The sequence below is a fragment of the Agrobacterium tumefaciens genome (genome assembly GCA_025560025.1).
Lineage (GTDB): Bacteria > Pseudomonadota > Alphaproteobacteria > Rhizobiales > Rhizobiaceae > Agrobacterium.
Window position 1 is genome coordinate 1833700 of the sequence record CP048486.1, and the last position, 115343, is coordinate 1949042.

Below are 115343 nucleotides of genomic sequence, written 5' to 3' on the forward strand. Positions count from 1 at the left end.
AGGATGGCGTGCTGGGCCGGAACACCGGCAATGCCCGAATAGGCAATGGCTTCCGGTAACATCAGGCCGGCGATCGACAGTCCCGCAATCACATCACGCCGGTTCAACGTTACGCGCATGGAAAGGCGGCCGCATTGGCGGTGATAAAGGCAAGGGAGCTTGCATCCGGTAAGACCACGATTCTCCACCATGTTCCCGCAATGGGATAGAGGTTTCACCCATTGCGGATACAAGTCAAAGTTTAAATCATGCGTCCAGACTATTTTGCCGCCTTCCGGTGCGCCTTGACGCTGTCAAACACCCGGGAGGCAATGCGTCATCCCGGCCTGGCCGTCTCAACCGCGGTACTGGTCATCCGTGACGTGTTCCATCCAGTCCACGACCTTGCCTTTTTTTGCTTCCTGAAGTGCGATATGGGTCATGGCGACATTCGCCGCCGCCCCGTGCCAATGCTTTTCGCCCGGTGCGAACCAGACGACATCACCGGGGCGGATTTCCTCGACAGGGCCACCCTCTCGCTGCGCCCTGCCGAGCCCTGACATCACGATCAGCGTCTGGCCGAGCGGATGCGTGTGCCAGGCGGTGCGGGCGCCCGGCTCGAAGGTGACCTGCGCGCCCTGCACCCTTTCTGCGTCAAAGGGGTTGAAGAGCGGATCGATGCGGACCGTACCCGTGAACCAGGCTTCAGGCCCCTTGGCCGATGCCCGTGTTCCTGCGCGCAATATTTCCATGGTCGTTCTCCTGCCTGATATCGTGCTGCGATTTGATGCGGGAATTCCCCTCTTGTCCACAGGGGAATGAAGGCTGATCTGGCGGCCAGGCTCAACGCCCTTTTCTGAAGCCGCAGTGCTGATTGTATACGGGGATCATCGCGCTTTTGTGAGTATTTCCGAGCGCCTGCACCGCTTTTTTCCACTCCTTCACGCCATCTCAACAAAAATCATTCTCGGGATTGACTCATTTATGAAACCGGTTACATTTACGCATGTAAACGGTTTCATTAGTTAAAAACCGTGCTTGGAGGAGCAAATTTCATGTTTAGACATTTGATGGCTGCTGCCGCTATGGTGCTGGCGGCGGGCACGTCGGCGCACGCCCAGGAACAGAGTTTCAAGATCGGTCTTTCCAATTCTTTCGTCGGCAGCGAATGGCGCACGCAGATGATCGAAGAGGCTCAGGCTGCCGCCAAAGCGTGGGGCGAAAAGGGCGTCAAGGTCGAAGTCATCGTTCAGAGCGGTAATGTCGATGTGCAGGGGCAGATCGGTCATATCCGCAATTTCATGAACCAGGGCGTCGATGCAATTCTCATCAACCCCGGCAGCCCGACGGCCTTCGATCCGATCTTCGCGCAGGCCAAGGCGCGCAACATTCTCGTCATCGCAACCGACGCCGAAGTGTCCTCGAAGGATGCGCTCTATGTCGGCATCGACCAGAAGGCATGGGCGGCGCAATCCGCGCAATGGCTTGCGGATGCGCTGAAGGGCAAGGGAAGCGTCGTCGCCATCAACGGCATCGCCGGCAACCCCGCCAACGAAGCCCGCGTCGCCGGTTATCGCGAAGTGTTCAAGAAATATCCTGACATCAAGGTGTTGAACGAAGCAAATGCGAGCTGGGATCAGGCGCAGGGCCAGCAGGCCATGCAGAACCTGCTCGCCACCTATCCAGACATCAGCGGTGTGTGGGTGCAGGACGGCATGGCGGACGGCGCATGGCGCGCCATCGAAGCCGCCGGCAAGACCAAGGACATTGCTGCGACCGGTGAAATCCGCAAGGACTTCATGACCCGTTGGGAAAAGGAAAAGTTCAATTCCGGCGCTTCGGTCAATCCTCCGGGCGTCATGGCCAGCGCACTCAACGTCGCTGTCCTGAAGCTGCAGGGCAAGGAATTCAAGGACGGCATTTTCGGCGGCACCTATGGTAACGCCATCTATATTCCGATCCCCTTCGTCAGCAATGACAACCTTGCCGACAATATCAAGGCCGCCGATGGCAAGCCGGGCTACTGGTCCGTCACGGCAACCGTGACGCCGGAACAGGCCGGCGAGTTCTTCAAGTAAGAGCCGTTTCGGGTCGGCGGCGAACGCCGACCCGAACCAGAATTTCGAGTGCGGACCGGGCCTTGGCCGGCCGCCTGTGACAAGCATTATTCGGGGACATGCGATGGCGAACGCTTTGGAAGCGGCCGGCATAACGAAGAATTTTGGCGCGGTGCGCGCGCTTTCCGACGGCAGGCTGACCGTGGGTCGCGGTGAAATTCACGCATTGCTGGGCGCCAATGGCTGCGGCAAGAGCACGCTCTGCAAGATCGTTGCGGGTGCTGTTGCGCCGACCAGCGGTGCGATCAGGTTTAATGGCGAAGACGTGCGCTTCAAAAGCCCGCGGGACGCCGAAAATGCCGGTATTGCGCTGTTTTATCAGGAGCTCAGCCTCGTTCCGCAGCTTTCCGTCGCCGACAATATTTTCCTCGGCCGCGAGCCGAAACGTGGCATCTTTGTCGACGGCAAGGCGCTGAAGGCCGAAGCGGCGAGACTGATCGCGCTGTTTGACGGCGTGGCTGGCGAAGGGCTGGAGCCGGATGCGATTGTCGGCAATCTGCCGCCCGATCAGCGCCAGCTCGTCGAAATCCTCAAGGTTTTCGCCCAGAATGCCAGCCTGATGATCATGGACGAGGCGACGGCGGCGCTCGATGGCCGCCAGTCCCAGCGCTTTTTTGAGATACTCCGGGCCAAGAAGGCCGACGGTGTCTCCACCATCATGATTTCCCATCGTCTCGACGAGGTTTTCGCCGTCTGCGACCGCATCACCGTGATGCGCAACGGCGCGACGATTTCCGAACTCGATACGGCGGCAACCACGCGCGAAGCCGTCGTGCATGACATGGTCGGCGATGTTCGGGCGGCTCCTGCCCGTCAGAACGGGCGTTCGGCTGCTGCGCCGAGCCTGAAGCTGACGGATGTGGCGGGTGAGGGCGTGCGCGGTGTCTCTCTGGAAGCCTATCCGGGCGAAATCGTCGGTCTGGCCGGCCTGCAGGGTCAGGGCCAGTCGGCCTTGCTGAAGGGTCTTTTCGGTGCCAGCCCATTTGCGGCCGGCCAAATCCGGTTTGAGGGCCGTGAAATCACCATCGGCAAACCTTCGCAGGCGGTTCATAGCGGCTTTGCCTATGTCTCCGGCGACCGTGGCCGTGACGCTTCCCTTCAGGGCCGGTCGATCTTCGAAAATCTCGTTGCGGCGCTGATGGTGCGCGAAAAGATGCGGCTGGTCCGTCCCGCGACGCTGAAGCCGCTCGTGCAGAAGGTCGCGGATGACATGAAGACGAAGTTTGCCGGCCTCGATATGCCGATAGGCACGCTTTCGGGCGGCAACCAGCAAAAGATCTTCATCTCCCGCTGGCTCGCCACCGCGCCGAAACTGCTGCTGCTCGACGATCCGACCAAGGGCATCGATCTTGGCGCGAAGGCCGATCTCTTCGCCCTGATGCGCCAGCAGGCCGATGCCGGCGCGACCATCCTTCTTTATTCCTCGGAGGATGCGGAAATCCTCGAATATGCCGACCGCATTCTTGTGTTCAACGGTGGACGCATTTCTGCGGAACTGACCGGAGCCGACATGACATCCGTAAATATGACCCGCGCCGCCTATGGAGATGCCGCATGAGCGCCTCCGGTTTTCTGCGTAGGCAGCCATGGGTCATCACCCTCGTCGTACTGGCGCTTCTCATCGCCGTGAACACGTTTCTGCAGCCCTCCTTCGTTCAGCCCTCCGTGCTGCAATCGAACCTGACGACGTTTCTGCCGCTGATTCTGGTGGCCATCGGCCAGACCTATGTCATTCTGGCGGGCGATATCGATCTGTCGGTCGGCAGCATCGTGGCGCTCGCCAATGTCGTCACCGTCAGCGTTATTGCCGCACTCGGCGGCACGACAGGCGCCGTCTTCACCGGCATGGCGGCGGGTGCGGCTGTTGGGCTGCTCTGCGGACTGGTCAATGGCCTCTTCATCTCCGGCCTGCGCTTCCAGCCGATCGTCACCACCTTTGCAACCGGCATCATCTTCGCCGGGCTGGCGATCTGGGTGCTACCACAGGCGGGTCTTCCGGTGCCGGAAGCCTATTGGCAGACCTATTCCGGTAGCTTCATCGGTTTGCCCTTCGTGCTGTGGGTGCTGCTGGCGGGCATCGCCTTCACACTGATCGTGTCGCGCATTCCGTTTCATACGCACCTTCTCGCGGTGGGCGGTAATCGCACCGGGGCCTTCCAGACGGGTCTGCGCCTCTCGGGCATCCGCATCGGCGCATATATGATCTCCGGTCTGTTCTCGGCGCTGGCGGCGCTGTGCCTGACGGGGGAGACGGCCTCGGGCGACCCGCTGCTGGGTGCAAGTCTGGCGCTGTCCTCAATCTCGGCCGTGGTTCTGGGCGGCACCGCACTTTCGGGCGGTTTCGGCAGCTCGACAGGGTCGATTGCCGGCGCGCTGGTGCTCGGCATGATCGGTAATGTGATTTTCTTTGCGGGGCTGCCTTTCGAGTACCAGACACTGGTGCAGGGTTTGATCGTGCTGACGGCGCTGGCCGGCGGTGTTCTGGTGACGAGGCGTTGATATGACCAATCCCGGCTTGCAACTCAAAACCCTCCTTACCGATCCCCTGACCATCGCCATTGGCGCATCGGTCTTCCTGCTGCTGGTCGGCGAATTGCTGTCGCCCGGCTTCGCACAGGGTTCGCAGATCGTGCGGCTGCTGACGATTGCCGCCATTCTCGGCATCGTCGCGGCGGGCCAGAACCTCGTCATCCTTGGCGGGCGCGAAGGCATCGACCTTTCCGTCGGCGCGATGATCTCGCTCGGCGCCGTCCTTGCCGGCAATATGATGAACGGCCAGAATGCAGGCATTCCGCTTGCCATTCTCGTTGCGGGCGGCATCCCCTTCCTGATCGGCCTCATCAACGGCCTCGGTATTACCTTCGTGCGCATTCCGCCGCTGGTCATGACGCTCGGCATGACCGCGGTTATTCAGGGTGGGCTGGTCGTCTATTCGCAGGGCGTTCCATCAGGTGCGGCCGCACCCCTGCTGGCGGGCTTCATCAACCGGCCATTCATCTTCGGCATTCCCGGCGTGTTGTTCGTCTGGCTGGGCATCGCCGCGATCATGCTGTTTGTGCTGCGCCGCACGGCCTTCGGTTTCGCTATCTATGCCATCGGCTCGAACGAGCGGGCAGCGACGCTCACCGGATTGCCCGTCTCTTTGATCCGCACACTGCTTTACGGGCTTTCCGGCTTGTTTGCCGGGCTGACCGGGGTCTGCGTGATCGGTTACACCGGCACCTCCTTCATCTCCGTCGGCGACCAATATGTGCTTCCGTCGATCATCGCGGTCGTCATCGGCGGCACCTCGCTTGCCGGCGGTGCGGGCGGATATGTCGGAACCATGGCCGGGGCAGTTGCGCTCACCATTCTGCAAAGCGTACTGATAACGCTCAACCTCGATGTATGGGCACGGCAGATCATATTCGGTGTCACGTTGCTAGCGCTGATGCTGCTTTATGGCCGCCAAAAGCAGTTGCGTGTGTGACAGATGAGCAAAGACCAAGGTTCGAATATCAGGGAAGTGGCAGCTCTCGCGGGCGTTTCCATCGCGACCGTATCGCGGGCGCTGCAGCAACCCGACAAGGTTCGCCCGGAAACCCGCAAGAAGGTTTTCGACGCCGTCCGGCAGGCGAACTTCGTCCCCAATGCGCAGGCGGCAAGCTTCCGCCGCCAATCCAACAACACCGTCATCCTTCTCGTTCGGGATATCGGCAACCCGTTTTATCTCGAGATCTACAAGGGCGTGGAAGAAGCGGCGGGCGAAGCGGGCTTCAAGGTGCTGATGGGCGATGCCCGCAACGACGAGAACCGCGTAGCGACCCATATCGACATGGTGCGCCAGAAACATGCCGACGGCCTGATCCTGATGACCGGCCAGTTTCCCGCCGAGCTTCTCGAACAGGGCGACGCGCTGCCGCCAATTGTGATCGCGTCGGAAACGGTGCCCGGCCTCGCGCTGCCGACCGTCAAGGTGGACAACCGCGCCGCCTCCCAAAACGCCATGCGCCACCTCATCGAGGCGGGACATCAAAGGATCGTGCATCTCGCCGGTCCGGTCCCGGAAAGTCTGGCGCAGGAGCGCTTCGATGGTTATCGCGCGGCACTTGCCGAAGCAGGCATCGCTTATGCCGACGAACTTGTCGTGACGGGCGATTACAGCATCGAGGCCGGACGTCAGGCAATTGGCAGCCTTCTTGAAGGGGGTATTGCCTTCACCGCAATCTTCGCCTCGAGCGACCAGATGGCGATTGGTGCGATCAGCGAGTTGCGCGCGCGCGGCGTTTCGGTTCCGGCCGATGTCTCCGTCATCGGCTTCGACGACATCATTTTCGCAAATGCCTTCGAACCGCCGCTGACCACGGTGCGTCAGCCCCGCCAGGAAATGGGCCGCAGGGCCATGGCGCTGATGGTGGACCGGCTGAACGGCAAACGCACGGCCGAGACCATCGTGCTGGATACGGAACTGGTGGTGCGCGGCTCGGTCGCGCCCTGCCGCCCGCCGCATCGGTAGCGGCCAGACTGTGAATGCAAGGAGTGTAAGGACATGAAGACGATCAAAGGCCCGGCGATTTTCCTCGCGCAATTTGTCGGGGACAAGGCCCCCTTCGACACGCTCGACAATCTCGGCCAATGGGCGGCTTCCCTCGGTTACAAGGGCATCCAGGTGCCGACCGATCCCAGGCTCTTCGATCTTGAGAAAGCCGCTGCATCCAGGACCTATTGCGACGATATCAAGGGCCGTCTGGCGGAAATGGGTATCGAGATCACCGAGCTTTCGACCCATATTCAAGGCCAGCTCGTCGCCGTTCACCCGGCCTATGATGAAATGTTCGACGGTTTTGCACCCGCCGAACTGCGCGGCAAACCAAGCGCGCGGCAGGAATGGGCGGTCAACCAGCTGAAATATGCGGCGAAAGCCTCACAGCATCTTGGCCTCAAAAGCCACGCCACCTTCTCCGGCGCACTCGCCTGGCCCTTCGTTTACCCCTGGCCGCAGCGCCCGGCGGGCCTCGTTGAACTGGCCTTTGCGGAGCTGGGCAAACGCTGGACCCCCATTCTCGATGCCTTCGAGGAAAGTGGCGTCGATCTCTGCTACGAACTGCATCCGGGCGAAGATCTGCATGACGGCATCACCTTCGAGCGCTTCCTTGAGGCTGCCGGCAATCACCCGCGCGCCAACATCCTCTACGATCCCTCCCACTTCGTCCTTCAGGCGATGGATTATCTCGAGTTCATCGACATCTACCACGAGCGCATCCGCGCCTTTCACGTCAAGGATGCCGAGTTCAATCCGACTGGCCGTTCCGGCGTTTATGGCGGCTATCAAGGCTGGGTCGACCGGCCGGGACGTTTCCGCTCGCTGGGCGACGGGCATGTCGATTTCGGCGCGGTGTTTTCCAAGCTCACCCAATATGACTTCGACGGCTGGGCGGTGCTGGAGTGGGAATGCGCGCTGAAGCACCCGGAAGACGGCGCGCGCGAGGGCGCCGTCTTCATTGAAAACCACATCATCCGCGTGACCGAACGGGCTTTCGACGATTTCGCCAAAAGCGGTGTCGATGATGCCGCCAATCGCCGCCTTCTCGGTCTCTGAAAGGAAACTTCATGTCCTCCACGATAGCAAAATTCGATAGCCGCCGTATTCGCCTCGGCATGGTTGGCGGCGGTCAGGGCGCCTTCATCGGGGCGGTGCATCGCATCGCGGCCCGGCTGGATGACCGTTACGAACTGGTGGCCGGCGCGCTTTCTTCCGATCCCGCGCGTGCTGCCGCTTCGGCAACCCTGCTCGGCATTGCACCGGAGCGGTCCTATGCCTCGTTCGAGGACATGGCGGCGGCCGAGGCTGGACGCGAGGACGGTATCGAGGCAGTCGCCATCGTCACCCCCAACCACCTGCATTTCGCCCCCTCCAAGGCCTTTCTCGAAGCCGGCATCCACGTCATCTGCGACAAGCCGGTTACCGCGACGCTGGAGGAAGCAAAGGCACTGGCCGGGATCGTCAGGGCATCCGACAGCCTGTTCGTCCTGACGCATAATTACACCGGCTACGCGATGCTGCGGCAGATGCGGGAAATGGTGGCGAGTGGCGACATCGGCAAGTTGCGCCACGTTCAGGCCGAATATGCGCAGGACTGGCTGACCGAGGCCGTTGAAAAGACCGGCGCAAAGGGCGCTGAATGGCGCACGGACCCCAGCCGTTCAGGTGCAGGCGGGGCAATCGGCGATATCGGCACGCACGCTTTCAACGCCGCCGCCTTTGTGACGGGCGAAATCCCGACAAGCCTTTATGCCGATCTGACGTCGTTCGTTCCGGGCCGGCTGCTGGATGACAGCGCCAATATTCTGCTGCGCTATGCAAGCGGCGCCAAGGGGATGCTCTGGGCGAGCCAGATCGCGGTCGGCAATGAAAACGCCCTGTCGCTTCGGGTCTATGGCGACAAGGGTGGGCTTGAATGGCACCATCGCGTGCCGGATGAGCTGTGGTTCACACCTTACGGCGAGCCAAAGCGTCTGATCACCCGCAATGGCGCGGGTGCAGGCGATGCCGCCAACCGTGTCAGCCGCGTGCCATCAGGGCACCCGGAAGGATATCTCGAGGGTTTTGCGACGATCTACCGCGAAGCCGCAGATGCAATCATCGCAAAGAGGGAGGGAAAAACGGCCGCCGGGGATGTGATTTACCCCGGCATAGAGGACGGCCTTGCGGGTCTCGCATTCATCGATGCGGCCGTCCGGTCCAGTCGGACCTCGTCCTGGGTCGGGATCGACATCTAGCTCACCCAATATCGAGCACGGAGACGACGCAGGGCACAGGAGGCAGTGCCCGGCATGACCCGGCCAGACGGCCGGGAAAGGCGTGGGCACGCGTGTCGTCATATTGATCAAACGGAAAGGGAGTTACGCGTTTGAAAACGTTCAAGTCAAAATTCGCTGGCATGGCATTCGTCGTCGGACTGGCGGCCGGTTTCGCAAATCCGGTTTTCGCAGATGACAGCAAGGTGCTGCCGATTGCCGCGCAGATGTACACGCTGCGCAATTCCGGAACGCTGGAAGAACAGCTTGCCATTCTCAACCGCGCTGGCGTTTCCGCCGTGGAAACCGTGGATATGCAGAAGGTCAGCGCCGGTGAACTGAACACGCTGCTGGAAAAGCACAAGATCAAGGTCATTTCCTCGCATGTGCCGATCGACAAGCTGCGCGGCAATCTCGATGAGGTCATCACCGAGCAGAAGGCCGTCGGCAATCCTGTCGTGACGGTGCCGTTCCTGAAGCCGGAAGACCGCCCGAAGGACGCTGCCGGCTGGACCGCCTTCGGCAAGGAGCTTGGCGGTTACGCGGACAAGCTTTCCGCGGCAGGCCTCTCCATGGCCTATCACAACCACGACTTCGAGATGGTCAAATTCGACAGCAAGACGGCGCTCGAACTGCTGCTCGATGCGGCAGGCCCGAAGCTGCAGGCCGAAGTCGATGTCGCCTGGGTGGCGCGCAGCGGCAATGATCCGGCAGAATTCCTCGGTACCTTGAAGGGCAAGGTTTTTGCCATCCACGCCAAGGACAATGCGCCTGCGGGCACGGCGGAAAACGAGCGCGGCTTCGCCACACTCGGCACCGGCGTTCTCGACTGGAAAACGATCCTGCCGGCAGCCAAACAGGCCGGCGCAAAATGGTTCATCCTTGAGCATGACCTTCCGCTCGATGCCGAAGCGGTGGTGACCAAGGGCAACGCGTTCCTTAGCGAACACCTGCCGACCATTCAGTAAACACTGCCAGTAAAACCAGAACCGCTCCCCGGCGGCCGGTTTCGGCGGGGAGCATGAGGTTCGACAGACGCATATCCATTTTCCGCCGCGCCGCGACGGGAAGCGCTTCGTCCTGTCGTTTTTTCCAAGCTCACATCGGAGGAGTTATCATGGCAAACAATCATTATGATGCGATTGTTGTCGGCTCGGGCATCAGTGGAGGCTGGGCCGCAAAGGAACTCACGCAAAAGGGCCTGAAGGTCCTGATGCTGGAGCGCGGCCGCAATATCGAGCACATCACCGACTATCAGAATGCCGACAAGGAAGCCTGGGATTATCCCCATCGCAACCGCGCCACGCAGGAGATGAAGGCGAAATACCCCGTTCTCAGCCGCGATTACCTGCTGGAAGAGGCGACGCTCGGAATGTGGGCCGATGAGCAGGAAACGCCCTATGTTGAGGAAAAGCGCTTCGACTGGTTCCGCGGTTACCATGTCGGAGGTCGCTCGCTGCTCTGGGGCCGCCAGACCTATCGCTGGTCGCAGACGGATTTCGAGGCCAATGCGAAAGACGGCATCGCGGTCGACTGGCCGATCCGCTATGAAGACGTCTCTCCCTGGTATGATTATGTCGAACGTTTTGCCGGCATCTCCGGCAGCCGCGAGGGGCTGGATATTCTCCCCGATGGCGAATTCCTGCCGCCCATTCCGCTCAATTTCGTAGAGCAGGATGTGGCCAGCCGGCTGAAGAAGGCGTTCAAGGGCACGCGCCACCTCATCAATTCACGCTGCGCCAACATCACCCAGGAACTTCCCGATCAGGAGCGCACCCGCTGTCAGTTCCGCAACAAGTGTCGGCTGGGCTGTCCCTTCGGCGGCTATTTCAGCACGCAGGCCTCGACCCTGCCTGCGGCGGTCGCCACCGGCAATCTGACGCTCAGGCCTTTCTCCATCGTCAAGGAAATCTTGTACGACAAGGACAAGAAGAAGGCGCGTGGCGTCGAGATCATCGATGCCGAAACCAATCTGACCTACGAATACACCGCCGACATCATCTTCCTCAACGCCTCGACGCTGAACTCGACATGGGTGCTGATGAACTCCGCCACCGATGTATGGGAAGGCGGCCTCGGCAGCAGCTCCGGTGAACTCGGCCACAACGTGATGGACCACCATTTCCGCATGGGCGCCACCGGTCAGGTGGAAGGCTTCGAGGACTTCTACTTCAAGGGCCGCCGCCCGGCGGGCTTCTACATTCCGCGTTTCCGCAATACCGGCGACGACAAGCGCAAATATCTGCGCGGTTTCGGCTATCAGGGTTCTGCCAGCCGTTCGCGCTGGGAGCGGGAGATCGCCGAACTCAATATCGGCGCCGACTACAAGGAGGCCCTGACCGAGCCGGGCGGCTGGACCATCGGCATGACTGCCTTCGGCGAAATGCTGCCTTATCACGACAACCGCGTGAAGCTGGATCATGACAAGAAGGACAAATGGGGCCTGCCTGTCCTGTCGATGAATGTCGAGATGAAGCAGAACGAACTCGACATGCGCGAAGACATGGTCAATGACGCCGTCGAGATGTTCGAGGCGGTCGGCATCAAGAACGTCAAGCCCTCGCGGGGCAGTTACGCTCCCGGCATGGGCATCCACGAAATGGGAACGGCCCGCATGGGACGCGACCCGAAAACCTCCGTCCTCAACGGCAACAACCAGGTCTGGGATGCACCCAACGTCTTTGTCACTGACGGCGCCTGCATGACCTCGGCCTCCTGCGTCAACCCGTCTTTGACCTACATGGCGCTGACGGCGCGTGCCGCCGATTTTGCCGTTTCCGAACGCAAGAAGGGGAACCTGTGATGAACAGACGCGAACTGCTGAAACTGATAGCCATTGCCACCGGCCTTCCGCTGATCGGCGCGGATGTCCTGACAGCCACGGAAAACGCCGCCAAACCAGCCGGTGCTGCCCACGTCTTCACCCCGGAGGAGATCCGCTTTCTGGACGAGGTGGCGGAAACCATCATTCCGCGCACCTCCACGCCGGGGGCGAAGGATGCCGAAGTGGGTGCATTCATGGCCGTCTATGCGGCCGATTGCTACACCGACGAGCAGCGGACACTCTTTCTTTCCGCAATCCCTGAAATCGAAAAGCGCAGTCAGGCCGAACACAAAAAGGCCTTTCTGGAACTGACGCCGGAACAGCGGCAGGCGCTGCTTGCCGCGCTGGACAAGCAGGCGAAGGCGGAACAGACGCCGGCAAAACCGCACGCCTTCACGCTGGTCAAGCAGCTGACGCTGCTCGGTTTCTTCACCTCGAAGATCGGCGCCACGGAAGTTCTCGTCTACGACGAGATTCCCGGCGGTTTCGAAGACCGCCTTCCCTACAAGAAAGGCACGCCTGCCTGGGGCACGACCTGAAGAGAGAACCATTGGCCCGTCCGCATTTGCGGGCGGGCCGCATTCATACGGCAAGACAAGGATGACATGATGCGCAAGACACTCATCATCGCGGCGGCTATGCTGACCGCAAGCACCGTTCCCGCTCTTTCGGAGGGCGATGTTGCCAAGGGGGAGGCGGCCTTCAAGCGCTGTTCCGCCTGTCACGCCATAGGCGAGGGCGCGAAAAACAGGGTCGGCCCACAGCTTAACGGCATCATCGGCCGTGCGGCAGGCGGTGTGCCCGATTATAATTATTCGGCCGCGATGAAAAAAGCGGGCGAGGACGGTCTCGTCTGGGCACCGCAAGAACTGCGGGATTTCCTGAGCGCGCCCAAGAAGAAAATACCCGGCAACAAGATGGCGCTGGCCGGCATCAGCAAGCCGGAAGATCTGGACAATCTCATCGCCTATATCGAAAGCGCGGCCTCCAAACCGGCTAAATAAGGCCACACCTTGCCAGGCAGACAGCGCCCGGCCTGCGGGCGAGATGGCAAGATTCAGTGCGAACGGAGATAGTCGGCAAGAACGAGGGCGTGATTATGTTCGGTGTCATGGGCGGCATAAAGCAGCGTCACGCGCCCCTCGGCCATGAATGCCTTCATGCGCGCCACGGCGTCGGGATTGGCTAACAGTTCCGCGTCATAGTGGCGGGTGAATTCCGCAAAGCGTGACGGCATATGGGAAAAACTCTTGCGCAATTCGTTGCTCGGCGCGATCTCCTTCAGCCATATGGAAAGCTGTGCAGTTTCCTTGCGCATGCCACGGGGCCAGAGCCGGTCCACCAGGATGCGCGCGCCGTCATCGTCGCTGGCAGGCTCATAAATCCGCTTGACCCTTATATCGTGCATGGGCGTCCTCCCTCGCTTGGCAAGCCGACGATTTACAACATTTTTTGCGGAATTGCGCCGGAAAATCACCCTGCTTAAAACCTTGCCGTCGGAGCGTGCGGGCGTTGCGAGCCTTAGAGACAATTGCCGGGAGTGCTGTCAGCGACGTATCGAGATCGCTGATAACAAAACGCCGTGCGTCCTTCGGGCGCACGGCGTTTATAGAGTGGAACCGGACGGCCATTTGCCGCCATCCGGTTCGTTGATGCCAAAACGTCAGCCGATCTGCGCGTTGTCGTCGCGCTTGATGGCGATGACGGTCGAGCGCGGCAGCTTGCCTTCGCCATCCGGGAAGGGGGCGTCGGGGTGCTGGATGCCGACGAAGTGGGTGCGCTTGTCGCCGGACCATGTCTGGCCGGTGACTTCGGAACCCTTCGGGGCGGTGAGGAAACGCTCGATACGGCCGGTGGCCGGGTCACCCGCCAGCATCTGGTTGTTGCCCTGGCCGGCGAAGTTACCTTCATTGCTGTCTTCGCCGTCGGTCTGGATCCAGAGGAGACCGGTCGAGTCGAACATCATGCCATCAGGCGAATTGAACATGTTGCCTTCGTTGATGTTCGAGGAGCCGGCAAAGGCGTCCTTGTGAACCGAAGGGTTGCCGGCCATGCAGAACAGGTCCCATTTGAACTTGCCGTCCGCATGGTCGTCATTTTCCGGATACCAGCGCACGATCTGGCCGTATTCGTTCTTTTCGCGCGGGTTGGCGGCGTTGATGACCATGGCGTCGCCGCCGGCATTGGCGCGCAGCTTGCCGTCCTTCATTTCGCCGCGGCGACTGTTGTTGGTCAGCGCGCAATAGGCTTCGATGGCGACCGGGTTGATGGCGACCCATTCCGGGCGGTCCATGGTCGTTGCACCCACCTTGGAAGCGGCCTGACGGGTGAAGACGCAGATTTCATCGATCTTCATGCCGGTGGTCTCAGGTGTGAGAGCCACCCATTCGCCGGCGCCGTCATCGGCGAATTTGGCGACGTGAAGCGTGCCTTCGTCGAGCAGTTTCGAGGTGTCGCCGCCCGGCACGTAAATGCCGTTGGAGACGAATTTATAGAGGAACTCGCCACGCTCGTCGTCACCCATGTAAACGACGACACGGCCGTCACGGGCAATCACCACGGCGGCGTTCTCGTGCTTGATGCGGCCAAGCGCAGTGCGCTTGATCGGGGTGGAGGAGGCATCCGAAGGATCGATCTCGACCACGTAGCCGGCGCGGCGCGGCTCGTTGGGGTTCTTGGCGACGTCGAAACGCGCGTCGAACTTCTCATAGGCGTAGCGGGTTTCGGCGACGATGCCATAACGCTTGTAGTCGTCAGGCAGCTTGAAGGCGGCGTCGGTGGTGCCGAAATAGCCGTTGAAGTTTTCCTCGCAGGTGAGATAGGTGCCCCAGGGCGTGCGGCCGGCGCCGCAATTGTTGAAGGTCCCGAGACAGTCGATGCCCTTCGGATCGGCGGCGGTCTTGACGAGATCGGAGCCGGCGGCCGGGCCGGAAAGCTTCATCGGCGTGTTGTGGTGGATACGGCGGTTGAAGGGGCTGTCGAGAACGATTTCCCAGCCCTCATTGCCTTCCGCGACTTCCATGACGGTGACGCCCTGCATGTTCTGCAGGATTTTCACGTCGTCGGCCGTCTTCGGGTTGCCTTTTTCGGCGTGCGGCAGGTTGGTTTCCGGGTTCACATATTCATGATTGACGGCGATCAGCTGATGAGCGCCGACCATGAACAGTTCCATGCCGTCGGTGTTTTCGCCGAAGACCTTGTCGGAGTTTTCAACGCTGACGCCCTTGGCGGGGTCGAGATCGGGAACGTTGGAGAACAGCGGCTGGCCCCATTTGGCGACCGGCTTCCAGCTGTAGCCTTCCGGCACATGGATGGTGTGGTCGGTGGCGGCGGCGACCGGCTTGAAGGGGAAACGACCGGCGGCAGCTTCCTGCGCCTCGGCGGAGGTGCTGGTCATCAGGTTGCCGAGCGTGCCCATGGCGGCCGCGGCCGAACCGAAGGCAAGCACGCCGCCAAGAAAGCCGCGGCGGGAAATCGCGGTTTCAACCACGCGGTCGAAATCGGTTTCGGCCGGCGGCGGGTTCTGCAGTTCGTCCCATTCGTCCCAGGACAATTTGCTTGTATCGATGTCGGTCATAGTCTGTCTCCACCGTTGCTTGTTTGGAATCATTCCAGCAAGGTGCCTACCGTCTCAATATTTCATGCGAATGACGGGAAGGGCAGTGGAACTGGTCATTTTCCCTTCAACGAGGCCGCTTTCTTCGTTAGCGCCCGATCAGGATGCGGGTGACGAGAAAGCCGTCGAAGCGGCAGAAACGGAAGGGAATCTCCGTTCCCCTGCGCCATTCACCGCCTATGTGGGCGGTCAGCCGCAGAGAGGCAGAGCCGCTGTTGTCGAAGCCGGACAGCTCGGCTGCGTCGAAAAAGAAAAACCGTTTCACTGTCGGATAAAGCGCCTTGAACAGGCTTTCCTTGGCCGAAAAGATCAAGCCGGTCATGAAGGGATCGATGTCATTCCCGAGGCTGTGGCGTTCGTTTGCCGTCAGGGCCTGCGCGGCGATATCGCCGGCCTCCTCCTCGGTCAGGAGCCTTTCGATGTCGATGCCGATGCCACACAACCGCTCGGAAGAGCCGGCGAGGGCAATCGCCCGTTCATGGCTGTGGGAAATCGCGCCGATCACGCCTTCTGGCCAGATCGGCGCGCGGTCCTCTCCCATGCCTGGAAAGGTGGAGCGGCCGGTGAGGCGGCGGATGGCCTCGGCCGCGCATCTGCGCCCGGCGATGAATTCTGCCTTGCGTCTGGGCAGGGCGTGTAAAAGCTGCGGCGGCAAGGGAGGGACCTCGCCGCCGCAGCCTTCCTCGGCGCTGTAACAAAGGGTGAGGCAATGGCAATCGCAGCTGTCGTCCGGCCAAGGCCAGATGGCCTCCGGTGGATCGCCGGAGACGACTTCGCGATGAAACGCCGTTGCAATGGCCATGTCCGTCACCTTCATCCAGCGGCCTAGATCATGATGTGAGCGGGCTGGCGATACCGCTCACGCTTTTCGCCATCCCGCTCCCGTTTAGGCCGCAAGCGTCGCGCCGCCATCGACCACGATCTGCTGCATCGTCACATGGCCGGCCTGATCGGAAGCGAGAAACAGCACCGTATCGGCGATATCGTCCGGCCTCGCGATCTTGCCGAGCGGAATGCCGAGCTTGAACTGCTCGGGCAGGCCGGCGACCAGCCGGTCCTTGCCGGAAGGATCGCTCAGCATGCCGGCAAGCATCGGCGTATCGGTGGAACCGGGGGAGACGACATTGCAGCGCACGCCATAGGGCGCAAGCTCAAGGGCGGCGCAATGGCTGAGGCTGACCAGCGCCGCCTTGGAGGCGCAATAGGCCATCATGCCGATGCGCGGCACGACGGCGGCGTTGGAGCCGACATTGACGATAGCGCCGCGCCGCTGCCGCTTGAAGGTGCTGCTCCATTGCCGCAGCATATAGAACGGCCCGGCGGCGTTGACATCCATGCAGGCCTTCCAGTCCGCCGGCGTCAGGCTTTCGCTGTCGCCGAGCCGCAATATGCCGGCGGCATTGACCAGAATATCGAGCCCGCCCCATTCGCTCTCGATCGCCTTGCAGGTCGTCTCCACCGCCGCTGCGTCGGTGATGTCGAGCGCGATCTGGCGGAAGGGAGCCCCCACTGTGTCGGCCAGAAGGTCGAGGCCGATGACCTCGGCCCCTTCCTCGATGAAACGTTCGGCGATACGGCGGCCGATGCCCTGGGCCGTGCCCGTCACCAGCACGCGCCGCCCGGTAAATCTCTGTTGCGTCATCTTGTCCGTCCGCTCAGGCTGCGAGCCGCTTTTCGTCGATCAGCGCCCACCAGGCGGAAAGTGTCGGCACACGCGCAAGCTCATCGAAGCCGACGGTGACACCGCGTTCCTTCAATTCGCCGGCGAGCTTCATCACCTGCAGCGAATCCAGCCCGTAGAAGATGAGGTTCTCATCGGGGTCGATGTCGCTTTCATCCTCCACCATTTGCAGGACACGGGCTTTCAGCCATTCGCGGGTGCCGGTGGCCTCTCCCGCGCCGACAAGGCTTGCGGTGTCGATCACCACGCCGCAGCGCGTTGCCACATATTGCAGCGCCATGCGGTGCTCGGCCTCGGAAAAATCGGCGACGCCGTCACCGATCATGAAGGGCTGAATATCCTTCATGAAGGCTTCCACCGCCGTCATCATGCAGCCGATATGGGCGTAAACCCCGCCGACGATGATCTGGTCGCGGCCCCAGCTTTTCAGGCGCTCTGCGAGGTCGGAACGCTGGAAGGCACTGTAGCGCCATTTGGTCAACACCACGTCGTCGGGCGTCGGCGCAAGCTTGTCGACCACCTTCTGCAATTCGGGGTCGACGACGGTGAGACCCGGTCCCCACATGTCGTTCAGGAGCGCGCGGTCGCCGGGCGGCTGGTTATGCGGCTGGGCTGTATAGATGACCGGCACGCCGTTCTGAACGGCCCATGCCTTCACCTTGGCGAGATTGTCGATGAGGGCGGTCATCAACTTGCCGTCGGCCTCGTAGAACCGCAGGAAATAACGCTGCATGTCGTGGATGAGAAGCACGGCGCGTTTCGCATCGGGCTGCCATTTTGTCTTGTTGGCCGGAAAGCTTGCGGCAACCGGCATCGGATAGTCGGAAATGGTGGGGATCGTCATGATGACCTCGGTTTTTTGCTGCGCCGGCTCGGGCGGCGCGTAATCTTTGGAATTGGGGACGCCCTTTTGAGCGTCCCTTTCGATTGGCGCTGCGTGTCAGGCGCTGATGGCAACGGGGGCTGTCAGCAGGTCGCGCAGGCGCTTCTTGTCGATCTTGCCGACGGCGGTGAGCGGCATGGCCTCGATGAAGCGCACGCGGTCCGGCAGCTTGTAATCCGCGACACCGAGACCGGCGAGATGCTGGCGGATGGCCGGCGCCTTAAGCGCGGGATTGCGCGACACGACGAAGACGCAGCTTTTTTCGCCGAGAAGTTCGTCCTGCATCGCCACAAGCGCCGCGTGCGTCACATCCGGATGCCGCAGGATCAGGTTTTCCACCTCCTCCGAGGCGACCTTTTCGCCGCCGCGATTGATCTGGTCTTTTACCCGGCCAACGACCCGCAGATAACCTTCGGGCGTGCGCTGCACGACGTCGCCCGAATAATAGAAACCATCCTTGTCGAAGACCCGGGCGCTGTGTTCGGGGGCGCGGTAATAGCCCCGGAACGTATAGGGGCCACGGGTCGCCAGCATGCCGGCTTCGCCATCGGGCACGTCGTTGCCATCCTCGTCGACGATGCGGATTTCGTCGTCCGGGCTGATCGGCCTGCCTTGCGTGGTGAAGACGATATGGTCCGGGTCCCCGGCGCGGGTGTAGTTCACCAGACCTTCCGCCATGCCGAACACCTGCTGCAGATCGCAGCCCAGCACCTCCGGCACCTGGCGGGCGAGCGCTTCGGCGAAGCTTGCGCCGCCGACCTGCAGGAGCTTGAGCGACTTGAGCCGTTCGCGATGGGCGGGAGCCGCCTGCAGCCATAGCGCCACCGCCGGCGGCACCAGCGGCACAATGTCGACGCCGTGCTTTTCGATCAGATCGAAGCAGGCAAGCGGCTCCGGATTGGCGGCCATGATCAACGCGCCGCCGGCGTGGAACACACCGAGCGCGCCGGGTGAACTCATCGGGAAATTATGCGCCACCGGAATGGCGCAGAGGAAACGGGTCTCAGGCGAAAGTTCGCAAATCTCCGCGCTGGCCCGGGCGCTGTAGTCATAATCGTTATGCGTCCGGGGGATCAGTTTCGGCGTTCCGGTGCTGCCGCCGGAAAGCTGGAACAGCGCCACCTCATCGGCGGCGGAAGGGGCGTAAGCCGGTGGATTTTCGGCCGGGGCGGCCAGCCGTTGCTCCAGGCTGCGCTGCGGATCGGTTTCGCCGAGCAGCAGGGTCACGGCAAGCTTTGGAGAGGCCGCCTTCAGTGCCTCCACAAATGTGTCATCGGCGAAAAGCTCGTGGGAACGCGAGCCGATCACCAGCTTCGGCGCGATCTGCTCCGCATAGGAGGTCATTTCCAGCCGGCGATGGCTGAAAAGCGCATTGACGGGGGCAGCGCCGATTTTGATGAGCGCGAAAAAGACGAGGTAGAACTCGGCGATGTTAGGCAATTGCACCAGTGCGGTGTCGCCCGTGCCGATGCCGGCGGCGGAGAGATGCCCGGCAAGATTGGAGGATTGCCGGTCGAGATCGGCATAGGTGAAGCGGCGTTCGCCGCAGATCAGCGCTGTTGCATCCGGCCGACGCTTCACCTGTTCGGTGAGAATGTCGCTCAGCGGCCTGTCGATCCAATAGCCGCGGTCGCGGTATCGGCGCGCCAGATCGTCGGGCCAGCGTTCAAATTCGATTGTCATGGTTTGTCCCCGGGAGAAATCAGGCAGAAAGACCGCAGGCGTTCAGCATGGTCTTGAGCTTGGTCTGCACTTCGGCCCATTCGGATTCGGGTTCCGAGGCCTCAACGATGCCGGCGCCCGCAAAGAGCCGCACGGTTTCCCGCTGCACGGTGCCGCAACGGATTGTCACCACCCATTCGCCGTTACCCTCGGCGTCCGTCCAGCCGACCATGCCGGTGAACAGCCCGCGCTCAAAGGGCTCGACGAAGCGGATGAGACGATGGGCGCGTTCGGTGGGAAAACCGCAAACGGCCGGTGTCGGGTGCAGCAGGCACGCCAGCTGCAGCGCATTGGTGTCGGGATCGGCAAGCCGGCCCTCGATACGCGTCGAAAGATGCCAGAGAGCCGCGGTGCTGATGAGGGAGGGCTTTTCCGGAACGTCGATTTCAGCGCAGCAGGGCGAAAGCAGCGAGCGGATATCCTGGATCACCAAGCTATGTTCGTAGTGGTCCTTTTCCGACGCGGCAAGACGGTCGGCATTGGCCTTGTCCGCCACCGGGTCGGTCATGCGCTTTGCCGATCCCGCGAGTGGGTTCGAGATGACTTTTTCGCCCTGCTTGCGGATGAGAAGCTCTGGGCTGACGCCGATCAGATCACCGCTGTCAGGCAGCGGAATGCGGAACTGGTAACCCTCGCGGTTCTGCTTGGCGAGGCTGGCGAGCAACCTTTCGACATTGACCTCGGAGGCGAAGGTCAGTTCGCGCATCACCGAAAGCACCGCCTTGCGGACCTCGGAGTGGCGGAAATTGACGATGGCATGTTCGACGGCATGCTTGAAACCGCTCTCGTCCGGCAGGCTGTTCTGACCCACAAGTGCCGGCATCGCCGAATCAGTCGAGGCCGCAGCGGTGCCCTTTGTGCTCCACTCATAGTTGTCCGGGATATAAAGGCATGACGGTTCGCTGACATCGAAGGGGATCGCGCCAATGGCGATGGGATTGTCCTGTCCCGCCCTGCGCGCCCGCTCAAAAGCGCCCTTTATCGCTTGCTGCAAAGGGCTTGCAACGTCTTCGCCGCCCCGGGCGGGAAGCGTTATCTTTTCGCGAATACCTCTGGCACGCAATTCCCCGGTGCCGGAAGTAAACAGAAATTCTCTATTAAAATCAGTAATTTCGTCGGATTCGACGTCATTCGTCCTGAGTGCCCCAGTTTTCATGGGATGCCTCCTGTGCGAGTGGTTGACGATGGCTTATACTTGATTATGATAATCATGTTTTGTCAATCGGTGCAAAGTCACATGCTAAATTTAACCCCTATGCAGGGTGCTTATTGGGTCGGTCGAGAGGCGGGCGGGATACTCGGAAAAGTTACGCCGCATCTTTATCTCGAGTTCAAAGGCCCGCGGCTGGAGGCGGAAAGACTGGCTGTCGCGGTCGATAAACTGTGCCGGCGTCACCCCATGCTCAGCCTCATGATCGATGCGGAAGGGTGCCAGAGCGTGGACCCCGTCGGCCGGCCGCTCCGCCTCGACGTGGAAGACATGACCGCATTGGATGAGGAAGCGCTTGCGCATCGTCTTGCCCTCAAACGTGAGGAGTGGAGCCATCGTCAGGCCGATCTCCGTGTCTCACCGCCTGCGGCCCTGTCGATCAGCCTGCTGCCTGCGGACCGCACCCGGTTGCATGTGGATACCGACATGCTGGCGATCGATCCGGCCAGTGTGCGAATCGTGATGGAGGACCTCGCCTGTTTTTATGAGGCTGGCGCAGATGAAGGCGCGCTCTCGGCCGAGCCGCCGCCGTCTTTTTTTAGCTGGGCGAAGCGTCTTCTCTCCGATGCGGACCTCAAGGCCCAGCGTGAACGGGATCGGCTGTGGTGGCGGCAACAGATCGCCGATATTCCAGACGCCCCGCCATTGCCGTTCTTGCCCGATGACGCGTCACGCGCCGTTCATACCGATCGCCTTGCCGCGACGCTTTCACCGGCTGAACGCAGCAGTCTGGAACAGCTGGCGCGGCGCTGCTGCGTGACCACGTCCACCCTCCTGCTCGGTGTTTTTGCCCTGTCGCTCTCGCAGGCGACGGCTACGGAAAAATTCCGGCTTTCGGTGCCGGGTTTCTGGCGGGCGCCCTTGGTGGAAGGGGTCGATGACATCGTCGGTGAGTTCTCCAATGTTCTCGTGCTCGGTGTCGACATCAGGCCCGCGGAGAGCCTGGAGCGGCTGCTCGGGCGGCTTTTTGACGAAATGAACGGGCGTCTCGCGCACCAGTCCTATCCCGGCGTCAGCGTCATGCGTGATCTTTCGCGGCAGCGCGGCGGTTTGCAAAGCTCGCCGGTGGTCTTCACCGCAGGTGTCGATCTTGCCGGTGGCGACCTGTTTTCCGAGCGCGTCGGGCGGGTGTTCGGTCCGATGATCCACACCGTCTCGCAAGGGCCGGGCGTTGCGCTGGATGCGCAGGTTGCGGCGCTGGATGGCGGGCTTCTGATCAACTGGGACGTGCGGCTCGACGCCCTGCCGGAAAGCTGGCTGCGAGCCCTGTTTAACACCTACACCGCGCTTCTTCGTAGTCTCGCCGAAAGCCCCGATCTCGTTTCCGAGACTGTGGAGCGATTCGGCTCGCAGGCGCCGGAAGCGACAGCGCAGACAAAAGGAAATCCCATGGAACGGCCACTCTCAGCCTTGCAAAAGGCCTATCTGCTCGGTCGTGGCACCCACCTGCCGCTCAGCGGCGTGGCGATGCAGGAGTTTCGCGAATATCGCGGCAATATCGATCCGGCATTGTTTCGCTCGCGCCTGACAGCAATGGTCGGGCGGCACGAAAGCCTGCGCACCCGCATCGATGAGCGGCGTCTGGTGCAGGTGGTCTCAGAAGAGCCGAAGCTCAACCTTGATATTGTTGATCTTTCGAACCTGTCCGTTGCCGAAGCCGAAGCGCGGATGGACGCTGTGCGGCGGGATTTCTCGCATGCCCATTTCGATCTTGCCGCCTCTCCCTGGCAGGTAACGGTCTTTCGCTTGCCGGAAATTGCGGCAGGGGATGGGGCGGTGGTCTTCCTGCGTTTCGACGCCCTCATTCTTGACGGACGGGGAATAGCCAGCCTTGCGGTGGAACTCTTCGATGATGTCGTGCCGCCCGCATCAACTGTCACAACCACCGCCGCGCAGCAGGATATCGCAGCGGCCCGCGCCGAAGATGCCGCCTATTGGGCCGGGAAACTTGAGGGTGTGGAAGTGCCCTCGCAATTGCCATGGAAAGCCGCGCTCGAAACCATTGCCGTTTCGCGTTACAGCCGCCAGAGCCTGACCGTGGAAAAACAACGCTTTACCACCTTTTCACGTATCGGCGCGAAAGAGCGGCTGTTCAAGAATTCGGCGCTGACGGCGGTGATCCTCGATGTGCTGTCGCTTTGGCTGAACGAAGGCGCTCTCGTCGTCGGCATTCCCGTCGCCCCGCAGGTGGAAGGCGCGTTTGCCAATCGCTCGAGCTTCATCGCGGTCAAATGGGATGCGGCCAGGGGCGATTTTGCGGAGCGGGCCGCAGCTTTGCAAACGGATGTGCTTGAGGGCCTCAACCACCTCGCATTTTCGGGGATCGATCTCAATCGCATCCTTCTCAATGCCAATCCGGGCGGGCTGGCACTGCCGGTGGTCATCACCAACGGCCTCTCCTGGCCCACGCTTTCGCAAGCGTCCACGTTGCGCTGGACGGACGGGCTGACCCAGACACCGCAGGTGGCGCTGGATTTCCGCTTTTCGCAAAATCCGGATGGCGATCTCGTCCTCGATATCGATTATGCGGAACAGGCGATCGATGGCGCAATGGTGGCGGATATTCTCGGTGCCATCGAACGCGCGATTGCCGCGATCACAACCAGCGGGACTTTCTCTTTCAATCCCCGACAGGTTGTCGATCTGTCCCATTACCGGTTGAACGGTGACGAGGGGAACTTCGTCTGCCCGCCATTTCTGGAACGGATCGCCGCCCATCTTTTTGAGGGTGACCGGTCGCGCACGGCGCTGGTAAGCGGCAAACGGCGTATCGCCTATGGCGAACTCGCAGATTTGGTGGCACGGGCCATGGCAGGACTGAAGGCGCGTGGCGTCGGTCGCGGGGATGTCGTGGCGGTGTGCCTGCCACGCAGTCCGGAGCATACGGCTGTCACGCTGGCCGCCGCGCTCTCGGGTGCGATCTGGGTGCCGGTGGATGCCGGTTCACCGGAAGACCGCCTGCGCTACCTGCTGACCAATTGCCGCCCGGCCATCATCGTTGCCCGCAATGTTCCGCAAGGCTTTGAGGCTATCGATCCCGAGGAGCTTCTGTCGACGCCGGCCACTTCCGATGTGCCCGTTGTCATGGCGGAACTGGCCGCGCTTTCGGCGAGCGAGGATCCGGCCTATTATCTCTACACGTCAGGCACGACCGGCAAACCGAAATGCGTTGTGCTTTCCAATCGCGCCACGGCCAATGTCGTCGGCAGCACGCTCTCGGAATGGGGCGTGACGGCAAGTGATGTGTTCATTTCAGTCACGCCTTTGCATCACGACATGTCTGTTTTCGATGTCTTCGGCGCGCTTACCGCCGGTGCGACGCTGGTGCTGCCGGAACCCGGCGAGGAAAAGGATGCGGTTCGCTGGAACGAACTGGTGGCCGAACATGGCGTGACGCTGTGGTGCTCCGTGCCGGCCATCCTTGAAATGCTCCTGTCCTGCCGCCGCGGCGATCAGCTCGGTTCGCTCCGCCTCGTCGCGCAGGGCGGTGACTACATCAAGCCTTCCGTCATCGAGGAGATGCGCCGGCTGAAGCCCGACATGCGGCTGATATCGCTTGGCGGGCCGACGGAAACGACCATCTGGAGCATCTGGCACGAGATCGTGGCAAATGACACCACGGCGATACCCTACGGACACCCCTTACCAGCCAATCGATATTTCATCCTCAACGATCAGGGCGGCCATTGCCCGGTCGGCGTCGTCGGTCGCATCCACACGGTGGGCGTAAATGTGGCGATCGGCTATCTGGAGGATGGCGCCATTACCCAGACGGATTTCGTGACGGTCAACGATCCCGACGCAAATGCGGTCCGCGCATTTCGGACCGGTGACCGGGGCCGTTACCGGCCGGATGGCAAGATCATGTTTGCAAGCCGGGTCAACGGTTACGTCAAGGTACGCGGGGTGCGGGTCTCGCTGCCGGATGTGGAAAACGAACTTATCCGCCACCCCTCCATCCAGCGGATCTTGGTGGTGGATTACGGCGCCGAGCAAAAGGGAGAAGCCGCCATCGGCGTCCTTTATGTTCCGATGCCCGGCCTTGAGCTTTCCGCAGCCGATCTGCGCAATTTCGCCCGCAGACACCTGCCGGAATCCCACGTGCCCGGCCGTTTTCTCAATGTCGCCGACCTGCCGCTCTCGGCCAATGGCAAACCGGATCGCCGCCGCGCCCGCGAATTGCTGACGGTTCCAGAACCGGCGAAAACGCCGGCGGCTGTGGCAGTCAAGGTGGCCGATCAGGGCGATCGCCGCGTGCTGGATATCTATCTTGGCGTGCTGGGCAAAAGGCCCGCGAATGTGGACATGAACAGCGATCTGCTGGCGCTTGGCCTCTTGCCGTCGCATCTGAAAACCGTCTCGGCTGAAATCCGCAGCGCCTTCGGCGTGGAACTGACGCCGCAGCAGCTTTTACGGTGCCGCAGCGCCAGGCAGGTCAGCTCGCTTTTACCGGCTTCCGCGGCATGAGCTCCATCATCGCGGCCAGAACATCATAGAATAACCCAAGGAAAAACAGATGGCGCATATTGATCCTGCCGGCGGCTGGCTTCCCCTGACCCAGCCGCAACTCGATTTCTGGGAGGAGTTCTCCTTCCATCCCGACGAGCCGGTCTCCACCGTCGCCCATTACATCGATCTTTCCGGTGCCGTGAATGAAGGTGCCCTGCTTGAAGCGATCAAACGCACCGTGCGTGAATCGCAGGTGCTGTCGATCCGTTTCCGCATGGCTGAGGATGGCGAGACGCCGCAGCAATGCTGCGATCCGCTCCAGGCCCCGGTTGTCGAGCTTGTGGATCTGCGCACCGTTTCCGCCCCCTTCGAAGAAGCGATGCTGCGGATGAATGCCGATGTCGAGGCAAGGCTTGATCTTCGGACCGACAGGCTCTCTGCGCAGGTGCTTTACCGCATCAGTGACGACCGTTACCTCTGGTATATCCGCGCCCATCATATCGTCGTTGATGGTTATGGCCTGACGCTGGTGGAGCAGCGCTGCGGGCAGCTTTACGGGCACTATTGCGGCAAGGGCGAGGCCGGTCCCGATTTTCATCCCTTCGGCAGTTTTCTGGCAGAGGAGGATGCCTATCGGCAGAGCCGCCGTTTCGAAAAGGACCGCGATTTCTGGACGGCCTATCTTGCTCCGCCGGTGGATTTGCCCGTGCTGGACAAGGATTGTGAGGATTATGGCGGTGGCGGCCTGCATGCCGATGCGGGATTGCCGGAAGGTTTCAGCGCAAGGCTGCAACATATATCCCGCGCACTGGAGATCGGCTGGCCAGACCTGCTGGTGCTGCTTTCCGGCCTCTATCTTCACCGCAACTTGCCGCGCCCGGATCGCGACGTGCTGACGCTGTGGCTGCCCTTCATGAGCCGCTGGGGCAGCGTCGGCGCGCATATGCCCGCCATGCTCGTCAATATATTGCCGTTCCATCTGACAATCGAACCGCAGGAAACCCTTGGCGGCTTTCTTGCGCGCAATGCCGCCAATCTGCGCAAGCAGCGCCTGCATGGCCGCTACCGCATCGAACAGATCGCCGCCGATCAGGAGATATCGAAGGGCCGGCGGTTCTTTTTCTCTCCGCTCATCAACGTCCTGCCTTTCAGCGCACCGGTCTTTGCGGAGCTTGTCGTCTCCCGGCACATTCTCGCCAATGGTCCCGGCGATGGCTTCAACCTGACCTTCCGTGGCGAGGATGACGGCAGCGATCTGAACCTGCATATCGACGCGGACTCGGCGCTGACGGAAGCGGACGATTTCGCGCGCTATCGCGAGGAGCTGCCGCTGTTTCTGGATGCCATGCTGCACAGCGAGGCGCTGGCGGTTGCGGCTGAAGAGGTTTCCGCGAGGTTCCGCCTGGCGGTTTGAGTGGCCGGCTCCTCTGCACAAAAAAGGACGGAAAATCTCTCCCCGTCATACCGGGCTTGACCCGGTATCCAGCCGCCGCGCGTCTGCGCGGCGAGAAGAGTCTTTCGCGGTCAATGACTTGATCGCACTGGACCCCGGATCTAGTCCGGGGTGACGGGGCGCAAATGCTGCGGCTTCGTCAAACAGATCTACGTAAAGGAATTGTCAGCAAAACAAACCCGGCGCCGCCATGCGAAGCCGGGTTTTTCTGTGTTCGCTTGCCCGCACTCAGGCCAGTGTCGTCAGCACCCGGCTCGAAGCGCCTGCCTCGGCAAAACGGCTGAAGACGCCGCTGGTGGTGCTGCGCAGCCGGTCGACATCCTCGGGGCCGTAACGGTCGGAGCGGTAGCTCATCAGCACGCGGATGGAGCGTTCGCCGCCAATCATCTCTTCCATCACCTCGAATTGCAGCCCCAGCATGGATTCGTGTTTGTCGGGATCGATCTGCCGGAACTCGACGGATTTGCCATCCGGTCCGGAAAGCGTGCCGTTCAGCTTGTTCTTGGCGTGGATCTGGATGAACACCTCGAACAGATGGTCGCGGCCCGGCGTCATGCCGAGTGCCTCTTCGACCAGATCGATCGGGATTTCGCTGTGTTCCAACGAACCGTTGACCGTGTTCTTCACCGAGGAAATCAGCTCGCCGACGGTCATCTCTTCCCGGAAACGTACACGGTGGGCGACAACAGTGGTGAAATAACCGATCGTGTCGAAATAACCACTATCGGTGCGGCCGGATGCCGACGTGCCGACCACGAGATCGCTCAGCCCGCCCAGATGCCGCAGTGACGCCGCGATGGCGGCATAAACGACGTTGAACAGGGAGGCGCTGTTCTGCTTGGCGATGGCGTAAAGCCCGTCGCTGACGTGTTTTTCCAGCTTGAACTCGATCCAGCCGCCTGCCGGCGCCTCGTCATGTGAAGCTTCTGCCGGCGTGCTGTCCTGCCCGAGCAGCACAAGGCCCTTGGGTGCATCCCGCAGCATATCGGTCCAATAGGCAAGATGGTCGGCATTGACGCCCGATGCCACCTGTTTTCTGGCGAATTCATGGAAGGGCGCCGGCTTGCCCGCAAAGACAGGGGTCTTGCCCGCCACCCTTGCCCTATAGGCTTCCGTCAGCTCGTCCATCATCAGGTTCACCGACCATTCGTCCAGGACGATATGGTGGAAGAGGAAGGAGAGTACCTGGCCGCCGGTTTGCGGATTGCGCAGGAAACGCAGCCGCATCGGCAATTCGCGGGAAAGATCGAACCGCCAGGAAGCCTCCGCGTGCCGGTCCACACCTTCGCTTTCTTCGCTGGTCCAGAACCATTTGTAGCCAGGCAGGTCGTGCATGGGCACGATCTTCTGTAGAACCGTGTCGTTCTCGACGTAAAAATGGGTCCGCAGACCGGGATGGCGCTCGATAATATCGAGGAATGCGCATTCGAAGGCGCTCTCATCGACAGGGTCGAGGAAGTCGAGCGCGAAGGGTATGTTGAATATCTCGCCGAAGCCGAAAGCGGCATAGGCTTTCCAGAGCGACATCTGCGCCAGCGAAAGCGGTGCCGTGAGCGAACCGGTCTCCGTGGACTCCAACTGTGCAGGCGCTGCGGTTTCGAGACGCGTCGCCTGTTTTGCAAGCGATGCGGCGGTCGGATAGCTGAACAGGTCGTTGAACCGCACCTCGATGCCGTGATTGCTGAGAAGGCGTCCGATGATGCGAGTGGCGATCAGCGAATGACCGCCAAAGTCGAAGAAATCGTCATCCGGCCCCATGTCGGGAGATACGAGCGCCTCGCGGAATTCGGCAAGGATCGTTGCGGCAATCTCGTCGTCGCTCGAGTAAGAGGTGGCGGGCGGTGATGCTGTCGTCGCCAGTCCTCCGGAAGGGATCGAATGTGTGATGGCGGAAAAATCCGCACCGCCTTCGAGATGGGTGACGAAGCGTTCCAGCAGGAACGCCGTCCCATGCGGCGAGGTCTCCTTGCCACCCGTCAGTTCCAGACGGATATGGCCGTCAACGGTGCTGCCGGCGGCAAGCGTCAGGCCGAGGCCGGACTGGAGCGAGGGGAGCGGCAGGCGCTCGAACCGGAGGCGTTCGACGGATGAGGTTTCAGCTGACGTTGCCAGCGCCTGCAAGGTGAAGGTGGCCGCTTCGTCGTTGTGTTTGCTGCTGTTTCCGATTTTCCGTTGCAGGCCCGCCAGCACGGCCTTTTCGGCCTCCGGCAGCGACTGGCCACGCGGGATCGACACGCGGGCGACCGCGTCCGCAGGAAGCGGCAAGCCGGTCTCGCCGCCCGATTGCAACGGCAGGCGCAGGGTAACCGTATCAAGGTTACCGTTGGTTGCGATAAAATGTGCGAAACGGGCGCCCGCGCGTGCCAGAAGCGCTTCGGTCGTGGCTGAGCCGTCGAGGTCAAGCAGGGTGGCCGGGAGATCGACGCCGTGGCTGTGGCTCGCTGGTTTCGCCCCACTGTCCCGTAAAGAGATCACATGCGTGCCGGAGGCCGACCCCTGCAACCAGGGCAGCGGAAGGGGATTGACGACGCCGGTTTCGGCGATGCGCGGTAAAAGCGGCTTTGGTGCCTCTCCGGCATAGGCGGCGGCAATAGCTTCCAGAAGAATCTGCGGTGACAGGGTTTCGCCAAGCAGGCCATGCACCAGAAGCGCCAGCAGCACCTCTCCTTCGCTCAAAAGCACGATCGCCTGAAACGGCGGATCGATTTCCGCGTCATAGGGGCTTGCCTGAAGGTCGTGCAACAGGGCTATCGCCTCGTCTGTCGAAGGCGCCTGAAACAGCTGCACGAGAGAGGCCGATGGCGCTTCGACACTCTTGGCAAGGGTGCCATCTTCCCCGAAGGAAAACCGCACGCGAAGTTCCGGCCATGCATCACAAACTGTCTCCAGGGCCGATGTGAGGCGCAGGAGGTCGCTCTCGCCGCCGATGCGGTAGGTGAGAATATGCCGGAAGACCTGATCGGGGTCCTGAAATTGCGAGAACCAGACCCGCTCCTCATATTGGCTTGGCTGCGATCCGCCCGGCGGGGACGTGTCCGCACCATCGAAGGTTTCTTCGATGCGACGCGCAAGCATGCGCGAATTGTCTGCTGCCATGGTCCTCTCCTTGGAAGTGCCTGGGGGACATGTCCGGGGGCGTCGCGCCCGCTGCGGCAAGTCCCGTCTTTGTTGGGATCAATGTTCCGCGCGCGACCGTTCGATCAGCGCCTGCCAGGCGGCAAGCGTCGGCTGGCGGGCGAGATCATCATAGTCAAGGCGCGTGCCGGCGAGTTGCGAAAGCGGCGGGATCAGGCGCATGAGGGCAAGCGAATGAAGCCCGCAGCCGAACAGGTTGGCATTCGGCCCGATATCCCCTACCTCATCGTCGAGAACCTTGGCGAGATGAGCCTTGAGTTCCGTCGTCATCATTTTCGCCTCCAGCCTCGCCCCGCCGCGATTACCGGCTCACTCATCGAAGTGATCGTGAACGCCGCTTGCGCCGCGCCGCCAGTAGCCGGAAGCGCGGGTCCACTTGGGATTTGCACCGAATTCGCCGACCAGAAGGGTGCGCAGGTCTTTGGCCGTCTTCGATTCGCAGGCGACCCAGCTAAAGAAATCGCCCTCCGGCAGGTCGAGTTCGCGCAGGGCTTGCGTCAGGGCATCGTGATCGGCCCCGCCTGCACCCTTCTGCGTTACCCAGATGATCGAAGCGTCGGCTTTCGTGGCGAGTTCCAGGCGATCAGCGTCCGTCTCGACCTCGATCAGAGCGACGACGCGGGTGCCCTCAGGCATCTCTTCCAGTCGGCGCGCAAGGGCGGGAAGGCCGGTATCGTCGGCAATCAGCAGATGCCAGTCGAAGGTGAAGGGAATGGTGAACGAGCCGCGCGGGCCTGCGATCCACGCCTTATCACCCACCTTGGCGGATTTTGCCCAGTTGCTGGCAGGGCCGTCATGATGCGTGGCGAAATCGATGGCGATTTCACCCTTTTCCGCATCGAAGCTGCGCGGCGTGTAATCGCGCGCCAGCGGGCGGGGCGCACCTTCGGGAAATTCAAGACCGTTCGGGCCGATCACCGGCAGATTGGTCTCGGTTTCACCGGGGAGGGGGAAGAACATCTTGACGTGATCGTCAAAGCCAAGGCTGGCAAAGCCCTCCAGTTCCGGCCCCGTCAAAACGATGCGCACCATGGACCGGCTGAGTTTTTCCACGCGGCTAACATCGAGGCAACGCAGCTTGACGGCATGGCGATGGCGTTTGGGGGTGCGGTCGGGAATGGAGGGGTCTATGGTTTCTGGCATGGTCATGCTGTTGTCTTTCCTGGGATATCGCCGATGGGGTCGGCGGTCTCGCTGTCCCGGATCGGCTTGCCGGACAATCGCGCATCGGAATTTTCCGGCGGGCGATCCGGTGGTGTTGCGTCAGATGCGCGGACCATAACAGGCGGTTCCGGAGCTCGCAATATAACTTTCTTCAAAAACTCAAGTTTATACCCGGCGCATGGTTGGCGCCGGGTATCTGCGTTGGGGAAGAGCGATCAGCGATGGCCCGCCCAGCCTTCCACGGCGTCCAGCGTGTGGAGCGCGCTGGGGATGGATGGGGTCGTGACCCTGGTGGAATCGAGGAAGACGATCCTGCCCTCGCGTGCCGGTTTGACGAAGCGCTCCCAGCCCGGAATGATCTTTTCAAGTGCCGCGCGCGTTCCCGCTTCGCCACGGGCGGGGCTGTTATAGCTGTTCATCACCACCAGGAGATCCGGGTTGAGCTTGCCGAAAGCATCGGCGCTGAGCGGCATTGTCAGGGTCGAACCGAGCCCGCCCGACGAGGTGGCGTTGTCGATTTTCAGCCGCGCGTAACCCAGATCCTCCAGCGCCTGCACCGCACCGGACATGTCGCCCACCGCATTGATCTGGTCGGTCAGCAGTATGGCGAGATAGGTCTTGCCCTTCGCGTCTTCCCCGAGCGTTTTTTTGACGGCGGCAAGTTTTTCGTCATAGATTTTGCGGCGCTCTGCGAAGGCGTCGCTTCTGCCCGCCAGACGCGAAAGATCTTCCTCGACACTGAAGCCATAGGTGTGGCCGGTGCTTACCTTTTGCAGATAGACGGGCGCCACGGTGGAAAGCTGCTCGGCCTTGCCGCTGTCCATTTCCGTCGCGACGATCAGATCGGGTTGCAGCGCCCGCAGTTTTTCGAGGTCGATCTGGCCGACTGCGCCGAAACCTTTCGGTTTCGTGCGACCTTCACCGAGAACAGTGTCGATGAAATCGACGGCGGTGGCAAATTTGCCGTCGCTGTTACGGCCATAGGCGCCGACCACATTGGCGCCGAGATCCATCAGCGGTACGCCCAGAAGCGGCTCGTGCATGACGACGATGCGCTGCGGCTGTTCCGGAACGGCGACCGTGCGGCCGGCGGCATCGGTGACGGTTCGCTCAGCGGCAGGGCCGCTTCCGGCGGTCAGAAGTGCTGCAACGAGGATGGCAAATCGCATGGCATTCCCTTTGTTCAATGTATTCAGTGGCGGTTGGTTCTGCGCAGCGCCTGCAGGCGCAGCGTGAGGATGAAAAGCGGCACGCCGATCAGCGTCAGCGCAAGCCCGATCGGCATCGGCGTGTCGGCCACCAAACCACGCGAAAGCGTATCGGCGGTCACGACCAGAATGCCACCGGTGAGCCCCGACAGGAAAAGCCTGGCGCGGCCGACGGCGGGCGAAACGAAGGTGGCGAGCTGCGGGGCGATGACGCCGAGAAAGGTGAGGGGGCCGACTGCTGTGACGGAAGCGGCACTGAGGATGACCGCGAAAACGATGACGAGCGGGCGCGAGCGTTTGACCGTTTCACCGAGCGCCATGGCCATCTCATTGCCGAGATCGAACACTGCGAGCGCCCGGCCGATGAGGAAAATGCCGGCAAGGCTCGTCGTGAAAAGTGGCGCGAAAACGAGAATGGTCGACCAGCTCGCCTGAAACAGCGAACCTGCCATCCAGTCCGCCAGCGACAGCGAGGTTTCCGTCGGCGTGTAGAGCAAAAGCACGGAGGAAACGGAGGAAAGGGCGGATTCGATTGCGATGCCCATCAACAGGATGGCAAGCCCGCTGGAACGTTCGCGTCCGACAAGCGCGATCAGCAGGAAGGCTACGGCCAGGCCGCCGCCGACCGCCGCAAGCGCCACCAGGGTCTTTGGCGCGGCCGGCACCAGCACCAGAAGCAGCATGATGGTGGTCATCGATCCCTGGCTGAGACCAAACAGGCCGGGATCGGCGAGCGGATTGCGGGCGACGGATTGCAGCATGGCGCCGGCCAGCGCAACACTCCAGCCGGCCATGAAACCGAGCAGGATGCGCGGCAGCCGCACCGTCCACAGCGCATAGGCCTGATCGTCGCTCAGATGCCCGCCGACAAGGCCGTGCAGGAGCTCGATGAGACCTGTCTCGGTATTGCCGAGGCTGGCGGAAATGGCGGCGAGCGAAAGCGCCAGCAGGATCAGCGCAAAGCCGGCCTTCAGATTGCCGATGCCAAGCTGCAGGCCGCCCGGCAGCCGAAGGACCGCTTTGCCATCGGTGGCGAATTGCTTCCTCATGACAGCCCCCGTGCCGAAGGCGAAAGATAAAAGCGCTTGACGATGACGATGAAGACAAGGCCGCCGAGCAGGTCCATGAACAGACCGGTATTGACCACATAGGGCCTGAACAGGGTCTGCGCCCCAAGGTCGGCGAGTATGCAGAGACTTGCACCGACAAGGGCGGAAGCGGGCAAAGCGAGCCTGAAGTCCACCCCGACCAGCGGCCGGACCATATGCGGCACGATGAGGCCGACAAAGCCGATCGGACCGCAAATCGCAACGGCCGAGCCGGAGGCCAGCATGGTGGCGAAAAGTGCGACCCGCGAAACGCGCGTGACATTGACGCCGGCGGAGGCGGCCTTTTCCGTACCCAGCAGAACAAGCGTCAGCGGACGGGCGACCGACCACAGCATTGCCAGCGCAATGGCGCCGATCCACCAGAAATCGGTGAGGCGCTCGGCATAGACATGGTTGATGTTGCCGCCGACCCAGCTCAGGAATTCTGCCCGCCGTGTGGGGTTTGACAGAAGCAGGGCGTTGGTCATGCCGATCAACAGCATCGAGACAAGCGCGCCGGAAAGGATGAGCGACAGGCCGCGCGGATCGTTTGCCCGTCCGGCCAGCCGGGCGACAAGGAAGCAGGCGCCAAAGCCGAAACCGGCGCCGAAAAGCGCGACAAGCCCCTGCACCTCGGAAGGGAAATCGAACACCAGCGCGCCGGAGACCACAAAAAGCGTCGCACCTGCATTCAGGCCCAGGGTAGAGGGCGAGGCGAGGGGATTGCGGGCAAGGCCCTGCAGCACACAGCCGCTGACGGCGGTGGTAGCGCCGACATAAATCGCAATCAGCAAGCGCGGGATCTGTTGATAGAGGAGAACCGACTGTTCATAGGTTTCGGCATCGCCACGCAGAAGTGTCGCCACGATTTCGGCAAGTGGCATGTCGGCAGCCATCAGCACGAGGTTGATGACGAGAATAATGGCCAGCAGCAGGGCCGCGGCGAAGATCAGCGTTATTTTCGACGTCATGCCGGAATGGCCTGTTCCTGCCGCTCGAGGCGGGGCACGCAGATGAGCCGCCCCTGCCGGGAAAATATGTCGGCCTCGAGATCGAAGACCTCAGCGACATTTTCGGGCGTAACCGTTTTTGCAACCGGCCCGGATGCCAGAACCCGCCCGGCCTTCAGCATGACGACGTCGTCGGCGAAAGTGGAGGCGAGGTTGAGATCGTGCAGCACGACGATGACCGTCTTGCCGTGCCTGTCCGTCAGCTCGCGCACGAGGCCGAGAACGGCATATTGATATTTCATGTCGAGGTGGTTGACCGGCTCGTCCATCAGGATCACGTCCGTGTCCTGCGCCAGCACCATGGCGATGAAGGCGCGCTGGCGCTGGCCACCGGATAGCGTGTTGACCTGCGCCCTTGCCTTGTCTTCCAGCCCGACGATCCTCAGCGCCTCCGCAAAAAGTGCGCGGTCCCGCTCGGACGGACCGCCGCCAAGTCCGTAACGCGCATAACCTGCAAGCTCGATCAATTCACCAAGCGTCATATAGTCGGGGCAATGGCATTCCTGCGGCAGATAGGCGATGCGGCGGGCCAGTTCCCGACGCCCGATCTCGCCGACCAAACGCCCGCCAAGGCTTATCTCGCCTGATGACAAAGGCACGAAACCCATGATGGTTTTCAACAGCGTCGACTTGCCACATCCATTGGGACCGACCAGCGCGGTGACGCGGCCGGCCTGAAAGCGGGTGGACAGTCCCTGCAAGACGGGGATGGGGCCGTAGCTGGCGTGAAGGTCCGTGGCGTCAAGCACCGGATACAACTCCTGTTATTCATGGATCCATGCGTCGAGACGCCGCAAGGAAAGTATAAGGCATTGAATTTAAACATCGAACGAGCGGAAATCGAGTTTCCTTCCGGCAAGGACGACGGTGCGGTCTTGAAGCGACACTAAACTATAGTAAAACTCTCCACAAATCGAAATTTGCCGATTCAGGGTGTGGATTTCTTTCGGATTATTTCAGTCGAGGTGAATTATGTCAGTCGCGCTCAAGCTTCACGTCGGCATGTCGCTGGCCCCAACCTGGCTCAGCGGCGAGGCATGGCGGCGTGTGGACAGCGATATAGGCGGGGTGTTTTCCAGCGATTATTTCGTCGATCTGGCAAAGCGGGCGGAAGCCGCGCATGTGGATTTCGTGTTTCGTCCCGACACGCTTTTCCTGCGCACTGAAGGGCTGGAAACTGGCGGCGCATTTGCGAGCATGGACCCGACCATGCTTCTTGCCGCAATCGCGCGGGAGACCAGCCATGTTGGTCTGTTATCCACCGTTTCGACGACATTCCTGCCGCCCTATGTGGTTGCCCGCCAGATACAGTCGCTGAACTGGCTGAGCAACGGCCGGGCGGGGTGGAACATCGTCACGGCGCTGGATGGCCATGAAAATTTCGGCCTCAAGGAAATGCCGTCGCCGCAGGAGCGTTATGAGCGCGCCGCCGAGTTCACGCAGGTGGTGCGGCAGCTCTGGGCGAGCTTTCCAAACGAGGCGCTGAAGCTGGACAAGGAAAGCGGTCGTTTTGCCGATTCGTCGCTGGTGCGGCCGCTCGCGCACGCGGGGAAGCATTTCAGCGTCAAAGGCCCGCTCAACCTGCCGGCCCATGCCAGCCGCATTCCCCTGGTGCAGGCGGGGGCTTCGCCGGAAGGGCGAGATTTCGCCTCATCCGTGGCGGATGCGGTCTTTGCCTCCACGCCGGATATGCAAGCGGCCATCGAACTCAGGGCTGATTTGCGACGGCGCGCTGAGGACCATGGTCGCAAGCCCGACGGGGTGAAGCTGATGCCGGGTCTCAGCCTTTACCTAGCGGATACGAAAAAAGAGGCGCTGGACCTGTTTGCGGCGACCCATGGGCGGGCTAATCACGCCCGTACCTTTGCATCCATTCATAATCTGACGGGTCTGGATCTATCGGACTGGCCGCTCACGCGGGTCGTCACCGCCTCCGATCTGCCGCCGCCGCCCGACACACCCAGAAGCCGCACCCATGCCAACCTGCTGCGCCGGTTGATCGAGCGGGAAACGCTGAGCGTCGGCGATCTGCTGCGGCGGCCCGAAGTAATGGGATCGGGCCACTGGCAGATCATCGGCACGGTCGAGGACGCCTTCGAGACTATCCGCGAATGGACGGCCGCCGGTGCGATAGACGGATTTGTCGCGGTGCCAAGCGGTTCCGTTGCGTCAATGCGGCTGGTGCTGGAGCGGCTGCTTCCCCGGCTTGGCGATGCGGGGCTTTTCCGCACGGCCTATTCCGGCCGCACCTTTGCGGAGCATCTGGCCGAATAGAATTACGATCCGCCAGATTCCTTCGTCGCCTTTCTGGCAGCTTCGAGAAGCTGCTGAAAATGGCCTTCGGTCTCGGCAGTCGCCAGGAAGGATACGGTGGTGACGACGCAACAGATTTCGCCCTGGGCGTCGAAAACCGGGGCGGCCTTGCCTGTGAGGGCTGAAAACAGATGTTCGTTGAGTTCCGCGCCGCCTGTTTCCCGAATGCCGTGCAGAATTCCGGTGTCGGGACGGGAGCCGCGAAAGGCTGCCGGTTGCAGCTTGCGCACTGCCGCTACTCTGTCAGCGCTCAGATAAGCCTGGAAAACCAGCCCGCAGGCGCTGTTGTCCAGCGGCAGAACATCGCCGAGCGCCACGGTGCTGATGGAGAAGCTGGCGCTCCGGTGCCATTGCACCACAGTTGGGCCACGATCGGTCCAGATCGCCACACCACAGCTGGCGCCGATCTGCGAGGCCAGGTTCTTCATCTGCCGACCGGCGGTTTCGACTGGATTGATTCGCCTGAGCGCGCTGATGCCGATCCCAAGCGCCGCCGGACCGAGATCGTAGCTGCCGCTTGCGGGATCCTGCGTCACCAGCCCTTCGCGCACGAGGCTTTGCAGGTAACGGTGCGCGGTCGAGCGGCCGGTGCCGGCGCGTTTTGCAAGTTCGCCGAGCGCAAGCGCCTTGTCCGATCTGGCGAGAAGATTGAGAAAGCGCGCCGCAATCGACACCGACTGAATGAGGGCAGAGCGCTTCTCCCCCTCGTTTTCCGACAGATTTTCCGGCTCTTCATCCATGGCGTTCAAGCCCGCTCCCCCCATTCATGGCGTGACCATGCCTAACCCATCGGCCGGGAAATCGGAATCGATTTCTGTCGCGCTCGCCATGCAGTTCCAGGTCCCATCGTTGAGGTTCGGAAAGGCAGGTCGATAAACTTTGTTGTAAATATGGCACATCCCCTTGCGGAACCCTGATTGTCCGCAATACAGAACGCATTCTCTATTGCGAAACAGATAACGCTTCCGTTACTTGAATATGACTTTAATACTCATGTTTATTTAGGGGTGTGTGATGGGGTTTCGTTCTAGCGGTCGTTTGATGAGCGGGGTTAGCGTTTTGACGCTGTCGGCTTTGTTTGTGACGCCGGTTTTCGGCCAGGATCAGCAGGCTGCGGCGCCGGGAACGACCGTTCTCAAGCCGATTGTCGTGACCGGTGAAAAAGTCGCGCGCGACATGAAGAACACGGCGTCGTCCGTTTCAGTCGTCTCCAGCGAGAAAATCAAGAAAGAAAAGACCGGCGACCCGACCGTATCCGAGGCGATCAAGGATATTCCGAACATCGTCTACACCGACAATGTCAGCGCGCCCATCATTCGCGGGCAGGATACGCAGGGACCGAATACGGGCTCCATCGCCTTCTTCACCGGCACGGTGCCGCGCGCCACGATCAATGTCGACGGCCACTATCTCGGCTACAATGAATTCATCTATGGCGCCTCCTCCATCTGGGATGTCGACAGCATCGAAGTCTTCCGCGGTCCGCAGACAACCTCGCAGGGCGCCAACGCCATTGCCGGTGCGATCCTCGTCAATACAAAGGACCCGACCTTTACGCCGGAGGCATCCTATCAGGCTGAAATCGGCAACTATCACCAGAAGCGGGGTTCATTCGCACTTTCCGGCCCCCTGATCGAAGATGAGCTGGCGGCGCGTATGGCGATCGACTATTCCGGCCGCGACACCTTCATCGATTACATTAGCTCGGCTTTTGCCCATGACGGCACGGACCAGAACTTCAAGGAGTTCAACGGACGCTTCAAGCTTCTGTGGGAACCGGCTGAAATTCCCGGCCTTTCGACCAAGCTGACCTATTCCTACAACGCTTCGAACCGGCCGAGCCAGGAGGCGGCGTCGCGCCCCTTCGAGGATCTCAACCACATTACCACGACGATGCCGAGCTTCAGCCAGTATACCAATACCGGGATTCTGGACGTCAATTATGATTTCGAAAACGGCGTGAAACTGTTCAACCAGACGCAGTTTTCCTCGTCCATCGCCAAGCGCCGGGTCGGCATTGCGAATAATGGCGATGCGGATGTTGATCTCAAGAACACGTCGCATGAAACGCGCGTGACCTTCGGCGATCAGGAAGATGTGCTGAGCGGTGTTGCCGGTATTTATTACGCCCACACGCAGGCCGACGAAGTTCTTTATCTGCGCGGGACGTCCAGATTTGACGATACCAAGGACAATCTCGGTCTTTTCAGCGAGTTGAGCTATCGCCTGACCGACCAATGGACCCTGACCGGCGGCCTGCGCTACCAGCAGGACCAGATTCAGCGCAGCGGTTATCGCACGTTGAGCGCGACCTCCAGAAGCTCGGTCAATTATGACGAAACCTTCTCGGAAATTCTGCCAAAAGCCTCGTTGGCCTACGCCATCAATGACGACTGGACGGTGGGCGGCCTGATCAGCCGCGGTTACAATCCCGGCGGTGTCGCATTCGACCTGACGACCAGCAAATGGCGGACCTTCGACAAGGAAACCATCTGGAACTACGAGCTGTTCACGCGTGCCAACCTGCTGGACGATACGCTGACGGTAAACGGCAACCTGTTCTACATGGACATGAAGAACGCCCAGTTTAACGTGCCGGTGGTTGTCTCCACGGGCATCAGCGAATCCTACACCGTCAATGCCGAGGAGGCGCATGCCTATGGTCTGGAAATCGGCGTGGATTATCAGGTCCTCGACAATCTGACACTGAAGGCCAGCGCGGGTCTACTGAAGACGAAGATCGACGAGATTTCCAGCAACGCCGCCTATGTCGGCAAGGAATTCGCCAAATCGCCGGGTTACAGCTTCACCGTCGGCGCCAGCTGGGACGTGACCGATAAATTCACCGTTTCAGGGCAGGTGCGCCATCTCGACGGTTATTATTCGGACACGGACAACAAGGCCATTTATGCGATCGACCCCTATACGATCGCGGATTTGCGGGCGAGCTACAAGTTCAAGGAAGAGCTTGAATTCTACGCCTACGTCAAGAACGTCTTCGACGAGCGCGCACCGACGCTGATGAAGGAAAACCGCGGCATTGGCGGCATCGAGGCCAGCATGACCGAACCGCGCATGTTCGGCATCGGCGTGCGCGGCACGTTCTGAGCCGCCACCTGAGTTGAAAAGCAAACGGCCTTCGAAGTGATCTTCGAAGGCCTTTTTTGATGCAGAACCCTTCACACGCGCCGTCATCCTCGGGCTTGTCCCGAGGATCCAACCACGTAGGGTTAGATCAATCGGTTGCAGATGCTCGGGACAGGCCCGAGCATGACGAAGGAGAGGTTTCAGGCCTCTGCAAAACCTGACTCCTCGACGCCGGGAAAGCCTCAGAAAAACGCCTGAATGCCCGTCTGCGCCCGGCCGAGGATCAGCGCGTGAACGTCATGCGTGCCCTCATAGGTATTGACCGTCTCGAGGTTCTGGGCGTGGCGCATGACGTGATATTCGATCTGGATACCGTTGCCGCCATGCATGTCGCGGGCCTGGCGGGCGATGTCCAGCGCCTTGCCGCAATTGTTGCGCTTGATGATGGAGATCATTTCCGGCGCCATTCTGTGTTCGTCCATCAGACGGCCGACGCGCAACGATGCCTGAAGGCCGAGGGCGATTTCGGTCTGCATGTCGGCGAGCTTCTTCTGGTAAAGCTGCATGCCGGCCAGCGGCTTGCCGAACTGCTTGCGGTCGAGACCATATTGCAGGGCGCGGAACCAGCAATCTTCCGCCGCACCCATGACCCCCCAGGAAATGCCGTAACGAGCGCGGTTGAGGCAGCCGAACGGGCCTTTCAGGCCGGAGACATTGGGCAGCAGCGCGTCTTCGCCCACTTCCACGCCGTCCAGAACGATCTCGCCCGTAATGGAGGCGCGCAGCGACAGCTTGCCGCCGATCTTGGGGGCGGAGAGACCCTTCATGCCCTTTTCCAGCACGAAACCGCGGATCTGGTTGTCATGGGCTTCCGATTTCGCCCAGACGACGAAGACATCGGCGATCGGCGCATTGGAAATCCACATTTTTGAACCGCGCAGGCGATAGCCGCCGGCGATCTTTTCAGCGCGGGTCTTCATGCCGCCGGGATCGGAACCGGCATCCGGCTCGGTCAGGCCGAAACAGCCGATCAGCTCCCCCGAGACGAGGCCGGGCAGATATTTCTTCTTCTGCTCGTCGGAGCCATAGGCGAAGATCGGATGGATGACGAGCGAGGACTGCACGCTCATCATCGAGCGGTAACCGCTGTCGATCCGTTCCACTTCGCGGGCGACGAGACCATAGGCCACGTAACTTGCATTGGCTGCGCCATATTCTTCCGGCAGGGTGACGCCGAGAAGGCCGGTGCGGCCCATCAGGCGAAACAGTTCAGGCTCGGTGGTCTCGGAAAGATAGGCCTCGGAGACACGCGGCAGAAGTTCCGATTTGCCGAAGGCGGCGGCGGCGTCGCGGATCATCCGCTCGTCGTCGGTCAGTTGGTCTTCGAGCAGAAAAGGGTCCTGCCAATTGAATGCTGCGTGTTCGCTCACGTGATGCCTCCGGATTTGCTGGCCGGATTATTGGTATTCGAGCCAGTCGGCACAAGCCATGTTTACTCATTTTTGCATTACATATAGTAATGGCTCATGACGTCTCTCAGCCGCAAACTTCTGCCCTCCACCAGTGCGCTTGCCGCCTTCGATTCCGTTGCCCGGCTCGGCAGTTTTTCCGCCGCAGCGGACGAGCTTGCATTAACGCAGGGGGCGATCAGCCGGCAGGTTATGTCACTGGAAGAACAGCTTGGCGTGCGCCTGTTCGAGCGCGGCGCACGCGGGGTGGCGCTGACGACCGAGGGCAGCGCCTATGCGAAATCGATTGCCGCAGCCCTTGGCGAGATACGCTCCGCGTCCCTCCAGATCATGACCAAAACGCATGGCAATACACTGAACCTTGCCATGCTGCCGACATTCGGCACCCGCTGGCTTCTGCCGCGTATTCCGGATTTCGTGGCGAACCATCCCGAAATCACCATCAATTTCGCCACCCGTATCGGGCAATTCGATTTTGAGCGCGAGCAGCTGGATATGGCGATCCATATCGGTCAGGCGGACTGGCCGGGGGCGGAAAGCACCTTTCTGATGCATGAAATGGTCGCCCCGGTGTGCAGTCCCGAGTTTCTGAAGGCGCATCCAATCGAAAAGGGCGAACATATTGCGGCGCTTCCGCTTCTGCACATGGCTTCGCGGCCGGGCGCATGGAGCCACTGGTTCGAAAGCCTCGGCCTGTCGCTTGCCCTGCCGCAGGGCATGCGTTTCGAGCAGTTTTCCAGCGTGGCGCAGGCCTGCATCGCCGGACTGGGCGTGGCGCTGATGCCGCTTTTCCTGATCGATAATGAGCTGAAATCGCGGCAGCTGGTGAAAGCCTTCGATCATCAGGCCAAAAGCCCCAGCTCCTATTATGCCGTGGCGCCGCTTTCGCGCGCCAACCACGTTCCGGTCGTGCTGTTTCGCGACTGGCTGGTGCGGCAGGTGGAGGCCTATCGTGCGGCCAGCAATCCACAGCTCTAAAAAATAATAGCACTTTTTTCGGGCGTTTAGACTTTATGCCTCGGTTTTCGCCCCGTTTTGCCCCGCCCCGGACTCGACAGGGCGGTTTTGCTCGACTATCGTGATTAAACGTTTAATCAGCCCTTTCGGACCATCATGGCGTCTTCACGGCCTGCCACCAATCTGAGCGCGATAGCAGCGGCACTCGGCGTGTCGGTTGCAACCGTGTCCAATGCGCTGTCTGGCAAGGGTCGGGTTTCGCCGGAGCTGGTGGAGCGCATCCGCAAGACCGCAAGCGAGCTTGGTTATGTGCCGAGTTCGGCGGGCAGGGCGCTTCGCACCGGCAAGAGCGGCGTTCTGGGGCTGGTTCTGCCCGATATTGCCAATCCTCTTTTCCCGCAGATCGCACAGGCCATCGAAAAGGCGGCCGTCAATGCCGGTTACGGTGTGCTGATCGCCGACTCGCGCGGTGAGATCGCCATGCAGACGGATGCCATCAACCGTCTGATCGAGCGCGGGGTGGATGGCATGGTGGTCGTTCCCCGCCGGGGCACGCGCATCGCCGATGTCGACTGTCCGGTGGCGGTAATCGACAGTCCATCGACACCTGGAAACACAGTTGCCGCCGACCATTGGGATGGCGGCAGGCAGGTCGGCGAATATCTGGCGGGGCTTGGCCACGACAGGGTGGTGCTGGTGGGCAAGAACCGCGATTCCAACGTGCAGAACGACCGCCTTGGCGGCATTCGCGATGGGCTCGGCAAGGCCTGCACCACGCAGACGCTATGGATAGATGCCATTGAAAAGGCTGATGGCGCGGGTTGCCGTCTTGGCCTCGCTGACAGGGTTGCGGATGGTTTTACCGCCTTCGCCTGCGTATCGGACCTGCATGCGCTGCGCGCGCTTACCGAATTGCAGCGCGAGGGTATCGAGGTGCCGGAAGAGGCCAGTGTTACGGGCTTCGATGATCTGATTTTTTCGGCCGTCGTGACGCCGCCGCTGACGACGATGCGCATGGATATGGGCCGCATCGCCGATCTGGCGGTCGAGGCGCTGCTGCGCGCAATCGATGGCGAAGCGGGCTTCGAAAACGGCATCGCCGCCGAGGTGAAGGCTGAAATATCGAACATACCGATGGCGCTGATCATGCGCGGCTCCACCGGCAGAAAAAAGCATGATGCGATTGAAGCCAAAAACACGACAGCAGGAGAACTCACACCATGAAAAAAATCATTCTTGCATCAGGCACCGCCCTGATGCTGACGATGGGTGCCGCGCAGGCGCAGGACAAGACGCTGACGATCTCGGTCTATGCCTTCGCGCAGGACGAATTCAAGGAACTGGTCTATACGCCGTTCGAAAAGCAATGCGGCTGCAAGCTGGTCGTCGAGACCGGCAACAGCGTCGAACGTCTGGCCAAGATGGAGGCCAACAAGGCCAATCCGGTGGTCGATCTCGCCATCGTTTCCATGGCGGATGCGCTTTCCGCCACCCGCAAGGACCTGATCCAGAAGATCGACGCTTCCAAGGTCCCGAATATCGACAAGCTCTATGATATCGCCAAGGACCCGAATGGCGACGGCATGAGCGTCGGCGTCAATTTCTACGCCACCTCAATCGTTTACCGCACCGACAAGATGAAGGTCGATAGCTGGGCCGATCTCCTCAAGGACGGCATCGTCGACCATGTCGCTTTCCCGAACGTCACCACCAATCAGGGCCCGCCGGCGCTTTACATGCTCGGCAAGGCTATCGGCAAGGATACGCCTGATCTTTCCGGCGCCATCGAGGCTGTGGGCGAAAAGAAGGATGATATTGTCACTTTCTACGTCAAATCCTCGCAGCTGGTGCAGTTGATGCAGCAGGAAGAAATCTGGGCCGCCCCGATCGGCCGCTTCTCCTGGGCGCCTTTCACCAAGCTTGACTTGCCGCTCGCCTGGGCGACGCCCAAGGAAGGCCAGACCGGCGGCATGAATGTGCTCGTGGTGCCGAAGGGTACGAAGAACGAAGATCTGGCATTGCAGTTCATGGATTTCTGGCTCTCGACCGACGTTCAGAAGGCGCTGGCCGAAAAGCTGGTGGACAGCCCGACCAACAGGGAAGTCAAGGTTTCCGACGAGGTGGCGAACAACATCACCTATGGCGACGAAACCGCAAAAAGCCTGCAGCTCATTCCTTCCGACGTGACGCTGGATAACCGCGACAAGTGGCTGTCGGAGTGGAACTCCAAGGTCGGGCAATAAGCCGGGACAGTTTCAGTCAGGAACGGGGTGATTTTCAGCGTCCGCAAGGGCTCGCCCCGTTTCAGGAAAAGCGGTTTGGTCGTCCCCTGACCGCTTTTCCAACCTTTTCAGACCGCAAGCCGGCACGCCGGCTTCAACCGTAACCGGCCGCGTGGCCGTTCAGGGAATAAACCCATGTTTCAGAACCGGGCCGAAGCGCTGGCGCTTGCCTTGCCCGCCGCTATTTTTGCGGCGGCGGTCTTTCTTGTGCCGGTCTTCATGCTTCTGTCGGAGGGCTTCCACAGCGCCGATGGCTGGACATTGTCCGCTTACGCCGATTTCTTTTCCGATCCGCTGAACCAGACGGTTTTCCTGCGCACCCTGAAGCTTGGCGCGCTTGTCACCATCGTCTCAGCGGTGGTGGGTTATGCGGCGGCTTTCGCCATCGTCAATCTTTCGCCGGGGGCAAAAGGCCATGTGGTCAATCTGGTCGTGCTGCCGCTGATGATTTCGCCGGTTGCCCGCACCTATGCCTGGATCGTCATTCTGGGCAGAACCGGCATCGTCAACCAGGCGCTGCAGGCTGTCGGCCTGAGTGACGCGCCGATCCGCATCCTGTTTTCCGAAACGGCCGTCTTCATCGGTCTTCTGCAATTGTTTCTGCCGCTGATGATCATCTCCCTCATCAGCGCGCTGGAGAATATGCCGAAGGATACCATCGCCGCCGCGCGCGTTCTCGGCGCAAACTGGTTGCAGGTGTTCTGGAAGGTCATCCTGCCGCTCACCAAGGAAGGGCTGGTTGTCGGCGGCACGCTGGTCTTCACCGGTTCGCTGACGGCCTATATCACGCCCGCCATTCTTGGCGGCTCCAAGGTGCTGATGCTGGAAACCCTGCTTTACCAGCAGGTGACGGTTTCCAACAATTTCGTCGCCGCCAGCGTCATCGCCTTCATCCTGATCGTCATGAGCTTTGCCGCCAATATCCTGCTGAAGCGCATCGCCACCGCAAGGAACAAGAAATGACCCGGCAGCTCTTCATTCCGCTCACGCTTCTGCTTGTCGTCGGTTTCCTCATCGGGCCGTTTCTCATCATCGTTGCCGCCTCGTTTTCGGCCGGCGATACGCTTGCCTTCCCGCCGCAGGGCTTTTCGCTGAAATGGATCGCCAAGGTCTTTACCGTTGAGAGCTTCCGGGAAAGCTTTGCCATGTCGATGTTCCTCGCCATCGGCGGCACCTTTGCAGCGCTCATCCTCGGCATTCCCGCCTCCTACGCCATGTCGCGCTACAAGCTGCCTTTTGCCGAGACGGTGCGCACCATCGTTTCCGCGCCGATCATTGTGCCCGGCATCATCGTGGGTCTCGCGCTGCTGCGTTATTTCGTCGTGCCCTTCGGCATCGGCATCACGCTTGCTTTGTTTCTCGCGCACACAGCCCTCATCCTGCCCTATGCGGTGCGGGTGGTATCGGCCAGCCTCAACAATCTGCGCTCGGACATCGAAGAAGCGGCGGTGCTGCTCGGCTCGTCGCGGCTCGGTGCGTTTTTCCGCGTGGTGCTGCCGAATATTCGTGGCGGCATTCTCTCTGCCTTCATTCTCGGTTTCGTGACGAGCTTCAACCAGGTGCCGGTATCGCTGTTCCTGTCGGGGCCTGGCGTGCGCACGCTGCCCATCGACATGCTGGGTTACATGGAAATCGTCTTCGATCCTTCCGTGGCCGCACTCTCTTCGCTGCTCGCCTTCCTTTCCATCGGCATCGTCTTCATGGCCGAACGTTTTCTGGGGTTCTCCCGTTATGTCTGACGCAAATTACCTTTCGCTCCAAAAAGTCTCGCTCGCTTATGGCAACAGCATTGCCGTCAAGGATCTCGATCTCGATATCCGCAAGGGCGAGCTGCTCGCGCTTCTCGGGCCTTCGGGCTGCGGCAAGACCACGACGATGCGCGCCATTGCCGGGCTGATGCCGGTGGCGGGCGGGCGTATCGATCTCGATGGGGCCGATATCACCCGTGTCGCCGCCAACAAGCGCGCCGTGGGTCTGGTGTTCCAGTCCTATGCGCTTTTCCCGCATCTGACGGTCTATGAAAACGTCGCCTTCGGCCTGAAGCTCAAGGGCATGAGCGGCAAGACGCTGGAGGACAAGGTCGCCTCCGGCCTGAAATCGGTCGGCTTGTCCAACTTCGCCTCGCGCAAGCCGGCGGAGCTTTCCGGCGGCCAGCAGCAGCGCGTGGCGCTGGCGCGCTCCATGGTCATGGAACCGAAGGTGCTCCTGCTCGATGAGCCGCTTTCCAACCTCGATGCCCGCCTGCGCCTTGAAATGCGCACCGAATTGCAGCGCGTGCAGAAGGAAACCGGCGTGACGATGATCTTCGTCACCCATGACCAGATCGAGGCCCTGGCGCTGGCTGATCGCATTGTCGTCATGAAGGGCGGTAAGATCGAACAGATCGGCACGCCGGAAGAGATTTATAACGCACCGGTTTCGTCCTTCGTGGCGGATTTCGTCGGTTTCGAAAACATCTTCGCGCTGGAAGGCGGCGCGCTCAAAACCGCAAACGGCATGACACCGCTTCCCGGACCAGTCCTTTCAGCATCCGGACTGGCCTGGCGGCCGCGCATGGTCACCCTTGGTTCAGGTCCTTTCCAGGGAACCGTGCGCGGCACCTCCTTTGCCGGCAACAGCCGCGAATATCTGCTGGATACGCCGCTTGGGCCCATCAAGGCGGAAACCGATGCGGCGCTTGCCGCCCATACGATTGGAGATACGCTCGCTTTCGATCTGCCGGTTGAAAAGGCGGCGAGCCTCAAGGTGTTCAACTGACCATGGGTGTATGGATCGATACCGATATGGGCTTTGACGATATTGCCGCCATCATGGTGGTGCAATCGTCGGGCCTTGCCATTGACGGCATTTCGCTGGTCTTCGGCAATGCGACGCTTCAGGCGGTCTGCCGCAATGCCGCCGGCGCCGTTGCCGCCTTCGGCTGGTCGATGCCGATCCATCAGGGCCGCGCCATGCCGGTGCTGGGCGCGCTCGAAACCGCGCAATGCATTCTGGGCGATAGCGGCATTCCGACCGTCGGCCAAAGCCTGCCGGATGCGCCGGCTCTGCCGAAAAGCAATGCTTTCGCCGCTCTCTGCAGCTGGCTGGAGGGAGCAGGCGAAAAGCGTGTCCTCGCGCTTGGACCGCTCACCAATATTGCCGCCCTGTGCCTTGCCCGACCTGATCTTGCGGCCAGAATTTCCGATCTGACCTGGATGGGTGGCGGCGTGACCAGCGGCAACCACACCGCCTCGGCTGAATTCAACGCCTTTGCCGATCCCGAAGCGCTGGCCATCGTGCTCTCCCACGGCTTGCCGCTGCGCATGGTCGATCTGGACGCCTGCCGCAAAGTCACCGCCTCGCCTGCCGATGTGCTGCCGATCCGCAATGCCGGTGGTAAAAACGCCGGGCTGATCGCCGATCTGCTGGAAGGTTTCATCGGCATCGCCACGAGACGCGGCCGGCCGGCCATGGCGCTTTACGATCCTGTCGCCGCCGTCGGCTTCACCTCCGACCTGCTTGGCTGGCGCCATGCACGCATCGATGTCGAACTGCACGCAGCGCTGACACGCGGGCGAACCGTGGTTGAAACGCGCCTGGAGAAGGTTCAGGCCTTCAACGCGCATTTTGCCGAAAGCGTGAATGCCGAAGCCGCGACGGCTGCCGTTCTTGAGGCGCTGCGCCAGGAGGCCGCCCGATGAAGACGCAATTCCCGACGCGCGAGCCGGCGGATCTCACCGACGATGCACTCCGCACCCGCGCGGTTGCCGCCGCACGCGGCGATGCGCCATTTGATGTTCTCATCACTGGCGGAACGCTGGTGGATGTCGTCACGGGAGAGCTTCGCGCTGCCGATATTGGCATCGTCGGCGCGCTGATCGCCAGCGTGCACGAGCGTGCAAGCCGCAGCGACGCTGCACGGATCATCGATGCGGCAGGCGCCTATGTCTCGCCCGGCCTCATCGACACGCATATGCATATTGAAAGCTCGATGGTTACACCGGCCGTCTATGCGAAGGCTGTGGTCGCCCGTGGCGTTACCACCATCGTCTGGGACCCGCATGAATTCGGCAATGTGCACGGTGTGGAAGGGGTGCGCTGGGTGGCGAAAGCAATAGAAAACCTGCCGCTGCGCGCCATTCTGCTTGCGCCGTCGTCAGTGCCGTCAGCACCGGGGCTGGAGCGCGGCGGTGCAGATTTCGACGCCGGAATTCTCGCTGATATCCTCTCCTGGCCGCAGATTGGCGGCGTTGCGGAAATCATGAACATGCGCGGCGTCATCGAGCGTGATCCGCGCATGAGCGGCATCGTGCAGGCGGGGCTCGTCTCGGAGAAGCTTCTCTGCGGCCATGCGCGCGGCCTGAAGGATGCCGATCTCAACGCCTTCATGGCGGCGGGCGTTTCTTCCGATCACGAGCTGGTCTCGGCCGAAGACCTGATGGCGAAGCTCAGGGCGGGGCTCACCATCGAGTTGCGCGGCTCGCACGATCACCTGCTGCCGGAATTCGTGGAGGCGCTGAATGCGCTGGGCCATCTGCCGCAGACGGTGACGCTCTGCACCGACGACGTGTTCCCGGATGACCTGCTGCGCGGCGGCGGACTTGACGATGTGGTACGCCGCCTTGTCGGTTATGGCCTGAAGCCGGAATGGGCGCTGCGCGCCGCAACACTGAATGCTGCGCAAAGGCTCGGCCGTGCCGATCTCGGCCTCATCGCTGCCGGCCGTCGCGCCGACATCGTCATTTTCGAGGATTTGAGCAGCTTTGCGGCCCGCCACGTTCTGGTAGGGGGCAGGGCGGTTGCGGAAGGCGGGCATATGCTCGTCGACATTCCGGCCTGTGATGCGGCGGCGCTCGAAGGCTCGATGAAGCTGCCGCTGCGTGAAGCCGATGATTTCCGCGTTGCCTCCGAGGGCGCGAGGGTGCGCCTTGCCACCATCGACCGTCCTCGCTTCACGCAATGGGGCGAGGTGGAGGCCGAGGTGAAGGACGGCTTCGTCGTTCCGCCTGAGGGCGCGACGATGATTTCCGTCACCCACCGCCACGGCAAGGCCCAGCCGGTCACCAGAACCGGCTTCCTTACCGGCTGGGGACGCTGGAACGGCGCCTTCGCCACCACTGTCTCGCATGACAGCCACAACCTCACCGTTTTTGGCGGCAATGCCGAGGACATGGCGCTCGCCGCCAATGCAGTGATAGTGGCAGGCGGCGGTATGGCTGTCGCCTCTGAAGGCAAGGTCACCGCACTGCTTCCCCTGCCGCTCTCCGGCCTCGTATCGGATGCGCCTCTTGAAGAGGTGGCAAAGGCTTTCGAAGAATTGCGCGAAGCCGTCGGCAGGGTGGTGGAATGGCAGCCGCCCTATCTCGTCTTCAAGGCTTGCTTCGGCGCCACGCTTGCCTGCAATATCGGCCCGCACCAGACGGATATGGGCATTGCCGATGTCCTGACGGGCAGGGTGATGGAAAGCCCGGTGATTGCGGTGGTGGGGTGAGCGCCGGGGCACTCTGGCTCTTTTCCCATTCCGGTGAATCGGCGCAGGCATAAGCGCGGAGATTAAACGGAGAGGGGGCCGCCCACCTGCTTTTCGGCCCAGTCATGCGCCCAGCTGGCGCGCGAGCAATAACCGCGACTGCCATCTTCGCCGAAAAACACGCCGGCCCAGAGCGGCGTCGTATCATCCGTCAGAACCCAGCCGCCGGAATCGCCCTGCGTCGGCATGGGCGTGACGAGATGTCCCAGCGCACCGCCAATCGGAATGACCGGCTGCGGCCGAAGCTCGATCTGGTCGCGAAAACAATAGGTCGAGGTGCCGTCCGTGAAGGCGTAGCTGATCGCCAGCGAACCGAGCTTGCACTTATAGGTGCCGCTTTTGCCCCTGAGGGTCACGTTTTGCCCCGGCGTCAGGCTGGCGGCCACCCCGCCCAAGGAAGACGCTGCCGGTGCTTTGGTCAGCTCGATCAGCGAGAAATCGAACATATTCACAGGCGGATCGTTGCCGGGATAGGGATTGGGTATCGGCAGTACCACGGGATCGCAGACCGTCTGCGCCGGCAAGGGATGGAGCTTGGTATGATGTATCACCGCGCCGATCCGTTTTCCCGATACGTCGAAAATATCGTTGCCGGTGTTGGCGACATGGGCGCAGGTCATGCCATATTGCTTTTTGCGCGCGTTGGTCAGCGTCCCGCCATAGGTGCCGGTGTCACCGGCGCTGGCGGTGATTTCATCACCGGCAGCAAAGGCAAGCCTTGCCCTTGGACGTTCCTCTATCCGGGCGGAAGCGAGACTCCCATTAATGAGAGCGGTTAATTGGCGAAGCGCCGCAATGTCGCTGCCGTCCTCCAGAGGCTCAGGCGCACCTTTTGCCGGGGTCTTGAGCGGGCCGTAAACGATGGTCATCACGACAGGACCGCTTTTCGTTGGGCGCGGGATTGCGTCCCACAGCGAAACGTCACGCTTGAGGTCGCGGCGCCTATATCCCTGATAGGGCGTCTGGAACGGCCATTCCGGAAAAGCCAGGGGCAATCTCCACCAGTCGCGGAAAGGGCGACCGTCAAGAAGATATTCATACCGGTAGCGCTCGCTCTCCGGCAGGACGCCATCTTCCATATCGTAAAGCAGCATCCATAACGGATCCACGTCGAGGGTGAAGCCGTGCACGATGGGGATTTTCGATGCCTCGCGCGCCAATTGCGTCATGGCATCGGAAGCGTCGAAATAGGCGCGCAGGTCCTCATAGGTCGGCATGGACGCTTACTCCGGTTTGGGTTCGAAAAATCCGGCGACGAAGGTGAAGATCGGCGCGAGCAGGCCGGCCCAGAAAACGCTGTACCATTGGTGCACGAGAAAGACCGAGCCGCTCAATGTGTAGGCCCAGAGCACGAAGGCGATGGTGGAGATGCCGGCATTCAGCATCCAGGGCTGGCCCGGCAGTCTGCGGCGATAGAGATAGATGGGCGTGCCGATGATGCCGAGGGCCAGAATGGCCCAGCTGACGATCGCGGCCTGCGTGGAGACGGCGCTGTCCGCCGCGAGCGTGCTCAGCCCATAGTGGGAATTGACCATTTTATCGACGGCAACGTAAAGGGCGACGGATTCTGCCGGGATATATTTGATCAGACGGTCGCGATAGTCATCGGGCGGCAGGTTTTTATAAGATTTAGCTTGGGCCAGACGCCCGGTAATCGCACTTTGTGGCACAACAAGTCTCGTCATGATGCTTGCCCGCGTGAGAATTTGAACAGAAATAAAATAATAAAATGCGATTATGCCGTGTATGTATACTAAATATCTGGTTGAGTCTATTGAATATTGATGTACACGGCCAATAATTCTAAATTCTACACAGTATTATTTAGCCATTGTCCCAAGGCGATTGTTGGAAGATAGCTTTACGTCTGAAAGCCACGCCGGCTCTTATGCCGGAGCGGCCGCTTTCACTCCGCCGCCAGCTCCTGCTCCACCAGTGTCGCCCAGAAGGCCGCACCCGGAACGATTGCGGCGTCGTTGAAGTCGTAGGACGTGTTGTGGTGCAGCGCGCCATCCACCGCCGGGCCGTTGCCGAGCCAGACGTAACAGCCGGGCGCTTCACCTGCGAAGAAGGCGAAATCGTCGCCGGCCGTCGAGGGCGGGAAGGCGGTGCGGGCCTTGTTGCCGAAGACGGTTTTAGCGGCTCGGAGCGCCCGTTTCGTTGCATCGGCCTCGTTGATGACAGGCGGAATGCGGCGGATGAATTCGTAATTCGCCTCGATGCCGAACATGGCTGCCGTACCCCTGGCGAGCCTGCCGATTTCCGTTTCAAGCTGGTTGCGCACGTCTGGCGCATAGGCACGCGCCGTGCCGCCGATTTCGACGAGATCGGGGATGACATTGAGCGCCTTCGGGTCACCCGCCTGCACCGAGCAGGCGCTGACGACGGCAGGTTGCAGCGGATCGACGACGCGGCCGACGATGCTTTGCAGCGAAGCGAGGAAGGTGCCCGCCGCCGTCACCGGGTCGCGGCCGAGATGCGGCTTGGCGCCGTGGGTGCCGACGCCCCTGAAGGTGACGCGCCAGCTATCGGAAGAGGCGAGCTGCGGTCCTTCCACCACGGCCATCTCGTCAATGCCAAGCCCCGGCATGTTGTGCAGGCCATAAACCGCATCGCAGGGAAACAGCGTAAAAAGCCCGTCCTCCACCATTTTTTTCGCGCCGCCGCGGCCCTCTTCGGCCGGCTGGAAGATGAAATGCACGGTGCCGGAAAAATCGCGGGTCCTTGCGAGATAACGCGCGGCACCCAGCAGCATGGCGGTGTGGCCGTCATGGCCGCAGGCATGCATTTTGCCGGGGAACTTCGATTTATAGGGCCTGTCTGGAACTTCGGGCATGGCGAGCGCATCCATATCGGCGCGAAGACCGATGCTGCGGGTGCCGTTGCCGACCTGCAGGGTGCCGACCACGCCGGTGCCGCCAAGACCGCGATGGACCTTCAATCCCGCCCTTTCGAGCAGGTCGGCGACGATGGCGCTCGTCCTCTCCTCTTCAAAGCCCAGTTCCGGATGGGCGTGGAGATCGTGGCGAAGCTCCGTCAGGAATGGCAGGTCCTCGCCGATGCGGTCCAGCAGTCTCATAGCTTGTCCTTGAATATGGGAAAAACTCACGCCATAGGTGAGCTTGTCCGAATGCCTGTTGCTTTGTTTCCTTCTAGCTGAAAAAGCCAATGAAAAGAACCCGCCGCATGTTTGCGGTTGTTGAAATGCCTGATGTTAAGAACCGGGTTGGCGTGACTGAAAATTGCGAGTGCCGTTTGCCGCCCCGTTCCTGAAAGGAAAAGACCGATGCCGCAATCCGCATCGCCCGCCGCCCAGTCCCCCGCTGCGCCGCATGAATTCTGGCAGGATATTCTTGCACCCCGCACTTTTGAAACGGCAGGCCCGCATTCCGCCTTCTTTCCGGCGGAACTGGATGATGGACGTCAGATCTGCCTGCCAATCCGGCCGCTGGCGGATGGCGAGCACGCGCTGGCCTCGCTCATCGTCAATCAGGCCTCTTTTGAGGTGCTGGAGGCGCTGGCCGCCGATCTTGCCCAGAAGCTTCTCCCCCTCAAGCCCGATGTGGTGATCGGCCTGCCGACGCTCGGGCTGACGCTCGCCGCCGCCGTTGCCCGCCACCTTGGCCATTCCCGTTACGTGCCGCTCGGGACGTCGCGCAAATTCTGGTATCTGGAGGAACTGTCGGTGCCCATGTCCTCCATCACCACCAAACAGGAAAAGCGGCTTTATATCGATCCGCGCATGTTGCCGCTCATCGAGGGCAGGCGGGTGGCGCTGGTGGATGATGTCATATCGAGCGGCAGTTCCATCATTTCAGGTCTTTCGCTTCTCGCCTCGTCCGGCATCCGGCCGGTGGTGATCGGAGCAGCCATGCTGCAATCGGATCGCTGGCGGCAAAAAATCGCTGCTTTCGGGCCGGAATGGCCGGAGCGGGTGAGGGGTGTTTTCGCCACGCCGCTGCTGAAGAAGGCGGAAGACGGCTGGCGGGATTGACGTTTCGCAATTCGCGGTAAAAGGCAAGTGGTGATAATTTCATCGTTGCCTAATTTGCGTCTTGCGGAGCCGCGAGAGATCGTCCTAAGATCATCTTCGACAGATTACAGCGGTCGGCGAAAAATGCGCCGGTTTGCTTTCGCGCGGTGTCATTCCGGCGTCTGCCCACCCCCTTTGGTCTTGCCGCTTACTGGAATTTCTTGACATGCATGCAGTGTTCGACGGTCATAATGATGTGCTGCTTCGGTTGTGGCGCAACAGCAAGGCCGGCGCCGACCCGGTTGCGGAATTCAAAAACGGCACGCGTGAAGGCCATATCGACGGTCCCCGCGCAAGGGCGGGCGGCCTTGGCGGCGGTATCTGCGCCATCTACATCCCCTCGGGCGATCTGATTTTGCAGGAGCCGGACCAGAACGGCCACTACAACACACCGCTTGCCGCCCCGCTTGAACGCCAGCCCTCGCTTGATATCGCCATGGAAAAGGCGGCGATCGCGCTGAGGCTCGATCGTGCCGGCGCCTGGCGGCTTTGCCGCTCCACGGCGGAAATCCGCAAAGCCTTTGCCGAGGATGTTTTCGCCGCCGTGCTGCATATGGAGGGCTGCGAGGCGATCGGAGCCGATCTCGACGCGCTGGAAGTGTTTTATGCCGCCGGCCTGCGCTCGCTCGGCCCGGTCTGGAGCCGGCACAATATTTTCGGCCACGGGGTTCCCTTCTCCTATCCGATGTCGCCCGATACCGCGCCCGGTCTCACCGATGCCGGTTTTGCGCTGGTGAAGGAATGCAACCGGCTCGGTATTCTAATCGATCTCGCGCATATCACCGAAAAGGGTTTCTGGGATGTGGCGAAGACCACGAACCAGCCTTTGATCGCCAGCCATTCCAATGCGCATGCGCTCACCCCCGTCGCCCGCAATCTCACCGACAGGCAGATGGATGCCATCAAGGAAAGTGGCGGTCTGGTCGGCCTCAACTATGCCGTGACCATGCTGCGGGCGGATGCGCGCGACATTGCCGACACCCCGCTTTCCGAAATGGTGCGCCACATCGACTACATGGTGGAGCGCATGGGCATCGACTGCGTGGCGCTCGGATCCGATTTCGATGGCGCGACGGTACCCGTCGGCGTTGCGGATGCGAGCGGCAATCACAATCTGGTTGCGGCGCTGAAATCGGCGGGCTACGGTGACGGAGAACTGGCCAAAATCTGCCGGGAAAACTGGCTGCGCGTCCTATCCCAGGCCTGGCATGAACCGGCCTGACGACGAATAAAAGCGAACTAAATCAATATCATAACAAAAGGGGAGATCCTATGATCAAATCGCTCAACAAGTCCATGCGTATCCTTAGCACCAGCGCTGCACTGTCGCTGATGATGCTGTCTGCGCCGCATGCTTTCGCCGCCACGCCGGCCGACACTCTGGTCGAAGGTTTCGCCATCGACGACATCATCACGCTCGATCCGGGCGAAGCATTCGAGCTGTCCGCAGCCGAAGTTACCGGCAACACCTACAGCAAGCTGGTTTCCATCGATCTCAACGACACCTCCAAGGTGATCGGCGATCTGGCCGAAAGCTGGACGACCTCCGAGGATGGTCTCACCTACACCTTCAAGCTGAAATCCGGCCTGAAATTCGCCTCCGGCAATCCGATCACCGCTGACGATGTGGCATTCTCCTTCGAGCGCGCCGTCAAGCTCGACAAGTCGCCGGCATTCCTGCTGACGCAGTTCGGCCTCAAGGGCGACAACGTCAATGAAAAAGCCAAGGCTGCGGATGCGAACACCTTCGTACTGACGGTCGACAAGCCCTATGCGCCGAGCTTCGTGCTGAACGTGCTCACCGCAACTGTCGCTTCGGTGGTCGACAAGAAGCTCATCACCGAAAAGGCGAAGTCCGTTACCCCGAGCGCCGATTACAAATACGACACGGATTTCGGTAATGAATTCCTGAAGACCGGTTATGCCGGTTCCGGCCCCTACAAGATCCTTGGCTGGAAGGCCAATGAAGCGGTCATCCTCGAGGCCAACCCGAATTATTACGGCGAGAAGCCGAAGCTGAAGCGCGTCGTCTATCGTCACATGAAGGAAAGCTCGGGCCAGCGCCTGGCGCTTGAAAACGGCGATATCGATGTGGCCCGCAACCTCGAGCCGGGCGATATGGAAGCCGTTTCCAAGAAGGAAGGCCTTGCCGTCACCTCCGCGCCGAAGGGCACCGTCTATTATTTCAGCCTCAACCAGAAGAACGAGAACCTGAAGAAGCCCGAGGTCATCGAAGCCTTCAAATATCTGGTCGATTACGACGCCATCGGTGCGACGATCATCAAGGGCATCGGCGAAATCCACCAGACCTTCCTGCCGAAGGGCCAGCTCGGCGCGCTTGACGAGAACCCCTACAAGCTCGACGTCGCCAAGGCGAAGGAACTTCTGGCCAAGGCCGGCCTGAAGGACGGCTTCACCGTGTCCATGGATGTGCGCAATACGCAGCCGGTAACCGGCATTGCCGAAAGCGTGCAGCAGACGCTGGCGCAGGCCGGCATCAAGCTCGAAATCATTCCGGGCGATGGCAAGCAGACGCTGACCAAGTACCGCGCCCGCACCCATGATATCTACATTGGCCAGTGGGGCTCGGACTATTTCGATCCGAACTCGAATGCCGAAACCTTCACCATCAACTACGACAATTCCGATGAGGGCAAGAACAAGACGCTCGCCTGGCGCAATGCCTGGGACGTTCCTGATCTGACCAAGGAAACCCAGTCGGCGCTTCTGGAGAAGGACAGCGCCAAGCGCGCCGCCATCTATGAAAACCTGCAGAAGGAAGTTCTGGCGAAGGGTCCCTTCGTCATCATCTTCCAGCAGACGGAAGTGGCGGGATATTCCGCCAAGCTCAAGGGCCTGAAGCTTGGACCGAGCTTCGACACCAACTACGTCTATACGATCTCCAAGGAATGATCCGGAAGGATCGGTCTCTTGAGCATCGTTGAAACGAACAGCCGGGCGAGGCAGGGCAAACGCCGTGCCAACGCCCGTGTGAAGGCCATTCTCGGCTTCGCCGTCACCGTCATCACCACCTTTCTGGGGTTGATGGCGGTCACATTTTTCATTGGCCGTGTGGTGCCGATCGATCCCGCACTGGCGATCGTCGGCGACCGCGCGCCTGCGCATGTGGTCGAGCGGGTGCGTGAGCAGCTCGGCCTCAACCTGCCGCTCTGGCAGCAGTTCTTTCTTTATCTGAAGCAGGCGCTTTCGGGAGATTTCGGCATCTCCGTCCTCACCACCAATCCGGTGATGGAGGATATCAAGCGGGTGTTCCCGGCGACGATCGAACTTGCGACGATCGGCACCATCATCGGCGCCGTTTTCGGCATACCGCTCGGTGTGCTTGCCGCCGTCAAGCGCGGCAGCTTTGCCGACCAGGTGGTGCGCGTCATCGGCCTCATTGGTTATTCCGTGCCGATCTTTTGGCTGGGCCTCCTGGCGCTGCTGGTGTTTTACGCTCGGCTGCAATGGGTCGCTTATCCCGGCCGCATGGATATCGTCTATGAATTCACCTTCACGCCGGTCACGGGCTTTTTCCTGATCGACGCGATCTGGCAGCGGCAATGGGACGTGTTGTGGGACCTGTTCCGCCACATCATCCTGCCAGCCTCTCTGCTCGGTTATTTTTCACTGGCCTATATCAGCCGCATGACGCGTTCCTTCATGCTGAACGAACTTGCCCAGGAATATATCGTTGCGGCGCGCGCCAAGGGGCTTTCGGAAACCCGCATCATCTGGTTCCACGCGCTGCGCAACGCCGCCGTGCCGCTGGTGACGGTGATTGCGCTATCCTATGCCGGTCTGCTCGAAGGTTCGGTGCTGACCGAAACCATCTTCGCCTGGCCGGGGCTCGGCCTTTACATCACCAATTCCCTGCAGAATGCGGATATGAATGCCGTTCTTGGCGGCACGATCGTAATTGGCGCCATCTTTGTCGGCATCAATCTCTTCTCCGATCTGCTTTACCGGACGCTCGATCCAAGGACGCGCAGCCGATGACGATTTCGACCGATACACTGAAACCTTACAGCCGCGAATGGCTGCTCTCCGACCGGCCGGCCTCGCGCAGACAGGCGCGCCTTGGCCGTGCCTATGTCATCTGGCGGCGCTTTTCGGAAAACCGGCTGGCGCTGCTGGGCCTCGGCATCATTGTTGCGCTGCTGTTCGTCGCGCTGTTTGCCAATGTGCTGGCACCGCACAATCCGGTGCAGGGCGATCTGCGCAATGCCCGGCTTCTGCCGCCGGGGACGGAAGGTTACCTGCTCGGCACGGATGATCAGGGGCGTGATATTCTCTCGCGTCTCATTCATGGCTCGCGGTTGACCCTCTTTGTCGTGCTGCTGGTGGCCATCATCGCGGCCCCCATCGGGCTCATCGTTGGCACCGTCTCGGGTTATGCCGGCGGCTGGGTGGATGCCGTTCTGATGCGCATCACCGATATCTTTCTGGCCTTTCCGAAACTGGTTCTGGCGCTGGCGCTGGTGGCCGCCCTTGGGCCGGGCATTGAAAACGCCGTGCTCGCCATCGCGGTCACCTCATGGCCGCCCTATGCGCGCATCGCACGCGCCGAAACCATGACCTTCCGCAATTCCGATTTCATCGCGGCGGTGAAACTCATGGGGGCCTCGCCTTTCCGCATCGTCCTGAAACACGTCATGCCGCTTTGCATGTCATCGCTCATCGTGCGTGTCACGCTCGATATGGCTGGCATCATCCTCACTGCCGCCGGTCTTGGCTTCCTTGGCCTTGGCGCGCAGCCGCCGCTGCCGGAATGGGGCGCGATGATCGCCTCCGGACGCCGGTTCATTCTCGATCAATGGTGGGTTGCCGCCATGCCGGGCATTGCGATCCTGATCGTCAGCCTCGGTTTCAACCTTCTGGGCGATGGCCTGCGCGATGCGCTGGACCCCAAGGAGGCGAACCAATGAGCGCACCGCTTCTGACTGTCGAGAACCTGCGCGTTTCCTTTCCCACCCGCACCGGGCTGGTGGAGGCGGTGCGCGGTGTCTCCTTCACGCTGGGACGCGAACGCCTCGGCATTGTCGGCGAATCCGGCTCCGGCAAATCGCAGACCGGCCGCGCCATCATGGGGCTGACCCCGAAAAGTGCGCGCATCGAGGCCGATGCCCTGCGCTTCGGGGATATCGATCTTCTCAAAGCTTCGGCGAAGGAAAGGCGGCTCATGCGCGGCAAGCGCATGGCCATGATCCTGCAGGACCCGAAATATTCGCTGAACCCGGTCATGCCCATCGGCCGCCAGATCATGGAAACGCTGCGCACCCATGAAAAGATCGGCAGCGGCGAGGCGCGCCAGCGCACGCTCGCCATGCTGGAAGCCGTGCAAATCCGCGATCCCGAGCGCGTCTTCGATCTTTACCCGCACGAGGTTTCAGGCGGCATGGGCCAGCGTGTCATGATCGCCATGATGCTGGTCTGCGGCCCGGAATTGCTGATCGCCGATGAGCCGACTTCGGCGCTCGACGTGACCGTTCAGCTCGAAGTGCTGGACATTCTCGACAAGCTGGTGCGGGATCGCGGCATGGGGCTGATTTTCGTCAGCCACGATCTGCGGCTGGTCTCGTCCTTCTGCGACCGTGTTCTCGTCATGTATGCCGGCAAGGTGGTGGAAGAGCTTGCTTCCGCCAATCTGAAAGAGGCGAAGCACCCCTATACGCAGGGCCTGCTGAACTGCCTGCCGGAAATCGGCGGCCACCGGCATCCGCTGCCGGTTCTGGAACGCAAGCCGGAGTGGCGCGCATGAGTTCAGTTCTTTCCGTTCGCGACATGGTGGTGGATTTCGACGGTTACATCGCGCTCGACCGCGTCAGCATCGATGTGGCAGAGGGCGAATCTTTTGGCATCGTCGGCGAGTCCGGTTCCGGCAAATCCACGCTGCTGCGCGCCATTGCCGGTCTCAACCATTTCGATGAAGGCTCCCTGATGGTGGCCGGACGCTCCTATGCCGGCAAGCGCCGCGACAAGAGCTTCTATAGCGATGTGCAGATGGTGTTTCAGGACCCCTATGGCTCGCTGCACCCGCGCCAGACGGTGGATGCGCTGCTGCTCGAACCGCTGGTCATCCACGGTCTGGATAATCGCGAGCAGCGCATTGCCCGCGCGCTGGATGAGGTGGGGCTCGGTTCCGGCTTCCGCTTCCGGTATTCGCACCAGCTTTCCGGCGGCCAGCGCCAGCGCATCGCCATTGCGCGTGCGCTGATCGTCGAGCCGAAAATCCTACTGCTGGATGAGCCGACTTCGGCCCTCGACGCCTCCATTCAGGCGGAAATCCTCAACCTGCTGGAACAGGCCCGCAAGGACCGCAATCTCACCTTCGTCATGGTCAGCCACGATCTCGGCGTCATCAGCCATATGTGCGATCGCCTTGCGGTGATGAAAAGCGGCAAGGTGGTGGAAATGTTGCAGGCGGAGGCGCTGGAAAGCCGGGAATTCAGCGCGGATTATACAAGGCAGCTGCTGGTGGCGAGCGAGGGCTTCAAGCGCGCTTGAGGTGCCGCTATAGTCGGGTCAAATGACATCTTCCGTCATTCCGGCCTTGAGCCGGAATCCAGCGACCGCGCGTCTGCGCGGTCAGAGACTCTATTGCGATCAAGGACTTGATCGCGCTGGATGCCGGGTCAAGCCCGGCATGACGGACGGTGTCGGCCAAAACAAGGTATCCAGACCATGCAACTGCGCGCATTGATGTATTTCGACGAACTGGTCCGCACCAATTCCATGCGCGCCGCGGCGGAAAATCTGAATGTCGCGCCGACGGCGGTGAGCCGGCAGATCGAGAACCTCGAATATTATTTCGGCTCGCCGCTGGTGGAGCGTTCCAGCCGCGGCGTGAAGCTGACCGCTGCGGGCGAGCTGCTCGCCGCCCGCGCCGGCAAGACGTTGCGGGAACTCGACCATGTGCACCAACTGATCGACGATCTGAAAGGCCTGCAGCGCGGCCGGGTCACGGTCTATGCCAATGGCGCGACGGTGGCGAACCTTCTCGCGCCGGTGCTGGCGCAGTTCAGCCTGAAATACCCAAAACTGCGCTTCGAGGTGCATATTACCAGCGCCCGCCAGGCGATGGAGGCGCTGGGTGCTGCGGAAGCCGATCTGGTCGTCAGCCTGTTTGCCCCGAAGGTTTCCGGTGTGAAAGTGCGCTCGCGCACCCGTATCAGCTATGACGCGATCTTTCCCGCCGGTCATGCGCTTGCCGGGCAGGCGGAAGTCTCGCTCAAGGAGCTGGCCAGCCTGCCGCTCGCCCTGCCGGACAAGAGTTTTGCTGCGCGTCAGGCCTTCGACACGCTGTTTGCCGATGGGGGCATCGAGCTTGATCCCGTCTTCATTACCAGCTCTTTGGAAATGCTGAAGGAGCTGGTGCTGGGCCACGCCGCCGCCACGCTGCTGCCGGCGCTTTCGGTGGCGCGGGAAATCCGCAGCGGCCAGATGGTCGCCGTTCCGCTCTCCGGCAAGAAGGGCATCCATACCCAGATCGATCTCTGCGTTGCGCCCGACCGGCAATTGTCCTTCGCCGCCTCCAAGCTCGCCGATTTCATCGAGCGTTTCATGCGCGAGGCGACGGCGGGATAAGCGGGATGGTTTGGTCTTTCCGCCCGGAAGGTTGATTTCCATCCGCATTTCCGTGTAGCCATTTCAGCTACACGGAGCACACAAAAATCGAGATTGTGTGTGCGCCTGCAACATGACACTCTTTTTGCAACGGGCGGTCTTCCGAGGGCAAAAAATGCCCCGGCCGCCAGACAGGGGACAATGATGCCACGCACTTATCTTTCGCAGGCGGCAACGCTTTCGCGCCGTACCGCGCTGAGCCTTGCATTGGGCACGGCGCTCTGGCTGCCGCTTTCGGTAACGGTTGCCGAAGCCGCGCCGAAAACAGCGCTGACGCTTGGCATGGCGGTGGAGCCGGCCGGTCTCGATCCGACCATCGCCGCCCCCGTCGCCATCGGCCAGGTCACCTGGCAGAATGTCTTCGAAGGTCTGGTGAAGATCGACCGAGAAGGCAAGGTGAAGCCGCAGCTTGCCGAAAGCTGGGAGATTTCTGCTGATGGCAAGACCTATACGTTCAAGCTGCGCAAGGGCGTGACCTTCCATGATGGCGAGGCCTTCGATTCCGCTGTCGCGAAATTTGCGCTGGATCGGGCGCGTGGCGAAAGCTCGGTCAATCCGCAGAAACGCTTCTTCGCCGCCATCGACAGTATCGAGACGCCGGATGCCGCAACGCTGGTGCTGAAGCTGAAGCAGCCGGCCGGCAGTCTTCTCTACTGGCTGGGTTGGCCAGCCTCCGTGATGGTGGCGCCAAAAAGCGCGGAGAATAACCGTACCACTCCTGTCGGCACCGGCCCGTTCAAATTCGTGGCCTGGGCCAAGGGCGACAAGGTCGAGTTGCAGAAGAACGACGCCTATTGGGACAAGGCCGTTTCGGTAAAGCTCGACAAGGCGACCTTCCGTTTCGTCTCCGATCCGCAGGCGCAGGCCGCTGCACTGAAATCCGGCGATATCGATGCCTTCCCGGAATTCGGCGCACCGGAACTGATGACCTCCTTCGATGGCGACGCGCGCCTCGGCACCTTCGTTGGCAATACCGAGCTGAAGGTCGTGGCCGGCATGAACAATGCCCGCAAGCCCTTTGGCGACAAGCGCGTGCGTCAGGCGCTGATGATGGCGGTGGATCGCGGCACCGTCATTGAAGGCGCCTGGTCCGGCTTCGGCACGGCCATCGGCAGCCATTACACCCCGAATGACCGCGGCTATATCGATACGACGGGCATTCACCCCTTTGATATCGACAAGGCCAAGGCGCTGCTTGCGGAAGCCGGTTATCCAGATGGTTTCAGCTTCACCATCAAGGCCCCGCAAATGGCCTATGCCCAGCGGACCTCGCAAATCCTGCAGGCGATGTTTGCCGAACTCGGCGTGACCATGACCATCGAGACCACCGAGTTTCCGGCGAAATGGGTGGCGGATGTTCTCAAAGGCGCGGATTACGACATGACCATCGTTGCCCATGCGGAGCCGATGGATATCGATATTTATGCGCGCGATCCCTATTATTTCAATTACAAGAACCCGACCTTCAACGAGGTCGTGGCGAATGTCGAAAAGACAGCGGATGCCGGCGAGCAGGAAAAGCTCTATGGTGAAGCCCAGAAAATCCTCGCGGAAGATGTGCCGGCTCTCTTCCTTTTCGTCATGCCGAAACTCGGCGTCTGGGACAAGAAGGTGAAGGGGCTGTGGGAAAACGAGCCCATTCCCTCGAATGTGCTGACGGATGTGCATTGGGAAGAGTGACGTTTGTCGATAGCCGTTTCTTCCGTCATGTCGGTCCCCGGGTCGAGCCCGAGGATGATCCGGCATCCAGCCAGCCCAAGTCCTTGGGCTGAAAGGGCTCTCTCCGCCGCGCAGATGCGCGTCGGCTGGGTTCCGGCTCGGGGCTGGAATGACGGGAGAGAGATAACTGGACCTTCGACCGCAGGCGAAACAAAGCAAGGAGAAGATGCCAGATGTTAGCCGTCCTCATCCGGCGTCTTTTAAGCCTCGTCATCACCCTGTTTGCCGTTTCCCTCATCATCTATGTCGTCATGGGCCTGCTGCCGGGCGATCCGGCGGCCATCATGCTCGGAACCTCGGCGAGCCCCGATACGCTCGCGGCGCTGCAGAAGCAGATGGGCCTCGATCAGCCGCTGCCGCTGCGTTATCTCCACTGGCTGGCCGGCGTGTTTCATGGCGATCTCGGGCAATCCTATACCTATGGCGTGCCGGTGGCGGGGCTGATCTTGGAGCGGCTCGCCGTTACCCTGCCGCTTGCGCTGCTGGCCGTTTGCCTTTCGGTGGCCATTGCCATTCCGCTCGGCGTGGCGGCGGCGCGGAGCCGTAACGGGGCGCTGGATTTTGCGGCCGGGCTGTTTTCGCATGTGGGCATTGCCGTGCCCGGTTTCTGGGTCGGCCTGCTGCTCATCATCGTTTTTTCCACCACGCTCGGCTGGATGCCGGCCGGCGGTTTTCCCGGCTGGACGCCGAGCTTTTCAGCGGGTCTCACGGCGCTCATCCTTCCGGCGGTCGCGCTGGCGCTGTCGCAGGCCGGAGTTCTTACACGCGTCTGCCGCTCCGCCGTGCTGGAAGTGATGAATGAGGATTTCGTGCGCACTGCCCGAGCCAAGGGTCTGAGCGAGCGGGTGGCGCTGTGGCGGCATGCGGTGCCGAATGCGATGATCCCCGTCGTCACCATGATCGGCCTGCAATTCACCTTCCTCATTGCCGGCGCGGTGCTGGTGGAAAATGTCTTCAACCTGCCGGGTCTCGGGCGGCTTGCCTACCAGGCGCTGACCCAGCGCGATATCGTCGTCATGCAATCCGTTGTGCTGTTTTTCTCGGCGCTGGTGATCGTCATGAATTTCGTGGTCGATATCGCCTATCTCTTCATCGATCCGAGACTGCGGGCAGGTGCGCGATGATGCGATTGATCCGTCGCCGCCCCGCCTTTGCCCTCGGCATCGCCGTCACGGTCTTTCTGGTCGCAGTCGCCCTGCTGTCGCTGGTCTGGACGCCGGTGTCCCCCACAAAGATGCAGATCGTCCAGAAGCTGAAATCGCCCTTCGTTTATGGCGGCCTCGGCACGGATCATTTCGGCCGCGACGTGTTGTCGATGTTGATGGCCGGTGCGTGGAATTCGCTCTCCACCTCCATCGCCGCCGTCGCCATTGGCGCATTTATCGGCACGACCATCGGCGTTGCGGTTGCGGCGCTGCGCGGTTTCACCGAAACCGTGGTCATGCGCATCTGCGACATCATTTTCGCCGTGCCGCCCATCCTGTCGGCCATGATGCTCGGCGCCTTCATCGGCACAGGCCGTTTTACCGCCATCATCGCCATCGCCACCTTCATGGTGCCGGTCTTTGCCCGGCTGACGCTGGGGGCGGCGTTGCAGATATGGTCGCGGGAATATGTCACCGCCGCCACCAGCATCGGCCAGAACCGCGCCAAGATCACGCTTTTCCATATCGTGCCGAATATTTCCAACCAGATCATCGTGCAGGTGACGATCCAGCTCGGTCTTGCGATATTGACGGAAGCAGGCCTTTCCTTCCTCGGTCTTGGCATGCCGCCGCCCGCCGCCACCTGGGGGCGGATGCTGGCCGATGCCCAGACCTATCTTGGCGTGGCACCCTGGCTCGCCATCATGCCCGGCCTTGCGATCGCGCTCGCCGTCTTCGGCCTCAATCTTCTCGGCGACGGCCTGCGCGACCTGCTGGACCCGCGCGATACCAGCTGACCGTTTCAAGCCGATATCGCCCTTATTTCCTGTTTTTCTGACGAGACGATGCCATGACCGATCTCATAGACCTCAACACGCTCGAAATCCTGGCGCTTTACCGGGATAAGAAGCTTTCGCCATCGGAATATTGGCAGGCGGTGGAGGCGCGTATCGATGCTTTCGAACCGGTGGTGAATGCACTTTATGCTTACGATCCGGAGGATGCACGCAGGCAGGCGTTGGCCTCGACGCAACGTTGGCAAAAAGGCGAAACGCGCGGGGCCCTCGATGGCATTCCGGTCTCGTTGAAGGAATTGATCGCCACGAAAGGCCATCCGGTGCCGCTTGGCACCAAAGCGGTGGAACTGGTGCCTGCGGTCGACGACGCGCCGGTGGCCGCCCGCTGCCGTGAGGATGGCGCGATTATTTACGCCAAGACGACCTGCCCGGACTACGGCATGTTGTCCTCCGGTCTTTCCAGTTTCCACAAGCTCAGCCGCAATCCGTGGGACCCCACCCAGAACCCCGGCGGCTCCAGCGCCGGTGCGGCCTCTGCCGGGGCTGCAGGTTATGGCACGCTGCATATCGGCACGGATATCGGTGGCTCGGTGCGGTTGCCGGCCGGCTGGACCGGCCTGTTCGGTTTCAAGCCGAGCCAAGGCCGCATCCCGGTCGATCCCTATTATACCGGCCGCTGCGCCGGACCGATGACCCGCACCGTTGCCGATGCCGCCTATGCCATGGCGACGCTTTCGCGTCCCGACTGGCGCGATGGCACGGCGCTGCCGCCCAACGATATCAACTGGATGAACCTCGATATTAATGTAAAAGGCCTGAAAATCGGCCTGATGCTGGATGCCGGCTGCGGCCTGCCGCTGGACGAAGAGGTGCGCGACGCCGTGCTTTCCGCCGCAAAACTGTTCGAGGCTGCCGGCGCTATCGTCATCCCGGTCGAGCCGGTGTTGACGCGGGAAATGCTGGACGGGCTGGACGATTTCTGGCGGGCGAAGTTCTGGGGCGACATGGCGGCGCTGAGCGCGGACCGTCGCGCCGCGATCCTTCCCTATATTCATGAATGGGCGCAGAAGGGGGCGGATATTTCCGGCGCGCGCGCCGTTTTCGGTTTCAACCAGACCATGGAAATGCGTAAGGCTTGCGGGCGGTTGATGCAGTCCGTTGATGTTGTGATTTCACCCGTCAATCCCATCGTGTCCTATCCGGCCGACTGGGCCTCGCCCACCAATGATCCCGAACTCCCCTTCGAACATATCGCCTTCACGGTGCCGTGGAACATGTCGGAACAGCCGGCCTCCTCGATCAATTGCGGCTTCTCCAGATCGGGAATGCCCATCGGCTTGCAGATCGTCGGGCCGCGTTACGAGGATTTGTTCGTGCTGAAGCTTTCAAAGGCCTTCGAGAACTGGGGCGGCGGTGTGAGACGCTGGCCGCAGCCGCCGCAGGCTCGCTGATCCACCTTTATCGGGCTTGTAGTATTGCCATAATACCCGCATCTCGATCCCGCCTGTTAGGGTGCCCAAAGGCATTCGAAAACGGGAGGAGCAGACATGCCGAAGAAGATTTTGATGATCACCGGCGATTTCGCCGAGGATTATGAGACCATGGTGCCGTTCCAGACGCTGCTCGCGGTCGGCCACACGGTGCACGCCGTCTGCCCCGGCAAGAAGGCGGGCCAGACCATTGCCACGGCCATCCATGATTTCGAGGGCGACCAGACCTATTCGGAAAAACGCGGCCATAATTTCGCGCTCAACGCCACCTTCGCCGATATCAAGGTTGCGGATTACGATGCGCTGGTCATTCCCGGCGGCCGCGCGCCGGAATATCTGCGGCTCAATGCGGATGTGCTGACTGCGGTGAAACATTTCTTCGAGGCCGACAAGCCGGTGGCCGCCGTTTGCCATGGCGCGCAATTGCTCGCGGCTGCGGGCGTCCTGAAGGGCCGCACCTGCTCGGCCTATCCCGCCTGCCGCCCCGAAGTGGAACTGGCGGGCGGCACCTATGCCGATATCGCCATCGATGCGGCCGTTACCGACGGCAAGCTGGTAACGGCGCCCGCATGGCCGGCGCATCCGGCCTGGCTTTCGCAATTCATGGCCGTGCTCGGCAAATAGGCCAGCGAAACGGGGCTTTTTCCGGCCCCGTTTTCCGCCTATCTTTCAGGCGTGGTAAGGGAGGAAACCATGTGCAAGCTTTTCATCAAGGCAGACCCGACGCTCTGGGAGAGCCATACGCGATCGCTCAGGATCGATGGCATGGTCACCAGCGTGCGGCTTGAAAACTTCTTCTGGTCGACGCTGGACGAGATCGCGCGGCGTGACGGCATGAACAGCGTGCAGCTGATCGCCAAGCTCTATAATGAATCGATCGATGCCGGGCACGATCTCGGCAATTTCACCTCCTTCCTGCGGGTTTGCTGCGGGCGTTATCTGGCGCTTCAGCTTTCCGGCGATATTCCGGCGCGCAGCGATATTCCGATTGCGGCACTGGATGCGGACAGCATCCTTGAGGCAGAGCAGGTGAATTACCACTAGGTGGCAACTTTGCGCTTGATAGTTGGTCAACGTGCATTCGACGTCATCCTCGGGCTTGTCCCGAGGATCCACCATCACGTGTGGCAATGGATCCTCGGGTCAAGCCCGAGGATGACGTGGAGAGGTTCTTGTGACGCAGGAACGCGTCTCCTCAGCTCTTCAGCGCCCGCGGGTCGAGCGCATCGCGCACCGCATCACCGATATAGTTGACGCTCAGAACCGTCAGCGAGATCGCCAGCCCCGGCCACAAAACGCGCGAGGGCGTCAGTTGCAGGAAGTTTGCGCCGTCGAACAGCAGCCGTCCCCAGGTCGGGAAATCGGAGGGGAAGCCGAGGCCGAGGAAGGACAGCGCGGATTCCGTGATGATGGCGGCGGCGATACCGAGCGTGGCCGAGACCATGATCGAACTCAGCACATTCGGCAATATATGCCTGAGGATGATGCGGTATTCGCGCATGCCGCTCGATTTCGCCGCCATGATGAATTCCTGGCTTTTGATCGTCAGCACATCGCCGCGCACGATACGGGCCGTATGCATCCAGCTGGTTATCCCGATCACGAAGACGATCAGGATGAAGATGCCGGTTTCCGGCCCGAAGGCGGCGCGCAGCGTATCGCGAAACAGCATCAGGATGACGAGCAGCAGCGGCAAAAGCGGCAGGGCCAGGAACAGGTCGGTCAGCCGCATCAGCGGACCGTCCAGCCTGCGGAAATAGCCAGACAGCACCCCCACCAGCGTGCCGAGAAACAGCGCCAGCAGCATGGCGGTGATACCGACGGCAAGCGAGATGCGGCCGCCGGCCAGAACCTGCGCCAGCATGTCCTTGCCGAGATTATCGGTGCCGAAGGGATGCGCCCATGATGGCCACTGGTTGCGCTCCCTCACATTGATGGCGTTGGGCGCGACGGTGTGGATATAGGGGCCGACATAGACAGCAAGCAGGATGAAGACGAAAACGATCAGCCCTGCCACGCCGCCCTTGTGAACGCGGAACTGTTTCCAGATATCGGCAAGGGCGGATTGCGTGGGGGTGGCCGCAACCGTCGGCGCTGCGATGGTGGCGTCAGTCATAGCGGATCCTCGGGTCGAGAATGCCGTACAGCACGTCGGCAATCAGGTTGAAGAGCACGATCAGTACCGCGAAAATGAAGGTCAGCGTCTGCACCAGCGGAATATCCGCGCCCTGAACGGCGGTGATCAGCAATTGGCCAAGCCCGTTCACGCGGAAGATTTGCTCGGTGATGATGGCGCCGGAAAAGATCGTCGGCACGCCGAGCGCAATCACCGTCACCACCGGGATCAGGCTGTTGCGCAGCACGTGGATGAGCAGCACGGATTTTTCCTTCACGCCCTTGGCGCGTGCGGTGCGCACATAATCCTGGTGCAGATTGTCCAGCATCGAGGCGCGCACGAAGCGGCTGATCTGCGAGACATTGTAGAGCGTCAGCACCAGCACGGGCAGGAACATCTGCTTCACCTGCGCCACGAAACTTCCCCAGTCTGTCACTTGAAGATTGGTATCATAAACGGAAGGGAACCATTGCAGGTAGGAGCTGAAGATGACGACTAGCAGCACGCCAGTGAAGAAGGTCGGCACCGAATAACCGACCATCGAGACGAAGGTGCCGATCTGGTCGAAGATCGAATATTGCTTGTAGGCGGAAATCACGCCGATCGGGATCGCCAGCAGCGCACCGAAGAGATAGGCGAGGCCTACCACCCACAATGTCTGTGGCATGCGCTGAATGACGAGATCGACCACCGGGCTGCGTGTCGCCCAGGAGAGCACCCGCATGCGGCTGCCATCGCCGATCTGCCAGCCGGTCAGCCTTTCAATGAGGTTCAGCGGTTCGTTGATGAAGAATTGCTGCAGCCACATCAGGTAACGGATGAAGAAGGGCTGATCGAGGCCAAGCGAGGCGCGGATTTGCTCACGCACTTCCGGCGGGATGGTGAGCGGCAGATCGCCGGTCGGGTCGTTCGGCGCAAGATCGAGCAGCGCGAAGATGACGAAGCTGATGACGAGCAGCGTCGGTACGGCAAAGGCAAGCCGCCGGAGCGTAAAGGTAAACATCTGAAACTCTCCAGACCCAGAGCGCGGCAGGACGAAAATTGGGAGCGTTTTCGCCTTAACGCGGCAAATGTGTCTTCAGATCATGGTCCAGGGGCATGCAGAAGGCCGGCCTCTCCGGGGGAGAAGCCGGCGCATCTGCGTGTTACTTCTTGCGGGACCAGTCCGCGACGTTCCAGAGTTCCGAATCCCAGGCATTCATGCGAACGCCTTCCAGCGTCAGCGAATGCGAGGAAACGCTGCCGCGGTGGATGAGCGGAATATGCGCGCCTTCCTCCGTCAGCATGTCGTTCAGCTGCTTGGAAATTTCACCGCGCTTGGCAAGGTCTGCGGTCTTGGAGAGTTCGCCGACCAGCTTGTCGAATGCCGGGTTGCAATAACGCGGAATGTTTTGCCCCTGCCAGCCGTTAGCGGGTGCCGGGATCTTGTCGCACAGCCATTCCGCCAGATATTTTTCCGGGTCGGTGCCGTCGAAATTATTGGTGTACATTTCGACGTCGGCATAAAATTTCTGGAAGGTATCCGGGCTTGCCGGGTCGCCGCCGAAGAAGACCGAGGCGCTGACATTGCGCAGCTCGGAAGCGACGCCGATCTGCGACCACATGTCCTTCACCAGTTCCTGCGTGGCCTGGCGAACAGAATTGGTGGAGGTCTGGTAGAGGAAGGAGAGCTTCACGCCGTTCTTGGCGCGGATGCCGTCCGCACCCTTTACCCAGCCGGCATCGTCCAGCAGCTTGTTTGCGCCTTCCACATCCTGCTTCAGGCACCAGCTGTCATTCTTGGTGGAAGCGAAGGCTTCCGGCGCCGGCACGATATTGCAGGTCGGCTTGCCCGCCTCACCATAACCGGCCTCGTCGATGATATCGCGGTCGATGGCAAGCGAAAGCGCACGGCGCACGGCCGGGTCTGATATGGCCGGGTGCGGGCCGCCCTCCTTGGTGGAGCGCTTGTCGCCGAGCGACGGATCGGGATTGTACCAGTTGAGATTGATACGTTCGACCTGGGTGCCGAAGGCGGTTTCCAGCTTGCCTTTACCGGCAGCCACCATGGTGGCGAGGACTTCCGGCTCCACCTGCATGTTCCAGGCATAGTCGAATTCGCCGGTTTCCAGCACGGCGCGCGCGGCAGAAGCGGCATCGCCGCCGCCCTTCAGGGTTGCGGTGGCGAAGGCGGGCTTGGCGGGGTCGCGGTAATTGGTGTTGGCGACGAAGCTGATCACGTCGTTCGGCTTGAAATCCTTGACCACGAAGGGGCCGGTGCCGATGGGGCCGAAATTGGCGGAAGTGCAGCCGGGCGCAGCAGCGCCAACGCATTTTTCAAACTGCTTCTTCTGGATAACCGGCGATTGCGCGCCGACGAATGCGGAATAGGGGTAAGGTTTCGGTTCGGTGAAGCTGATCTTGACGGTATGGGCGTCGACGGCCTCGACATTCTTCACGCCTTCATATTGCGCCGCCTGCGCGCAGCCGCCATCCGGTGCAAGGCAATATTTCCAGGTGAAAATGACGTCCTCGGCGGTGAACGGTGTGCCATCCGACCATTTCACGTCGCTTTTCAGCTTCCAGGTCATGCTGAGCAGGTCCTTCGCGACGCCGCCATTGTCGACCGTCGGAATTTCGGTGACCAGCATCGGCACCAGCTCGCCCTTTTCGTCGTAGCGCGCCAGCGGCTCAATCACCATGGACGAGCTGTAGACTTCCTTCGTGCCCGCAGAAAGATAAGGGTTAAGTGTCGATACGGCCTGCCAGAACAGGATTTTCAGTTCGCCGTCACTGCCACGCTCGGCATGGGCGGCAGAGCCTGCCAGAGCCATGGCCGCCACCGTGCTGGCAAAGAGAACGCTGCGCTTCTTCATTGTTGTTTTCCCCTTTTTTGGATTTTATCTATTTGAATGTTTGACGCTTTTCCCGTCGTCATGTGCAAGGTCTGTTCTTGTAAGTATTTGACTTTGCTAAGGAATAATCCTCCATTCCCGATGATGCTATTGTCAGTTTTTTTGAAAAGCAAGCCCCAAACTTTTATTGATGAACAAAATTTGTGCCATTCGCCTTTAGGCCTATTTTTCGCTCATGCAGCAAAATTCATACTTGCAAAAGCAGAAATTCCAAACGCAATATGGCTCCCGACAACCCGGCGGGGAACAAAAAAAGGAAAAATGGGAATGCCGATATTGAACCGTGTGGCCGAGATGCAGGAAGATGTTGCCGGCTGGAGGCGCCACCTGCACGAGACGCCGGAACTGCTTTACGATGTCTTCGAAACATCGAAATTCGTGGCCGAAAAACTGACCTCCTTCGGCTGCGACATCGTCGAGACCGGCATCGGCAAGACCGGCGTCGTCGGCATCATCCGGGGGCGGCACGGGGATGGCCCCACCATCGGTTTCCGCTCCGACATGGACGCTTTGCCGATTCTGGAAACCAGCGGCAAGCCCTGGGCTTCCAAAATTCCGGGCAAGGCCCATTCCTGCGGTCATGACGGGCACACCGCCATGCTTCTGGGGGCGGCGCAATATCTGGCCGAGACCCGCAATTTCAAGGGTTCCGTCGCGGTCATTTTCCAGCCGGCGGAGGAGGGCGGGGCAGGCGCGCTTGCCATGCTCAACGACGGCATGATGGAGAAGTTCGGCATTTCACAGGTCTATGGCATGCATAACGAGCCCGGCATTCCCGTCGGGCAATTCGCCATTCGCAAGGGCTCGACCATGGCGGCGGCGGATGCCTTCGAGATCACGATTACCGGCAAGGGCAGCCATGCGGCCGCGCCGCATCTTTCCATCGATCCGGTTCTGACGTCGGCCTATATCATCATCGCCCTGCAATCCATCGTCTCGCGTGAGACGGACCCGTTGAAATCGCTCGTCGTCACCGTCGCCACCACCCACGGCGGCACCGCGGGCAATGTCATTCCCGGTTCGGTGACGCTGACGGGCACGGTACGCACCCTGCTGCCGGAAACCCGCGATTTTGCCGAAAAGCGCCTGAAGGAAGTGGCCACCGCCACTGCCATGGCGCATGGCGCGACGGCCGAGGTGAAATACGACCGCGGTTATCCCGTCACCTTCAACCACAATGACGAGACCGAATTCGCGACCGGCGTGGCGATGGGCGTGGCCGGTGCAAATGCCGTCAACACCAATCCCAACCCGCATATGGGGGCGGAGGATTTCTCCTACATGCTGGAAGCGCGCCCCGGCGCCTTCATTTTCATCGGCAATGGCGATACCGCCGGGCTTCACAATGCGGCTTACGATTTCAACGACGACGCCTTGCCCTATGGCATCAGCTACTGGGTCTCGATGGCCGAAACCGCGCTTGCTGCGTAAGACATCCGGCGGCCTTCATGGCCGCCTTTCGCTTTTCAGGAGATCGGCATGCTTTTGGCGGCAACGTCCATGGAACAGACCGGCGGCTCGGTAAGCCCGGTTCTTTCGGTTGAAAATCTGACCACATCCTTCCGCGTCGATGGCGGCTGGAAATCCGTGGTCCGCAACATGAGTTTCGAGATCGCGCCGCGTGAGACGGTGGCAATCGTCGGGGAAAGCGGCTCGGGCAAAAGCGTGACGTCGCTGTCGATTATGCGGCTTCTGGATAAGAAGACCAGCCGCATCGAGGGCAAGGTCATGCTGGGCGGGCGCAATCTGCTTGCCCTTCCGGAAGAGGAGATGCGCAAGGTTCGCGGCAAGGACATTTCGATGATCTTCCAGGAACCGATGACCAGCCTCAACCCGATCTTTCCAATCGGCAAGCAGATCGCCGAAGCGCTGACGGTACATCAGAATATTTCCTCATCCGCTGCGAAGGCGGAGGTCATTCGCCTGCTCGAAAAGGTCCGCATTCCCAATGCGAAGAACCGTTTCGACGATTATCCGCACCAGTTTTCCGGCGGCATGCGCCAGCGCGTGATGATCGCCATGGCGCTCGCCTCCAGACCGAAGCTCCTGATCGCCGACGAACCGACAACCGCGCTCGACGTGACCATTCAGGGCCAGATCCTCGACCTGATCAAGCAATTGCAGGAAGAAGAGGGCATGTCCGTTCTCTTCATCACCCATGATATGGGCGTGGTTGCGGAAGTGTCGGATCGCACCATCGTCATGTTCCGCGGCGATGTGGTGGAAACCGGCACCACCGACGATATCTTCCACCGCGGTCGCCACCCCTATACGCGCGCTCTTCTTTCGGCGGTGCCGAAGCTCGGCTCGATGAAGGAGCGCGTGCTGCCGGCCCGTTTCCCGATCATCGATATCAAGACCGGCGAGAGCCAGCCCGTGGTGGAGGTGAAGGACACGGTATCCGGTTCGCGCACGCCCATTCTCTCCGTGAAGGACCTGACCACGCGTTTCGATATCCGTTCCGGTCTTTTCGGCCGCAAATCCGGCGCCGTGCATGCGGTGGAAAAGGTCTCCTTCGATCTCGCCGAGGGGGAAACCCTGTCTCTCGTCGGAGAATCGGGTTGCGGCAAGTCCACCACGGGGCGGTCGATCACCCGGCTGATCGAGCCTACCTCGGGCAATGTGACGCTCGACGGTTACGAGGTCCTGAAGCTCGACAAGACGACGCTGCGCACCATGCGCCGCAGCGTGCAGATGATCTTCCAGGATCCCTTCGCCTCGCTCGATCCGCGCATGAGCATCGGTACGGCGATCATGGAACCTTTCATCGAGCATCGGCTGGGAACGAAGCCGCAGGCGCGTGAAAAGGCCGCGGATCTGATGGAAAAAGTGGGTCTAAGCCCGGATATGATGCGGCGTTTCCCGCATGAATTTTCCGGCGGCCAGCGCCAGCGCATCGCCATTGCCCGCTCGCTGATGCTCGACCCCAAGGTCATCGTCGCCGATGAGGCGGTGTCTGCGCTCGATGTGTCCATCAAGGCGCAGGTCTGCAACCTGCTGCTCGACCTGCAACAAAGCCTCAATCTGGCCTTCCTGTTCATCTCGCACGATATGGCAGTGGTGGAGCGCGTCAGCCATCGTGTGGCGGTGATGTATCTCGGCGAGATCGTCGAAATCGGGCCGCGCGCGGCGGTTTTCGACAATCCGCAGCACCCCTATACGAAAAAGCTCATGTCTGCCGTTCCGGTGCCGGACCCGGCGCGGCGGCAGATCCGGCGCAACATGGCGACGGATGAGATCAAAAGCCCGATCCGGCCGGTGGATTATGTGCCGCCGCAGCGCCATTACCGAGAGGTTTCCGCAGGGCATCTGGTGCAGGAAGCGGCGTGATCGAACAGTGTCGGCTTCGGGCTGAGGGCTGGTAAGGGACCGAGTGGGTGCCGCGCATTTCTTCTCCCCGAGGGGGAGAAGGTCGCGGCAGCGGGATGAGGGGGCAAGTTCTCCGTATATCGCTAACGTTTCCCCCTCATCCGACCCTTCGGGCCACCTTCTCCCCCCTCGGGGAGAAGAAGCGCGCCGCACCGTTGTGCCAATGCATTTTTCAGTCCACCGCACGCTCTCTTCCGCATCCCCCGTTTGACAGCCGACGCAAAAAAATGCCAGCAAATGCGCAAGCATAATTCCTAGAGGGCAGCGGCATGGCCAGACGAAACGACGCACATGGACGGCTGGACGATGCGGCCCGTGCCGGCTGGCTTTATTATGTCGCCGGCCGCACGCAGGATGAAATCGCCGCCGCCATGGGCATTTCCCGGCAATCGGCGCAGCGGCTGGTGTCGCTTGCCGTTGCCGAACGGCTGATCAAGGTGCGGCTCGATCACCCCATCGCCGCCTGTCTCGAGAAAGCCGAGCGGCTCAAGGAAAAATTCGACCTTAGATATATCGAGGTGGTGCCGAGCGATCCGGCCGGCGTCTCCTCCACTGTCGGCATTGCCGAGGCCGGGGCGGCGGAAATCGAACGCTGGCTGAAAAATGCCGATCCCATTGTGCTCGCTATCGGTACCGGCCGTACCTTGAAGGCCGCCGTCGACCAGCTGCCGCCAATGGAGTGCCCGCAGCATCGCATCGTCTCACTGACGGGCAATATCGGGCCGGATGGCTCGGCCGCGTATTATAACGTCATCTTCAGCATGGCCGATGCCATCAAGGCCCGGCATTTTCCAATGCCGCTGCCGGTTTTGTGCTCCTCTGCGGAGGAACGCGAATTGCTGCACGACCAGTCCATGGTGCGCTCCACGCTGGCGCTGGGTGCTGCGGCCAATGTCACCTTCGTCGGTGTCGGCGAACTCGGTGAAAACGCGCCGCTCTGCGTCGATGGTTTTCTCGGTGTCGATGAGATGAAGGCGCTGATGGCAAGCGGTGCCGTCGGCGAGATCTGCGGCTGGATGTATGATGCCAATGGCCGCATTCTCGAGCATTCCGTCAACGAGCGCGTCGCCTCCGTTCCCATCCCTTCAAGAGAGACCTGCACCGTCATCGGCATGGCGCAGGGCGCGCGCAAGAATGCCTCGATTCTGGCGGCGCTGAGGGGTGAACTTCTGAACGGCCTCATCACTGATGAAGTGACAAGTGAATATTTGCTCACGCATTGAGCAAAAATTAATATCATAAAATCAATGGCTTGATTTTTCCATGTGCGTCGCAGCACAGGAAGTCGCTTGACATTTTTCGGCCACGGGTGAGTAAATGCCCCAGAGCAAAGCGAATGCTCATCATTTTTCTTCTGGGAGGAAGATATGACACTGAAGACCATTTTGCTGGGCGCATGCTCGGCCCTCGCCTTTTCGACCCTTGCTTCCGCTGAGACGCTGACCATCGCCACCGTGAACAACGGCGACATGATCCGCATGCAGGGGCTGACCTCCGACTTCACGGCAAAGAACCCCGACATCAAGGTCGAATGGGTCACGCTTGAAGAAAACGTACTGCGCGAGCGTGTGACGACCGATATCGCCACCAATGGCGGCCAATACGACATCATGACCATCGGCAACTACGAAGTGCCGATCTGGGCCAAGCAGGGCTGGCTGCTGCCGCTCGAAAAGCTTGGCGACAAATACGACGTGGATGACATCCTGCCGGCGATCCGTGGTGGTCTCTCCGCCGAAGGCAAGCTTTATGCGGCACCCTTCTACGGCGAATCCGCCATGATCATGTATCGCAAGGACCTGTTTGAAAAAGCCGGCCTGAAGATGCCTGAAAATCCGACCTGGGAATTCATCGGCGACGCCGCCCGCAAGATTACCGACCGCAAGGCCGATATCAACGGCATCTGCCTGCGTGGCAAGGCCGGCTGGGGCGAAAACATGGCCTTCATCAGCGCGCTCACCAATTCCTTCGGTGGCCGCTGGTTCGATGAGAACTGGAAGCCGCAGTTCGATCAGCCGGAATGGAAGAGCTCGCTGCAGTTTTACGTCGACCTGATGAAGGATGCCGGTCCGTCGGGCGCGTCCTCCAACGGCTTCAACGAAAACCTGACGCTGTTCCAGCAGGGCAAATGCGGCATGTGGATCGACGCCACGGTGGCTGCCTCCTTCGTATCAAACCCGAAGGATTCGACCGTTGCCGACAAGGTTGGTTATGCGCTGTTCCCGACGCATGGCGAGCTGAAGAACCATGGCAACTGGCTGTGGTCGTGGAACCTTGCGATCCCGAAGAGCTCGAAGAAGGCCGATGCGGCTGAAAAGTTCATCTCCTGGGCAACCAGCAAGGATTACACCACGCTCGTCGCTTCCAAGGAAGGCTGGGCAAACGTGCCTCCGGGCACCCGCACCTCGCTTTACAAGAACGCCGATTATGAAAAGGCCGCCGCCTTCGCCAAGCCGACGCTTGCCGCCATGGATGCCGCCGATATCACCAAGCCGACCGTAAAGCCCGTGCCTTACACGGGTGGCCAGTTCGTGGCGATCCCTGAGTTCCAGGCGCTCGGCACCACGGTCGGTCAGCTGTTCTCGGCGGTTGTTGCCGGTCAGTCGAGCGTTGACGATGCGCTTGCGGGCGCCCAGTCGACAGCAACGCGTGAAATGACCCGCGCCGGTTACATCAAGTAATCCTCCCGAAGATCGCTGTCCGGCGCCAATGCCGGGCAGCGAACTCTCCGGGCCGGAAGCCGCGATGCGGCTTTAATGCCTTTCAAATCAAAACAAGAATGAGCCGGTTCTTCCGGATATGCCGGGCGCATGTCATGGCGCGCAGGCCCAAGGGGAGGTTAGTGTAATGGCAACTCGAAACACGAGCGGTCTGGCGCGGGTCATGCTTGCGCCATCGGTACTGTTATTGCTGGTGTGGATGATCGTGCCTCTGGCGATGACGCTGTGGTTCTCGTTCCAGAACTACAATCTCCTCAACCCGGCCAATGTCAGCTTTGCGGGCCTGTTCAATTACCAGTATTTCTACACCGACCCGGCCTTCTTCCAGTCGATCTGGAACACGCTTTTGATCGTCGGCGGCGTGCTTGCGATCACCGTCATCGGCGGTATCGCCATTGCGCTCTTGCTCGACAATGACATTTTCGGCCAGGGCATCGTCCGCATCATGATCATCTCGCCCTTCTTCGTCATGCCGCCGGTGGCCGCATTGGTGTGGAAGAACATGATCATGCATCCCGGTTACGGCGTGCTTGCCGATCTCTCCCGCTTCTTCGGCCTGCAGCCGGTCGACTGGTTTGCGCAGTTTCCGCTGCTCTCCATCATCATCATCGTCGCCTGGCAATGGCTGCCCTTTGCGACGCTGATCCTCTTGACCGCCCTGCAGTCGCTCGATGGCGAGCAGAAGGAAGCCGCCGAGATGGATGGCGCCAACTTCGTCAACCGCTTCATCTATCTGACGCTGCCGCATCTGTCGCGCGCCATCACCGTCGTCATTCTCATCCAGACGATCTTCCTGCTCGGCGTTTACGCGGAAATCCTCGTCACCACCAATGGCGGACCGGGTTATGCCTCCACCAACCTCGCCTTCCTCATCTATCGCACCGCGCTTCTCGGTTACGACGTCGGCGGCGCTTCGGCCGGCGGCATCATCGCCGTCATCCTCGCCAATATCGTCGCCATCTTCCTGATGCGCGCCGTCGGCAAGAACCTCGACCGGTAAAGGGGAAACATCATGGCCCGCAAGACAACCACACGTGCGAAGATCGGCTTCTCCATCGCGGCCTGGGCCGTGGCGCTGCTGCTGTTCTTCCCGATCCTCTATGCCTTCCTCACCTCGATCAAGACCGAGCCGGAGGCAATCGCCGGCTTCAGCCTCATTCCCTCGGGCACGCTTGAGAATTACGTGACGGTGCAGACCCAGCGCGATTACTTCAAGCCGTTCATGAACTCGGTGGTGCTGTCGCTCGGCTCGACGATCATTGCGTTGATCATCGCCATTCCCGCCGCCTGGGCCATGGCGTTCTCGCCGACCAAACGCACCAAGGACATTTTGATGTGGATGCTCTCCACCAAGATGATGCCGGCCGTCGCCGTGCTGGTGCCGATCTATCTGATCTTCCGCAATGCCGGCCTGCTCGATACCCGCATCGGGCTGACCATCATGCTCACCTTCATCAACCTGCCGATCGTCATCTGGATGCTCTACACCTACTTCCGGGAAATCCCCGGCGAGATTCTGGAAGCCGCCCGCATGGATGGCGCATCGCTGTGGAACGAGATCGTGCATGTGCTGACGCCGATGGCGGTGCCGGGCATTGCCTCGACGCTGCTCCTCAACGTCATTCTCGCCTGGAACGAAGCCTTCTGGACCATCCGGCTGACGACCACCAATGCGGCCCCGCTGACGGCCTTCATCGCCTCCTTCTCCTCGCCGCAGGGGCTGTTCTGGGCAAAACTCTCGGCCGCCTCGATGATGGCGATCGCCCCCATTCTCGTCATCGGCTGGTTCTCGCAGAAACAACTCGTGCGTGGCCTGACCTTCGGCGCCGTGAAATAAGGAACGACAAACATGGGCAGCATTTCCCTTCAGAACGTGTCCAAGCTCTTCGGTGAGGCGAAAGTCATCCCGTCGATCGATCTTGATATCAACGACGGTGAATTCGTCGTCTTCGTCGGCCCGTCGGGCTGCGGCAAGTCCACGCTTTTGCGCCTCATCGCCGGGCTGGAAGACGTCTCCGGCGGCAAGATCGCCATCGACGGCAAGGATGTCACCGAAAAGGCCCCGGCCGAGCGTGGCCTTGCCATGGTGTTCCAGTCCTATGCGCTTTATCCGCATATGAGTGTCAGGAACAACATCGCCTTCCCGCTGAAGATGGCCAAGCTCGACAAGGCGGTGATCGATAAAAAGGTCGAAGATGCCGCCCGGGTGCTGAACCTCACCGATTATCTCGAACGCCGGCCCTCGCAGCTGTCGGGCGGCCAGCGCCAGCGCGTCGCCATCGGCCGCGCCATCGTGCGCGAACCGAAAGCCTTCCTGTTCGACGAGCCGCTTTCCAACCTCGATGCGGCGCTGCGCGGCACCATGCGGCTGGAAATCTCCGAGCTGCACAACACGCTGAAGACGACGATGATCTACGTCACCCACGACCAGGTGGAAGCCATGACCATGGCTGACAAGATCGTCGTCCTCAACCGCGGCAATATCGAGCAGGTCGGCTCACCGATGGAGCTTTACCGCTCCCCCGCCAACCTCTTCGTCGCCGGCTTTATCGGCTCGCCACGCATGAACCTCATCACCGGCGACTTTGCCCGCAGCAAGAACGCCACCACCGCCGGCGTGCGGCCGGAGCATCTGGTGCTGTCGAAGGAAACGGGGCTGTGGCAGGGCAAGGTCACCGTCGCCGAACATCTCGGATCGGATACCTTCCTGCATCTCGAGGTGTCAGGCATCGGCCCGATCACTGCCCGCACGGACGGCGAGTTCGAATGCAGGCATGGCGATACCGTCTTCATCACCCCGGACGAGACCAAGATCCACAGGTTTGATGAAAAGGGCAAGGCGATATGACGGGAAGACTGGAAGGCAAATCCGCGCTGATAACAGGTTCGGCGCGCGGCATCGGTCGTGCTTTTGCCGAAGCCTATATACGTGAGGGGGCAACCGTCGCCATTGCCGATATCGATTTCGAACGCGCCAGCAAGACCGCCCGCGAGATCGGCGAGAACGCCTATGCCGTCGAACTTGACGTCACCAAACAGCATTCCATCGACACCGCCATTCGCACCGTGGAAGGCCAGACGGGTGGGCTCGATATCCTCATCAACAATGCCGCGCTGTTCGATCTGGCACCGATTGTCGAGATCAAACGCGAGAGCTACGAAAGACTGTTTTCGATCAACGTGTCCGGCACGCTGTTCATGATGCAGGCCGCCGCAAAAACAATGATTGCTCGGGGAAAAGGCGGCAAGATCATCAACATGGCAAGCCAGGCGGGCCGGCGCGGCGAGGCCTTGGTGGCGGTTTATTGCGCCACCAAGGCCGCCGTCATCAGCCTCACCCAATCGGCGGGGCTCGATCTCATCCGGCACGGCATCAACGTCAATGCGATTGCGCCGGGCGTGGTCGATGGCGAGCACTGGGACGGCGTGGATGCGCTGTTTGCGAAATATGAAAACCGCCCCGCCGGTGAAAAGAAGCGGCTGGTCGGCGAGGCCGTACCCTTCGGCCGCATGGGCCGTGCCGAAGACCTGACCGGCATGGCGATCTTCCTTGCCTCCGATGAGGCACAATACATCGTCGCCCAGACCTATAATGTCGATGGCGGCAACTGGATGAGCTGAGTATCGGGCGGCTGTCGCCCGGCCTTGGCACGAACAACGTTTCCCCTTCGAGGATCGTGACATGACATGCAAACTCTCCCTCGCAACGCTTGACGACGCCAGAAAAACCGCGGCGGTTCCGGCCTATTCCCGGACCGATCTTTCCGCCGGCATCGTGCATTTCGGCGTCGGCAATTTCCATCGCGCCCATCAGGCGGTTTATCTGGATGACCTCTTCAACACGGGTGCGGACCATGACTTCGCCATCATCGGCGCGGGCGTTCTGCCCTCCGATGCGGTGATGCGCGAGAAACTCGCTGCGCAGGATTTCCTGACGACGGTGGTGGAGCAGGACAATAACCGCACCGGCGCGCGCGTCACCGGGCCGATGATCGACATATTGCCGGTTGGTGACAGCAAGGCCATCATCGATACGCTGGCAGACCCGAAAATCCGCATCGTCTCCATGACGATTACCGAGGGCGGTTATTTCATCGATGCTTCCGGTTCTTTCAACCCGCAGCATCCGGCCATTGCCGAGGATGGCAAGAACCCGGCTTCGCCGAAAACCGTATTCGGCCTCATCGTCGCCGGGCTGAAGGCACGGCGGGACAAAGGGCTGCAACCCTTCACCGTCATGTCCTGCGATAACATTCCGCATAATGGCAAGGTCACCAAAAATGCCGTGGTCGGGCTCGCGGCTCTGTCCGATCCGGCTTTCGCCAACTGGATCGGCGAAAACGTCGCTTTCCCCAATTCCATGGTCGACCGCATCACGCCTGCTACCGGCGAGCGCGAACGCAATATCGCCCGCGACGATTTCGGCATCGAGGACAATTGGCCGGTCTTCTGCGAGGAGTTCAAGCAATGGGTGATGGAGGATAATTTCCCCGCCGGCCGCCCGGCGCTGGAAAAGGCCGGCGTGCAGTTCATCAAGGATGTCGCACCCTATGAGCACATGAAAATCCGCATCCTCAATGGCGGCCACGCGGCAATTGCCTATCCGGCGGCGCTGCTCGATATTCATTTCGTGCATGAGGCCATGGAACACCCGCTGATCCGGGCGTTTCTGGCAAAGCTTGAAAATGAAGAGATCATCCCGGTCATTCCGCCGGTTCCCGACACGAATCTTGCCGATTATTTCGGGCTGATCGAACGGCGTTTCCTCAATCCGAAAATCGGCGACACCATTCCGCGTCTGGCGCAGGATGGCTCCAACCGCCAGCCGAAGTTCATTCTTCCATCCACCGCCGACCGTCTGGCGCGCGGCGAAGATATTGTCGGCCTGTCGCTGGTCTCGGCGCTCTGGTGCCGTTATTTCCAGGGCACCTCCGACAGCGGCAAGGAAATCGCCTTCAACGATGCGAGCGCCGAGCGGCTTCAGGCGGCGGCCATCAAGGCCAAGGACGATGCTATGGCCTTCCTCGCGCTGGGCGATATTTTCGGGGAGGTTGCCGAATCGGCGCTTTTCCGTAAACGCTTCGCCCATGCATTGAAAACGCTGTGGCAAGAAGGCACGGCGAAGACCTTGCAGCTTTATCTGGATGACAAGCTGGCTGAAAAGTGACGTGAGATGAAAGACCGGACCGGACCCCTTTTGATTTTCGACTGCGACGGCGTTCTCGTCGACAGCGAGCCGGTCTCGATTTCAGTGCTTCTCGACATGCTCTCCCATCTCGGTGTGACGATGGGAGAGGAGGAAGCCTATGAGCGCTTCCTCGGCCGCAGCGTCGCCAGCATGACGGCGACGCTGTTTGAGGATTACGGTGTCGAGACCGATATCGATTTTCTCGACCATATGCGCGCAACATTGTTCGAGCGTTTCCGCACCGAACTCAGGCCCATTGACGGCATTGCCGAAACGCTGGACAGGCTTGTGGCCCTGAAGCGTTGCGTTGCTTCTTCCAGCCAGCCGGAGCGCATCCGTTATTCGCTGGGGCTGACCGGCCTGATCGACAAATTCGAGCCGCATGTCTTCAGCGCCACCATGGTGAAGAATGGCAAACCGGCGCCCGATCTTTTCCTGCATGCAGCGCGTGAGATGGGCGCTGATCCGCGTCACTGCATCGTGATCGAGGACAGCCCGGCTGGCATTGCGGCGGCGAAGGCGGCCGGCATGGCGGTTTTTGCCTTTACCGGCGGCTCGCATGCGCGGTTTCCCGCATTCCGGGAAAAGATCGCGGGTCTCGGGGCCGATGCCACGTTTGACGCCATGTCGGATTTGGTCCAACTTGTCGACGGTTATGTGGGGAAGGGCGGTTTTGACAGCTGGGTGGCACGTGACGCAGGCTGAAGCAAACCTTGCCTGCCGCCGCCCGGACGTCGTTGCGCAAGGGATGGAATTGAAGTCTTGATGCGTCAGAATCTCGTGGCTGTCGATGTCGGTACGGCGAGCGCGCGCGCCGGGATTTTCGATCCGGCCGGCAGGCTTCTGGCCCGCTCCACCCATCCCATCCTGATGCAGAGGCCGCAGGAAAACCACGCCGAACATGATTCCACCGACATATGGAACGCGGTCTGCATTGCGGTGAGGGCAGCGCTTGCCGATGCGGGTGTGTCGCCGCAAAGCATAGCGGCAATCGGTTTCGACGCCACCTGCTCGCTCGTTATCCGCGATGAAAGCGGAGAACCGGTTTCGGTTTCGGTAACCGGCAAAGATCGGTTCGATACGATCGTCTGGCTCGACCACCGGGCAATCGACGAGGCCGACCGGCTGACGGCGTCCGGCCACCGCGTGCTGGATTTTGCCGGCAGAAGCATGTCGCCGGAAATGCAGATGCCGAAGCTGATGTGGTTGAAGACGCATATGCCGGCAAGCTGGTCCCGCATGTCCTTCGCCTTCGATCTGGCGGATTTCCTGACATGGAAGGCGACCGGTTCCGCGAAGCGTTCAAATTGCACGCAGACGGCGAAGTGGAATTTCCTGGCGCAGGAAAATCCCGGCTGGCAGGCGGATTATCTCGGACTGGCCGGGCTTGGTGACCTGAAAGAACGGGCCGGGCTTCCCGAGACCACGGTGATGCCGGGGGAGAGCATCGGTTCGCTGTCGCCGCAGGCCGCCGCAGATCTTGGTCTGGACACCGGCTGCCAGGTGGCGGCTGGCATGATCGATGCCTATGCCGGTGCTCTCGGCGCGCTTGGCGGTTGCCTTTCGGCGGATGTGGGCCGGCATGTGGCGCTGATTGCCGGAACATCCAGTTGCCTTGTCGCCATGTCTGAACGGCAGATGCCCGGTCACAGTCTCTGGGGTCCCTATTGGCAGGCGATCCTGCCCGGCCACTGGCTGGTGGAGGGTGGGCAATCGGCCACCGGCGCGCTGCTCGATCATATCGTGCGCATGCATGCTGCCGGCGGTGAGCCGGATACGGCGCTGCATGCCCGCATCGTTGCGCGGGTAACGGAGTTGCGCGCGCTTGAAGGCGAGGCCTTTGCCGATCGGTTGCATGTGCTGCCGGATTTCCATGGCAACCGCTCGCCGCTTGCCGATCCGCATGCGGTCGGCGTTATCAGCGGGCTGACGCTGGATACATCTTTCGACAGTCTCTGCCGTCTTTATTGGCGTACCGCCGTGGCGATCGCGCTCGGCGCGCGCCATGTGCTCGATGCCATGGAGCGTTTCGGTTATGCGGTCGAAAGCCTGCATGTCACCGGCGGGCACGTGAAAAACCAGCTCCTGATGGAGCTTTATGCCGATGTGACGGGCAAGCGCATCGTGGTTCCCGCGACCGCCGATGCCGTTCTTCTCGGCACGGCGATGACGGCGGCGGCTGCCGGGGGCGTTCATGCGGGGCTTGCGGCGGCTGGCGCCGCCATGTATCCGGGCAATGCGGAAATTTCCGCAAATACGGCGCTTGCGCCCCGCTATGAGCGCGATTATCGCCGGTTTCTCGCCATGCACCGCCATCGCCAGGAGCTGGAAAGCCTCTGATTTTTTGCAAAATGTTTGGCGATGGCGTCGCCGCATATTTCTTCTCCCCGCCGGGGAGAAGGTGGCCCGAAGGGTCGGATGAGGGGGTAAGCTCTCCGAATATCTCGACCGTCGCCCCCTCATCTCGCTGCCGCGGACTTCTCCCCGCCGGGGAGAAGAAATATGCGGCACCCGCTCGGTCATATGCCCGCAGGGCGCAGATCAGATGCCGAGCGAGCGCTTCAGGCCTGTGAGGTTTTTCATCCGCGTCCTGCGCGTCTCGTCCGCGCCCGCAATCAGACTGCAAAGGGTGAATTCCATCAGCGCGACCAGTTGCAGCAAGCCCTGGCCGCCATTCTGGGCGTGCGGCATGGCAAGACAGATATCCGCGCTTTCAGGTCCCCATTCATAAAACCGGGTGGTGATGAGCAGGGTTCTGTAACCGCTCTTGCGCGCCGTCGAAGACAGGCTCTGCAGCGGCGACAGGCTGCCGCCGCAATCCATGAGGATGAGAAGGGCTTTTGCCGGGTCAAAATCCCATAGCGCGACATAAGCGGCGCTATCGCTGCCGAGATAATGGACCTGCCTGCGGTATTCCAGCAACCGTCCGTGGAAGTGGCGGCCGGTGCCCATGCTTTCAGGGGATGTGGCCAGAAAAATATCGGGGGTGGAGGCGATCTCGTTCATTGCCAGACGCCAGATCGGCTGGGAGGTCATGTCGAAAGCGGTCTGGATGGCCTGGATCTGTTGTGACAGAAGCTGGGAAAACGGATTGGACTGTTCTCCACCTGCCATGGATGCGGTTTGCTCCTCACCCCCCATTTCTTCCGCATGGCGCAGATCCGCGCGGATATCGCTGAATTGCCGGTATCCAAGCGAGCGCAGGAAGCGGCCGACCGTCATCGGGCTGAGGCCGAGCTTCGCAGCCAGCGTCTGCGCCGTTTCGAATGGCAACTCGTCCAGATGCTCGATCAGATATTTGGCGATCTTGCGCTCGGAGGGTGTGCCAGCCTTCATGGCACGCGTGAGGTTCAACAGCAGCTTTTCCACCAACGCCTCATTCTTATGATTATTGAACGATGATGCATGCGCGCGCGCCAAACAGCGTGCGAACCGCGTTTTGACGGTGGGGGAAGCTTTTCCGGCCATGTCCTCCACCGGACCGGAATGCGAATTATAATAGGTATTTTATTATATTTTAGAGATATCTTTTATTCAAGGGAAATTCCATCTGCGGTTTAATTCCAGGCAGTTGGCGGCTTGCTGTGGTTCTTGTACAGCCGACGGCAAGCTCCTATCTCTCGCTGGGTCAGAAAGTTTCAACGCAGGAAGCGGCAAGGGAGTTCCGAATGATATTCGATGCGGCAAGGCTGGCGTTTCAAAATCTCTTTGCCGCCGAAACCCGGTCGGTTTTCTGGAAGGTTCTGGGGCTGACGCTTCTCGTGCTGGCGGCGCTGTGGTTCGCCATTCGGTCGATCTTCATCTATTTCGCCCTGCCGTGGGTGGATACGCTGATCCCCGGCGTGCCGGACTGGGCGGGCTGGCTGACCTTCGTTTTCGCCATTTTCGCCGGCATCGGACTTGCCCTGGCGCTGGCGCTGCTCATTTCGCCGGTCACCGCCGTCATTGCCGGCCTGTTTCTCGACGATGTCGCCGACGTGGTTGAGAAAAAGAACTACCCGAACGACCCACCGGGCAAGGCGATGCCGGTGGGTGAGGCTGTGCTATCGTCCATCAAGTTCTTCGGCGTCATCATTGCCGGCAACCTTGTCGCGCTGTTGCTGCTTCTGGTGCCGGGTATCAATCTTATCGCGTTTTTTCTGGTGAACGGCTATCTGCTCGGCCGGGAATTCTTTGAGTTCGCGGCGATGCGTTTCCGCTCGCCCGCCGAAGCGAGGTTGTTCCGTTCAAAACACCGCACCACCGTCTTCATGGCAGGGCTGGTAATTGCGGCCTTCCTGGCGGTGCCGTTCCTCAACCTGTTGACGCCGCTGTTTGCCGCCTCGATGATGGTGCATTTGCACAAGGCCGTCAGCCGGCGCGATCCCTCATTCGCCGCCGGCCACACCGAACAGCTGCGCGGGTAATTCCACCAGAGGCGCTGGAATATCGAAGGTCTTTTCCGGCGATTTGCAGATATCGGCAATCACGCAGCGTTCGCATTCCGGTTTGCGCGCCTTGCAGCAATAACGTCCGTGCAGGATCAGCCAGTGATGGGCATGGAACAGATATTGTTCGGGAATGATGCGGATCAGCCGGTCTTCAACCTCGTCAGGGGTTTTGCCCGGCGCAAGACAGAGCCGGTTGGCGATGCGGAACACATGTGTATCCACCGCAAGCGTGGGCACGCCGAAGGCCATGGACATCACCACATTGGCCGTCTTGCGGCCGACACCCGGCAGCGTCACCAGCTCCTCGCGGGTTTTCGGCACCTCGCCGCCGAAATTGTCGATCAGCATCTGCGACAGGGCGATGACGTTTTTCGCCTTGTTGCGGTAAAGGCCGATGGTCTTGATATGGCCGATCAGTTCTTCCTCGCCGAGCGCCAGCATCTTTTCCGGCGTATCGGCCACCTTGAACAGCGCCCGGGTCGCCCGGTTCACGCCCACATCGGTCGCCTGTGCGGAAAGCGCCACGGCCACCAGCAGGGTGAAGGGATTGGTGTGTTCCAGCTCGCCTTTCGGCTCCGGCCGCTGAATGGAAAAACGTCGGAAGATTTCGGTGAGCTCATCCTTGGAATAGGCCGTTTTCACCCGCGCAGGCTTGCGCGCGGATGCCGGATTTGACTTTTTCAATGTTTGGGTGCTGGATCGTTTTTTGGCGACTGTCATGGACTATCTATAGCCAGCCCGCCTTGAGGAAAGCAACGTGGATACGCTCAACGACCAGCCGATTTTCGCGGCGGAACTCGTTCCGCACCGTTCGCTTGGCAGAAGGGGTTTCCGGCTGCTCCTGCTTCTCTCCGGCCTGGCCTGCCTTGTCTATGGCGGCTTCTTCCTCGCCACCGGGGCATGGCCGGTCGGCCTGTTCTTCGGGCTGGATTTTCTGCTGCTTTATGCCGCCTTCCGCGCCAATTACCGGGCGGCGAAGGCGCGGGAAGAGGTTAGCGTCTCGCGCACAAGCCTGTCGATCCGCAAATTCTCTCCCGCCGGGCGGATGGTAGAACATCGCTTCAATCCCTTCTGGGCGCGCTTCAGGGTGAGGCGGCATGACGAGATCGGCATTGTCTCCATGCATGTGACGGGTGAAGGCCGGGCGACCGACATCGGGTCGTTTCTAAATCCGGATGACCGGGAAAGTTTCGCCAAGGCTTTCGGCGGCGCGCTGGCGACTGTGCGGCGGCGGATGTGAGCCGATAATCCCGCTCACTACCCGTCATTCCGGCCCTGAGCCGGAATCCAGCCGACGCGCGTCCGCGCGGCGGGAAAGACTCCTTACAGCCCAAGTCCTTGGGCTGGCTGGATACCGGCTCGAGGCCGGTATGACGGTAGAAACGGAGCACCGCGCAAGAAACGGGTGGAGACGAAGTCGCTTTAATGGTTTTCTCTTACCCGTTAGGAGATTTGCGATGAACGCCAATATTACGCTGAACGAAGACATCACCCCCATCGGAACGGATTACGACACGGTGCGCGGGGTTATCGAGCTTTTGACGCTGGATTATCGCGAGCAGCCCTCCCTCGAAGCCATTGCCGCAGAGCTCGGCCAGTCGCCGACGCAATTGCAGAAGACCTTCACCCGCTGGGCCGGCCTTTCACCCAAGGCATTCCTGCAGGCCGTAACGCTCGATCATGCCAAGAGGCTGTTGCGCGAAGAGGATTTGCCGCTGCTGGAAACCTCGATCGAGGTCGGCATGTCGGGGCCTGGACGTCTGCACGATCTGTTCGTCACCCATGAGGCCATGTCGCCCGGCGAATGGAAGGCCAAGGGTGGCGGGTTGACGATCCGCTACGGTTTCCACACCTCGCCCTTCGGGCTTGCGCTGGTCATGGTGACCGATCGTGGCCTTGCCGGCTGCGCCTTTGCCGATCCGGGTGAGGAAAGGGCCTGTTTCGAGGACATGGGCGGCCGCTGGCCGAACGCGGACTATGTCGAGGATCGCGAAGCGACGGCACCCTATGCCGCCCGCATCTTCGATCCGTCCATGTGGTCGGCGGACAGGCCGCTGCGCGTCGTGCTGCTTGGCACGGATTTTCAGGTGCGGGTCTGGGAAAGCCTCCTGAAAATCCCGATGGGCCGCGCGGTTACCTATTCACACATCGCCTGCGATATCGGCCAGCCCACCGCGTCCCGTGCGGTTGGTGCGGCGGTCGGCGCTAATCCGGTGTCCTTCGTCGTTCCCTGCCATCGCGCCGTCGGTAAAAGTGGGGCTCTGACGGGGTATCACTGGGGGCTAACCCGCAAGCGCGCGATGCTTGGCTGGGAAACGGGGAAGGTGTGATTGGATTGATTATCTTTTCCGATCTGACTTAGATCCCTTTGATCTAGGTGCATATTGCGTGGGCTCTTCATACGCGACGTCATCCTCGGGCTTGACCCGAGGATCCACGACCAAGCCGCTTGTGGATCCTCGCCTCAAGGGCGAGGATGACGGGGGCGAACATTGCTCGCGAATGGCCCGACGAGGCCTAAACCAGTTCCATCAACGCCCGCGCCGCCGCCTCGTCTGTTATCAGCGTATTGCAGCCGATCCGCTTGATCGTGGCCCGGATGGCGATGGCGCGGTGGGCGCCGCCGGAGGCCAGCACGATGTGTTTTGCCTTGCGCAGCGTATCGAGATCGATTGCCATGGCGCGCTGGTTGATGGGGTGATCGACCGAGCGGCCTTCGGCATCGATGAAGTTGAACATGGTGTCACAGACACAGCCGGCATCGATGAGTTCCTGCAGCGTCGCTTTCGAAATGAAGCCTTCTGATAGCGAGGTCGAATGCGGCCCGATATCGCCGCAGGAGACGATGGCGAGATCGAGCGTTTCGGCGAGATCGTAAAGCGTCGCAAGCCCGCATTTTTCGATCAGCGCCCGTTTTGTCTCAACCGAATCCACCAGGAGGGGCGCGAGGAACATGTAACATTCGGCCCCAAGCGCGCTCGCCAGCCGCCAGGTGTAATCGAGCGGGTTGGTTTGGTGCACGGCGACGATGCCGCCGAGCAGCGAGACGACCTTGCAATTTTCCCGGCGCGGCGGGCGGAAGCTGGAAAGCGAGGCGGTCATGGTGCGGCCCCAGCCGACGCCGATGGTGGCCTCGTTCGGCACCGCTTCGGAGAGGAATTGCCCGAGCGCCAGCCCGACCGCCTTTGCTGTGCCTTCGGCGTTCGCCTTATCCGGGGATGGGCCGGGGGAAGGGATGATCACCGCCTCATCCAGCCCGTAAGCCGCCTCCAGCCGGCCGGCCAGCTCGACGAAATCCTCGATGCCTTCGTTGATCCATATCTGCACTTCGGAGCGCTTCATCGCCTCGTCCAGCAGGCGGATGACGGTGGAGCGGCTGATGCCGAGTTTTTCCGCGACGTCTTTCTGCGTCATGCCCTGATTATAATAGAGCCATGCGGCGCGCAGCCGCAGAGACGCCGCTTCCGAATAGGCCGTATGGGTTTCTCTTCTCAGTTTCGCCACGGTTTCCGCCATTCTTTATTAGCGACCGAGTATCGCAGGCGTGAAACTTATGTCAATTGCGATGCGCAAATGTCTTGACTTTTGGCCCTGTCGCTTGCGATAGTCGGAGCCGGACAGAACCGCGATTTCGGCCTTGGGCGCACCCATGGTGCGGGAACGAAAAGACGGCTTGGCAAGTTTTGAAGAGATCATGAAGGATCATTCGGTATGACGTCTAAACTCGAACAACTTCGCGCCATCACCACGGTCGTTGCCGATACCGGCGATATCGAGGCGGTTGCGCGCCTGAAGCCGGTGGATTGCACCACCAACCCCACCATCGTTCTGAAAGCTCTCGGCACCCCGGCCTTTGCCGATGCGGTGAAGGAAGCCGTCGCCTGGGGCAAGAAGCAGGGCGGCCAGTCCGACGCCGTCGTCGCTGCCGTTGCTGATCGTCTCGCCATTTCCGTGGGTGCGGCTCTCGCCGGCCTCGTTCCGGGCCGTGTGTCGACCGAAGTCGATGCCGACCTTTCCTTCGATACGGAAGCCTCCATCACCAAGGCGCGCCACATCATTGCCGCCTATAAGGAGCGCGGCATCGAGCGTGAACGCATCCTCATCAAGCTCGCTTCCACCTGGGAAGGCATCAAGGCTGCCGAGATTCTCCAGTCCGAAGGCATCGATTGCAACCTGACCCTGCTTTTCTCCCAGGCACAGGCGATTGCCTGCGCCGAAGCCAAGGTCTTCCTCATCTCGCCCTTCGTCGGCCGTATTCTCGACTGGTACAAGAAGTCCACCGGTGAGAGCTACACCGCCGAGACCGATCCGGGTGTCGTGTCGGTGCGCAGCATCTACAATTATTACAAGGCCAATGGCATCAGCACCGTCGTCATGGGCGCCTCCTTCCGCAATGTCGGCGAAATCGAAGCGCTGGCCGGTTGCGACCGCCTGACGATCAGCCCGGCGCTGCTGGAAGAGCTGGACAAGGACAGCGGCAAGCTGGAGCGCAAGCTTTCGCCTGACAATATCAAGGCCGAGCCGCTGCAGTCGCTTGACGAAAAGGCATTCCGCTGGGCGCTCAACGAAGATGCGATGGCTACCGAGAAGCTCTCGGAAGGCATCCGCCTGTTCGCCAAGGATCTCGTGACGCTGCGCGAGATGGTCCGCAAGGAACTGACGCTGGCGGCCGCCTGATAAAAGAAAGGGGAACCATCCCGGTTCCCCTTGCGTTTACACCACATAAATCTCCAGTCATGCGAAAACGCGATCGGATCCCTGCCGGTCGCGTTTTTGTGTGTTTCAGTCGTTGCCGTTTCCCGTCGCCACTGCGGAAATGCGCTGTGCCGCATCGCGGATCAGCGCTTCGCAGGCCTCGCGCGTCGGCGCCTTGCCGTTAAGCGGGGTAATATAGGGGCAGGTAATGACGGCAAGGGCGGTGCCGTCGAGCGTCAGCACCGGGGCGGAGATATTGCGCACGCCGGCGGTCTGAAGGCTGTCCATGGATTCGAAACCCTGTCGGCGCACCTGCGCCAGTCGTTCTGCCAGCCCCTGAGGCACGGTCTCGCCGCCGCCACGCACCTGTTCGGTGACCATGATCTCGCGTTGCGCATCGGTCTGGAAGGCCAGAAGCACATGGCCGGAACCCGTGTGGAACAGGCTCATCTGTGCGCCCACGCGCAGGGACATGGCCCAATAGGTTGAGGATTCCTGCTGGGCGATGACGACGACGCCACCGCGGTCATAGACGGCCAGATGGCAGGCCTGCGCGGCGCTGGCCGAAAAATCGCGCATGACAGGGGCGGCAAAGGAGACGAGGCGGCGGATCGGCGCGTGGAAATGCGCCAGCCCGAACATCTTCAGCGTCAGCGAAAACCGGTCACCCTCCAGCCGCCGCACGTAACCGCGGCGCACCAGCCTGTCCAGCATGCGGTAAAGTTCGTTCGGGCTTTTGCCGATCGACTTGGCGATCTCGATCTGCGTCAGTCCGCCATCGGTACGGGCCAGAAGCTCGAGAATATCAAGACCCTTGTCGAGGGCGGGAGCGCGGTATCTTTCGCTGTCGTCGTCGGTCATCTGGCCTCGATGGTGTTTTGCGTGGTCGCCGGATGGGCAGCCTGAAAATATGGTTGCCCGATAGCCGACATCCGCGCAAGTTTGCTTGACGCCATATGAATACCGCGTTTACATATGAATTGTCGATCCATATTTGAGATCATCGAAATTCAGCGACCTGAACCCCGATGGGCGGGCGCGCTATAGCGGGAGGCTATTCATGGTGCAGGATTTTAACGGCCGGACAGTGGTAATCACCGCCGCCGGCCAGGGTATCGGCCGGGCGACGGCGGAGCGCTTCATATCGCTCGGTGCGCGCGTCATTGCCACCGATATCAACGAACAGGCGCTTTCCACCCTGAAAGGGGCGGAAACGCGGGTTCTGAACGTGCTGGATGGCGACGGCGTCAAGGATTTCGCCACCGATATCGGCCATGCCGATGTGCTGTTCAACTGCGCCGGTTTCGTTCATTCCGGCACCATTCTCGATTGCGAAGAAAAAGACTGGGATTTCTCTTTCGATCTCAACGCCAAGGCCATGTACCGCACCTGCCGCGCCTTCCTGCCCGGTATGCTGGAAAAGGGCAAGGGCGCGATCGTCAACATGTCCTCGGTTGCATCAAGCGTGAAGGGCGTGCCGAACCGTTTCGCCTACACCGCCTCCAAGGCGGCGGTGGTGGGTCTGACCAAGGCCATTGCCGCCGATTTCGTCACCAAGGGCATTCGCTGTAACGCCATCTGCCCCGGCACGGTCGACAGCCCGTCCCTGCATGATCGCCTGCGCGCCACCGGCAACTACGAACAGGCGCTTGCCGATTTCATCGCCCGGCAGCCCATGGGCCGCATCGCCACGCCGGAAGAAATCGCGGCGCTCGTGACGTATCTCGCTTCTGATGAGGCAGGCTTCACAACCGGCCAGATCCATGTGATCGATGGTGGTTGGACAGGCTGAGGGGTTATTGCGGGAGAGAGAAGACGGGGCCGGCGTGTATTCGCCGGTTGAGGTTTTAACATCTCCACAAACTCCACGTCATCCTCGGGCTTGACCCGAGGATACAAACCTCCGGCCGTTGATCCTCGGGTCAAGCCCGAGGATGACTCAGGAGAGTGTGCAGTTTTCACAGATTAAAGGCGACCGGCGTAAAAGCCGGTCGCCTTTTTTCGTTCAGACGACCGCGCTTCCGGCCATCAGTGCAAGCACGAGGAAGACCAGGAAGATCACCACGGCGATGAAGAACAATATTCGGGCCACGCCCGCCGCCGCCGCCGAAATGCCGGTAAAGCCGAATACGCCCGCGATCAAAGAAATAACAAAGAAAATAAGAGCCCATTTCAGCATGGAGCTTCCCCTTTCGCTTAATTTTCAAGAGTCTGCCGTCTCGCAGCGGACTCTCGAAAATGACGCGCAAAAGGCGAAAATGTTCCATGCTCCCGCAAAAATCGTTGTTTTGGAGCGTTTTCACTTTCCTCGAATGGCGACAACCCCCGGACTCTTTGTCCTGCCGCATTTTCGGACGGAAACCGGGGGAGCGCCTTTGCTGGGTGCGCTCTAAATCCCTCTTTCACCTACCGCATCGATGTGGTGGGCTTTCCAGGTGGTGCGGATGAAGGTGGCAACGAAAGCAAGGCTCATGAAAAGCACGATGGTCGGGGCAGGGGCGCTGTCTATCAGGAAGCTCAGCCATATGCCGCAGAGCGATGACGTGACCGCCACCGCAATGGCCACAACCAGCATGGTGGAGAAGCGCCGCGTCAGCAGGAAGGCGATCGCGCCCGGCGCGACCAGCATGGCCACCGAGAGGATGATGCCGACCGCCTTCAGCGCGCCAACCACCGTCAGTGACAAAACCATCAGCAGACCGTAATGCAGAATACGCACCGGCAGGCCGATTGCTTTGGCATGCTGCGGATCGAAGGCGTTGACCAGCAAATCCTTACGCAGGATGCCCAGAAACAATGTGGCGAAAAGCGCGATCAGACCTGTCTCCAGCATGTCCGACGGCGCAATGCCCAGCATGTCACCGAAGAGAATGTGGTCGAGATGCATATCGCTCTGCACCTTCACGTAAAGCACCAGCCCCAGCCCGAACATGCCGGAAAAGACGATGCCAAGCACCGTGTCTTCCTTGATGCGGCTGTTTTCCTTGATGAAGCCGGTGCCGAGCGCGCAGATCATGCCGGCAATGAACGCACCGATGGAAAGCGGTATATTGACGATATATGCCAGCACCACGCCCGGCAGCACGGCATGGGAAACCGCATCGCCCATCAGCGACCAGCCTTTCAGCACCAGAAGACAGGACAGCATCGCCATCGGCACTGCAATCATCAGCGTGATCACGAAGGCATATTGCATGAAGGGCAGCTGAAACGGCAGGATGGCGAGTTCGAGATATTCACTCATGGCGTTTCTCCGAGCGCCTTGCGGGCCTTGGCCCGGGATGCGAGCAGCCCGTGTTTGGGGGCGAAGACGAAGGCGGCAAGGAAAATCGCCGTTTGCAGTACGACGATGACGCCGCCGGTCGCACCGTCGAGGAAATAGCTGAGATAAGCGCCGACGAAGCTGGTGGCCGCGCCGATGATGAGGCTCATCAGGATCAGCCGCTCGAAACGGTCGGTCAGGAGATAGGCGGTGGCCCCGGGCGTCACCACCATGGCGACAACGAGGAAGGCCCCGACGGTCTGAAGGGCGGCAACCGTGGAAGCCGCAAGCAGGGTGAAAAAGATAACCTTCAGCACTTCAGGCTTCAGCCCCACGGTACGGGCGTGGTTTTCATCGAAGAACACCACCATAAGGTCACGCCATTTCAGTGCCAGCACCAGCAGGCTGATGCCGCCGATCAGCGCCAGCTGAATCGTGTCTTCAGCGGTGATCGCCAGAATATTGCCGAGCACGATGGTCTGGATATTGATCGAAGTGGGCGAGAGCGACACCATGAATAGGCCAAGCCCGAAAAACGAGGTGAAGATCAGCCCGATGATCGCGTCTTCCTTCAGCCGCGTCTTCTGGTTCAGGAACAGCATGGAGCCGGCCGCAAGCCCGCCGGAAAGGAACGCGCCGAGCGAAAAGGGCAGGCCCAGCATATAGGCGCCCGCCACACCCGGAACGATGGCGTGGGACAGCGCATCGCCGATCAGCGACCAGCCCTTCAGCATCAGATAGGCCGAGAGAAAGCCACAGACGCCGCCCACCAGTGCGCTGACCCAGATGGCGTTCAGCATGTAACCATAGGTGAAAGGCTCAAGAAGGCTGTTTATCATCGACTTTTTCTTTCGGAGCCTGCGGATCATGTCCGTTCTGGCCATTCTTGCCGTAAATCACGAAAGGCCGCTCGTCATCGGTGATGACCTTCACCCGGCGCGGATCGGCGTCGTTATGCAGGTCCGCCCCGCCAAGCACGAAGTGGCGCAGGCTGCCGCCAAAGGCTTTTTGCAGGTTCTCCTCGTTGAAGGTATCCGCGGTCTTGCCCGATGCCAGCACCGTGCCCTTGACGAAGACGGCGCGGTCACAGAATTCCGGCACGCTGCCGAGATTGTGGGTGGAGACCAGCATGACGCGGCCCTCGTCGCGCAGCGCCTTCAGAAGTGCGACGATCTGCTCTTCCGTCGTTACGTCGACACCGGTGAAAGGCTCGTCCAGCAGGATGACCTGACCCTCCTGCGCCAGCGCGCGGGCCAGAAACACCCGCTTCTTCTGCCCGCCGGAGAGTTCGCCGATCTGGCGTTTGCGATAGTCCAGCATGTTGACGCGTTTCAGCGCCTCTTCGACCATCTGGTGATCGCGTTTCGAGGGGATGCGCAGGAAATTCATGTGGCCGTAACGGCCCATCATCACCACATCCTCCACCAGCACCGGAAAACTCCAGTCCACCTCTTCGGCCTGCGGCACATAGGCGACGAGGTTTTTCCTGAGCGCTTCCTTCACCGGCAGGTCGAAGATCGAGACGGAACCGGCGGCCAGAGGCACGAAACCCATGATTGCCTTGAAAATCGTGGACTTGCCGGCGCCATTGACGCCGACAAGTGCAGTGATCGTACCGCGTGGAATGGAAAAGCTGGCATTTCTTAATGCGGTGTGGCCGTTTCGATAGGTCACTGTCGCATTTTGAACCGTCAGGCCGCCGCCTGATTTTTTATTGCCCATTCTCATGAAGACAGTCCCTTGGCGATGGTTTCGCTCGTCACCCGCAAGAGGTCGAGATAGGTCGGGACGGGGCCGTCGGCTTCGCTCAGCGAGTCCACATAGAGTATGCCGCCATAGGCCGCGCCGGTTTCCTTGGCCACTTGTTGGGCCGGATCGGCGGAAACCGTGCTTTCGCTGAAGATCACCTGGATATTATGCTCGCGCATGGCGTCGATCACGCCGCGCACCTGCTGTGGTGTGCCCTGGCTGTCGGCATTGACCGGCCACAGGAACAGTTCCTTCAGGCCGAAATCGCGGGCGAGGTAAGAAAAGGCGCCTTCGCTCGTTACCAACCAGCGCTTGTTTTCCGGCAGAACGGAAAGCGTGTCGCGGATCGGCTGCACGGTGGCCTTGATCTTGTCCGAATAGGCCTTGGCATTGGCGGCATAGACATCTGCATGGGCGGGGTCGATTTCGGTCAGTCCCTTGCGGATATTCTCCACATAGATCAAGGCGTTATCGGGTGACATCCAGGCGTGTGGATTGGGTTTTCCCTGATAGGCGCCGCCGCTGATCGCCATCGGCGTCACACCCTCGCTCACCGTCACGCTCGGCACGCCGGAGAGGTTGGCCAGGAATTTTTCGAACCACAATTCAAGGTTGAGACCGTTACGCAGGACCAGATCGGCCTTGCGGGCTTTGAGGATGTCGCGCGGGGTTGGCTGGTAATTGTGAATTTCCGCGCCCGGCTTGGTGATGCTCTCCACCTCGGCCGCATCGCCCGCCACATTGCGTGCCATGTCGGCGATGATGGTGAAGGTGGTGACCACCGTGGGTTTCTCCTGCGCCTTTTCCTGAGCGATGGCGGCGGCGGGAAGAAAAAGCGAAAAAGCGAAAATGGCATGCCGGATTTTCTGGAAATTCACGTCTGTCACCGAATGTTGTTGCGATTAATTCGCAATACCATCTGTTATAAAATCACGTTTGTCAACGCTATTGCAAATCATTCGCAATTTAGCAGAATTCGCAAATGTCCGAAAATGGTGCGTTTTTGCAGGTGCAACGCCGGGCGGGTTAAACTTTTTTCAATGAGAAAGCGGCACTATCGCAAGGCTCGGGACAGCGTGGTCCAGGGCTTTATCCCGCGTGTGTTCCTCATCTTTCGAGCCACGTTTCGGGGTGAGGGCGATAAGGCGGGGTACTTGATGTCAGGATGTTGCGGGTGAAGGCTGTATTCGGACGAATGCGGTTTTCGCGCAAACTCGTTATGATCGGAGGCGGGATCCTGCTTTTGGCAGGTGCGACCGGTTCTGCTGCCGTGTTTATCGGCAGCGAGCGGCTGCTTGGACCATCCTACGCCTCTGCCAACGGGCTTTCATGCGACGCAGTCCAGACGGTCAACATCCGCAAGAACGGCTCCCTTTGGGTGCGCAAATTCATCCGCACCGATGGCGGTGACGGCACGGAGCGGTTAAAGACCGCCCTGCGCGTCACCAAGGCAGTTTACGACAAGCAGAAGCCCGATCTGGTGCAGGTTTCCGTGCTCGACAGGAATGGTCCGCAACTGCGCTCGGAAATGCGGGGCCGTGCCATTGCCGCACAGGTGGTCTTCATTGCCGATCCGGCAAAAATTCCCGAGGGCGCGGATGCCCAGCGTTATTCGGCCTTTTATTATGACGGCGCCGCCAATGGCAGCGGCCAGTTTTACGGGCTGCGCATCGATCTGCCGCTGGAAGACAGCGAAGCAATGGCCGCAAGCCTGACGGATATGACCGATTGTGCGACGCCCGCTGCGGATGCCGCCGGCGAAAGCCAGGATGGAAAGGGCGCGAAAGCGGCGTCGGGGCACGGCGAAACCAAGGGCGGACACGATGCTGCGCCCGCGCAGACCAAGGAGGGCGGCGCTGTTGATAGTGAAACCCACTCTCCCGAGGCGTCATCGCCCGAAGCCCATGGCGAATCCACTGCCGACGACCTCCTGACCTCCACACCGGAAGCCGATGGCGGCAGCATCTTCAGCATGACCTATCTGAAATCACTGATCTTCGGAAAAGGCTCGACGACCGCGCAGGCGGCGGAGGGAAAGCCGGCTGAGAGTGCGCCGGCGGAAGAGCCGGTTGCGGGGAAGTCGGGGCATTAAAAAGCTTTAGCTCGCCCAGTCGTGCCGGACGTGCTAGCCGGCATTCGGCCGTGACGCAATCGCACCGGCCCCGGCTAAAGGCGGGGTGACGATCATATGAGAACCGCAGCCATCAGTGAATGTCATCCTCGGGCTTGACCCGAGGACCCATTCACGATCACGAAATTGGTTGGCTGTGTATCCTCGGGTCAAGCCCGAGGATGACGAACGAGAAAATTTCGTTCTTGCAGGCGGCCATGCGGCCGCCTTTGTTTTCGTCCGGTCAATCCGCCTTGTTGCGGCGGGCCGGGAAGAGGATGACGTCGCGGATCGACGGGGCGTTGGTCAGAAGCATGATCAGGCGGTCGACGCCGATGCCGAGGCCGCCGGCGGGCGGCATGCCCTGGTCGATGGCGTCGAGGAACTCGTCGTCCAGCTGCTTGTCTTTTTCGCCGCGGGCGTGCGCCTGCTCCAGCTGCTCCACCATGCGGCGGCGCTGTTCTTCCGGATCGTTGAGTTCCGAGAAGGCGTTGCCCACTTCCCAGGCGTTGCAATAGCTTTCGAAACGCTCGACGAGGCGCGGTTCGCCCGGCACTTCCTTGGCGAAGGGCGAGATGTCCTTGGGGAAATGCGTCACATGGCTCGGCTGGATCAGCGTGCCTTCCACCTTCTCCTCAAAGATGAAGGCAAGGCATTCGCCCCAGGTCCAGTCCTTCTCCACCGCAAAGCCGGCGGCCTTGGCGGCGGCGCGGGCTTCTTCGTCGGTCTTGATGGCGAGGAAGTCGATACCGGTTGCTTCCTTCACGGCGTCTGGCATCGGCACGCGCTTGAACGGGCCCTTGAAGGAGATCGTCTGGCCCTGGAATTCAACTTCGGTCGTGCCGTGCAGGGCAATCGCCAGCGTCTCGAACAGCCGCTCCACGAGACCCATGATGTCTTCGTAGTCGGCATAGGCCCAGTAGCACTCCATCATGGTGAATTCAGGATTGTGCCTTGTGGAAACGCCTTCGTTGCGGAAGTTGCGGTTGATTTCGAAGACCTTGTCGGTCAGGCCCGAAACCAGCGTGCGCTTCAGGTACAGTTCCGGCGCGATGCGCAGATACATGTCCATCTTCAGCGTGTTGTGGAAGGTCTTGAACGGATCGGCCGTCGCGCCGCCATAGATGGTCTGCAGCATCGGCGTTTCCACTTCGAGGAAGCCTTCGGCCTCCATGAAGCGGCGAATGCCGGAAAGGATCTTCGAACGCTGCAGGAAGCGCAGCTTGGATTCCTCATTGGAGAGAATGTCCAGATGGCGCTTGCGGTAACGCAGCTCGATGTCGGAGACGCCGTGCCACTTTTCCGGCATCGGCAGCAGCGACTTCGTCAGCATGGTGATTTCTTCGGCGTTGATCGTCAGCTCGCCGCGCTTGGTGCGGCGCACCTTGCCGGTCACGCCGATGATGTCGCCGATATCGATCATCGGCAAAAGGTTGCGCGCCGCTTCCGGCGTCGTATCCTTGTGGGAGAAGATCTGCACCTTGCCCGAGGCGTCATGGATATCCATGAACATGCCGGAATTGCGGGAGGAATAAACGCGGCCGGCCACCGTCACCGTATCGCCGGTTTCGACGTCGGCTTCGATATCGGCGTATTTTTCCGCCAGCTCCGCATTGCTCATGGTGCGGTGGAAATGCGCCGGATAGACATCGCCGATCTGCTCGCGCAGCAGCGCAAGTTTCTGGCGGCGCACTTCTGTCGCGTCGGAGGAAAGGGCGGTGGTTTCGGTCGTCTTGTCGTTCATCGTATTCGCCTTCAGCGGCCTTGTTCGTTGCGGTTACCCTATGCGCTCCGGGCTTACCCCCCTCTGTCCTGCCGGACATCTCCCCCTCAAGGGGGGAGATCAGATGCGGCGCCCGCCCGCTTCATGGGCAAGGTGTCAGCCGCTTGTCGATCTCCCCACTTGAGGGGGAGATGCCCGGCAGGGCAGAGGGGGGTACCCCGAGCAGAGGGGTATATTTCAGTCTGCCGGCGTCACCGCCAGCACATAACTATCAGCTTCCGCTGCCAACCATCGTGGCCACAACGGCAATCGCCATCTTCAACCGCTGGCGCACAACGGAACGGCCAAGCAGCGCCATCGAGTCAAACAACGGCAGCGAGCGCGAGGAACCGGACATGGCCACAAACAGCGGCGGCGTCACGACGCGCAGCTTCTTGCCGGTGCGTTCGGCGACATCGCGCAGCTCCGCCTCGATCGCTTCCACATTCCAGTCCGGCATCTTTTCCAGATCGGCGGCAACCGTGGTGAGGATTTCGTGGATTTCCTCGGGTTTGCTTTTGAGCCCGGCAAAGGAAGCCGGCGTCAGGCCGACATCGCTTGCCAGCAGGAAGCCGGCAAGGTTCGGCAATTCGCCGAGTCTGGAAATGCGGCTCTGGGCAAGCTTCAGGCCTTCGGTCAGGCGGGCATTTTCCATCGCCCATTCCAGCGTGCGGGAAATGAACTCCTCCGGCGCAAGCTTCTCACGCAGCCAGCGGCCGTTCAGCCAGTCCAGCTTCTGAATGTCGAAGATGGCGCCGGCCTTGGACAGCGCTTCCGGATCGAACTTCGCCGCCAGCTCGTCCATGGTCAGAAGTTCTTCGCCTTCGGCGATCTGGATGAAGAACAGGCCAAGGAAGTTCATCAGCGCTTCCGGCAGGTAACCGAGAGCGGAATAATAGGAGATCGAGGTCGGGTTCTTGCGCTTGGAAAGCTTCGACTTGTCGGCGTTGCGCATCAGCGAAAGATGCATGAACGTGGGCTGGTCCCAGCCGAAATAACGGTAAAGCAGAATGTGCTTGGGCACGGAGGCCAGCCATTCTTCGCCGCGCGCCACATGGGTGATCTTCATCAGATGGTCGTCGATGACGTTGGCCATGTGATAGGTCGGCATGCCGTCGGCCTTGATAAGCACCTGCATATCGACGGAATCCCAAGGGATCGAGACATCGCCATAAACGCCGTCATGGAAATCGCACGAGCCTTCGGTCGGAATTTTCATGCGCACGACATTGGCCTCGCCGGCGGTGACGCGGGCGGTGACTTCCTCGGCCTTCAGGTTGAGGCAATGGCCATCATATTTCGGCGGCTTGCCGGCGGCGCGCTGGGCTTCGCGCATTTCTTCCAGCCGCTCGGGCGTGCAGAAACAGCGGAAGGCATGGCCTTTTTCCAGCAGCTCTTCGGCATAGGGCCAATACATGGCCTTGCGCTCGGACTGGCGGTAGGGACCGTAAGGGCCGCCGACGTCAGGGCCTTCCGACCAGGTGAGGCCGGTCCAGCGCAGGGCTTCCAGCACTTTCTGCTCATATTCGAGGGTCGAGCGGGTGGCGTCGGTATCCTCGATGCGCAGGATGAACTCGCCGCCATGTTTTTTGGCGAAGAGATAGTTGAACAGCGCGATATAGGCGGTGCCGACATGCGGTTCGCCGGTGGGGGAAGGTGCGATGCGGACGCGAACGCCGGAAGTGGTCATGAAATTCACTCGTCGTGACGTGGCAGTGACATCGGGGCGGTTTCACCCGTCTGTCACGATGTTTTCGTTTGGATGCGGCAGGAAATCATGTTGGAAGACGCAATGAAAGCGCCTTTTGCACATTCCCGTTCGGCTTCGGCTTAGGCCATATTCTGCCGCAGGCGTCAAGGAAATACGAAGCCCGCGCTGGTTCAGCGTCCTGGCCGAGAGTCCTAGTTCACTGGCCAGACGTAAAGCAGCATCGGAATGCTGGCGATGACGATCATGATCGACAGTGGCAGGCCAAGGCGCGGATAGTCGCTGAAGCGATAACCGCCGGGGCCCATGACCAGCGTATTGCACTGGTGGCCGATGGGGGTGAGGAAATCGCAGCCCGCGCCGATCGCCACCGCCATCAGGAAGGCCTCCGGCTGGAAACCGAGCGTGGTGGCGAACCCGGCGGCGATGGGAGCCATGACCAGCACGGTGGCGGCATTGTTGAGAAAGGGCGTGACCGCCATGGCGGTGAGCAGGATCATGCCCAGCGCCGCAAAGGGCGGCAATCCCTGCGCGGCATGACCAAGCCAGGCGGCGATCAATTCGCTCGCCCCGCTGGTGCGCAGGCTGTCGCTGACGGGAATGAGGGCGGCGAGCATGACGAGGATCGGCCCATCAATGGATTTATAGACCTCGGTGAGCGGGATTGCGCCGACGACGATCATCAGGAAAGCGGCGGCGAAAAAGGCGACGGAGACCGGCACCAGCCCGCTGCCGGCGGCGATCATGGCGGCGGCAAGTACGATGACGGGTAAAAGCGCGCGGCGCTGCACGCCCAGCAGGATTTCGCGTTGTGCCAGCGGCAGCAGCGAAAATTCCTGCAATACCTGCGGCAGGTTCTTGCGGCTTCCCTGCAGCAGGATCACATCGCCCGCCTGCAGCGTCAGGTCGGAGAGCCGCTGGTTGACGCGCTGGCCGCGGCGGCTGACTGCAATCAGATTGACGCCGCGTGTGTAGGACAGCGCCAGTTCGCGCGCGGAAATTCCGTTGAGAACGGATTCATTGCCAATCACCGCTTCCATGGAGATAAGGTCGGCGGTTTTCTGGCCGTTTTCCGTCAGCGGCTTGCCGGATAACAGCAGCTTCGCCTGCGAGACGATGCGGTCGAGGCCTTCCGGGTTGCCTTCGAGAAGAATGGTGTCGCCCGGTTTCAGATTGACGTCGGGAAAGGGTGAGATGCGCCGTGGTCCGCGCAGGATGGTGCTGGCGATCACGTCGCCATCCGCCTGTTTCAATAGCTCGCGCAGCGGTCTGTCCGCATAGGTGCTGTCGGCAGGCAGCGTCGCTTCGGCGGTATAGGCCGACTGGTCGAGAATATCTTCCACCGATGCCTGCTGCCGGTTGCGCACGGGCAGCAGCCGGTAACCAAAGGTCAGGAAGACGATGCCGATCACCGTCAGCCCGAGGCCGACGGGGGTGAAGTCGAACATCGAAAAGCTCTGCCCGGTCATTTCCTCGCGCAACCGCGAGACGACGATGTTGGGCGAGGTGCCGATCTGCGTCATCAACCCGCCCAGCAAGGCGGCAAAGGCCATGGGCATCAGATAATAGGAGACCGGGCTGCCGGATTTGCGGGCGAACTGGAAAGCGACCGGCATCATGATGGCAAGCGCACCGATATTCTTGATGAAGGCCGACATGATGGCGACGACGATCATCAGAAAGGCCAGCTGCAGGCCCTTGGAATGCATTTCGGGGAAATATTTCTTGATGGTCATGTCGACGATGCCGGAACGCGCCACCGCCGAACTGACCACCAGCGCACTGCCGACGATGATGACGATATCATCCGAAAAACCGGAGAAAGCCTTCTCGAAAGGCACGACACCAACGGCCACGGCCACCAGCAAGGCGCTGCAGGCGACAACATCATAACGGAACCTGTCCCAGATGAACGCGACCATCATGCCGGCGATCACGGTGAAGGCGAGAATCTGGTCGGTTGTCATGCTGGTTTATGCTTTCGAAGGAGAGGCGGCGGGAATGACTCTATCGATGAGGATATCGAAGAACGCAAGCCGGGGTGAAGCGGTTCCGGAGTGGGATGGTCATTCATATCTTTCCGTCATACCGGCCCCTGAGCCGGTATCCAGCCGACGCGGCTCTCACGCGACGAGGGGAGTCTTTTCAGCCCAAGGACTTGGGCTGGCTGGATGCCGGATCAAGTCCGGCATGACGGAGCGGAGGGATTGTCAGAGAAGAAAATGGGCAATGTCGTCCCAGGCTGGATTGAGATCTTCAATCAACTTGATCTTCCATGCCCTCGGCCAGTTTTTTATCGTCTTTTCTCTCGCAATTGCGTCCGTGACGAGATCGTATGTTTCGAACCACACAAGCGTCTTAACGCCATAACGGGTTGTGAAGCCGGGCGTCAAATTGTTCTGATGTTCATATAAACGGTGAGAAAGGTCGCTTGTTACGCCAGTATAGATCGTGCCGTTTCTTTTTGATGCAAGAATATAAACGTAACCTTCGCGCATGAGAAAAGCATGCGCAAAGGTCATTGTTTTGGCAAGAGGTGAAATTATTTCCGTCATACCGGACTTGATCCGGTATCCAGCCGACGCGCGTCTGCGCGGCGAGAGGAGTTTTTCAGCCCAAGGACTTGGGCTGACTGGATGCCGGATCAAGTCCGGCATGACGGAAGTGCGGTCAATGTGCCTCTTCAGCACTCGCCTTCTTCCGACGCCGCGCGTTGCGGGCCAGCATGTTGAGCAGTTCCACCAGCGCCGAAAACGCCATGGCGGCATAGACGTAACCCTTGGGAACATGGAAGCCCATGCCTTCGGCGATCAGCGTCGTGCCGATCATCATCAGGAAGGCGAGCGCCAGCATGACGATGGTGGGGTTGCGCTCGATGAAGTTGGCAAGCGGGGTTGCGGCGAGCAGCATGACGGCGACAGCCACGACGACGGCGACGATCATGATCGGCAGATGTGGTGTCATGCCGACGGCGGTGATGATGCTGTCCACCGAGAAGACGAGGTCGAGCAGCAGGATCTGGCCGATGGCCGCGCCGAAATTCATCGCCACGGGGCCGCCGACCATGTCTTCCTTGTGATCTTCAGGGTCGACATTGTGGTGGATTTCCTTGGTGGCCTTCCACATCAGGAAAAGACCGCCGGCGATCAGGATCATGTCCTTCCAGGAGAAGGCATGGTCGAAGATTTCGAAGACCGGCGTGGTCAGCTGCACGATCCAGGCAACGGTGCCGAGCAAGCCGAGGCGCATGACGAGCGCAAGGCCGATACCGATCTTGCGGGCTTTTTCGCGCTGTTCGGGCGGCAGCTTGTTGGTGAGGATCGAGATGAAGATCAGGTTGTCGATGCCGAGCACGACCTCCATGACGATAAGCGTGACGAGCGCCACCCACGCAGCGGGGTCGGACAGGAGAGGGAGAACGGACTCCATCAGGGAATATTTCCTTTCAGCAACAAGGACGGCCGAGAATTCGGTCAACGAGATTTATAGCGCAATACGCGAGAAACAAGGAGATGAAGTGCCTTTCAGGCAAGATTTCATCGAAATTTCGCGCAAGCCGCGTATCGGCGCTGGCGCCGTTGCTGAATGATCTCAGGCCTTGTCGGTTCCGTAGGCGGCCATGAATACCTTGATGGCGCTGGTAATCACCCGGTCCAGCTCCTCTTCGGGCACCGGGCCGTCGATTTCTCCAAACAGCCGCAGCTTGAAGAAAGTGCCGGTGGAAAGCTCGATATATTGCCGTGCAGCCAGCTCAACGTCGTCGACCTTCAGATGGCCGAGCGCGACATGGTGCTCGATGAAATCCTGAAGCACGGTGCGGACATTGTTGGGCGCGGCGATGAAAAAGCGCTGCGCCAGCTTCGGCATGCGGTCGATGACGCCGATGACCGAGCGCATGGCCGGGATCATCTCCGAGCAGATCATCTTGTTGGCAAAGGCCTTGCCGAACTGCTTCAGCCCCTCGCGCACCTCTTCGGTGCCGGCCAGAATATTGCGCATGGAGGTGGCGAATTCCTGCCGGTGATGGTCGACGAGGGCGGCGAACAGGTCCTCCTTGTTGGAGAAGTAGACATAGATCGTGCCCTTGGAAACGCCGGCTTCCCGGGTAATGTCGTTCATGCTGGCGGCGTCGAAGCCCTTGCGCTTGAAGACGCGCCAGGCGCCCGCCAGAATCTGCTCACGCTTGGCCGGGTCCTCGCCCGCCGCAAAACGCCCGCCGGGGCTTCCGGGACAGCCCGCTTCCATATCCATGTCTTCCCCTGCCATCGTTATCGCCTCCTAGCACGGCAACGGCGTAAAAAAAATTAACCAGACGTCGAACCAAACGGTTCGATAACACTTGATATGTGTCAGGAAAGAGATTATGTCAATCGAACCGAACGGTTCAGTTCGAAAAACTTTCTTCAATCTATCACGGTACAATCTCATGTCGGCCCAGAAGAATAGCGCGGTTCGCGCCGTCAACGATGCGGAAGAGGCGGATGTTTCCGCCAAGGCCGAGACCTCTCCGGCAAAGCCGGTCGAGGCCCCGCCTCAGACCCCGGCACAGACCGTCGCTGCGCCGAAGCAGAAGAAGCGCTCGAAGCTTCTGCCGATCTTTGCCATCGCCCTTCTCGCCGGTGCCGGCTGGTATGGTTACAACTGGTGGATCGACGGCCGCTTCATGGTCTCGACCGATGATGCCTATATAGAAGGTGACATTGCCGTCATCGCGCCCAAGGTTTCCGGTTACGTCGCCAAGGTGAACGTGGTGGAGAACCAGGAAGTCAAGGCGGGCGATCCGCTGGTGACGCTGGATGACGGCGACTATCGCATCGCGCTCGATCAGGCAGAAGCGCAGATTCGTACCGAAGAACTGTCTCTGAAGCGCATCGACGCGCAGATTGTTGGCGGCGAAGCGTCTCTGGAACAGGCCGTCGCCCAGAAGGGCGCGCTGGATGCCGCCCTTCGCGGTGCCGAAATCACCCAGAAGCGCGCCAGCGAGCTGCAGGCGAAGGATGTCGGCACGGTTGCCGCTTCCGACAATGCGCAGGTCGCGCTCGATCAGGCAAAGGCGAATGTCGTGGCCGGTGACGCCGCCATCTCTTCGGCGAAAGCAAATGTCGAGCTTCTGCGCGCCCAGCGCGAGGAAGCCGAAAGCACCGTCCGTTCGCTGCAGCTTTCCCGCGACAAGGCCGCTCGCGATCTTTCCTTCACGGTTCTGAAGGCGCCCTATGACGGTGTCATCGGCAATCTGGCGGTTCAGAACGGCGATCTTGTCTCGGTCGGCAAGCGTCTCGCTTCGCTGGTGCCGATGAACGAGCTTTATATCGACGCCAATTTCAAGGAAACGCAGCTTGCGCGCGTGGTTCCGGGTTCGAAGGTTCGTGTGCATGTGGACGCCTTTGACGATGCGACCATTGAAGGCACGGTGCAGTCGATTTCGCCCGGCTCGGGTTCGGTCTTCTCCATGCTGCCGCCGGAAAATGCGACGGGCAACTTCACCAAGGTCATTCAGCGCGTGCCGGTGCGCATCGTCTTCTCCAAGGAAGACCTTGCCAAGCACAATCTGCGCGCAGGCCTGAGCGTCGTTGTCGATGTCGATACCCGCACGGCGCCTGAAGCGACCAAAACGGCGCAAGTTAACCCGGAAGCCAAGTAAGGCGCATCGCTGATGCGTCGTTGAGGGCAAGATCATGGCGGCTACGGTTGTCGGTACGGGCGGGGCGTCCATCCCCGCCGATCCCCCGATGGACAGGCGCAGGCTCATCGCGTTCTTCGCGATGGTCTTCGGCATGTTCATGTCCATTCTCGACATTCAGATCGTCTCCGCCTCGCTGGCGGAAATCCAGGCCGGCCTCGGCGCCGGCTCGGATGAGATCGCCTGGGTGCAGACCTCCTATCTGATCGCCGAAGTGATCATGATCCCGCTGTCGGGCACGCTGGCGCGCATCCTGTCCACGCGGGTGCTGTTCGCCACCTGCGCTGCCGGTTTCACGATTTCGAGCGCACTCTGCGCCACCGCCACCAATATCGACCAGATGATCGTCTATCGCGCGATCCAGGGCTTTATCGGCGGCGGCATGATTCCCTCCGTCTTTGCCGCCGCCTTCACCATTTTCCCGCCGTCGAAGCGCTCCGTCGTCTCGCCGATCATCGGTCTCGTCGCCACGCTTGCGCCCACCATCGGCCCGACGGTCGGCGGTTATCTCTCCAATGCCTTTTCCTGGCACTGGCTGTTCCTCGTCAACATCATTCCCGGCATCATCGTCACGATCCTGACCTGGAGCCTGATCGATTTCGACAAGCCGGAGCACTCGCTGTGGAAGAAGTTCGACTGGTGGGGTCTGCTCTCCATGGCCGTCTTCCTCGGCTCGCTGGAATATGTGCTGGAAGAGGGCAACAACAAGGACTGGTTCAACGACGAACATATCGTGCTTGGCTCCGTGGCCATGGTCATCGGTGCTGTCGTGTTCTTCTGGCGCGCCTTCAAGGTCGAATTCCCGGTGGTCGATATCCGCGCCTTCGCGGACCGAAACTTCTCCATCGGCTCGCTGTTTTCCTTCGTCATGGGCATCGGGCTTTACGGGCTGACCTATCTTTACCCCCTCTATCTTGGCCGGGTGAGGGGCTATGATGCGCTGATGATCGGCGAGACCATGTTCGTGTCAGGCCTTGCCATGTTCTTCACCGCGCCGATTGCCGGCAAGGTCTCCACCAAGCTCGATCCGCGGGCGATGATGGCGATCGGCTTCATCAGCTTCGGCTGCGGCACATGGATCATGACCTATGTGACCACCGACTGGGATTTCTATGAACTTCTGATCCCGCAGATCCTGCGCGGCTTCGGGCTGATGATGTGCATGGTGCCGATCAACAACATCGCGCTCGGCACCTTGCCGCCCGCCCGCATCCGCAATGCATCCGGCCTGTTCAACCTTACCCGCAACCTCGGCGGCGCGGTCGGACTTGCCGTTATCAACACCATGCTGTCGCAGCGCACCGACGATCATTATGTGCGGTTGGCGGAACATGTCAGCTATTCCAACCCGCAGGCGCTGGAATGGCTGAACAGTGTCGGCGCCAACTATGATTCCTACGGGCTGGATGGCGCTTCCGTCGCGATCAAGAAACTGGTCGGCATGGTGTCGCAGCAGGCATGGATATTGGCCTTCGCGGATGTGTTTTTCGCGCTGACGCTTTTGTTCGGCAGCCTGATCTTCATGACGATCCTGATCCAGAAACCCAAGGCAGCGCCGCCGCCAGACGCGGCGCACTAAAACAATCCCCTCCCATCCACCGCAGAGCTGGGGCCGTCGGAAATGACGGCCCCTTTTTTTGTTTCGAATATGGAGCGAGTGGTTGCTGCTTGTTTCTTCTCCCCGAGGGGGAGAAGTCCGCGGCAGCGGGATGAGGGGGCGACGGTAGCGATATACGGAGAGCTTGCCCCCTCATCCGACCCTTCGGGCCACCTTCTCCCCGGCGGGGAGAAGAAACCAGCCGCAACGTCTTCACAGGAACCACGCCCAATTCATGATCCCGGCTTTCGGCAAAATATGAGGTACGTACATCATTTTTCGGTTTACCTCGCCCTCAAAGCTGGATATTCAAAGGCGAGGGGAGGAACCATGAAGCCGACAGTTCACGACATCGCCGAGAGGGCGGGCGTCAGCCTCGCCACCATAGACCGGGTGCTGAACATGCGCCCCGGCGTGCATGCGGCCACCCGCGCACGGGTGGAGGCGGCGATTGCCGAGCTTGGTTATGTGCGCGATATCGCCGCCGCCAATCTGGCCAAGGGGCGCAACTATTCGCTGGTCTTCATCCTGCCCGGCAACGACAATTCCTTCATGGCGACGCTGCGGGCCGAGGTGCGGGCCGCAGCCAGCCGCGCCCATCTGGAACGCACGGCAATCCGCATCATCGAGGTGCCGCCCTTCAACGCCGCGGCGCTGACCGAAGCGCTCGAGGTTGCGCGGCGGGAAAAACCCTCGGGCGTCGCTTTCGTCGCCACTGATTCAGAAGATGTGGCGGAAGCGGCAGACCGGCTGGCGGATGACGGCATCGCCAGTGTCACGCTGGTTTCCGATCTCTCCGGCTCGCGGCGCGACCATTATGCCGGCGTGGACAATGTCGCGGCGGGGCGCACGGCGGCGAGCCTCATGGGGCGGTTCCTCTCCGGGCGCGGCGGCGATATCGCCGTTGTTGCCGGCTCCATGCTGGTGCGTGACCATCGTGAGCGTCTGGAAGGTTTTCGCAGCGTCATCGAGTCGGAATTTCCGCAATTGCGGCTTCTGCCGGTACTGGAGGGCAAGGATGACCCTGCCGCCGTAGAGGCGCTGGTTGCTGGTGCGCTGGGCAACAACGCGCTATCAGGCATCTACAGTCTCGGCGCCGGCAATCGCGGCCTCATCCGGGCGCTCAGAGCTGCGGGTGGCGAGAGGCCGCTTTCTGTCATCGCCCATGAACTGACGGAAAACACCGCCAATGCACTGCGGGAAGGGGTGCTCGACGCTGTGCTCAACCAGGATGCCGGCCATGAGGTGCGCAGCGCCATCCGCGTGTTGAAGGCGCGCGCCGATGGCCAGTCCGTCATCGCGGCGCAGGAACGTATCCGTATCGACATATTCCTCAGGGACAATCTGCCCTGAGAGCGCATTTCCAGGAAAAGTGGCCGCCGGCTTTCCATCCGGAAATGCGGTGACTCTTAAAACCGCTGAAAGTGGCGCATGGAGCGCCGGAATGGAGAAATACATGTATCTCGGTCTCGATCTTGGAACATCCGGCATCAAAGCCCTGCTGATGGACGGCGATCAGAAGATCATCGGCTCGGCCAACGGCTCGCTGGATGTTTCGCGCCCGCATCACGGCTGGTCGGAACAGAACCCGGCCGACTGGATCGCCGCCGCCCAGACAGCAGTCGCCGGGCTGAAGCAGAAGTTTCCGAAGGAGCTTGCCGCCGTCAAGGGCATCGGCCTTTCCGGCCAGATGCACGGCGCGACGCTGATCGATGCGGCCGGCAGGGTGCTGCGTCCCTGCATTCTGTGGAACGATACGCGTTCTTACGCCGAGGCGGCCGCACTCGATGCCGATCCGCGTTTCCGCAAGATCACCGGCAATATCGTTTTCCCCGGCTTCACCGCGCCGAAACTTGCCTGGGTGGCGAAAAACGAACCTGAAATCTTCGCGAAAGTGGCCAAGGTATTGTTGCCGAAGGATTATCTGCGGCTGTGGCTGACCGGCGAATATATCTCCGAAATGTCCGACTCCGCCGGCACCTCCTGGCTCGACACCGGCGCGCGCAAGTGGTCTGCCGAGCTTCTCTCCGCCACCGGGCTGGATGAAAAACATATGCCCTCGCTGGCGGAAGGCACCGATGAGGCGGGCGTTCTGCGGTCCGAACTCGCCTCCGAATGGGGCATTGCGGGCAGGGCCGTGGTTGCCGGTGGTGCCGGCGACAACGCGGCTTCCGCCTGCGGCATGGGCACGGTGAAGGAAGGTCACGCCTTCGTGTCGCTTGGCACCTCCGGCGTGCTGTTTGCCGCCAACGCCTCCTATCTGCCGAAGCCGGAAAGCGCCGTTCACGCCTTCTGCCACGCGCTGCCCAACACCTGGCACCAGATGGGCGTCATCCTGTCCGCCACCGATGCGCTCAACTGGTATTCGCGCCTCACCGGCAAGTCCGCCGCCGACCTGACGGGCGAACTGGGCGAAACGCTTCTGGCCCCGACCGGCGTGACCTTCGCGCCCTATCTTTCCGGCGAGCGCACGCCGCATAATGACGCCGCCATTCGCGGCTCCTTCATCGGCCTTTCCCATGAAAGCGACCGCAAGGCGCTGACGCAGGCGGTGCTGGAAGGGGTTACCTTCGCCATCCGCGACAATCTCGAAGCGCTGAAATCCGCCGGCACCACCATTTCCCGCGTCACCGCCATCGGCGGCGGCTCACGCTCGGCCTATTGGCTGGCCTCGATTGCCACATCGCTCGGTGTGCCCGTGGATATTCCGGCGGAGGGCGATTTCGGTGCTGCCTTCGGCGCCGCGCGTCTTGGTCTGATTGCGGCAACCGGGGCCGACCCGGTCGCGGTCTGCACCCAGCCGCAGACGGCGCGCACCATCGAGCCGGTGGCGGCGCTTGGCGGCGCCTATGAGGAGGCTTACCGGCGGTATCACGCGCTTTACCCGGCGATCAGGGCGCTTTCGCATTGAGGCTTCGAGTTCGCCGCTTACCCCCTCTGCCCTGCCGGGCATCTCCCCCTCAAGGGGGGAGATCGGCAAGGCGCTAAGCTCATCACGTTAGATGCAACGATAGAGGTGGGCGGGACGGCCCAGCAATTCGATCTCCCCCCTTGAGGGGGAGATGTCCGGCAGGACAGAGGGGGGTAACCACGCCCTCCATCATTTCAACCAACCAAGGAGGATCCCCATGAGCACAGGTTTTTTCGGCGACATAACCAAGATCAAATATGAAGGCCCCGACAGCACCAATCCGCTGGCTTTCCGCCACTACAATCCCGATGAGATTGTTGCCGGCAAGCGCATGGAGGATCATCTGCGTTTCGCGGTGGCCTACTGGCATACCTTCACCTGGCCGGGCGGCGATCCCTTTGGCGGGCAGACGTTTCAGCGTCCGTGGTTCGAAGACACCATGCAGGCCGCCAAGCTGAAGGCCGATGTCGCTTTCGAATTTTTCTCGCTGCTCGGTTCGCCGTTTTATTGCTTCCACGATGCGGATGTACGCCCGGAAGGCAAAAACTTCGCTGAAAACACGAAGAACCTTAACGAGATCGTTGATTATTTTGCTGAAAAACAGGCTCAGACCGGCGTCAAGCTTCTCTGGGGAACGGCGAACCTCTTCTCCAACCGTCGCTTCATGTCGGGTGCGGCCACCAATCCGGACCCGGATGTTTTCGCTTTCTCCGCCGCCACGGTGAAAACCTGCCTCGACGCCACCAAGAAGCTCGGCGGCGCGAATTATGTTCTGTGGGGCGGCCGTGAGGGTTACGAAACCCTGCTCAACACCGATCTTTCCCGCGAGCTGGACCAGATGGGCCGTTTCCTCAATCTGGTGGTGGAATATAAATACAAGATCGGTTTCGAAGGCACGATCCTGATCGAGCCGAAGCCGCAGGAGCCGACCAAGCACCAGTATGACTATGACGTTGCCACCGTTTATGCCTTCCTGCAGAAGAACGGCCTCGAAAAGGAAGTGAAGCTCAATATCGAGCAGGGCCACGCCATCCTTGCCGGCCATTCCTTCGAGCATGAACTGGCTCTCGCCAATGCCTTCGGCATTTTCGGCTCCATCGACATGAACCGCAACGATTACCAGTCCGGCTGGGATACCGACCAGTTCCCCAACAACGTGCCGGAAATGGCGCTTGCCTATTACCACGTGCTGGCCGGTGGCGGCTTCAAGAATGGCGGCACCAATTTCGATGCCAAGCTGCGCCGCCAGTCGCTCGATCCGCAGGACCTGCTGATCGGCCATATCGGCGGCATGGATTGCTGCGCCCGTGGCCTGAAGGCGGCGGCGAAAATGGTCGAGGACGGCGCGCTGTCCAAGCCGCTTGCGGAACGTTACGCCGGGTGGGACGCCCCCGAGGCCCAGAAGATGCTGCGCGGCGAGCTGAAGCTCGACGAGATCGCGGCACTGGTGGAGCGCGAGGATATCAATCCCGAGCCGAAATCCGGTCGTCAGGAATATCTGGAGAACGTGGTCAACCGTTACGTTTGACCGGGTCCTTGTTTCCAAAAAAGAAGGCGGGGGAACATCTCCCGCTTTCGTCGTTTCGGCTTGACGATCTCCGTCACGGCACACGCGACGTCATCCTCGCCCTTGAGGCGAGGATCCACAAGCGGCTTGGTCGTGGATCCCCGGGTCAAGCAACCGTGGACCTATTGTGCGAAAGCGGTGTCTGATCGAGCGATAGCGTTGAGGATGGTGATGAGTTTCCGCACGGTTGCGATCATGGCGAGTTTGAAGGGCTTACCGCGGGTTCTGAGCCTTTGATAGAAGGCGCCGAGGACAGGGTCCCTGACCTTGATGGCGCTGAGGACGGCCATATAGGCGATGTCGCGCAGATGCTTTCTGCCGCCAACACATCGCCCGTTTTGGTCCGATGCGCCCGGCTGGCGCGCATAGGGCGCGACACCGATAAGGGCGGCGGCGACCTTTGCGGAGACTTTGCCCAGTTCCGGCATGTCGGCGAGCAGTGCCGTTGCCAGGACCGGCCCGACGCCGGTGACCTGGCGAAGGCGGGCATGGCTTTTGCGCAGCCGCGGCGTCTGCGCCAGCACATCACCGATTGCCGCATCCAATGTGGCGATATCCTGAGCGATGGTCCGCAGGCGCTCCCCGATCAGGTCGCGCACCAGCGGTTCGTCGATGGTGTCGAGTTGGCTGACCAGCCCGCTCCTTTCGGCCAGCAGGCGCCGGCGGTGGGTGCTGATCGCATGCAGCCTGCGGCAAGCCGGATCAGGCGCGTAGGGTGTGAGGTCACGCCATACCGCCATCAGATAACGGGCGATCATGGCCGCATCGATGCGGTCGGTTTTGGCCAGCTGGCCGATGGCGCGGGCAAAGCTGCGCACGCGGGCAGGCGCCACGACATAAAC

At 60.8% G+C, this 115343-nt stretch carries 99 protein-coding genes (2 of these 99 only partly in view); 59 read left to right on the forward strand and 40 right to left on the reverse strand.

Translation table 11 applies throughout. The annotated features are described in order from the left end of the window. Positions 1-119 carry the start of a SulP family inorganic anion transporter gene (locus FY152_22315; GenBank protein UXS34829.1) on the reverse strand. 1513 nt of this gene lie to the left of the window's left edge, so only the first 119 of its 1632 coding nucleotides appear in the window; the start codon lies at positions 117-119; its stop codon lies beyond the left edge, outside the window. Between the two features lie 216 nt (positions 120-335). Further along, positions 336-731: a cupin domain-containing protein gene (locus FY152_22320; GenBank protein UXS34830.1), complete on the reverse strand. Its 396-nt coding sequence runs from the start codon at positions 729-731 to the stop codon at positions 336-338. A gap of 303 nt (positions 732-1034) precedes the next feature. Here FY152_22320 and FY152_22325 point away from each other — a divergent pair, with 303 nt between their 5' ends. The 11 genes from FY152_22325 (at position 1035) to FY152_22375 (ending at position 12701) form a co-directional block, all read left to right on the forward strand. Next, on the forward strand, positions 1035-2057 hold the full coding sequence (locus FY152_22325) for an ABC transporter substrate-binding protein (GenBank protein ID UXS34831.1): 1023 nt from the start codon (positions 1035-1037) through the stop codon (positions 2055-2057). A 103-nt stretch (positions 2058-2160) separates the two neighbouring features. After that, positions 2161-3654, forward strand: a complete 1494-nt coding sequence (locus FY152_22330) for a sugar ABC transporter ATP-binding protein (GenBank protein UXS34832.1) — start codon at positions 2161-2163, stop codon at positions 3652-3654. Beyond that, positions 3651-4595, forward strand: coding sequence for an ABC transporter permease (locus tag FY152_22335; protein UXS34833.1), 945 nt, complete (start codon positions 3651-3653; stop codon positions 4593-4595). Before FY152_22330 ends, FY152_22335 begins: the two co-directional genes overlap by 4 nt. Position 4596: 1 nt before the next feature. Further along, a complete protein-coding gene (locus tag FY152_22340) occupies positions 4597-5565 on the forward strand; it encodes an ABC transporter permease (GenBank protein ID UXS34834.1) in 969 nt (322 codons plus the stop codon). A 3-nt stretch (positions 5566-5568) separates the two neighbouring features. Further along, positions 5569-6591, forward strand: a complete 1023-nt coding sequence (locus tag FY152_22345; GenBank protein ID UXS34835.1) for a LacI family transcriptional regulator — start codon at positions 5569-5571, stop codon at positions 6589-6591. A gap of 33 nt (positions 6592-6624) precedes the next feature. After that, the gene (locus FY152_22350) at positions 6625-7674 is read left to right on the forward strand and encodes a sugar phosphate isomerase/epimerase (GenBank protein ID UXS34836.1); all 1050 of its coding nucleotides are present in this window, start codon (positions 6625-6627) and stop codon (positions 7672-7674) included. A gap of 11 nt (positions 7675-7685) precedes the next feature. After that, positions 7686-8855 carry a Gfo/Idh/MocA family oxidoreductase gene (locus tag FY152_22355; protein ID UXS34837.1) on the forward strand — a complete coding sequence of 390 codons (1170 nt, stop codon included), beginning with the start codon at positions 7686-7688 and terminating at the stop codon, positions 8853-8855. 131 nt (positions 8856-8986) lie between these two features. Next, complete coding sequence (locus tag FY152_22360; protein ID UXS34838.1) at positions 8987-9841, forward strand: sugar phosphate isomerase/epimerase; 855 nt, start codon at positions 8987-8989, stop codon at positions 9839-9841. Positions 9842-9990: 149 nt separating this feature from the next. Then, on the forward strand, positions 9991-11676 hold the full coding sequence (locus tag FY152_22365; protein ID UXS34839.1) for a GMC family oxidoreductase: 1686 nt from the start codon (positions 9991-9993) through the stop codon (positions 11674-11676). Continuing rightward, positions 11676-12236, forward strand: a complete 561-nt coding sequence (locus FY152_22370; GenBank protein UXS34840.1) for a gluconate 2-dehydrogenase subunit 3 family protein — start codon at positions 11676-11678, stop codon at positions 12234-12236. The genes FY152_22365 and FY152_22370 overlap by 1 nt, the downstream gene beginning before the upstream one ends. A gap of 69 nt (positions 12237-12305) precedes the next feature. Next, a complete protein-coding gene (locus FY152_22375; protein UXS34841.1) occupies positions 12306-12701 on the forward strand; it encodes a cytochrome c family protein in 396 nt (131 codons plus the stop codon). Between the two features lie 53 nt (positions 12702-12754). Here FY152_22375 and FY152_22380 read toward each other — a convergent pair whose 3' ends face one another. The 7 genes from FY152_22380 to FY152_22410 form a co-directional block, all read right to left on the reverse strand. Continuing rightward, positions 12755-13105 (reverse strand): DUF488 domain-containing protein, encoded by a 351-nt coding sequence (locus tag FY152_22380; GenBank protein UXS34842.1) that lies wholly within the window; start codon positions 13103-13105, stop codon positions 12755-12757. A 255-nt stretch (positions 13106-13360) separates the two neighbouring features. After that, a complete protein-coding gene (locus tag FY152_22385) occupies positions 13361-15274 on the reverse strand; it encodes a PhoX family phosphatase (protein UXS34843.1) in 1914 nt (637 codons plus the stop codon). Positions 15275-15401: 127 nt separating this feature from the next. Continuing rightward, the gene (locus FY152_22390) at positions 15402-16115 is read right to left on the reverse strand and encodes a 4'-phosphopantetheinyl transferase superfamily protein (GenBank protein UXS34844.1); all 714 of its coding nucleotides are present in this window, start codon (positions 16113-16115) and stop codon (positions 15402-15404) included. An 84-nt stretch (positions 16116-16199) separates the two neighbouring features. Next, positions 16200-16955: a 2,3-dihydro-2,3-dihydroxybenzoate dehydrogenase gene (gene dhbA, locus FY152_22395; protein UXS34845.1), complete on the reverse strand. Its 756-nt coding sequence runs from the start codon at positions 16953-16955 to the stop codon at positions 16200-16202. A 13-nt stretch (positions 16956-16968) separates the two neighbouring features. Continuing rightward, entirely contained in the window at positions 16969-17838 is an 870-nt protein-coding gene (locus FY152_22400; GenBank protein ID UXS34846.1) for an isochorismatase, read from the reverse strand. A 96-nt stretch (positions 17839-17934) separates the two neighbouring features. Further along, positions 17935-19560, reverse strand: a complete 1626-nt coding sequence (gene entE / locus FY152_22405) for a (2,3-dihydroxybenzoyl)adenylate synthase (GenBank protein UXS34847.1) — start codon at positions 19558-19560, stop codon at positions 17935-17937. A 19-nt stretch (positions 19561-19579) separates the two neighbouring features. Further along, on the reverse strand, positions 19580-20755 hold the full coding sequence (locus tag FY152_22410; GenBank protein ID UXS34848.1) for an isochorismate synthase MenF: 1176 nt from the start codon (positions 20753-20755) through the stop codon (positions 19580-19582). An 81-nt stretch (positions 20756-20836) separates the two neighbouring features. Between FY152_22410 and FY152_22415 the strand changes: the two genes are divergently transcribed. Both FY152_22415 and FY152_22420 read left to right on the forward strand, forming a co-directional pair. Next, on the forward strand, positions 20837-25276 hold the full coding sequence (locus FY152_22415; protein UXS34849.1) for an amino acid adenylation domain-containing protein: 4440 nt from the start codon (positions 20837-20839) through the stop codon (positions 25274-25276). A gap of 49 nt (positions 25277-25325) precedes the next feature. Beyond that, positions 25326-26672 (forward strand): condensation protein, encoded by a 1347-nt coding sequence (locus FY152_22420; protein ID UXS34850.1) that lies wholly within the window; start codon positions 25326-25328, stop codon positions 26670-26672. Between the two features lie 267 nt (positions 26673-26939). On the opposite strand, the gene FY152_22425 is transcribed toward FY152_22420, so the two are convergent. The 7 genes from FY152_22425 to FY152_22455 all read right to left on the reverse strand — a co-directional run bounded on the left by FY152_22425 (position 26940) and on the right by FY152_22455 (position 35074). Then, the gene (locus tag FY152_22425; protein ID UXS34851.1) at positions 26940-29807 is read right to left on the reverse strand and encodes an agrobactine synthetase subunit F; all 2868 of its coding nucleotides are present in this window, start codon (positions 29805-29807) and stop codon (positions 26940-26942) included. 78 nt (positions 29808-29885) lie between these two features. Beyond that, positions 29886-30119 carry a hypothetical protein gene (locus FY152_22430; GenBank protein ID UXS34852.1) on the reverse strand — a complete coding sequence of 78 codons (234 nt, stop codon included), beginning with the start codon at positions 30117-30119 and terminating at the stop codon, positions 29886-29888. Positions 30120-30155: 36 nt separating this feature from the next. Continuing rightward, positions 30156-30995: a siderophore-interacting protein gene (locus tag FY152_22435; protein ID UXS34853.1), complete on the reverse strand. Its 840-nt coding sequence runs from the start codon at positions 30993-30995 to the stop codon at positions 30156-30158. A gap of 230 nt (positions 30996-31225) precedes the next feature. Then, complete coding sequence (locus tag FY152_22440) at positions 31226-32179, reverse strand: ABC transporter substrate-binding protein (protein ID UXS34854.1); 954 nt, start codon at positions 32177-32179, stop codon at positions 31226-31228. Between the two features lie 23 nt (positions 32180-32202). Beyond that, positions 32203-33267: an iron ABC transporter permease gene (locus tag FY152_22445; GenBank protein ID UXS34855.1), complete on the reverse strand. Its 1065-nt coding sequence runs from the start codon at positions 33265-33267 to the stop codon at positions 32203-32205. After that, positions 33264-34277: an iron ABC transporter permease gene (locus FY152_22450; GenBank protein ID UXS34856.1), complete on the reverse strand. Its 1014-nt coding sequence runs from the start codon at positions 34275-34277 to the stop codon at positions 33264-33266. Before FY152_22450 ends, FY152_22445 begins: the two co-directional genes overlap by 4 nt. After that, positions 34274-35074 carry an ABC transporter ATP-binding protein gene (locus FY152_22455; GenBank protein ID UXS34857.1) on the reverse strand — a complete coding sequence of 267 codons (801 nt, stop codon included), beginning with the start codon at positions 35072-35074 and terminating at the stop codon, positions 34274-34276. Before FY152_22455 ends, FY152_22450 begins: the two co-directional genes overlap by 4 nt. Positions 35075-35288: 214 nt before the next feature. On the opposite strand from FY152_22455, the gene FY152_22460 reads away from it, so the two are divergent. Beyond that, positions 35289-36590 (forward strand): NtaA/DmoA family FMN-dependent monooxygenase, encoded by a 1302-nt coding sequence (locus tag FY152_22460; protein ID UXS34858.1) that lies wholly within the window; start codon positions 35289-35291, stop codon positions 36588-36590. Positions 36591-36592: 2 nt separating this feature from the next. Here the strand turns inward: FY152_22460 and FY152_22465 are convergent, their stop codons facing one another. After that, positions 36593-37369, reverse strand: coding sequence for an IclR family transcriptional regulator (locus tag FY152_22465; GenBank protein ID UXS35160.1), 777 nt, complete (start codon positions 37367-37369; stop codon positions 36593-36595). A 301-nt stretch (positions 37370-37670) separates the two neighbouring features. Here FY152_22465 and FY152_22470 point away from each other — a divergent pair, with 301 nt between their 5' ends. After that, positions 37671-39737, forward strand: a complete 2067-nt coding sequence (locus FY152_22470) for a TonB-dependent receptor (GenBank protein ID UXS34859.1) — start codon at positions 37671-37673, stop codon at positions 39735-39737. A gap of 221 nt (positions 39738-39958) precedes the next feature. Here FY152_22470 and FY152_22475 read toward each other — a convergent pair whose 3' ends face one another. Further along, on the reverse strand, positions 39959-41146 hold the full coding sequence (locus FY152_22475; GenBank protein UXS34860.1) for an acyl-CoA dehydrogenase: 1188 nt from the start codon (positions 41144-41146) through the stop codon (positions 39959-39961). Between the two features lie 96 nt (positions 41147-41242). On the opposite strand from FY152_22475, the gene FY152_22480 reads away from it, so the two are divergent. The 8 genes from FY152_22480 to FY152_22515 all read left to right on the forward strand — a co-directional run bounded on the left by FY152_22480 (position 41243) and on the right by FY152_22515 (position 49894). After that, entirely contained in the window at positions 41243-42163 is a 921-nt protein-coding gene (locus FY152_22480; GenBank protein ID UXS34861.1) for a LysR family transcriptional regulator, read from the forward strand. A 135-nt stretch (positions 42164-42298) separates the two neighbouring features. Beyond that, complete coding sequence (locus FY152_22485; GenBank protein ID UXS34862.1) at positions 42299-43366, forward strand: LacI family transcriptional regulator; 1068 nt, start codon at positions 42299-42301, stop codon at positions 43364-43366. Further along, complete coding sequence (locus FY152_22490) at positions 43363-44385, forward strand: ABC transporter substrate-binding protein (GenBank protein UXS34863.1); 1023 nt, start codon at positions 43363-43365, stop codon at positions 44383-44385. The genes FY152_22485 and FY152_22490 overlap by 4 nt, the downstream gene beginning before the upstream one ends. 174 nt (positions 44386-44559) lie before the next feature. Beyond that, positions 44560-45387, forward strand: a complete 828-nt coding sequence (locus tag FY152_22495) for an ABC transporter permease (protein UXS34864.1) — start codon at positions 44560-44562, stop codon at positions 45385-45387. After that, positions 45384-46163 carry an ABC transporter permease gene (locus FY152_22500; GenBank protein UXS34865.1) on the forward strand — a complete coding sequence of 260 codons (780 nt, stop codon included), beginning with the start codon at positions 45384-45386 and terminating at the stop codon, positions 46161-46163. The genes FY152_22495 and FY152_22500 overlap by 4 nt, the downstream gene beginning before the upstream one ends. After that, positions 46156-47181: an ABC transporter ATP-binding protein gene (locus FY152_22505; protein UXS34866.1), complete on the forward strand. Its 1026-nt coding sequence runs from the start codon at positions 46156-46158 to the stop codon at positions 47179-47181. Before FY152_22500 ends, FY152_22505 begins: the two co-directional genes overlap by 8 nt. Positions 47182-47183: 2 nt before the next feature. Then, positions 47184-48104 (forward strand): nucleoside hydrolase, encoded by a 921-nt coding sequence (locus FY152_22510; GenBank protein UXS34867.1) that lies wholly within the window; start codon positions 47184-47186, stop codon positions 48102-48104. Beyond that, positions 48101-49894 (forward strand): adenine deaminase, encoded by a 1794-nt coding sequence (locus tag FY152_22515; protein ID UXS34868.1) that lies wholly within the window; start codon positions 48101-48103, stop codon positions 49892-49894. The genes FY152_22510 and FY152_22515 overlap by 4 nt, the downstream gene beginning before the upstream one ends. A 62-nt stretch (positions 49895-49956) precedes the next feature. Here FY152_22515 and FY152_22520 read toward each other — a convergent pair whose 3' ends face one another. The 3 genes from FY152_22520 to FY152_22530 all read right to left on the reverse strand — a co-directional run bounded on the left by FY152_22520 (position 49957) and on the right by FY152_22530 (position 53012). Continuing rightward, the gene (locus tag FY152_22520) at positions 49957-51150 is read right to left on the reverse strand and encodes a hypothetical protein (protein UXS34869.1); all 1194 of its coding nucleotides are present in this window, start codon (positions 51148-51150) and stop codon (positions 49957-49959) included. Between the two features lie 6 nt (positions 51151-51156). After that, a complete protein-coding gene (locus FY152_22525) occupies positions 51157-51618 on the reverse strand; it encodes a hypothetical protein (GenBank protein ID UXS34870.1) in 462 nt (153 codons plus the stop codon). Between the two features lie 221 nt (positions 51619-51839). Further along, positions 51840-53012 (reverse strand): amidohydrolase, encoded by a 1173-nt coding sequence (locus FY152_22530; protein ID UXS34871.1) that lies wholly within the window; start codon positions 53010-53012, stop codon positions 51840-51842. A 207-nt stretch (positions 53013-53219) separates the two neighbouring features. Here FY152_22530 and FY152_22535 point away from each other — a divergent pair, with 207 nt between their 5' ends. The 14 genes from FY152_22535 to FY152_22600 all read left to right on the forward strand — a co-directional run bounded on the left by FY152_22535 (position 53220) and on the right by FY152_22600 (position 67787). Continuing rightward, positions 53220-53927, forward strand: coding sequence for a phosphoribosyltransferase (locus FY152_22535; GenBank protein UXS34872.1), 708 nt, complete (start codon positions 53220-53222; stop codon positions 53925-53927). Between the two features lie 205 nt (positions 53928-54132). Then, positions 54133-55188, forward strand: coding sequence for a peptidase (locus tag FY152_22540; GenBank protein UXS34873.1), 1056 nt, complete (start codon positions 54133-54135; stop codon positions 55186-55188). A gap of 50 nt (positions 55189-55238) precedes the next feature. Then, positions 55239-56879: an ABC transporter substrate-binding protein gene (locus FY152_22545; GenBank protein UXS34874.1), complete on the forward strand. Its 1641-nt coding sequence runs from the start codon at positions 55239-55241 to the stop codon at positions 56877-56879. Positions 56880-56897: 18 nt separating this feature from the next. Beyond that, the gene (locus FY152_22550) at positions 56898-57965 is read left to right on the forward strand and encodes an ABC transporter permease (protein UXS34875.1); all 1068 of its coding nucleotides are present in this window, start codon (positions 56898-56900) and stop codon (positions 57963-57965) included. Continuing rightward, positions 57962-58894 (forward strand): ABC transporter permease, encoded by a 933-nt coding sequence (locus FY152_22555; protein ID UXS34876.1) that lies wholly within the window; start codon positions 57962-57964, stop codon positions 58892-58894. The genes FY152_22550 and FY152_22555 overlap by 4 nt, the downstream gene beginning before the upstream one ends. Continuing rightward, positions 58891-59727 (forward strand): ABC transporter ATP-binding protein, encoded by an 837-nt coding sequence (locus FY152_22560; GenBank protein UXS34877.1) that lies wholly within the window; start codon positions 58891-58893, stop codon positions 59725-59727. The genes FY152_22555 and FY152_22560 overlap by 4 nt, the downstream gene beginning before the upstream one ends. Further along, the gene (locus FY152_22565; protein ID UXS34878.1) at positions 59724-60473 is read left to right on the forward strand and encodes an ABC transporter ATP-binding protein; all 750 of its coding nucleotides are present in this window, start codon (positions 59724-59726) and stop codon (positions 60471-60473) included. The genes FY152_22560 and FY152_22565 overlap by 4 nt, the downstream gene beginning before the upstream one ends. Positions 60474-60650: 177 nt before the next feature. Beyond that, on the forward strand, positions 60651-61553 hold the full coding sequence (locus tag FY152_22570; protein UXS34879.1) for a LysR family transcriptional regulator: 903 nt from the start codon (positions 60651-60653) through the stop codon (positions 61551-61553). A gap of 183 nt (positions 61554-61736) precedes the next feature. After that, on the forward strand, positions 61737-63272 hold the full coding sequence (locus FY152_22575) for an ABC transporter substrate-binding protein (GenBank protein UXS34880.1): 1536 nt from the start codon (positions 61737-61739) through the stop codon (positions 63270-63272). Positions 63273-63484: 212 nt separating this feature from the next. Beyond that, positions 63485-64435 (forward strand): ABC transporter permease, encoded by a 951-nt coding sequence (locus tag FY152_22580; GenBank protein ID UXS34881.1) that lies wholly within the window; start codon positions 63485-63487, stop codon positions 64433-64435. Beyond that, positions 64432-65253 carry an ABC transporter permease gene (locus tag FY152_22585; protein UXS34882.1) on the forward strand — a complete coding sequence of 274 codons (822 nt, stop codon included), beginning with the start codon at positions 64432-64434 and terminating at the stop codon, positions 65251-65253. The genes FY152_22580 and FY152_22585 overlap by 4 nt, the downstream gene beginning before the upstream one ends. 53 nt (positions 65254-65306) lie before the next feature. Continuing rightward, entirely contained in the window at positions 65307-66704 is a 1398-nt protein-coding gene (locus tag FY152_22590) for an amidase (GenBank protein UXS34883.1), read from the forward strand. Positions 66705-66800: 96 nt separating this feature from the next. Next, complete coding sequence (locus tag FY152_22595; protein UXS34884.1) at positions 66801-67367, forward strand: DJ-1/PfpI family protein; 567 nt, start codon at positions 66801-66803, stop codon at positions 67365-67367. Between the two features lie 69 nt (positions 67368-67436). Beyond that, positions 67437-67787, forward strand: coding sequence for a ribbon-helix-helix domain-containing protein (locus FY152_22600; GenBank protein ID UXS34885.1), 351 nt, complete (start codon positions 67437-67439; stop codon positions 67785-67787). Positions 67788-67938: 151 nt separating this feature from the next. On the opposite strand, the gene FY152_22605 is transcribed toward FY152_22600, so the two are convergent. The 3 genes from FY152_22605 to FY152_22615 all read right to left on the reverse strand — a co-directional run bounded on the left by FY152_22605 (position 67939) and on the right by FY152_22615 (position 71714). Further along, positions 67939-68859 (reverse strand): ABC transporter permease, encoded by a 921-nt coding sequence (locus tag FY152_22605; protein ID UXS34886.1) that lies wholly within the window; start codon positions 68857-68859, stop codon positions 67939-67941. Next, positions 68852-69862 carry an ABC transporter permease gene (locus FY152_22610; protein UXS34887.1) on the reverse strand — a complete coding sequence of 337 codons (1011 nt, stop codon included), beginning with the start codon at positions 69860-69862 and terminating at the stop codon, positions 68852-68854. Before FY152_22610 ends, FY152_22605 begins: the two co-directional genes overlap by 8 nt. A 142-nt stretch (positions 69863-70004) precedes the next feature. Further along, the gene (locus FY152_22615) at positions 70005-71714 is read right to left on the reverse strand and encodes a peptide ABC transporter substrate-binding protein (protein ID UXS34888.1); all 1710 of its coding nucleotides are present in this window, start codon (positions 71712-71714) and stop codon (positions 70005-70007) included. A 306-nt stretch (positions 71715-72020) separates the two neighbouring features. On the opposite strand from FY152_22615, the gene FY152_22620 reads away from it, so the two are divergent. The 11 genes from FY152_22620 (at position 72021) to FY152_22670 (ending at position 85370) form a co-directional block, all read left to right on the forward strand. Beyond that, positions 72021-73184, forward strand: a complete 1164-nt coding sequence (locus FY152_22620) for an amidohydrolase (GenBank protein ID UXS34889.1) — start codon at positions 72021-72023, stop codon at positions 73182-73184. A gap of 48 nt (positions 73185-73232) precedes the next feature. Beyond that, positions 73233-75083, forward strand: coding sequence for an ABC transporter ATP-binding protein (locus FY152_22625; protein ID UXS34890.1), 1851 nt, complete (start codon positions 73233-73235; stop codon positions 75081-75083). Positions 75084-75391: 308 nt separating this feature from the next. After that, positions 75392-76345, forward strand: coding sequence for a sugar-binding transcriptional regulator (locus FY152_22630; protein ID UXS34891.1), 954 nt, complete (start codon positions 75392-75394; stop codon positions 76343-76345). Positions 76346-76489: 144 nt separating this feature from the next. Then, positions 76490-77803: a sugar ABC transporter substrate-binding protein gene (locus FY152_22635; protein ID UXS34892.1), complete on the forward strand. Its 1314-nt coding sequence runs from the start codon at positions 76490-76492 to the stop codon at positions 77801-77803. 166 nt (positions 77804-77969) lie between these two features. Continuing rightward, entirely contained in the window at positions 77970-78842 is an 873-nt protein-coding gene (locus FY152_22640; GenBank protein UXS34893.1) for a sugar ABC transporter permease, read from the forward strand. Positions 78843-78854: 12 nt separating this feature from the next. Beyond that, positions 78855-79679 (forward strand): carbohydrate ABC transporter permease, encoded by an 825-nt coding sequence (locus FY152_22645; GenBank protein UXS34894.1) that lies wholly within the window; start codon positions 78855-78857, stop codon positions 79677-79679. 12 nt (positions 79680-79691) lie between these two features. Then, entirely contained in the window at positions 79692-80690 is a 999-nt protein-coding gene (locus FY152_22650) for an ABC transporter ATP-binding protein (protein ID UXS34895.1), read from the forward strand. Further along, positions 80687-81463 carry an L-iditol 2-dehydrogenase gene (locus FY152_22655; GenBank protein UXS34896.1) on the forward strand — a complete coding sequence of 259 codons (777 nt, stop codon included), beginning with the start codon at positions 80687-80689 and terminating at the stop codon, positions 81461-81463. Before FY152_22650 ends, FY152_22655 begins: the two co-directional genes overlap by 4 nt. A gap of 61 nt (positions 81464-81524) precedes the next feature. Next, entirely contained in the window at positions 81525-83009 is a 1485-nt protein-coding gene (locus tag FY152_22660) for a mannitol dehydrogenase family protein (GenBank protein ID UXS34897.1), read from the forward strand. A 6-nt stretch (positions 83010-83015) separates the two neighbouring features. Then, on the forward strand, positions 83016-83735 hold the full coding sequence (locus tag FY152_22665) for an HAD family hydrolase (GenBank protein UXS34898.1): 720 nt from the start codon (positions 83016-83018) through the stop codon (positions 83733-83735). 60 nt (positions 83736-83795) lie between these two features. Then, entirely contained in the window at positions 83796-85370 is a 1575-nt protein-coding gene (locus FY152_22670) for an FGGY-family carbohydrate kinase (GenBank protein ID UXS34899.1), read from the forward strand. Between the two features lie 201 nt (positions 85371-85571). On the opposite strand, the gene FY152_22675 is transcribed toward FY152_22670, so the two are convergent. After that, entirely contained in the window at positions 85572-86402 is an 831-nt protein-coding gene (locus tag FY152_22675) for a MurR/RpiR family transcriptional regulator (protein UXS34900.1), read from the reverse strand. A 296-nt stretch (positions 86403-86698) separates the two neighbouring features. Between FY152_22675 and FY152_22680 the strand changes: the two genes are divergently transcribed. Beyond that, positions 86699-87436: a sulfate transporter family protein gene (locus tag FY152_22680; GenBank protein UXS34901.1), complete on the forward strand. Its 738-nt coding sequence runs from the start codon at positions 86699-86701 to the stop codon at positions 87434-87436. On the opposite strand, the gene nth is transcribed toward FY152_22680, so the two are convergent. Next, on the reverse strand, positions 87398-88180 hold the full coding sequence (gene nth / locus FY152_22685) for an endonuclease III (protein ID UXS34902.1): 783 nt from the start codon (positions 88178-88180) through the stop codon (positions 87398-87400). The two genes, FY152_22680 and nth, sit on opposite strands and share 39 nt — an antisense overlap. A gap of 37 nt (positions 88181-88217) precedes the next feature. Between nth and FY152_22690 the strand changes: the two genes are divergently transcribed. Both FY152_22690 and FY152_22695 read left to right on the forward strand, forming a co-directional pair. Then, complete coding sequence (locus tag FY152_22690; protein UXS34903.1) at positions 88218-88700, forward strand: DUF2244 domain-containing protein; 483 nt, start codon at positions 88218-88220, stop codon at positions 88698-88700. Positions 88701-88917: 217 nt separating this feature from the next. Further along, on the forward strand, positions 88918-89790 hold the full coding sequence (locus tag FY152_22695; GenBank protein UXS34904.1) for a methylated-DNA--[protein]-cysteine S-methyltransferase: 873 nt from the start codon (positions 88918-88920) through the stop codon (positions 89788-89790). Positions 89791-89977: 187 nt separating this feature from the next. On the opposite strand, the gene FY152_22700 is transcribed toward FY152_22695, so the two are convergent. Next, complete coding sequence (locus FY152_22700; GenBank protein UXS34905.1) at positions 89978-90964, reverse strand: sugar-binding transcriptional regulator; 987 nt, start codon at positions 90962-90964, stop codon at positions 89978-89980. A gap of 207 nt (positions 90965-91171) precedes the next feature. Between FY152_22700 and tal the strand changes: the two genes are divergently transcribed. Beyond that, positions 91172-92137, forward strand: coding sequence for a transaldolase (tal, locus tag FY152_22705; protein ID UXS34906.1), 966 nt, complete (start codon positions 91172-91174; stop codon positions 92135-92137). Positions 92138-92242: 105 nt separating this feature from the next. On the opposite strand, the gene FY152_22710 is transcribed toward tal, so the two are convergent. Further along, entirely contained in the window at positions 92243-93016 is a 774-nt protein-coding gene (locus FY152_22710; protein ID UXS34907.1) for an IclR family transcriptional regulator, read from the reverse strand. Between the two features lie 199 nt (positions 93017-93215). Between FY152_22710 and FY152_22715 the strand changes: the two genes are divergently transcribed. Next, positions 93216-93947, forward strand: a complete 732-nt coding sequence (locus tag FY152_22715) for an SDR family oxidoreductase (protein ID UXS34908.1) — start codon at positions 93216-93218, stop codon at positions 93945-93947. Positions 93948-94160: 213 nt separating this feature from the next. Here FY152_22715 and FY152_22720 read toward each other — a convergent pair whose 3' ends face one another. The 5 genes from FY152_22720 to FY152_22740 all read right to left on the reverse strand — a co-directional run bounded on the left by FY152_22720 (position 94161) and on the right by FY152_22740 (position 98044). Continuing rightward, the gene (locus FY152_22720) at positions 94161-94334 is read right to left on the reverse strand and encodes a DUF1328 domain-containing protein (protein UXS34909.1); all 174 of its coding nucleotides are present in this window, start codon (positions 94332-94334) and stop codon (positions 94161-94163) included. A 210-nt stretch (positions 94335-94544) separates the two neighbouring features. Beyond that, positions 94545-95399: a metal ABC transporter permease gene (locus FY152_22725; protein UXS34910.1), complete on the reverse strand. Its 855-nt coding sequence runs from the start codon at positions 95397-95399 to the stop codon at positions 94545-94547. After that, positions 95396-96256, reverse strand: a complete 861-nt coding sequence (locus FY152_22730) for a metal ABC transporter permease (protein UXS34911.1) — start codon at positions 96254-96256, stop codon at positions 95396-95398. Before FY152_22730 ends, FY152_22725 begins: the two co-directional genes overlap by 4 nt. After that, positions 96237-97145 (reverse strand): manganese/iron ABC transporter ATP-binding protein, encoded by a 909-nt coding sequence (locus FY152_22735; protein UXS34912.1) that lies wholly within the window; start codon positions 97143-97145, stop codon positions 96237-96239. The genes FY152_22730 and FY152_22735 overlap by 20 nt, the downstream gene beginning before the upstream one ends. Then, entirely contained in the window at positions 97142-98044 is a 903-nt protein-coding gene (locus tag FY152_22740; protein ID UXS34913.1) for a metal ABC transporter substrate-binding protein, read from the reverse strand. The genes FY152_22735 and FY152_22740 overlap by 4 nt, the downstream gene beginning before the upstream one ends. Positions 98045-98361: 317 nt before the next feature. Between FY152_22740 and FY152_22745 the strand changes: the two genes are divergently transcribed. Then, positions 98362-99258, forward strand: coding sequence for a hypothetical protein (locus FY152_22745; protein ID UXS35161.1), 897 nt, complete (start codon positions 98362-98364; stop codon positions 99256-99258). Between the two features lie 262 nt (positions 99259-99520). On the opposite strand, the gene lysS is transcribed toward FY152_22745, so the two are convergent. The 6 genes from lysS to FY152_22775 form a co-directional block, all read right to left on the reverse strand. Further along, positions 99521-101020: a lysine--tRNA ligase gene (lysS, locus tag FY152_22750; GenBank protein UXS34914.1), complete on the reverse strand. Its 1500-nt coding sequence runs from the start codon at positions 101018-101020 to the stop codon at positions 99521-99523. Positions 101021-101270: 250 nt separating this feature from the next. Next, positions 101271-102728: a glutamate--tRNA ligase gene (locus FY152_22755; protein UXS34915.1), complete on the reverse strand. Its 1458-nt coding sequence runs from the start codon at positions 102726-102728 to the stop codon at positions 101271-101273. Between the two features lie 212 nt (positions 102729-102940). Continuing rightward, positions 102941-104713 (reverse strand): SLC13 family permease, encoded by a 1773-nt coding sequence (locus tag FY152_22760; GenBank protein UXS34916.1) that lies wholly within the window; start codon positions 104711-104713, stop codon positions 102941-102943. 243 nt (positions 104714-104956) lie between these two features. After that, positions 104957-105268, reverse strand: a complete 312-nt coding sequence (locus FY152_22765; GenBank protein ID UXS35162.1) for a GIY-YIG nuclease family protein — start codon at positions 105266-105268, stop codon at positions 104957-104959. A gap of 148 nt (positions 105269-105416) precedes the next feature. Further along, on the reverse strand, positions 105417-106175 hold the full coding sequence (locus tag FY152_22770; protein UXS34917.1) for a TerC family protein: 759 nt from the start codon (positions 106173-106175) through the stop codon (positions 105417-105419). A 162-nt stretch (positions 106176-106337) separates the two neighbouring features. Next, positions 106338-107012 carry a TetR/AcrR family transcriptional regulator gene (locus tag FY152_22775; GenBank protein UXS34918.1) on the reverse strand — a complete coding sequence of 225 codons (675 nt, stop codon included), beginning with the start codon at positions 107010-107012 and terminating at the stop codon, positions 106338-106340. A 160-nt stretch (positions 107013-107172) separates the two neighbouring features. Here FY152_22775 and FY152_22780 point away from each other — a divergent pair, with 160 nt between their 5' ends. The 5 genes from FY152_22780 to xylA all read left to right on the forward strand — a co-directional run bounded on the left by FY152_22780 (position 107173) and on the right by xylA (position 114462). Further along, a complete protein-coding gene (locus tag FY152_22780; GenBank protein ID UXS34919.1) occupies positions 107173-108387 on the forward strand; it encodes an HlyD family secretion protein in 1215 nt (404 codons plus the stop codon). Between the two features lie 34 nt (positions 108388-108421). Beyond that, positions 108422-110005 (forward strand): DHA2 family efflux MFS transporter permease subunit, encoded by a 1584-nt coding sequence (locus tag FY152_22785; protein UXS34920.1) that lies wholly within the window; start codon positions 108422-108424, stop codon positions 110003-110005. A gap of 348 nt (positions 110006-110353) precedes the next feature. Next, positions 110354-111376 carry a LacI family DNA-binding transcriptional regulator gene (locus FY152_22790; GenBank protein UXS34921.1) on the forward strand — a complete coding sequence of 341 codons (1023 nt, stop codon included), beginning with the start codon at positions 110354-110356 and terminating at the stop codon, positions 111374-111376. A 103-nt stretch (positions 111377-111479) separates the two neighbouring features. After that, positions 111480-112934, forward strand: coding sequence for a xylulokinase (gene xylB / locus FY152_22795; protein ID UXS35163.1), 1455 nt, complete (start codon positions 111480-111482; stop codon positions 112932-112934). A 217-nt stretch (positions 112935-113151) separates the two neighbouring features. Next, positions 113152-114462, forward strand: a complete 1311-nt coding sequence (xylA, locus tag FY152_22800; GenBank protein ID UXS34922.1) for a xylose isomerase — start codon at positions 113152-113154, stop codon at positions 114460-114462. Positions 114463-114623: 161 nt separating this feature from the next. On the opposite strand, the gene FY152_22805 is transcribed toward xylA, so the two are convergent. Beyond that, positions 114624-115343, reverse strand: the 3' portion of a protein-coding gene (locus FY152_22805) for an IS110 family transposase (GenBank protein UXS34923.1). Its footprint extends 216 nt past the window's final position; only the last 720 of its 936 coding nucleotides appear in the window; its start codon lies beyond the right edge, outside the window; the stop codon is at positions 114624-114626.

What these genes read in the sequence shown, in the direction of transcription:
- FY152_22350 (UXS34836.1), top strand. Translation starts at nt 6,625, where the DNA reads ATGAAGACGATCAAAGGCCCGGCGATTTTCCTCGCGCAATTTGTCGGG.
- FY152_22390 (UXS34844.1), bottom strand. Translation starts at nt 16,115, where the DNA reads ATGGCCATTGCAACGGCGTTTCATCGCGAAGTCGTCTCCGGCGATCCA.
- FY152_22495 (UXS34864.1), top strand. Translation starts at nt 44,560, where the DNA reads ATGTTTCAGAACCGGGCCGAAGCGCTGGCGCTTGCCTTGCCCGCCGCT.
- FY152_22585 (UXS34882.1), top strand. Translation starts at nt 64,432, where the DNA reads ATGATGCGATTGATCCGTCGCCGCCCCGCCTTTGCCCTCGGCATCGCC.
- FY152_22375 (UXS34841.1), top strand. Translation starts at nt 12,306, where the DNA reads ATGCGCAAGACACTCATCATCGCGGCGGCTATGCTGACCGCAAGCACC.
- FY152_22665 (UXS34898.1), top strand. Translation starts at nt 83,016, where the DNA reads ATGAAAGACCGGACCGGACCCCTTTTGATTTTCGACTGCGACGGCGTT.
- dhbA (UXS34845.1), bottom strand. Translation starts at nt 16,955, where the DNA reads ATGACGCAACAGAGATTTACCGGGCGGCGCGTGCTGGTGACGGGCACG.
- FY152_22400 (UXS34846.1), bottom strand. Translation starts at nt 17,838, where the DNA reads ATGACGATCCCCACCATTTCCGACTATCCGATGCCGGTTGCCGCAAGC.
- FY152_22420 (UXS34850.1), top strand. Translation starts at nt 25,326, where the DNA reads ATGGCGCATATTGATCCTGCCGGCGGCTGGCTTCCCCTGACCCAGCCG.
- FY152_22745 (UXS35161.1), top strand. Translation starts at nt 98,362, where the DNA reads ATGCGGTTTTCGCGCAAACTCGTTATGATCGGAGGCGGGATCCTGCTT.
- FY152_22430 (UXS34852.1), bottom strand. Translation starts at nt 30,119, where the DNA reads ATGATGACGACGGAACTCAAGGCTCATCTCGCCAAGGTTCTCGACGAT.
- FY152_22610 (UXS34887.1), bottom strand. Translation starts at nt 69,862, where the DNA reads ATGTTTACCTTTACGCTCCGGCGGCTTGCCTTTGCCGTACCGACGCTG.
- nth (UXS34902.1), bottom strand. Translation starts at nt 88,180, where the DNA reads ATGACAGTCGCCAAAAAACGATCCAGCACCCAAACATTGAAAAAGTCA.
- FY152_22660 (UXS34897.1), top strand. Translation starts at nt 81,525, where the DNA reads ATGACATGCAAACTCTCCCTCGCAACGCTTGACGACGCCAGAAAAACC.
- FY152_22645 (UXS34894.1), top strand. Translation starts at nt 78,855, where the DNA reads ATGGCCCGCAAGACAACCACACGTGCGAAGATCGGCTTCTCCATCGCG.
- FY152_22635 (UXS34892.1), top strand. Translation starts at nt 76,490, where the DNA reads ATGACACTGAAGACCATTTTGCTGGGCGCATGCTCGGCCCTCGCCTTT.
- FY152_22695 (UXS34904.1), top strand. Translation starts at nt 88,918, where the DNA reads ATGAACGCCAATATTACGCTGAACGAAGACATCACCCCCATCGGAACG.
- FY152_22485 (UXS34862.1), top strand. Translation starts at nt 42,299, where the DNA reads ATGGCGTCTTCACGGCCTGCCACCAATCTGAGCGCGATAGCAGCGGCA.
- FY152_22565 (UXS34878.1), top strand. Translation starts at nt 59,724, where the DNA reads ATGAGTTCAGTTCTTTCCGTTCGCGACATGGTGGTGGATTTCGACGGT.
- FY152_22320 (UXS34830.1), bottom strand. Translation starts at nt 731, where the DNA reads ATGGAAATATTGCGCGCAGGAACACGGGCATCGGCCAAGGGGCCTGAA.
- FY152_22520 (UXS34869.1), bottom strand. Translation starts at nt 51,150, where the DNA reads ATGCCGACCTATGAGGACCTGCGCGCCTATTTCGACGCTTCCGATGCC.
- FY152_22620 (UXS34889.1), top strand. Translation starts at nt 72,021, where the DNA reads ATGCCGATATTGAACCGTGTGGCCGAGATGCAGGAAGATGTTGCCGGC.
- FY152_22765 (UXS35162.1), bottom strand. Translation starts at nt 105,268, where the DNA reads ATGACCTTTGCGCATGCTTTTCTCATGCGCGAAGGTTACGTTTATATT.
- FY152_22725 (UXS34910.1), bottom strand. Translation starts at nt 95,399, where the DNA reads ATGAGTGAATATCTCGAACTCGCCATCCTGCCGTTTCAGCTGCCCTTC.
- FY152_22415 (UXS34849.1), top strand. Translation starts at nt 20,837, where the DNA reads ATGCTAAATTTAACCCCTATGCAGGGTGCTTATTGGGTCGGTCGAGAG.
- FY152_22540 (UXS34873.1), top strand. Translation starts at nt 54,133, where the DNA reads ATGCATGCAGTGTTCGACGGTCATAATGATGTGCTGCTTCGGTTGTGG.
- FY152_22710 (UXS34907.1), bottom strand. Translation starts at nt 93,016, where the DNA reads ATGACCGACGACGACAGCGAAAGATACCGCGCTCCCGCCCTCGACAAG.
- FY152_22655 (UXS34896.1), top strand. Translation starts at nt 80,687, where the DNA reads ATGACGGGAAGACTGGAAGGCAAATCCGCGCTGATAACAGGTTCGGCG.
- FY152_22715 (UXS34908.1), top strand. Translation starts at nt 93,216, where the DNA reads ATGGTGCAGGATTTTAACGGCCGGACAGTGGTAATCACCGCCGCCGGC.
- FY152_22785 (UXS34920.1), top strand. Translation starts at nt 108,422, where the DNA reads ATGGCGGCTACGGTTGTCGGTACGGGCGGGGCGTCCATCCCCGCCGAT.
- FY152_22330 (UXS34832.1), top strand. Translation starts at nt 2,161, where the DNA reads ATGGCGAACGCTTTGGAAGCGGCCGGCATAACGAAGAATTTTGGCGCG.
- FY152_22490 (UXS34863.1), top strand. Translation starts at nt 43,363, where the DNA reads ATGAAAAAAATCATTCTTGCATCAGGCACCGCCCTGATGCTGACGATG.
- FY152_22510 (UXS34867.1), top strand. Translation starts at nt 47,184, where the DNA reads ATGGGTGTATGGATCGATACCGATATGGGCTTTGACGATATTGCCGCC.
- FY152_22470 (UXS34859.1), top strand. Translation starts at nt 37,671, where the DNA reads ATGAGCGGGGTTAGCGTTTTGACGCTGTCGGCTTTGTTTGTGACGCCG.
- FY152_22500 (UXS34865.1), top strand. Translation starts at nt 45,384, where the DNA reads ATGACCCGGCAGCTCTTCATTCCGCTCACGCTTCTGCTTGTCGTCGGT.
- FY152_22605 (UXS34886.1), bottom strand. Translation starts at nt 68,859, where the DNA reads ATGACTGACGCCACCATCGCAGCGCCGACGGTTGCGGCCACCCCCACG.
- FY152_22650 (UXS34895.1), top strand. Translation starts at nt 79,692, where the DNA reads ATGGGCAGCATTTCCCTTCAGAACGTGTCCAAGCTCTTCGGTGAGGCG.
- FY152_22355 (UXS34837.1), top strand. Translation starts at nt 7,686, where the DNA reads ATGTCCTCCACGATAGCAAAATTCGATAGCCGCCGTATTCGCCTCGGC.
- FY152_22460 (UXS34858.1), top strand. Translation starts at nt 35,289, where the DNA reads ATGTCAGTCGCGCTCAAGCTTCACGTCGGCATGTCGCTGGCCCCAACC.
- FY152_22410 (UXS34848.1), bottom strand. Translation starts at nt 20,755, where the DNA reads ATGAAAACTGGGGCACTCAGGACGAATGACGTCGAATCCGACGAAATT.
- FY152_22760 (UXS34916.1), bottom strand. Translation starts at nt 104,713, where the DNA reads ATGACAACCGACCAGATTCTCGCCTTCACCGTGATCGCCGGCATGATG.
- xylA (UXS34922.1), top strand. Translation starts at nt 113,152, where the DNA reads ATGAGCACAGGTTTTTTCGGCGACATAACCAAGATCAAATATGAAGGC.
- FY152_22555 (UXS34876.1), top strand. Translation starts at nt 57,962, where the DNA reads ATGACGATTTCGACCGATACACTGAAACCTTACAGCCGCGAATGGCTG.
- FY152_22590 (UXS34883.1), top strand. Translation starts at nt 65,307, where the DNA reads ATGACCGATCTCATAGACCTCAACACGCTCGAAATCCTGGCGCTTTAC.
- FY152_22770 (UXS34917.1), bottom strand. Translation starts at nt 106,175, where the DNA reads ATGGAGTCCGTTCTCCCTCTCCTGTCCGACCCCGCTGCGTGGGTGGCG.
- FY152_22480 (UXS34861.1), top strand. Translation starts at nt 41,243, where the DNA reads ATGACGTCTCTCAGCCGCAAACTTCTGCCCTCCACCAGTGCGCTTGCC.
- FY152_22445 (UXS34855.1), bottom strand. Translation starts at nt 33,267, where the DNA reads ATGAGGAAGCAATTCGCCACCGATGGCAAAGCGGTCCTTCGGCTGCCG.
- FY152_22465 (UXS35160.1), bottom strand. Translation starts at nt 37,369, where the DNA reads ATGGATGAAGAGCCGGAAAATCTGTCGGAAAACGAGGGGGAGAAGCGC.
- FY152_22720 (UXS34909.1), bottom strand. Translation starts at nt 94,334, where the DNA reads ATGCTGAAATGGGCTCTTATTTTCTTTGTTATTTCTTTGATCGCGGGC.
- FY152_22570 (UXS34879.1), top strand. Translation starts at nt 60,651, where the DNA reads ATGCAACTGCGCGCATTGATGTATTTCGACGAACTGGTCCGCACCAAT.
- FY152_22380 (UXS34842.1), bottom strand. Translation starts at nt 13,105, where the DNA reads ATGCACGATATAAGGGTCAAGCGGATTTATGAGCCTGCCAGCGACGAT.
- FY152_22640 (UXS34893.1), top strand. Translation starts at nt 77,970, where the DNA reads ATGGCAACTCGAAACACGAGCGGTCTGGCGCGGGTCATGCTTGCGCCA.
- FY152_22595 (UXS34884.1), top strand. Translation starts at nt 66,801, where the DNA reads ATGCCGAAGAAGATTTTGATGATCACCGGCGATTTCGCCGAGGATTAT.
- lysS (UXS34914.1), bottom strand. Translation starts at nt 101,020, where the DNA reads ATGAACGACAAGACGACCGAAACCACCGCCCTTTCCTCCGACGCGACA.
- FY152_22755 (UXS34915.1), bottom strand. Translation starts at nt 102,728, where the DNA reads ATGACCACTTCCGGCGTTCGCGTCCGCATCGCACCTTCCCCCACCGGC.
- FY152_22370 (UXS34840.1), top strand. Translation starts at nt 11,676, where the DNA reads ATGAACAGACGCGAACTGCTGAAACTGATAGCCATTGCCACCGGCCTT.
- FY152_22735 (UXS34912.1), bottom strand. Translation starts at nt 97,145, where the DNA reads ATGAGAATGGGCAATAAAAAATCAGGCGGCGGCCTGACGGTTCAAAAT.
- FY152_22385 (UXS34843.1), bottom strand. Translation starts at nt 15,274, where the DNA reads ATGACCGACATCGATACAAGCAAATTGTCCTGGGACGAATGGGACGAA.
- FY152_22505 (UXS34866.1), top strand. Translation starts at nt 46,156, where the DNA reads ATGTCTGACGCAAATTACCTTTCGCTCCAAAAAGTCTCGCTCGCTTAT.
- FY152_22600 (UXS34885.1), top strand. Translation starts at nt 67,437, where the DNA reads ATGTGCAAGCTTTTCATCAAGGCAGACCCGACGCTCTGGGAGAGCCAT.
- FY152_22525 (UXS34870.1), bottom strand. Translation starts at nt 51,618, where the DNA reads ATGACGAGACTTGTTGTGCCACAAAGTGCGATTACCGGGCGTCTGGCC.
- FY152_22365 (UXS34839.1), top strand. Translation starts at nt 9,991, where the DNA reads ATGGCAAACAATCATTATGATGCGATTGTTGTCGGCTCGGGCATCAGT.
- FY152_22545 (UXS34874.1), top strand. Translation starts at nt 55,239, where the DNA reads ATGATCAAATCGCTCAACAAGTCCATGCGTATCCTTAGCACCAGCGCT.
- FY152_22345 (UXS34835.1), top strand. Translation starts at nt 5,569, where the DNA reads ATGAGCAAAGACCAAGGTTCGAATATCAGGGAAGTGGCAGCTCTCGCG.
- FY152_22625 (UXS34890.1), top strand. Translation starts at nt 73,233, where the DNA reads ATGCTTTTGGCGGCAACGTCCATGGAACAGACCGGCGGCTCGGTAAGC.
- entE (UXS34847.1), bottom strand. Translation starts at nt 19,560, where the DNA reads ATGACAATCGAATTTGAACGCTGGCCCGACGATCTGGCGCGCCGATAC.
- FY152_22440 (UXS34854.1), bottom strand. Translation starts at nt 32,179, where the DNA reads ATGCGATTTGCCATCCTCGTTGCAGCACTTCTGACCGCCGGAAGCGGC.
- FY152_22575 (UXS34880.1), top strand. Translation starts at nt 61,737, where the DNA reads ATGCCACGCACTTATCTTTCGCAGGCGGCAACGCTTTCGCGCCGTACC.
- FY152_22530 (UXS34871.1), bottom strand. Translation starts at nt 53,012, where the DNA reads ATGAGACTGCTGGACCGCATCGGCGAGGACCTGCCATTCCTGACGGAG.
- FY152_22780 (UXS34919.1), top strand. Translation starts at nt 107,173, where the DNA reads ATGTCGGCCCAGAAGAATAGCGCGGTTCGCGCCGTCAACGATGCGGAA.
- FY152_22680 (UXS34901.1), top strand. Translation starts at nt 86,699, where the DNA reads ATGATATTCGATGCGGCAAGGCTGGCGTTTCAAAATCTCTTTGCCGCC.
- FY152_22335 (UXS34833.1), top strand. Translation starts at nt 3,651, where the DNA reads ATGAGCGCCTCCGGTTTTCTGCGTAGGCAGCCATGGGTCATCACCCTC.
- FY152_22775 (UXS34918.1), bottom strand. Translation starts at nt 107,012, where the DNA reads ATGGCAGGGGAAGACATGGATATGGAAGCGGGCTGTCCCGGAAGCCCC.
- FY152_22730 (UXS34911.1), bottom strand. Translation starts at nt 96,256, where the DNA reads ATGATAAACAGCCTTCTTGAGCCTTTCACCTATGGTTACATGCTGAAC.
- FY152_22670 (UXS34899.1), top strand. Translation starts at nt 83,796, where the DNA reads ATGCGTCAGAATCTCGTGGCTGTCGATGTCGGTACGGCGAGCGCGCGC.
- FY152_22425 (UXS34851.1), bottom strand. Translation starts at nt 29,807, where the DNA reads ATGGCAGCAGACAATTCGCGCATGCTTGCGCGTCGCATCGAAGAAACC.
- FY152_22535 (UXS34872.1), top strand. Translation starts at nt 53,220, where the DNA reads ATGCCGCAATCCGCATCGCCCGCCGCCCAGTCCCCCGCTGCGCCGCAT.
- FY152_22450 (UXS34856.1), bottom strand. Translation starts at nt 34,277, where the DNA reads ATGACGTCGAAAATAACGCTGATCTTCGCCGCGGCCCTGCTGCTGGCC.
- FY152_22325 (UXS34831.1), top strand. Translation starts at nt 1,035, where the DNA reads ATGTTTAGACATTTGATGGCTGCTGCCGCTATGGTGCTGGCGGCGGGC.
- tal (UXS34906.1), top strand. Translation starts at nt 91,172, where the DNA reads ATGACGTCTAAACTCGAACAACTTCGCGCCATCACCACGGTCGTTGCC.
- FY152_22435 (UXS34853.1), bottom strand. Translation starts at nt 30,995, where the DNA reads ATGACCATGCCAGAAACCATAGACCCCTCCATTCCCGACCGCACCCCC.
- FY152_22515 (UXS34868.1), top strand. Translation starts at nt 48,101, where the DNA reads ATGAAGACGCAATTCCCGACGCGCGAGCCGGCGGATCTCACCGACGAT.
- xylB (UXS35163.1), top strand. Translation starts at nt 111,480, where the DNA reads ATGTATCTCGGTCTCGATCTTGGAACATCCGGCATCAAAGCCCTGCTG.
- FY152_22790 (UXS34921.1), top strand. Translation starts at nt 110,354, where the DNA reads ATGAAGCCGACAGTTCACGACATCGCCGAGAGGGCGGGCGTCAGCCTC.
- FY152_22630 (UXS34891.1), top strand. Translation starts at nt 75,392, where the DNA reads ATGGCCAGACGAAACGACGCACATGGACGGCTGGACGATGCGGCCCGT.
- FY152_22560 (UXS34877.1), top strand. Translation starts at nt 58,891, where the DNA reads ATGAGCGCACCGCTTCTGACTGTCGAGAACCTGCGCGTTTCCTTTCCC.
- FY152_22615 (UXS34888.1), bottom strand. Translation starts at nt 71,714, where the DNA reads ATGAAGAAGCGCAGCGTTCTCTTTGCCAGCACGGTGGCGGCCATGGCT.
- FY152_22340 (UXS34834.1), top strand. Translation starts at nt 4,597, where the DNA reads ATGACCAATCCCGGCTTGCAACTCAAAACCCTCCTTACCGATCCCCTG.
- FY152_22580 (UXS34881.1), top strand. Translation starts at nt 63,485, where the DNA reads ATGTTAGCCGTCCTCATCCGGCGTCTTTTAAGCCTCGTCATCACCCTG.